The 114,511-nt window shown below is 63.8% G+C and carries 101 protein-coding genes and 1 other RNA gene (2 of these 102 only partly in view); 42 read left to right on the forward strand and 60 right to left on the reverse strand.

The genetic code is table 11. The features are described from left to right. Positions 1-509: the 3' portion of a DeoR/GlpR family DNA-binding transcription regulator gene (locus GJ698_RS04890; protein ID WP_154356731.1), read on the forward strand. It extends 247 nt beyond the left edge of the window; only the last 509 of its 756 coding nucleotides appear in the window; its start codon lies beyond the left edge, outside the window; its stop codon occupies positions 507-509. Here GJ698_RS04890 and GJ698_RS04895 read toward each other — a convergent pair. Then, on the reverse strand, positions 506-1,003 hold the full coding sequence (locus GJ698_RS04895) for a hypothetical protein (RefSeq protein ID WP_154356490.1): 498 nt from the start codon (positions 1,001-1,003) through the stop codon (positions 506-508). The genes GJ698_RS04890 and GJ698_RS04895 overlap by 4 nt on opposite strands. 3 nt (positions 1,004-1,006) lie before the next feature. Next, entirely contained in the window at positions 1,007-1,372 is a 366-nt protein-coding gene (locus tag GJ698_RS04900; protein WP_154356491.1) for a c-type cytochrome, read from the reverse strand. Positions 1,373-1,436: 64 nt separating this feature from the next. Between GJ698_RS04900 and GJ698_RS04905 the strand changes: the two genes are divergently transcribed. After that, a complete protein-coding gene (locus GJ698_RS04905; RefSeq protein ID WP_229259840.1) occupies positions 1,437-2,348 on the forward strand; it encodes a transporter substrate-binding domain-containing protein in 912 nt (303 codons plus the stop codon). Between the two features lie 37 nt (positions 2,349-2,385). Here GJ698_RS04905 and GJ698_RS04910 read toward each other — a convergent pair whose 3' ends face one another. The 10 genes from GJ698_RS04910 to puuE all read right to left on the reverse strand — a co-directional run bounded on the left by GJ698_RS04910 (position 2,386) and on the right by puuE (position 19,206). Beyond that, entirely contained in the window at positions 2,386-3,447 is a 1,062-nt protein-coding gene (locus GJ698_RS04910) for a S1/P1 nuclease (protein WP_154356492.1), read from the reverse strand. Further along, entirely contained in the window at positions 3,444-4,667 is a 1,224-nt protein-coding gene (locus GJ698_RS04915; RefSeq protein WP_154356733.1) for a phospholipase D-like domain-containing protein, read from the reverse strand. Before GJ698_RS04915 ends, GJ698_RS04910 begins: the two co-directional genes overlap by 4 nt. After that, positions 4,667-6,361, reverse strand: coding sequence for a bifunctional metallophosphatase/5'-nucleotidase (locus GJ698_RS04920; protein WP_154356493.1), 1,695 nt, complete (start codon positions 6,359-6,361; stop codon positions 4,667-4,669). Before GJ698_RS04920 ends, GJ698_RS04915 begins: the two co-directional genes overlap by 1 nt. Before the next feature lie 147 nt (positions 6,362-6,508). Next, on the reverse strand, positions 6,509-9,925 hold the full coding sequence (locus tag GJ698_RS04925; RefSeq protein ID WP_154356494.1) for a TonB-dependent receptor: 3,417 nt from the start codon (positions 9,923-9,925) through the stop codon (positions 6,509-6,511). 628 nt (positions 9,926-10,553) lie between these two features. Next, positions 10,554-11,990, reverse strand: coding sequence for an amidohydrolase family protein (locus GJ698_RS04930; RefSeq protein ID WP_154356495.1), 1,437 nt, complete (start codon positions 11,988-11,990; stop codon positions 10,554-10,556). A 12-nt stretch (positions 11,991-12,002) separates the two neighbouring features. After that, a complete protein-coding gene (gene guaD, locus GJ698_RS04935) occupies positions 12,003-13,310 on the reverse strand; it encodes a guanine deaminase (protein WP_154356496.1) in 1,308 nt (435 codons plus the stop codon). Positions 13,311-13,340: 30 nt separating this feature from the next. Then, positions 13,341-14,429, reverse strand: coding sequence for a xanthine dehydrogenase accessory protein XdhC (gene xdhC / locus GJ698_RS04940; protein WP_154356497.1), 1,089 nt, complete (start codon positions 14,427-14,429; stop codon positions 13,341-13,343). A 1-nt stretch (position 14,430) separates the two neighbouring features. Beyond that, positions 14,431-16,764, reverse strand: coding sequence for a xanthine dehydrogenase molybdopterin binding subunit (gene xdhB / locus GJ698_RS04945; RefSeq protein WP_154356498.1), 2,334 nt, complete (start codon positions 16,762-16,764; stop codon positions 14,431-14,433). 11 nt (positions 16,765-16,775) lie between these two features. After that, positions 16,776-18,245 (reverse strand): xanthine dehydrogenase small subunit, encoded by a 1,470-nt coding sequence (xdhA, locus tag GJ698_RS04950; RefSeq protein WP_154356499.1) that lies wholly within the window; start codon positions 18,243-18,245, stop codon positions 16,776-16,778. A 7-nt stretch (positions 18,246-18,252) separates the two neighbouring features. Further along, positions 18,253-19,206: an allantoinase PuuE gene (gene puuE / locus GJ698_RS04955; protein WP_154356500.1), complete on the reverse strand. Its 954-nt coding sequence runs from the start codon at positions 19,204-19,206 to the stop codon at positions 18,253-18,255. A 109-nt stretch (positions 19,207-19,315) separates the two neighbouring features. Here puuE and uraH point away from each other — a divergent pair, with 109 nt between their 5' ends. After that, positions 19,316-19,669, forward strand: coding sequence for a hydroxyisourate hydrolase (gene uraH / locus GJ698_RS04960; RefSeq protein ID WP_154356501.1), 354 nt, complete (start codon positions 19,316-19,318; stop codon positions 19,667-19,669). Here uraH and GJ698_RS04965 read toward each other — a convergent pair whose 3' ends face one another. After that, positions 19,670-21,622, reverse strand: a complete 1,953-nt coding sequence (locus tag GJ698_RS04965) for an alpha/beta hydrolase family protein (RefSeq protein WP_154356502.1) — start codon at positions 21,620-21,622, stop codon at positions 19,670-19,672. A 103-nt stretch (positions 21,623-21,725) separates the two neighbouring features. On the opposite strand from GJ698_RS04965, the gene GJ698_RS04970 reads away from it, so the two are divergent. The 6 genes from GJ698_RS04970 (at position 21,726) to GJ698_RS04995 (ending at position 29,150) form a co-directional block, all read left to right on the forward strand. Further along, the gene (locus GJ698_RS04970) at positions 21,726-23,219 is read left to right on the forward strand and encodes a tetratricopeptide repeat protein (protein ID WP_229259841.1); all 1,494 of its coding nucleotides are present in this window, start codon (positions 21,726-21,728) and stop codon (positions 23,217-23,219) included. After that, positions 23,210-23,833 carry a VOC family protein gene (locus GJ698_RS04975; RefSeq protein ID WP_154356504.1) on the forward strand — a complete coding sequence of 208 codons (624 nt, stop codon included), beginning with the start codon at positions 23,210-23,212 and terminating at the stop codon, positions 23,831-23,833. Before GJ698_RS04970 ends, GJ698_RS04975 begins: the two co-directional genes overlap by 10 nt. A gap of 8 nt (positions 23,834-23,841) precedes the next feature. Further along, positions 23,842-24,624: an APH(3') family aminoglycoside O-phosphotransferase gene (locus GJ698_RS04980; protein WP_166454806.1), complete on the forward strand. Its 783-nt coding sequence runs from the start codon at positions 23,842-23,844 to the stop codon at positions 24,622-24,624. A 134-nt stretch (positions 24,625-24,758) separates the two neighbouring features. Further along, on the forward strand, positions 24,759-26,039 hold the full coding sequence (locus tag GJ698_RS04985) for an HlyC/CorC family transporter (RefSeq protein ID WP_154356505.1): 1,281 nt from the start codon (positions 24,759-24,761) through the stop codon (positions 26,037-26,039). Between the two features lie 144 nt (positions 26,040-26,183). Then, positions 26,184-27,923, forward strand: a complete 1,740-nt coding sequence (pilB, locus tag GJ698_RS04990) for a type IV-A pilus assembly ATPase PilB (protein ID WP_154356506.1) — start codon at positions 26,184-26,186, stop codon at positions 27,921-27,923. Between the two features lie 12 nt (positions 27,924-27,935). After that, complete coding sequence (locus GJ698_RS04995) at positions 27,936-29,150, forward strand: type II secretion system F family protein (protein WP_154356507.1); 1,215 nt, start codon at positions 27,936-27,938, stop codon at positions 29,148-29,150. On the opposite strand, the gene GJ698_RS05000 is transcribed toward GJ698_RS04995, so the two are convergent. Then, positions 29,151-29,966, reverse strand: a complete 816-nt coding sequence (locus GJ698_RS05000; protein ID WP_154356508.1) for a sensor histidine kinase — start codon at positions 29,964-29,966, stop codon at positions 29,151-29,153. Positions 29,967-30,088: 122 nt separating this feature from the next. Between GJ698_RS05000 and GJ698_RS05005 the strand changes: the two genes are divergently transcribed. The 4 genes from GJ698_RS05005 (at position 30,089) to GJ698_RS05020 (ending at position 32,621) form a co-directional block, all read left to right on the forward strand. Further along, positions 30,089-30,961 carry a prepilin peptidase gene (locus GJ698_RS05005; RefSeq protein ID WP_154356509.1) on the forward strand — a complete coding sequence of 291 codons (873 nt, stop codon included), beginning with the start codon at positions 30,089-30,091 and terminating at the stop codon, positions 30,959-30,961. After that, complete coding sequence (gene coaE, locus GJ698_RS05010; protein WP_154356510.1) at positions 30,958-31,590, forward strand: dephospho-CoA kinase; 633 nt, start codon at positions 30,958-30,960, stop codon at positions 31,588-31,590. Before GJ698_RS05005 ends, coaE begins: the two co-directional genes overlap by 4 nt. A gap of 93 nt (positions 31,591-31,683) precedes the next feature. After that, the gene (gene zapD / locus GJ698_RS05015; protein WP_154356511.1) at positions 31,684-32,439 is read left to right on the forward strand and encodes a cell division protein ZapD; all 756 of its coding nucleotides are present in this window, start codon (positions 31,684-31,686) and stop codon (positions 32,437-32,439) included. Positions 32,440-32,447: 8 nt separating this feature from the next. After that, on the forward strand, positions 32,448-32,621 hold the full coding sequence (locus tag GJ698_RS05020) for a DNA gyrase inhibitor YacG (RefSeq protein ID WP_154356512.1): 174 nt from the start codon (positions 32,448-32,450) through the stop codon (positions 32,619-32,621). Between the two features lie 2 nt (positions 32,622-32,623). Here GJ698_RS05020 and GJ698_RS05025 read toward each other — a convergent pair whose 3' ends face one another. From GJ698_RS05025 to argJ, 3 genes are read right to left on the reverse strand one after another with little or no spacing between them, the layout of a single operon-like run. Next, on the reverse strand, positions 32,624-33,016 hold the full coding sequence (locus tag GJ698_RS05025; protein ID WP_154356513.1) for an NUDIX domain-containing protein: 393 nt from the start codon (positions 33,014-33,016) through the stop codon (positions 32,624-32,626). Next, complete coding sequence (locus GJ698_RS05030) at positions 33,013-33,882, reverse strand: ATP-binding protein (protein WP_154356514.1); 870 nt, start codon at positions 33,880-33,882, stop codon at positions 33,013-33,015. Before GJ698_RS05030 ends, GJ698_RS05025 begins: the two co-directional genes overlap by 4 nt. Position 33,883: 1 nt before the next feature. Continuing rightward, positions 33,884-35,122, reverse strand: a complete 1,239-nt coding sequence (gene argJ, locus GJ698_RS05035) for a bifunctional glutamate N-acetyltransferase/amino-acid acetyltransferase ArgJ (protein ID WP_154356515.1) — start codon at positions 35,120-35,122, stop codon at positions 33,884-33,886. Positions 35,123-35,450: 328 nt separating this feature from the next. Between argJ and GJ698_RS05040 the strand changes: the two genes are divergently transcribed. From GJ698_RS05040 to GJ698_RS05060, 5 genes are all read left to right on the forward strand, one after another. Then, positions 35,451-36,668 carry a porin gene (locus GJ698_RS05040; protein WP_154356516.1) on the forward strand — a complete coding sequence of 406 codons (1,218 nt, stop codon included), beginning with the start codon at positions 35,451-35,453 and terminating at the stop codon, positions 36,666-36,668. Between the two features lie 14 nt (positions 36,669-36,682). Beyond that, positions 36,683-37,090 (forward strand): type 2 periplasmic-binding domain-containing protein, encoded by a 408-nt coding sequence (locus tag GJ698_RS05045; protein WP_154356517.1) that lies wholly within the window; start codon positions 36,683-36,685, stop codon positions 37,088-37,090. Between the two features lie 112 nt (positions 37,091-37,202). Further along, positions 37,203-39,167, forward strand: a complete 1,965-nt coding sequence (locus GJ698_RS05050; RefSeq protein ID WP_229259842.1) for a sensor histidine kinase — start codon at positions 37,203-37,205, stop codon at positions 39,165-39,167. Between the two features lie 117 nt (positions 39,168-39,284). Then, positions 39,285-39,695, forward strand: coding sequence for a DUF4019 domain-containing protein (locus GJ698_RS05055; protein WP_154356519.1), 411 nt, complete (start codon positions 39,285-39,287; stop codon positions 39,693-39,695). Between the two features lie 32 nt (positions 39,696-39,727). Continuing rightward, positions 39,728-39,904: a nucleotidyltransferase family protein gene (locus GJ698_RS05060; RefSeq protein WP_154356520.1), complete on the forward strand. Its 177-nt coding sequence runs from the start codon at positions 39,728-39,730 to the stop codon at positions 39,902-39,904. Here the strand turns inward: GJ698_RS05060 and GJ698_RS05065 are convergent. Further along, positions 39,894-41,096: a GAF domain-containing sensor histidine kinase gene (locus tag GJ698_RS05065; RefSeq protein ID WP_154356521.1), complete on the reverse strand. Its 1,203-nt coding sequence runs from the start codon at positions 41,094-41,096 to the stop codon at positions 39,894-39,896. The genes GJ698_RS05060 and GJ698_RS05065 overlap by 11 nt on opposite strands. A gap of 77 nt (positions 41,097-41,173) precedes the next feature. Beyond that, positions 41,174-43,957: a preprotein translocase subunit SecA gene (gene secA / locus GJ698_RS05070; RefSeq protein WP_154356522.1), complete on the reverse strand. Its 2,784-nt coding sequence runs from the start codon at positions 43,955-43,957 to the stop codon at positions 41,174-41,176. A 221-nt stretch (positions 43,958-44,178) separates the two neighbouring features. On the opposite strand from secA, the gene GJ698_RS05075 reads away from it, so the two are divergent. Beyond that, the gene (locus GJ698_RS05075) at positions 44,179-44,664 is read left to right on the forward strand and encodes a DciA family protein (protein ID WP_229259843.1); all 486 of its coding nucleotides are present in this window, start codon (positions 44,179-44,181) and stop codon (positions 44,662-44,664) included. Here GJ698_RS05075 and lpxC read toward each other — a convergent pair whose 3' ends face one another. The 5 genes from lpxC to GJ698_RS05100 all read right to left on the reverse strand — a co-directional run bounded on the left by lpxC (position 44,665) and on the right by GJ698_RS05100 (position 48,962). Continuing rightward, positions 44,665-45,600 carry a UDP-3-O-acyl-N-acetylglucosamine deacetylase gene (gene lpxC / locus GJ698_RS05080; protein WP_154356524.1) on the reverse strand — a complete coding sequence of 312 codons (936 nt, stop codon included), beginning with the start codon at positions 45,598-45,600 and terminating at the stop codon, positions 44,665-44,667. Positions 45,601-45,623: 23 nt separating this feature from the next. Then, positions 45,624-46,466: a DMT family transporter gene (locus GJ698_RS05085; protein ID WP_154356525.1), complete on the reverse strand. Its 843-nt coding sequence runs from the start codon at positions 46,464-46,466 to the stop codon at positions 45,624-45,626. A 156-nt stretch (positions 46,467-46,622) separates the two neighbouring features. Further along, positions 46,623-47,591 carry an NAD-dependent epimerase/dehydratase family protein gene (locus tag GJ698_RS05090; RefSeq protein ID WP_154356526.1) on the reverse strand — a complete coding sequence of 323 codons (969 nt, stop codon included), beginning with the start codon at positions 47,589-47,591 and terminating at the stop codon, positions 46,623-46,625. Continuing rightward, complete coding sequence (locus GJ698_RS05095) at positions 47,588-48,136, reverse strand: TetR/AcrR family transcriptional regulator (RefSeq protein ID WP_154356527.1); 549 nt, start codon at positions 48,134-48,136, stop codon at positions 47,588-47,590. Before GJ698_RS05095 ends, GJ698_RS05090 begins: the two co-directional genes overlap by 4 nt. Positions 48,137-48,194: 58 nt before the next feature. Further along, positions 48,195-48,962 carry a helix-turn-helix transcriptional regulator gene (locus GJ698_RS05100; RefSeq protein ID WP_154356528.1) on the reverse strand — a complete coding sequence of 256 codons (768 nt, stop codon included), beginning with the start codon at positions 48,960-48,962 and terminating at the stop codon, positions 48,195-48,197. Between the two features lie 93 nt (positions 48,963-49,055). Here GJ698_RS05100 and GJ698_RS05105 point away from each other — a divergent pair, with 93 nt between their 5' ends. The 4 genes from GJ698_RS05105 (at position 49,056) to GJ698_RS05120 (ending at position 52,949) form a co-directional block, all read left to right on the forward strand. Then, positions 49,056-49,823, forward strand: coding sequence for a class I SAM-dependent methyltransferase (locus tag GJ698_RS05105; RefSeq protein ID WP_154356529.1), 768 nt, complete (start codon positions 49,056-49,058; stop codon positions 49,821-49,823). Positions 49,824-50,014: 191 nt separating this feature from the next. Next, positions 50,015-50,746 (forward strand): SDR family oxidoreductase, encoded by a 732-nt coding sequence (locus tag GJ698_RS05110; protein ID WP_154356530.1) that lies wholly within the window; start codon positions 50,015-50,017, stop codon positions 50,744-50,746. Positions 50,747-50,757: 11 nt separating this feature from the next. Then, complete coding sequence (locus GJ698_RS05115; RefSeq protein WP_154356531.1) at positions 50,758-51,834, forward strand: alkene reductase; 1,077 nt, start codon at positions 50,758-50,760, stop codon at positions 51,832-51,834. Between the two features lie 47 nt (positions 51,835-51,881). Continuing rightward, positions 51,882-52,949: a fumarylacetoacetate hydrolase family protein gene (locus GJ698_RS05120; RefSeq protein ID WP_154356532.1), complete on the forward strand. Its 1,068-nt coding sequence runs from the start codon at positions 51,882-51,884 to the stop codon at positions 52,947-52,949. A 33-nt stretch (positions 52,950-52,982) separates the two neighbouring features. On the opposite strand, the gene GJ698_RS05125 is transcribed toward GJ698_RS05120, so the two are convergent. The 18 genes from GJ698_RS05125 to GJ698_RS05210 form a co-directional block, all read right to left on the reverse strand. Further along, positions 52,983-53,291: a hypothetical protein gene (locus GJ698_RS05125; RefSeq protein WP_154356533.1), complete on the reverse strand. Its 309-nt coding sequence runs from the start codon at positions 53,289-53,291 to the stop codon at positions 52,983-52,985. Positions 53,292-53,827: 536 nt separating this feature from the next. Next, on the reverse strand, positions 53,828-54,331 hold the full coding sequence (locus GJ698_RS05130; RefSeq protein ID WP_154356534.1) for a peroxiredoxin: 504 nt from the start codon (positions 54,329-54,331) through the stop codon (positions 53,828-53,830). Positions 54,332-54,412: 81 nt separating this feature from the next. Further along, positions 54,413-55,639, reverse strand: a complete 1,227-nt coding sequence (ftsZ, locus tag GJ698_RS05135) for a cell division protein FtsZ (RefSeq protein WP_154356535.1) — start codon at positions 55,637-55,639, stop codon at positions 54,413-54,415. Positions 55,640-55,750: 111 nt separating this feature from the next. Continuing rightward, positions 55,751-56,983, reverse strand: a complete 1,233-nt coding sequence (ftsA, locus tag GJ698_RS05140) for a cell division protein FtsA (protein WP_154356536.1) — start codon at positions 56,981-56,983, stop codon at positions 55,751-55,753. Positions 56,984-57,007: 24 nt separating this feature from the next. Then, a complete protein-coding gene (locus tag GJ698_RS05145) occupies positions 57,008-57,808 on the reverse strand; it encodes a cell division protein FtsQ/DivIB (RefSeq protein WP_154356537.1) in 801 nt (266 codons plus the stop codon). Between the two features lie 7 nt (positions 57,809-57,815). Beyond that, positions 57,816-58,775 (reverse strand): D-alanine--D-alanine ligase, encoded by a 960-nt coding sequence (locus tag GJ698_RS05150; protein ID WP_371865137.1) that lies wholly within the window; start codon positions 58,773-58,775, stop codon positions 57,816-57,818. A 3-nt stretch (positions 58,776-58,778) separates the two neighbouring features. Continuing rightward, a complete protein-coding gene (murC, locus tag GJ698_RS05155) occupies positions 58,779-60,170 on the reverse strand; it encodes a UDP-N-acetylmuramate--L-alanine ligase (RefSeq protein ID WP_371865138.1) in 1,392 nt (463 codons plus the stop codon). Beyond that, positions 60,167-61,246 (reverse strand): undecaprenyldiphospho-muramoylpentapeptide beta-N-acetylglucosaminyltransferase, encoded by a 1,080-nt coding sequence (murG, locus tag GJ698_RS05160; RefSeq protein WP_154356538.1) that lies wholly within the window; start codon positions 61,244-61,246, stop codon positions 60,167-60,169. Before murG ends, murC begins: the two co-directional genes overlap by 4 nt. Further along, entirely contained in the window at positions 61,243-62,463 is a 1,221-nt protein-coding gene (gene ftsW / locus GJ698_RS05165; protein ID WP_154356539.1) for a putative lipid II flippase FtsW, read from the reverse strand. Before ftsW ends, murG begins: the two co-directional genes overlap by 4 nt. Then, positions 62,463-64,001, reverse strand: coding sequence for a UDP-N-acetylmuramoyl-L-alanine--D-glutamate ligase (murD, locus tag GJ698_RS05170; RefSeq protein WP_154356540.1), 1,539 nt, complete (start codon positions 63,999-64,001; stop codon positions 62,463-62,465). The genes ftsW and murD overlap by 1 nt, the downstream gene beginning before the upstream one ends. Next, positions 64,001-65,170: a phospho-N-acetylmuramoyl-pentapeptide-transferase gene (gene mraY, locus GJ698_RS05175; RefSeq protein WP_154356541.1), complete on the reverse strand. Its 1,170-nt coding sequence runs from the start codon at positions 65,168-65,170 to the stop codon at positions 64,001-64,003. The genes murD and mraY overlap by 1 nt, the downstream gene beginning before the upstream one ends. Positions 65,171-65,172: 2 nt before the next feature. After that, the gene (locus GJ698_RS05180; protein WP_154356542.1) at positions 65,173-66,558 is read right to left on the reverse strand and encodes a UDP-N-acetylmuramoyl-tripeptide--D-alanyl-D-alanine ligase; all 1,386 of its coding nucleotides are present in this window, start codon (positions 66,556-66,558) and stop codon (positions 65,173-65,175) included. Continuing rightward, complete coding sequence (locus GJ698_RS05185) at positions 66,558-68,117, reverse strand: UDP-N-acetylmuramoyl-L-alanyl-D-glutamate--2,6-diaminopimelate ligase (RefSeq protein ID WP_371865139.1); 1,560 nt, start codon at positions 68,115-68,117, stop codon at positions 66,558-66,560. Before GJ698_RS05185 ends, GJ698_RS05180 begins: the two co-directional genes overlap by 1 nt. Next, the gene (locus GJ698_RS05190; protein WP_154356543.1) at positions 68,114-69,889 is read right to left on the reverse strand and encodes a peptidoglycan D,D-transpeptidase FtsI family protein; all 1,776 of its coding nucleotides are present in this window, start codon (positions 69,887-69,889) and stop codon (positions 68,114-68,116) included. Before GJ698_RS05190 ends, GJ698_RS05185 begins: the two co-directional genes overlap by 4 nt. Beyond that, positions 69,886-70,161, reverse strand: coding sequence for a cell division protein FtsL (ftsL, locus tag GJ698_RS05195; RefSeq protein WP_154356544.1), 276 nt, complete (start codon positions 70,159-70,161; stop codon positions 69,886-69,888). Before ftsL ends, GJ698_RS05190 begins: the two co-directional genes overlap by 4 nt. After that, complete coding sequence (rsmH, locus tag GJ698_RS05200) at positions 70,158-71,120, reverse strand: 16S rRNA (cytosine(1402)-N(4))-methyltransferase RsmH (protein ID WP_154356545.1); 963 nt, start codon at positions 71,118-71,120, stop codon at positions 70,158-70,160. The genes ftsL and rsmH overlap by 4 nt, the downstream gene beginning before the upstream one ends. 9 nt (positions 71,121-71,129) lie before the next feature. After that, positions 71,130-71,558, reverse strand: a complete 429-nt coding sequence (mraZ, locus tag GJ698_RS05205) for a division/cell wall cluster transcriptional repressor MraZ (protein ID WP_371865140.1) — start codon at positions 71,556-71,558, stop codon at positions 71,130-71,132. A 558-nt stretch (positions 71,559-72,116) separates the two neighbouring features. Beyond that, positions 72,117-73,055: a LysR family transcriptional regulator gene (locus GJ698_RS05210; RefSeq protein ID WP_154356547.1), complete on the reverse strand. Its 939-nt coding sequence runs from the start codon at positions 73,053-73,055 to the stop codon at positions 72,117-72,119. Positions 73,056-73,164: 109 nt separating this feature from the next. Here GJ698_RS05210 and GJ698_RS05215 point away from each other — a divergent pair, with 109 nt between their 5' ends. Next, the gene (locus GJ698_RS05215; RefSeq protein WP_154356548.1) at positions 73,165-73,947 is read left to right on the forward strand and encodes an alpha/beta fold hydrolase; all 783 of its coding nucleotides are present in this window, start codon (positions 73,165-73,167) and stop codon (positions 73,945-73,947) included. Here GJ698_RS05215 and GJ698_RS05220 read toward each other — a convergent pair. From GJ698_RS05220 to rnpB, 3 genes are all read right to left on the reverse strand, one after another. Further along, positions 73,944-74,687 (reverse strand): DUF4262 domain-containing protein, encoded by a 744-nt coding sequence (locus GJ698_RS05220; protein ID WP_154356549.1) that lies wholly within the window; start codon positions 74,685-74,687, stop codon positions 73,944-73,946. The genes GJ698_RS05215 and GJ698_RS05220 overlap by 4 nt on opposite strands. Next, positions 74,684-76,168, reverse strand: a complete 1,485-nt coding sequence (glpK, locus tag GJ698_RS05225) for a glycerol kinase GlpK (RefSeq protein ID WP_154356550.1) — start codon at positions 76,166-76,168, stop codon at positions 74,684-74,686. The genes GJ698_RS05220 and glpK overlap by 4 nt, the downstream gene beginning before the upstream one ends. Before the next feature lie 27 nt (positions 76,169-76,195). Beyond that, positions 76,196-76,529: RNase P RNA component class A (rnpB, locus tag GJ698_RS05230), an RNA gene on the reverse strand. A gap of 118 nt (positions 76,530-76,647) precedes the next feature. Between rnpB and GJ698_RS05235 the strand changes: the two genes are divergently transcribed. Beyond that, positions 76,648-78,354, forward strand: a complete 1,707-nt coding sequence (locus GJ698_RS05235; protein ID WP_154356551.1) for a thiamine pyrophosphate-binding protein — start codon at positions 76,648-76,650, stop codon at positions 78,352-78,354. Here GJ698_RS05235 and GJ698_RS05240 read toward each other — a convergent pair. The 5 genes from GJ698_RS05240 to GJ698_RS05260 all read right to left on the reverse strand — a co-directional run bounded on the left by GJ698_RS05240 (position 78,349) and on the right by GJ698_RS05260 (position 83,994). Continuing rightward, a complete protein-coding gene (locus GJ698_RS05240; protein ID WP_154356552.1) occupies positions 78,349-78,885 on the reverse strand; it encodes a hypothetical protein in 537 nt (178 codons plus the stop codon). The two genes, GJ698_RS05235 and GJ698_RS05240, sit on opposite strands and share 6 nt — an antisense overlap. A gap of 69 nt (positions 78,886-78,954) precedes the next feature. Beyond that, positions 78,955-80,046, reverse strand: a complete 1,092-nt coding sequence (locus tag GJ698_RS05245) for a porin (protein WP_154356553.1) — start codon at positions 80,044-80,046, stop codon at positions 78,955-78,957. Between the two features lie 711 nt (positions 80,047-80,757). Then, the gene (locus tag GJ698_RS05250) at positions 80,758-81,972 is read right to left on the reverse strand and encodes an SAM-dependent methyltransferase (protein ID WP_154356554.1); all 1,215 of its coding nucleotides are present in this window, start codon (positions 81,970-81,972) and stop codon (positions 80,758-80,760) included. Further along, entirely contained in the window at positions 81,969-82,736 is a 768-nt protein-coding gene (locus GJ698_RS05255) for a DUF1365 domain-containing protein (RefSeq protein ID WP_371865142.1), read from the reverse strand. The genes GJ698_RS05250 and GJ698_RS05255 overlap by 4 nt, the downstream gene beginning before the upstream one ends. Then, entirely contained in the window at positions 82,726-83,994 is a 1,269-nt protein-coding gene (locus GJ698_RS05260; RefSeq protein WP_154356555.1) for an NAD(P)/FAD-dependent oxidoreductase, read from the reverse strand. The genes GJ698_RS05255 and GJ698_RS05260 overlap by 11 nt, the downstream gene beginning before the upstream one ends. 253 nt (positions 83,995-84,247) lie before the next feature. On the opposite strand from GJ698_RS05260, the gene GJ698_RS05265 reads away from it, so the two are divergent. The 7 genes from GJ698_RS05265 to ggt all read left to right on the forward strand — a co-directional run bounded on the left by GJ698_RS05265 (position 84,248) and on the right by ggt (position 91,489). After that, on the forward strand, positions 84,248-85,192 hold the full coding sequence (locus tag GJ698_RS05265) for a MerR family transcriptional regulator (RefSeq protein ID WP_154356556.1): 945 nt from the start codon (positions 84,248-84,250) through the stop codon (positions 85,190-85,192). A 128-nt stretch (positions 85,193-85,320) separates the two neighbouring features. Next, entirely contained in the window at positions 85,321-86,349 is a 1,029-nt protein-coding gene (gene ftsY, locus GJ698_RS05270) for a signal recognition particle-docking protein FtsY (protein ID WP_154356557.1), read from the forward strand. A 19-nt stretch (positions 86,350-86,368) separates the two neighbouring features. Then, positions 86,369-87,025, forward strand: a complete 657-nt coding sequence (gene ftsE, locus GJ698_RS05275) for a cell division ATP-binding protein FtsE (RefSeq protein WP_154356558.1) — start codon at positions 86,369-86,371, stop codon at positions 87,023-87,025. Continuing rightward, a complete protein-coding gene (ftsX, locus tag GJ698_RS05280) occupies positions 87,022-87,942 on the forward strand; it encodes a permease-like cell division protein FtsX (RefSeq protein WP_154356559.1) in 921 nt (306 codons plus the stop codon). Before ftsE ends, ftsX begins: the two co-directional genes overlap by 4 nt. Positions 87,943-88,185: 243 nt before the next feature. After that, a complete protein-coding gene (rpoH, locus tag GJ698_RS05285; RefSeq protein WP_371865143.1) occupies positions 88,186-89,073 on the forward strand; it encodes an RNA polymerase sigma factor RpoH in 888 nt (295 codons plus the stop codon). Positions 89,074-89,228: 155 nt separating this feature from the next. Continuing rightward, positions 89,229-89,714: a hypothetical protein gene (locus GJ698_RS05290; protein WP_154356560.1), complete on the forward strand. Its 486-nt coding sequence runs from the start codon at positions 89,229-89,231 to the stop codon at positions 89,712-89,714. An 11-nt stretch (positions 89,715-89,725) separates the two neighbouring features. Further along, complete coding sequence (gene ggt / locus GJ698_RS05295; protein WP_154356561.1) at positions 89,726-91,489, forward strand: gamma-glutamyltransferase; 1,764 nt, start codon at positions 89,726-89,728, stop codon at positions 91,487-91,489. Here ggt and GJ698_RS05300 read toward each other — a convergent pair. Next, positions 91,431-91,712, reverse strand: a complete 282-nt coding sequence (locus GJ698_RS05300) for a hypothetical protein (protein ID WP_154356562.1) — start codon at positions 91,710-91,712, stop codon at positions 91,431-91,433. The two genes, ggt and GJ698_RS05300, sit on opposite strands and share 59 nt — an antisense overlap. Before the next feature lie 90 nt (positions 91,713-91,802). Between GJ698_RS05300 and lepB the strand changes: the two genes are divergently transcribed. The 3 genes from lepB to GJ698_RS05315 are packed head-to-tail and all read left to right on the forward strand — an operon-like array spanning position 91,803 to position 95,618. Beyond that, positions 91,803-92,480, forward strand: a complete 678-nt coding sequence (gene lepB, locus GJ698_RS05305) for a signal peptidase I (protein WP_154356563.1) — start codon at positions 91,803-91,805, stop codon at positions 92,478-92,480. A 58-nt stretch (positions 92,481-92,538) separates the two neighbouring features. Then, positions 92,539-93,279, forward strand: a complete 741-nt coding sequence (locus tag GJ698_RS05310; protein WP_154356564.1) for an ABC transporter ATP-binding protein — start codon at positions 92,539-92,541, stop codon at positions 93,277-93,279. Further along, positions 93,276-95,618 carry a CPBP family intramembrane glutamic endopeptidase gene (locus tag GJ698_RS05315; protein WP_154356565.1) on the forward strand — a complete coding sequence of 781 codons (2,343 nt, stop codon included), beginning with the start codon at positions 93,276-93,278 and terminating at the stop codon, positions 95,616-95,618. Before GJ698_RS05310 ends, GJ698_RS05315 begins: the two co-directional genes overlap by 4 nt. Here the strand turns inward: GJ698_RS05315 and GJ698_RS05320 are convergent. Further along, positions 95,590-95,982, reverse strand: coding sequence for a RidA family protein (locus tag GJ698_RS05320; RefSeq protein ID WP_154356566.1), 393 nt, complete (start codon positions 95,980-95,982; stop codon positions 95,590-95,592). The genes GJ698_RS05315 and GJ698_RS05320 overlap by 29 nt on opposite strands. 110 nt (positions 95,983-96,092) lie before the next feature. Here GJ698_RS05320 and GJ698_RS05325 point away from each other — a divergent pair, with 110 nt between their 5' ends. Continuing rightward, positions 96,093-96,992, forward strand: coding sequence for a LysR family transcriptional regulator (locus GJ698_RS05325; protein WP_154356567.1), 900 nt, complete (start codon positions 96,093-96,095; stop codon positions 96,990-96,992). Here the strand turns inward: GJ698_RS05325 and GJ698_RS05330 are convergent. Together GJ698_RS05330 and garD are read right to left on the reverse strand one after the other, a co-directional pair. After that, positions 96,989-97,795 carry an NAD-dependent epimerase/dehydratase family protein gene (locus GJ698_RS05330; RefSeq protein WP_154356568.1) on the reverse strand — a complete coding sequence of 269 codons (807 nt, stop codon included), beginning with the start codon at positions 97,793-97,795 and terminating at the stop codon, positions 96,989-96,991. The genes GJ698_RS05325 and GJ698_RS05330 overlap by 4 nt on opposite strands. Positions 97,796-97,818: 23 nt before the next feature. Continuing rightward, positions 97,819-99,384 carry a galactarate dehydratase gene (garD, locus tag GJ698_RS05335; RefSeq protein WP_154356569.1) on the reverse strand — a complete coding sequence of 522 codons (1,566 nt, stop codon included), beginning with the start codon at positions 99,382-99,384 and terminating at the stop codon, positions 97,819-97,821. A gap of 282 nt (positions 99,385-99,666) precedes the next feature. On the opposite strand from garD, the gene GJ698_RS05340 reads away from it, so the two are divergent. The 6 genes from GJ698_RS05340 to GJ698_RS05365 all read left to right on the forward strand — a co-directional run bounded on the left by GJ698_RS05340 (position 99,667) and on the right by GJ698_RS05365 (position 110,138). After that, positions 99,667-100,371 (forward strand): FadR/GntR family transcriptional regulator, encoded by a 705-nt coding sequence (locus GJ698_RS05340; protein WP_154356570.1) that lies wholly within the window; start codon positions 99,667-99,669, stop codon positions 100,369-100,371. 213 nt (positions 100,372-100,584) lie between these two features. Then, positions 100,585-103,305, forward strand: a complete 2,721-nt coding sequence (locus GJ698_RS05345) for a TonB-dependent receptor plug domain-containing protein (protein ID WP_154356571.1) — start codon at positions 100,585-100,587, stop codon at positions 103,303-103,305. A 96-nt stretch (positions 103,306-103,401) separates the two neighbouring features. Further along, positions 103,402-104,199 (forward strand): rhamnogalacturonan acetylesterase, encoded by a 798-nt coding sequence (locus GJ698_RS05350; protein ID WP_154356572.1) that lies wholly within the window; start codon positions 103,402-103,404, stop codon positions 104,197-104,199. After that, positions 104,196-106,799 (forward strand): pectinesterase family protein, encoded by a 2,604-nt coding sequence (locus GJ698_RS05355; RefSeq protein WP_371865144.1) that lies wholly within the window; start codon positions 104,196-104,198, stop codon positions 106,797-106,799. The genes GJ698_RS05350 and GJ698_RS05355 overlap by 4 nt, the downstream gene beginning before the upstream one ends. Positions 106,800-106,809: 10 nt before the next feature. Then, positions 106,810-108,648 carry a glycoside hydrolase family 28 protein gene (locus GJ698_RS05360; protein WP_229259844.1) on the forward strand — a complete coding sequence of 613 codons (1,839 nt, stop codon included), beginning with the start codon at positions 106,810-106,812 and terminating at the stop codon, positions 108,646-108,648. 8 nt (positions 108,649-108,656) lie between these two features. Then, the gene (locus tag GJ698_RS05365; protein WP_208023774.1) at positions 108,657-110,138 is read left to right on the forward strand and encodes a pectinesterase family protein; all 1,482 of its coding nucleotides are present in this window, start codon (positions 108,657-108,659) and stop codon (positions 110,136-110,138) included. 184 nt (positions 110,139-110,322) lie between these two features. Here the strand turns inward: GJ698_RS05365 and GJ698_RS05370 are convergent, their stop codons facing one another. From GJ698_RS05370 to GJ698_RS05395, 6 genes are all read right to left on the reverse strand, one after another. Further along, positions 110,323-110,544 (reverse strand): hypothetical protein, encoded by a 222-nt coding sequence (locus tag GJ698_RS05370; protein ID WP_154356574.1) that lies wholly within the window; start codon positions 110,542-110,544, stop codon positions 110,323-110,325. Between the two features lie 74 nt (positions 110,545-110,618). After that, positions 110,619-110,813, reverse strand: a complete 195-nt coding sequence (locus GJ698_RS05375) for a hypothetical protein (RefSeq protein WP_154356575.1) — start codon at positions 110,811-110,813, stop codon at positions 110,619-110,621. Positions 110,814-110,899: 86 nt separating this feature from the next. After that, the gene (locus GJ698_RS05380) at positions 110,900-111,196 is read right to left on the reverse strand and encodes a hypothetical protein (RefSeq protein WP_154356576.1); all 297 of its coding nucleotides are present in this window, start codon (positions 111,194-111,196) and stop codon (positions 110,900-110,902) included. Positions 111,197-111,287: 91 nt separating this feature from the next. Further along, the gene (locus GJ698_RS05385; RefSeq protein WP_371865145.1) at positions 111,288-112,775 is read right to left on the reverse strand and encodes a glycoside hydrolase family 43 protein; all 1,488 of its coding nucleotides are present in this window, start codon (positions 112,773-112,775) and stop codon (positions 111,288-111,290) included. Between the two features lie 74 nt (positions 112,776-112,849). Then, positions 112,850-113,728: an SMP-30/gluconolactonase/LRE family protein gene (locus tag GJ698_RS05390; RefSeq protein WP_154356577.1), complete on the reverse strand. Its 879-nt coding sequence runs from the start codon at positions 113,726-113,728 to the stop codon at positions 112,850-112,852. After that, a protein-coding gene (locus tag GJ698_RS05395) for an aldehyde dehydrogenase (NADP(+)) (protein ID WP_154356578.1) crosses the window boundary here: on the reverse strand, positions 113,716-114,511 show its 3' portion. 782 nt of this gene lie beyond the right edge of the window; 796 of the gene's 1,578 nt are visible here — the last part of the coding sequence; its start codon lies beyond the right edge, outside the window — the gene reads right to left on this strand; the stop codon is at positions 113,716-113,718. Before GJ698_RS05395 ends, GJ698_RS05390 begins: the two co-directional genes overlap by 13 nt.

Consider the following 114,511-nt stretch of genomic DNA (forward strand, 5'->3'; position numbering starts at 1 on the left):
CTGCCGCCGCCATGATCGCGCCGGGCCAGGTGGTGTTCATCGATGGCGGCACCACCGCCGTGCAGCTGGCGCGCGCGCTGCCGCCGGATCTGCACTGCACGGTGGTAACGCACAGTCCGTCGGTGGCGGTGGAGCTGGCCGGGCATGCGTTGATTGAGGTGATCCTGATCGGCGGCCGGCTGTTCAAGCATTCCATCGTGGCGATGGGACCGTCGGCGCTGGAGGCGATTGCGCAGATCCGCACCGACATCTACTTCATGGGTGTGTGCAGCCTGCATCCAGACAGCGGCATCAGCACCGGCGATTTCGACGAGGCGGGCGTCAAGCGCGCCATCAGCGGCATGGCGCAGCGCACCGTGGTGCTGGCGTCGCCGGAAAAGCTGGACACCGCCTCGCCCTACCAGATTGCGCCGCTGTCGCAGGTCGGCGCCATCGTCGTTACGCGCGATGCGCCGGAAGCGCTGCTGGCGCGCTATCGCGCCATGGGCATCGACGTCGTCAAGGCTTAGAAGTAGAACGAGCGCGTGACGCCGTTGGCGTCCTCGATCTCCAGCGTGCGCGTGATGCCGATCAGCGTGATCTTCGGCGCCGGTTCCTTGTACCAGTTGATCCAGTTGCTCACGCTGGCATGTACACGCGCCCAGTCCAGCGTCGTCATATCCTGCTTCAGCAGTTCTTCGCCGGAGCGCGACATCACGATGAGCTGATACTGGTTCAGATACTTGATGTTCGACAGGCCGACGATGTACTGCGAATCCGGCGAGATCCACAAATACGTCAGCGCCGGCACAGCCTTGTCAAACAGCTCCTTGCCCGACAAGCGCTCCCGCACGTGCAACGACGACGGATGCAGCGGATTTTTCCAGTCATGATGATGCACGGCGACGAAGGCTTCGGACTCCACTTTCAAGTCCACCACGCCCCGGTAAGCGGAACGGTCGGCAAAGGCTGGCGCGGAAATCAGCAGCAGCGCGCCGGCCAGCAGGGCAATCAGATTTTTCATCGTCTAAAACGTCTTCAGATAAGAGAGCAGATCGGCGACCTGCTGTTCGTCCTTGATGCCCCAGAAGCGCATGCTGGTCCCAGGCACCACGTCGTGCGGCGCGCGCAGGTAGGCGGTCAGCGTTTTCTCGTCCCACACCAGCCCGGACTTCTTCATCGCCTCCGAATACTTGTAATCCCTGGTCGACGCCGCGCGCCGGCCCACGATGCCATTCAGCTGCGGCCCATAGCCGCCGCTCGCGAACGGCCCCACCGCATGGCAGGACGCGCAGCGCTGGAACAGCAGCGCGCCATTCTTCGGATTGCCCACCGGTGCGGCGCCGGCAACTGGCAGCGCAAATAACAATGCAATAAAAATAAATCGGCTCATGCCATTATTATGCACCGCGGCGGCAGCTCTTGCCGGTAATGCCCCGCGATGGCACACTGAGGGAATGAACCAGCTTCCACGTCACAAAAAATACAACGCATGGCGCTTGTGGCTGGCGGCCTTGTGGCTGGCGGCTGGCGCGTGCGGTGCGGCGACGGAGGTGGTGTATCCGCTGACCAGCCTTGACGACGCGGACAGCCGCTACGAATACGATTGGGCGGTGCTGCGCGTAGCGCTGCAAAAGACCGTGCCGCGTTACGGGCCGTTTGAACTGAAGCAGTCGACGCAATCGATGTCGCCGCAGCGCGTGGCGCAGGAGCTGCTGGCGCCGCGCGGCCGCATCAACGTCCTGGCGCGCGCGACGTCGCCGGAACTGGAGCGGCAATACATACCGGTGCGCCTGCCCATCGACAAGGGCTTGCTGGGCTATCGCATCTTCCTGGTGCGCTACGCCGATCTGCCGCGCTTCGCGGCCGTGCGCACGCTGGACGATCTGCGCAAGCTGCGCGTGGGACAAGGCAAGGACTGGGTGGACGTGCCGCTGTTGCGCGACGCTGGATTCAATGTGGTGGAAGGCACCAGCTATCGCGGCCTGTTCGCCATGCTGTCGGCGGGCCGCTTCGACTGGTTCTCGCGCGGCATCGACGAGGCGCAACGCGAATACGCGGAACGCCATCCAACCCATCCGAACATGGCGATCGAGCCGACCTTGCTGCTGCAGTATCCGCTGCCGCTGTACTTCTTCACGCGACGCGACGCCGAAGGCAAGCTGCTGGCGCAGCGCATCACCGACGGCATGGAGATGATGATCAAGGATGGATCGCTCAATGCCCTGTTCCAGCAATACAAGGGCGAGAGCATCAAGTCAGGCCGATTGCAGAAGCGGCGTGTCCTGCACCTCAACAATACACATTTGACGCCGGAGACGCCGCTGGGGCGCAGTGAACTCTGGTTTAACCCCAACACCGGAAAGTAGCAGGGTAATGCACGCCACGCCCCCCCCACCACTGGGGTTAGGGCCAGATGGCCTTCAGCACCGCAGCCAGGTGGTAGCCGCCCTGAATCAGCTGGCCCTTGGCCGCAGCCGACGATGGCACCGGATAGTTGTCCGGAATCGCCAGCGGCCACACGTTGTACACGTCGCCGTTCTTGGCGGTCTGCTGCGCCATCGGGCCCGGCACCACATCCGCATAGGCCAGCTTGGCCACCACCAGCGTCTGATCGGCCCACTCATACGGCCAGCTCACAGGATCGCCGCTGTTCGGCGACACCACCGGATTACCGGCAATGACCATGTCCGCAAACTGCTCGGGCGTGCGCGCGCCGATGCGGCGGAACGCGTAGTTCACCACCGTGCTGTCCCAGTACGAGTGGAATGCGCGCGTGGTCTGCGGCGGACGCGCAGGCGTCGCCGGCGCAGGCTTGTCGTCCGCCGGCGCGGCAGGAATCAGCTCCGAGCTTTTCGCCGTCAGCTTGATGTCGTCCAGCTGCAGATTGTTGCCGCCCTGCGTGGCAAAGGCTTCCTTGTCGTCCAGCTGCTTCCGGGTCGGCACCACGAAGCCGCCGTTCTTGCCGACATAGCCTTCGCCCACGTGCAGCGGCTGCGCGATGTCGCCGGTCAAATGGGTCAGCATCAGCAGCGCCTGGCGCGGCGTGAAGTTGTGCGGATTGGTGGTGGCGTTGCCCTTCCCTTGCAGCACCGCGATGCACTGCTTCAGCGTCTGCACGATATCGTGGTCGGTGGTGCCGACGCCGTGATCTTCGTAGTGCGACAACTGGAACGGCACGTCGGTGTAGTGGTACTCGCTGTGTTTCGGATTGGCGCTGGTGTAGGCCACCATCTCCTCGGTTTGCGGACCGCAGTAGGTGCCCTTCACGCAGTCCGCCCACGAGGCGATCTTGGCCAGGCTCTCGCCCGGCAGCAGCAAGGCCTGCACCTGCTTCTCGGCGTTGCTTCCCTTGATCAGGCGGTCGGCAATCGCGCCGACCGCGCGGTGGCCGTCATTGCCCCACGCGTGGGCGTTGAAGGAGACGAAGGCGCTGCTCAGCGCCACGATGCATGCAAGCTTTTTCATTCAGGGCTGCCTTTCGCTGGCTTGGGATATTGTTTGTTGAAGTCGAGGACTTGCGCGTACGACGAAGACCAGGTCTGCTCGTGCAGGGAAGCCAGGCGCTGCGCCATTTTCTCATTGCGCATCACCACTTCCAGATTGCGCGACAGGTCCATATAGCCGCCGCTCCAGTTGCTGGTGCCGACCCAGGCGACCTGGTTATCGATCACCATGGTCTTGCTGTGGATGACGCGCGCGAACGGAATGAAACCGGTCGACGCCACCGGCAGCGTCACCACGCGGATCTCCACGTTCGGCAGCACCGCCAGGCTTTTCAGGTACGCCTGCGCCGGATTTTCCAGGTTCCAGTTGGAGACCATCAGCTTGATCTTGACGCCGCGGCCGGCGGCCGCGCGCACCGCATTGTCGATCACCGCGTAGTAAGGACGCGTGCCTTTCGGACCGTAGCTCAACGGCGCGTAGTCCAGCAGCTGGATGCGCACTTCGCTCTTCGCTTCCGCCAGCAGCGCCGGCAGGCCGGTCTCGGAATCGCCGACGCCGGCCGGGTTGTACTGGTTGGGACTGGCCAGCAGGAAGGTGCCCTGGTGGATGTCCGCCATCGCCGTCTTCACGTTCAGCACCGGCGCGATCTGGCCTTGCGACGTCAGTTCCTGCGCCTTCCAGTCCTGGTTGAAGATGGCCTGCACCTGGCCGACGATCTTCGGATCGGTGATGCGCAAGCCGGTTTCGTGGATGTGTTCAAACGAGCGCCAGTCGAAATTCTGGCTGCCGATGTAGGCCGTCCTGGCATCCACCACCAGGTACTTGGCGTGGATGATGCCGTTGCCGGTCAGCTTGTTGAAATCGAGGACGCGGAACTCCAGGTTAGGAATCGCCTTCAGGCGTTCGATGGTCGGTTTCTCCGACAGGCCCACGCCTTTTTGATCCAGCAGGAAGCGGATCTTCACGCCGCGCTTGCCGGCGGCCTCCAGATGCTCCACCACTTTTTCAAACACGCTGCCCGGCTTGATCACCGCGTAGAACTGGCCGATGACGATTTCGCTTTTGGCGTTGTCAAACAGCTCGCTCCACACCTGCGCGGGGTTGCGCAGGTCGTCGCTGTGCAGCGGCGTTTCCACCGGCGCGGTCTGCACCAGTTCAAAGCCGGGAATGGAAAACTCCGCGCGCGCCGGCGCTGCAAAGACGGCGGCCGAGATCAGGGCGGAAAGTAAAATTCGACGCATCATTGTTCCTTTTGTACGTAACGCTTGAGCGGCGCGGCGGCGCCGGCCGGTTTGCCATCCTGTTCGCGCTTGGCCAGGTACTGGGTCAGCGCATCGATGTCACGGATGCTGGTCGGCGCGCGGTTGGCGCCTTTCTTGAAGGTCGGGAAACCGTCGCCGCCTTCGGCCAGAAAGTTGTTGGTCACCACGCGGTACGATGTATCCATCTCCAGGCGCACGCCGTTCAGCTTCACGCTGCCCGGCACGATCTTGCCGCCTTCCGGCTTGCTGGCGTCCCACTCGTAAGTAAAGCCGTCCGACAGCTGCAGCAGGCCGCGCTTGCTGTCGCGGTCTTCCAGCCACTGCTCTTCCAGCAGCTCGACGATCTGCGCACCGCGCAGGTTCATCGCCACCAGCGTGTTCCCGAACGGCAGAACCGCCATCGCCTGGCCCAGCGTGACGCGGTTGCCGGCGGTGGTTTCCAGATCCTGGCGGATGCCGCCCGGATTTTGCAGCGCGATCTGCGCGCCGTATGGACGGCCGGCGGCCAGCATCGAATCGGCGATCAGGTCGCCCAGTGCCGATTCGCTGGTGTGTTCTTTTTCACGCTTCACGCTCGGCACGGCGATCGCCGCCACCGGACGCGCCAGCGCCGCGGCGCTTTGCGCGCGCGCCTTGACCAGATAGGCGCTCAGCGCCGGATCGGCCGGCCACGTGCCCGGCACCATGACTTCCTGCGTGGCGCTGACGTCGCGCACGGTGTTGGTATTGGTGTCGACAGTCAGCTTGATGCGGCCCAGCACATGGCCGCCCATGTCGGACTGCGTCACCAGCCGGCCATCGACCTTGCACAGATAGCCCTGGTGCGAGTGGCCGCTGATCACCAGACGGATCGACGGATCGAGGCGCTTGACCACGTCCACGATCGGCCCTTGCAGATTGCTGCAATCCTGCTGGTCGAATTTGTCGGTGGTGCGGCCGCCCTGGTGGATCAGCACCACGAACACGCCCACGCCCTGCTTGCGCAATTCCGGCAGCTGGCGGTTGATGGCGTCCGCCTCGTCGACGAACTCCAGGCCGGCGATGCCGGAGGCCAGCGCCGATTCGGCGGTCTCGCGCAGCACGGTGCCGATGAAGGCGATCTTCACGCCATGCGCGGTCTCGATCTTGTACGCCGGCAGGATAGGCTTGCGGGTACGCATGTCGATCACGTTGGCGGCCAGGTACTGGAACTGCGCGCCCTTGTACGGGCCGTCGAACTTGCAGGCCTTGTCGGCGCGCGGCGAGGTGCAGCCGCCGTTCTGCTGGCGCAGCAGCTCGATGCGGCCCTGGTCGAATTCGTGGTTGCCGACCGAGGTCGCGCGCAGGCCGAGCAGGTTCATGGCGCCGATGGTCGGTTCGTCCGCCCACATCGACGAGATGGCGGGACTGGCGCCGATCAAATCGCCGGCGCCGACCAGCAGCAGTTCCGGATCCTGCTTGCGCCACGCCTGCAGCGCCGCGCCCAGCGTGTCGACGCCGCCGGCCTGGATGGTGCGCTCGCCGCCGCCGGAGGCGCTGTCCCACACGTACTTGCTGGCTTCGAGATTGCCATGGAAATCGTTCAGCGCCACCAGGTGAATGTCGGCGGTGCCGGGCTGCGTTTGCCACGCCGCGCAGCCTGCCAGCGAAGCAGCCAGCAGGGCGCCGGCCACGGGGCTCAGATATTTTTTCATTGCGTGCTAGTTCAGTCGGAATCAAATATTGTACAGCGCAACCCCACCATCAAAATAGTCGCGCAAACTACGTTACAAATAAAAAAACGGCCGGTGTTGCCACCAGCCGTTCTCTGTCATGCGAAGGTCAGACGGTTCTGATGAAGCTTAGAACTCGTACTTGACGGTCGCCTGGATTGCCCACTGCGATTCGCCTTTAACCTGACGGATGTCGACGGTTTCCACGTCACGCACGCGGTAGATGTAACGACCGCTCGAATCCAGACCTTGGTAGTCGACGAAGCTACGTGCCAGGCCGCCGTTGGTCTGGAAGCCCACTTCATTGATACGGCCCCACTTCTTGTTCAGCAGATTGCCGACGTTGAAGATGTCGAACGACAGGGTGCCCTTGTTACCGTTGAAGAAGCCAGGAACTTCCTGAGCGATACGCAGGTCGAAGCTGTTGGTCCATGGTGCGAAGTCGTTGTTACGGCTGATTACACCACCGGCCGATTTACGCAGCGCCGGGTTGGCGTTGACGATGCTCCAGAACTTGTCTTCGTTGGCGTGGCTGGTGGCGGTATCACCGTAGAACACCACTTGACCCGAACCTGGCGCCGAAGGGATGTACATCAGGTCATTACCGGCCAGGCCGTCACCATTCAAGTCGTTGTTGACGGTCCAGCTGTATGGCTTGCCTGCACGACCTTCGTAGAACACGCCGAAGGTGGTGTTGTAGGCGCCGAACAGACGCTTACGGAAGTTTACCAGCGCGCTGATACGGTCTTTCACCAGGTAGTTCGAGTTGGCGTTGACTTCTTCGTTAGGATTGAAGATCGAACGGCTGGCGTAGTTCGACGACGAGGTCGACGAGGTCAGCGGCGATACTTCTTTCGCATCGGTGTAGGTGTACGCCAGCGACCAGCTCCAGCCGTTGATCATCGGACGCGACAGCGACACGGTAGCGACGTTGCTGCCGCCCTTGTCGGTCTTGGTGGCGACCAGCACGTTGTTGAATGCCGAGTTGCTCAGTGCCTTGGCGGTGAAGCCCGTGCAAGAACCGTTGGTGATCGAACCACCGGTAGCCGACCAGCAAGCCGGGTTGTAACCCTGGGCGTTGTAGTACAGCGGACGGCCGTCGGTACCGGTCTTGGTGGCGACGCCCAAGTTGGCGTTCTGGTAGTAGATCGCGTCCTTGGCCTTGGTGTTCAGGTATTCCAGACCCAGCACCAGGTTGTACCATGGCAGTTCCGCATCCAGCGCCAGGTTCGATTTCCAGACCGACGGTTGACGCAGGCCAGGAGCCAGGATGTCGACGTTAGCTGCCGGCACCGAGCCGGTGAAGCTGGTGACCTGCTTGGTGATGTCGGCGCTGAACAGGCCATCGGTGGTTGGGCAGGCTGCATAGCCCGAGATGCCGCAACCGACGGTCTTGGTTTGTACACCGGTGTTCGAGAACGGATTCGACAGCCACACGCTCAGAGCCGAACCCTGGAACAGGCCGGCGCCGCCGCGGACTTGCAGCTGACGCGGGGTATCGAAGGTGTAGTTGAAGCCAACGCGCGGCTGAATCAGATCCTGGCCGTCGAAGGTGTTGGTGTTGTCCAGGCCGAAACCGCCGGTGGCGCGGGCGCCGGTGGCTGGGTTGCCTTGCACTGCGGCCAGGGCCACGGTGTTGTTCTTCAGCGGACGCTCGCTCACGGCGGTGCTGTCCATGCGCAGGCCGGCGCTGACGGTCAGGCGCGAGTTGATGGTCCAGGTATCCTGCACGAAGGCACCGTAGTTCTTCATGCTGAACTGCGATACGGCGTCATCCAGCGTCAGGCCGGCGTTTGGCACCTGCACGCTGTAGCTGGTTGGGCGGCCGCGGCGGAAGTTCTCCAGCACGGCTGCTTCCACCTGCGCGTTGGTCGCGGTGGCGCAGTTGAAGGTGCTGCTGCCCAGGAACTGGTAGTTGATGTTGTTGATACAGCCGAAGGTGTAGTTACCCCAGACGTTTTGCAGGAACGCGTTGTAGATCTTGTTCTTGCTGTAGTCGCCGCCGAATTTGACTTCGTGGTCGCCCAGCGACCAGTTGGCGCCGACGTAGGCGTCGGTGGTCTTGGTGCCCAGCACGTTACGTTGACGGCTGTTGTCGGTACCGAAGTTCAGGAAGCGGTTGGCCGACGACACGGTCGATGGCGTGCCGGCTGGCAGCGCGCCGGAGAATTGCAGGCCGACCAGCGGCAGCGTCGCGTTCAGCTTCGGCAGCGAATCGTAGTCACGGGTCGAGAACTTGATCTCGGTCGAGAAGTTAGGCGTCCAGTCCGACAGGATCTGGCCGACTTTGGTCTCGATGGTCTTGTTCTGCTGGTACCACTCGGAGTTCAGCGAAATGCCGGTTGCCGACAGGCCCGAGAATTGCGGCTCGCTCTGGTCGGTTTTCGAGTAGCGGAACATGGCGCGGTGGTTCTCGTTGATGTTCCAGTCGAACTTGACCAGTTTGTCGGTCACGTTCAGCGCGGTGCCGGCCGAAACGTCCGAGGTGCCGATGTCGACACCGTAGGTGTTCTTGGCGATGGCTTGCGCCGAGGCGATGGCCGACGGCGTCACGCCGACGTTGGTCACCGAGCTGCCCAGCGGGCCGAAGGCCGGCGCGGTACGGGTCGATTCCAGTTTTTCCCAGGCGGCGAACAGGAACAGTTTGTCCTTGATCAGCGGCATGCCGATGGTGCCGCCCTTGGTGGTTTCCTTGAACGGCGCTGGTGCGGCGTAGGTGTCGGTCGATGCGTTGTAGCGGTCGCCGGCCATGCTGTCGTTACGGAAAACGTAGTAAACGCTGCCCTTGACGGTGTTGGTGCCGGACTTGGTCACGGCGTTGATGTTGCCGCCGGTGTAGCCCTTCTGGGTCACGTCATAGTTGGCGACGTTGACCTGCACCGACTGGATCGCGTCGATCGAGATCGGCTGCTTGGCGGTTGGGGAGCCGGATGCTTCCAGGCCGAAGGTGTCGTTGACCGACACGCCGTCGATGGTCAGCGAGTTGTAGCGCGAGTTCTGACCGGCGACGGACATTTCGCCGCGCTCTTTGTCGGTCTGCGAGACGCGTGGGTCGGCACGGGCGTAGTCTTGCAGGTTACGGTTGATCGAACCTTGTACGGCCAGCTCGGTGGCGCTGATGCTGGTGCCAGCACCCATCGCGGTTTTCGAGAACTTGTCCGAACGGCCGCCGGCGCCGGCAACGGTCACGGTCTGCATCTGCGCGCCCAGGGTGGCGTCCACGTTGGCGGTTTCCGCCAGCTGGATGTACACGCCTTCGCGTTTTTCGCTGACGCCATCCTTGGTGATGGTGATGGTGTACGGACCGCCGGTACGCAGACCGCGCTGGACATAACGGCCCTCGGCATCGGTCACGACATTGGTTACCGAACCCGATTCGGTGTGCACGATGGAAACCACTGCGCCGGCAGCTGGCTTGCCGTCGCCGGTAACGATGTGGCCGCCGATCGCCGACGTGGTGTTCTGTGCCAAGGCCGGTACCGTCGCTAGCGCGAGAGACAGGCTGAACGCCATCTGCGTCAGCTTGAGCCGTTTATGATTGATCATTGTATAACCCCAAAAAAGACTAATAGTTATATGGAACCCTTACGGATAGCAGGTGTTCCTCTTTACGTTTGCTGCAACTGGTCTTGCCGTCCCAACCCCGGCGTGCCAGTGGGCAGCGGGTGAGTGTAACGGCCAAATATGTCAGGCCGATGACGCATTTATGACAAGCTTGTGACATAAATAAGCTGCGTCACCGGCCCGGTGTACTACGAATTCTGGACTGTGGAGTAAGCAATAAACTTGCTTTTTTGGATCATTTCCCTTGAACTATGCATTACTCAAAATTGCATGACAAATACGATTTAGCTTAGAAATTCAGACGATAAATATATAAATACGTCATATTTTCGTCACAAAAAGCTCATGCTCTTGCCGCCTGTAAACAAACCGCGAAATTATATGTCAGCTCTGGCAGCATGAATTCTTTTCATTGCCTAAAAAACAAAAAGCGGTGAAATACAGAGGGATTTGTGTCGCAAGCTGACCACACAGTTATCAGAAGAATATTTTCCAATGATAGCGATAGTGGTTTGTGACAACGTGAGAATCGTCGTCAGGAGGGATTGAGTTTGTAACAAATCCGGCGTTTGTGGGTTACCCGCCACAAACGCCGGTCGGGGCCGCCAGTTTAGCGGCCAGCCTTTGGTTGCGATGCAGCAATTTCCGCTTCGAATTTGGCGAACTTCCCGTCCAATGCCTTCAAAAGACGTTGTTTGTCCGCGTCATTCAGGAAGGAATAACGGATGCTGTCGTATGACAGTTTTTTGACTTCGGCGTAGTCCGGCTGGTAGCGGGCCGCGTACTGCACGTACTCGCCCGACAAATTATTACGCGAAACGCCGGCATCGTCGGTCGACAGCACGAATGGCACGCCGTATTTGCGGTACAGCGTGACGGGATGCGCCTGGCCCTTGATGCCGAGGATGAAGTCGTTGCTGCTCAGGTTGACCTCGACCGCGATCTTCTGATCATGCATCTTTTTCATGATGGCCAGCGGATTGCTCTCGTGGGCGATGTCCATGCCGTGGCCGATGCGGCTGGCGCCGGCGACGTCGATCGCATCCTTGATGTGGAAGGTCAGGCCTTCCGGCTCCACCATGCCCAGCGACAGCTCGCCGGCATGCAGCGCCAGTTTCACGCCTGGGTATTGGGATTTCAGGAATTTGAACATCTGCATGTGCAGCTCGTAGTCGCGCATGGCGACGTGCACGCTTTCCTGTCCGACAATGTTGACGCCGACGATCTTCGGATTCGAGGTCGCCAGCTTGAAGCTGGAAACGATTTGCGAAAACACCTGCGACGGCGACAGGAAGCGCAGCGCGAACGGCTGGTAGCGCAGCGTGAAGTTGGCGTCGTCGATGCCGGCGCTGACCGTGTCGACGTTTTTCAGGTAGGCGCCGATCCAGCCCTGGAAGGCCTGGTCCTTGTCCAGCTTGGCGATCAGGGCGGCGAAGTCGGCGTCGGTCAGGCTGCCGGCTTGCGCCTTCCTGTCGAAGTCCGCATCCTGGGCGATCGGCGCGATCTCGTAAATGGTTTCGATGTAGCTCAGGTTTTCCTGCACGGCGCGCTGTTTCAGGCGCTGCAGGCCGTCCACCGCGTTGGTCGACGCCACCGGATTGAAATAGGCGAAGGTGTCGAAGAACTGGCGGTCCGGCGGCGACTGGATCGCGCTGTGGTTGTAGAAGTCCTTGTCCGACCAGCGTTGCAGCAGGTTGGCCAGCACGATGTTATCGAGCATCACGTCCTGGCCCGACAGGCAGCCGGCGGAAGGCTTGGCCTTCTCGATGGTGTAGCTGGTCTTGTTGACGCAGAAGCCTTCCTTGTCCACCCACTCCAGGTACTGCTCGGCGTAGATCGCGCCCGAGTAGTGGTGGTGCAGGTCGCCGCCCTTCGGCATCATGGTGAAGAACATCGTCAGCTCGGCCAGTTTCGGCTCCTTGCCCGGCGCGATCAGCGCGGCGAAGTGGCGCTTGGTGGCCTCCTCGTTGGCGTTGGCCGCCTGCGCATGCGGCATGGCGCAGAACACGGCGGCGGCAAGCGCCAGGGCTTTGAGGTTGTTCTTCATGTGTATCCTTAATTAAGTCGTTTCACGGACATGCACCTGGCGGCCCGCCGAATAGGTCGCGGCGATCGCGCGGTCGTCGCCCAGCAGCGCCAACGCGAACAGCAGCTCTTCCAGGCTCTCCCTGCGCGCGGTGCGGCGTTGCAGCAGCGGCGTGGCTTGCGGATCGACGACAATGAAGTCCGCCTCCGCACCGGCGGCGAAATTGCCGATCGTGCCTTCCAGCTGCATGCTGCGCGCCGCGCCCAGCGTGGCCAGGTAAAACATCCGCAAGGCCGGCAGGTAACTGCCCTTCAAGCGCGCTACTTTATAGGCTTCATTCATCGTTTGCAACATGGAGAACGACGTGCCGCCGCCGACGTCGGTGGCCAGCGAGAGTAGCACGCCGGCGTCGTCGGCGCGTTCGAAGTCGAACAGGCCGCTGCCGAGGAACAGGTTGGAGGTCGGGCAGATGGCGGCGGCGGACTGCGTTTCGGCCATGCGCTGGCGGTCGCGCTCATTCAGCCAGATACAGTGGCCGTACATGGCGCGCGGGCGCATCATGCCGTAGCTGTCGTAGACGTCGATGTAGCTGCGCGAGTTGGGGAACAGCTCGCGCACCCACGCGCATTCGGCTTCGTTTTCCGACACGTGGGTCTGGATGAAGGTGTCCGGATACGCGGCCGCCAGCTCGCCGGCCAGCTGCAGCTGGCGTTCGGTGGACGTCGGCGCGAAGCGCGGCGTGATGGCGTACAGCGCGCGGCCGCGCTTGTGCCAGCGCTGGATCAGCGCTTCGGTGTCGCGCGCGCCGGATTCGGCGGTGTCGCGCAGGAAGTCGGGACAGTTCCGGTCCATCATCACCTTGCCGGCCACCATGCGCAGGCCGCGCTGCTCGCTAACGGTGAAGAAGGCGTCCACCGATTGCGGGTGTACGGTGCAGTAGACCATGGCGGTGGTGGTGCCGCAGCGCAGCAGCTCGTCGAGGAAGAAGTCGGCCACGTCGGCGGCGTGCGCGCTGTCTTCAAACTGGCGCTCGGTCGGGAAGGTGTAGGTCTCCAGCCATGGCAGCAGGCCTTCCGACGGCGAGGCGATCATGTCGCTCTGCGGATAATGGATATGGGTATCGATAAAGCCCGGCATCAGCAGCTTGCCGCTGTAGTCGTGCACCACGGTCCCCGGCGGCAGCGTGGCGTGCAAGGTGGCGTAGTCGCCCGCCGCCTGGACCTTGCCGTCGGCGACGATCAGCAGGCCGTCTTCGTGCCACGCGTGCGAATGTTCGCTGAAGGCCGGATCGGCGAGAAAGTGCAGCAAGCTGCCACGGTAGGCTTGCAGGTTGGTGTTCATGGTGATCTTTCTTGAATCTGAATGCGTAGTTTAGCTTGCGACGGCCAGCCGCGCCGGCGCGTTGAGGGCGGCGATTTGCTGCGCCTCCCACACCATCAGCAACTGCGCGCACACGGAGGCGGCGATGGTGGCCGGCAGCTTGCTGGTGATGCCCGGCAGGCCGATGGGGCAGACCATATTGTCGATGCGGTCTTGCGGCAGGCCGCGCGCGGCCATGCGGCGCTCGAACTGCACGCGCTTGGTGTTGGAACCTATCAAGCCGAACCAGCCCACGTCTTCGCGGGCCAGGATGGTTTCGCACAGGCGCTGGTCCAGTGCGTGGCTGTGGGTCATGACGAGGTAGCTTGCGCCATCCGGCGCACCGGCCACTGCGGCTTCCGGCGTATCGCTGGCTTCCACGGTGACGTTGGGCGGCACGCTGGCGGGGAACATGTCCTCGCGCTCGTCCACCCAGGTGACGGTGCACGGCAGTTCGCCCAGCATGCGGACGATGGCCGCGCCGACGTGGCCGGCGCCGAACAGCACCAGGTGCGCACGCGGCGCGAAGCATGGATCGGCAAGCCAGCGGCGGCCGGCCGTGTCGCGCAGCACATGCGTGCCGCGTTCGCGGTCCACCGTCGGGAAGGCGGGGCCGAAGGCGCCCGCCTCTCCTGCCTTGCCCCGGCCTGCACCGGCGACGACGGCGCCGTCCGCGCCAAGCAGCAGCGCGACCGGTGCACCGTCGATGGCGCTGAGTCGCCAGTTGTCTTCGCGCCGGCGCGCGCGCAAGCCGGCCAGCACGGCCGCCAGCGATGCCTCGACCGGCTCAAACGCCAGATGCACCACGCCGCCGCAGCACTGGCCCAGCGTCGGACCGAGGGCGTAACGTTCGATGCGCGCGCCCACGCCGGTCGCTGTCGCATCGCTCGTCACCTCGTGTCGGCTGGCCGCGTCCTTCAGCATCGCGCGCGCCAGTTCCACCGCGCACATCTCCAGATGTCCGCCGCCGATGGTGTCGTGCTGGCCGCGCGCCGTCACCAGCATCTTGGCGCCGGGTTCGCGCGGGCCGGAGCCCTCCACGATCGCCACGGTCACCAGCACTGCCGGCTCCGACACCTGCGCTGTCAGCCACTCGTTCATATCAGGCCGCCATTTCCACCGCGAACACGGCCCGCAGAATCTCTTCGCTGGTCGCCGGCGCGTTCAACGGCGGATTCACGCGATGCCCGCCCACAGCGGAAATCGCATCGCGAATCGCAAAGAACACCGAGAACGGCAGCAGCAGCGGGGGCTCGCCCACCGCTTTCGAACGGTGAATGCTGTCCTCCACATTGCCGTTATCGAACAGCTTCACGCGGAAATCCTCCGGGCAATCGGAGATGCCAGGAATCTTGTAGGTGGACGGCGCATGCGTCATCAGCTTGCCCGCCGCGTTCCACCACAGCTGCTCGGTGGTCAGCCAGCCCATGCCCTGAATGAAAGCCCCTTCGACCTGGCCGATATCGATGGCCGGATTCAGCGAGCGGCCCGCATCGTACAGGGCGTCCGCGCGCAGCAGCTTCCACTCGCCGGTCAGCGTATCCACCACCACCTCCGACACCGCAGCGCCGTAAGCGTAGTAGGAGAACGGATGACCGTTCATCGTCTTTGGATTCCAGTGCAGGTTCGGCGTCGCATAGAAACCGTCGGACCACAGCTGCACGCGCGCCAGGTAGGCCTTCTGCACCAGCTCCGCGAACAGCACCTTGTGGCCGTTGACGTGCACATGGTTGTCGAAGAAGCGCACCGGCTGGCCGTCCTCGTCGCCATACAGCTTGACCGCATAAGCAGCCAGACGTTCGCGGATCTGCCGCGCCGCATCCTGCGCCGCCTTGCCGTTCAGGTCCGCGCCGGTGGACGCCGCCGTGGCCGAGGTATTCGCCACCTTGCTGGTATCGGTCGCCGTGATGCGCACGTGCGACAGGTCCAGGCCCAGTTCATGCGCCACCACCTGCAACACCTTGGTGTTGATGCCCTGCCCCATCTCCGTGCCGCCGTGATTCACCAGCACCGAACCATCCACGTACACATGCACCAGCGCGCCGGCCTGGTTCAGGTGCGTGACATTGAAGGCGATGCCGAACTTCAGCGGCGTCAGCGCCAGCCCTTTCTTCAGCACCGGACTGGAAGCGTTGTAAGCCTCGATCGCCTTGCGGCGCGCGCGGTACTCGCTGGTCTGCTCCAGCTCCGCCGTCAGCGCCTCGATCACGTTGTCGACGATTTCCTGCCCATACGGCGTGACATTGCGTTCCGTCGTGCCGTAGAAATTCAGGCGGCGGATATCCAGCGCATCGCGTCCCAGGTTGCGCGCAATTTCATCGACGATGTATTCGATCGCAATCGCGCCTTGCGGGCCGCCGAAACCGCGGAACGCCGTATTCGACTGCGTGTTGGTCTTGCCGCAGCCGGCACGGATATCCACGTCCGACAAATAATAGGTGTTGTCGAAGTGGCAGACCGCCCGCGTCGCCACGGGCCCCGACAGATCGGCCGAGAAGCCGGCGCGCAAGGTCATATCCACCTTGGCCGCCAGGATCTTGCCGTTGTCGTCGTAACCGACTTCGTACTCATAGAAGAAGCAGTGACGCTTGCCGGTCACCAGCATGTCGTCATCGCGGTCCGCGCGCAGCTTGACCGGGCGGCGCAGCTTCGAAGCGGCGATGCCGGCCGACGCCGCCCACAAGGCCGACTGCGACTCCTTGCCGCCAAAGCCACCGCCCATGCGGCGGCACTCTACCTGCACCTTGTGCGAATGCACGCCGATGGCATGCGCCACCACGTGCTGCATCTCGCTCGGGTGCTGCGTCGAGCATTGCACCAGCAGGCCGTTGTCTTCCTTCGGAATCGCGTAGGCGATCTGGCCTTCGAGATAGAACTGTTCCTGGCCGCCGACGAACAGCTGCCCCTTCACCACGCGCGGCGCCATGTCGAAGGCGGTCTGGTAGTCGCCGCGCGTCAGCTGCATCGGCGGCAGCACGTACGAGTTGGCGGCCTTGGCTTCCTGCGGCGTGAAAATCGCCGGCAGTTCGTCATAGGCGATCACCGCGCGGCGGGCGGCGCCGCGGGCATTGTCATGCGTATCCGCCACCACGATGAAGATCGGCTGGCCGACATACAGCACCTCGCCGGCCGACAGGATCGGATCGTCATGGATGATCGGCCCGCAATCGTTGGTGCCGACGATATCCTCGGCGGTGTACACCGCCACCACGCCCGGTGCACTGCGCACCGGCGCCAGATCCATCGCCGTGATGCGCGCATGCGCCTTGGACGACAGGCCCAGCGCCGCATGCAGCGTGCCTTGCAGTTCGGGGATGTCGTCGGTGTAGGTGGCCTGGCCCAGCACATGCAGCTCGGCCGATTCGTGCGGACGCGAGACGCCCACGGCCTTCCATGCGGATTCCGCAATCGCGGCGGGAGCAACGGGTTGGTTCATGATGGCTCCTTTCAGGCGCGGCAAGCGAAAGCGTTGACGGCATCGGCCGCAAGCGGTGCATCGGTGCGCGTCTCCAGCCAGAAGCGGCGCAGCAGATTCTGCGCCGTCTGCATGCGATAGGTGCTCGACGCGCGCATGTCCGACAGCGGTGCGAAGTCCTGTGCCAGCTGGTCCATCGCCACGCGCAGATTGGTCTCGCTCCAGGACAGCCCGGTCAGCGCTGCTTCGGCACGTGGCGCGCGGCGCGGCGTGGCCGCCATGCCGCCGAACGCGATGCGCGCGTCAATCACCTTGTCGCCATCCAGCGTAAAGGCAAACGCCGCGCACACGGCGGAGATATCCTGGTCGAAGCGCTTGGCCAGTTTATAGGTACGGAACTGCACGCCGGCGCGCGGCAGCGGCACGCGCACGGCGGCGACGAATTCGTCGGCCTGCAAATCCTTTTTCTGATAATCGAGATAGAAGGCTTCCAGCGCCAGCACGCGGCGGCCGGACGGGCCTTGCAGCACCACCTCGCTGCCCAGCGCGATCAGCCACGGCATCGAGTCGCCGATCGGCGAGCCGTTGGCGACATTGCCGCCCAGGGTGCCGGCGTTACGGATCGGCAGCGAGGCAAAGCGCTGCCACAACTCGCCCAGCTGCGCCGGATACAGTTTGCACAGCGCCTCGTAGGCGGCGTTCAGCGACACGCCGGCGCCGATTTCCAGCATGCCGTCCTGCTGCTGCACGCTTTGCAGCGCGGTGACGTGGCCGAGGTAGATGATGTCGCCCAGCTCGCGCATTTGCTTGGTGACCCACAGGCCGATATCGGTGGAGCCGGCCAGCAGCGTCGCTTTCGGATGCGCGGCGCGCAGCGCCACCAGTTCTTCCAGCGTACGCGGCGCGTGGAACGACTGGCCGCGCGCGGTGTAGGTGGAACCGGCTTCACGCTGCAAGGCTTGCAGCTGCTGCGTCAATGCCGCGCGGTCGAACGCCACCTTCGGCAGCTCGGTCATGCGGTGCGCCGCGTCGATGATCGGGCGATAGCCGGTGCAGCGGCACAGGTTACCGGACAGGCAGTCGTCGATCTGCTTGCGCTGCGCCGGCTTGCCATACTTGTCCAGGTACATGCCCCACAGCGACATGACAAAGCCCGGCGTACAGAAACCGCATTGCGAGCCGTGACATTCCACCATCGCCTGCTGCACCGGATGCAGCGCGCCGTCCGGCTGCTGCATGTCCTCCACCGTGAACAATGCCTTGCCGTCCAGCGTCGGTGCGAACTGGATGCAGGAGTTCACCGCCTTCATCTCCAGCTGGCCGGCCGCATTCAGGCTGCCCACCACCACCGTGCAGGCGCCGCAATCGCCTTCGGCGCAACCTTCCTTGGTGCCGGTGCAATGCAGATCCTCGCGCAGGTGCTGCAGCACGGTGCGGGTCGGTGCGGCGTCATGGATTTCCTGGACAGCGCCACGGAAGTAAAAGCGTATGGGTTCGGACATCACGATCTCAATCTACAAATGGGTGAACCTTGCGCCAGTGTTCGGCGATATCGATACGGCGCGTGATCCAGACCTTGTCGTGCTTCTGCACGTAGTCGAGGAAACGCGCCAGCGCAGCCGCGCGCGCCGGACGGCCGACGATGCGGCAGTGCAGGCCGATGGACAGCATCTTCGGCTGATTCAGGCCGTTCGGATCGCCCTCGGCGTACAGCACGTCGAAGGCATCCTTCAGGTAATCGAAGAACTGCGTGCCGGAGTTGAAGCCCTGCGCGGCGGCGAAGCGCATGTCGTTGGTGTCCAGCGTGTATGGCACGATCAGCTGCGGCGCGCTGACGGCCTGGCCCTGCGCGTCGGTGTAGCCGACCTGCTGCCAGAACGGCAGGTCGTCGCCATAGTGGTCGGCGTCGTAGCGGAAGCCGCCGTGCTCCATCACCAGCTTGCGCGTCTGCGGCGAATCGCGGCCGGTGTACCAGCCTTGCGGCGCGCTGCCGGTCAGCTCGCGGATGATGTCCACGGCTTCCTTCATGTGCGCGCGCTCGGTGGCTTCGTCCATGTTCTGATAGGTGATCCAGCGCAGGCCGTGGCAGGCGATTTCGTGTCCCAGCTGCTGGAAGGCCGCCACCGCCTCCGGATTGCGCTTCAGCGCCATCGACACGCCAAACACCGTCAGCGGCAGCTTGCGTTCCTCGAACATGCGCAGCAAGCGCCACAAGCCGGCGCGCGAACCATACTCGTACAGCGACTCCATGCTCATGTGGCGGTTGCTGAACGAGGCCGCGCCGATGATCTCGGACAGGAAGGTCTCGGAACCGGCGTCGCCGTGCAGCACGCTGTTTTCGCCGCCCTCTTCGTAGTTCAGCACGAATTGCAGGGCCACGCGGGCCTGGTCGGGCCACTGGGCGTGCGGCGGTTTCGGGCCGTAGCCGATCATGTCGCGCGGATAGTTGTCGTAAGTGGTCATGGCGCAGGCAAGTCTATGGGGAATATAACTCTAATCATATATGCCTGCGCGCATGGCGGTATATGATTTGTACAATAGATACTCATAACCTACGGATATAGGACCGAACATGGGCAAACTCAGCACGCACGTTCTCGACATCACCCAGGGCAAGCCGGGCGCCGGCGTCCAGCTGGCCTTGTACGCGGTGGGATCGCAGGGGCGGGAGCTGCTGAAAACCGACGTCACCAACGCCGACGGCCGCTGCGCCGCTCCGCTGCTGGAAGGCGACGCACTGAAACAGGGCAAATATGAACTGGTGTTCAGCGCTGGTGCGTATTTCGACGCCCAGGGCGTGACGCTGCCGGAACCGAAATTCATCGACGAGGTGACGCTGGCCTTCGGTGTCGCCGACGCCAGCCAGAACTACCACGTGCCGCTGGTGGTGTCGCCGTGGGCGTACTCCACCTATCGCGGCAGCTGATCAGCGCGGCTTGCCGAGGTACTTGGCAAAGAAGGTTTCCAGGCGGCGGTACACCTCCACCTGGTTTTCGGTGTCATAGAAACCGTGGCCTTCGTAATCCACGTAATACCACTCGGGCGGATGGCCGGCCTTCTCCAGCGCGGCTTTCATCAGGAAGGCATGCTCCTTCGGCGCCCGCTTGTCCTTGCCGCCGTGGATCAGCAGTACGCCAGCCTTGATGGTGTCGGCATGCAGATTGGGCGAATATCGCGCCCATTCGGCCTTGTCTTCGCTGAAGACACGCTTATTCCAGGCGATCCGCCGGCTGTTGCCGGCAACGCCTTCCTCCGTCTGCAACAGACCGACGTCGTACACCCCGGCGTAGCCTACCGCGCACTTGAACAAGTCCGGTTCACGCGAGGCCAGCATCAGCGCCGAGTAACCGCCGAAGCTGACGCCATATACGCACATCTTCGAGCCGTCCACTTCGCCCTGGGCCACCGCCCATTTCACGCCATCCACCAGATCGTCCATGATCTTGCCGCCCCACTGACGGTAGCCCTGACGTTCAAAGCCCTCACCACGGCCGCCCGATGCGCGGAAATTCACTTGCAGCACCGCGTAGCCGCGGTTGGCCAGGAACTGTGCATCGCTGTCGAAATACCAGCTGTCGCGATAGCCGTAGGGGCCGCCATGCGGGATCAGGATCAACGGCGGCTTGTGCGCCGTCTTGAACGCCGGCAGCGTCAGATAGCCATCGATCTCCTGGCCGTCACGCGCCTTGAACAGGACCGGGCGGCGCACCGCCATATGTTCCGGGTCGATCTCGTCCATCGAGGCGAACAGCATGTCGGCCTTGTTGGTCTTGCGGTTGTACAGGTAATAGGCTCCGGGATCGCGGTCGCTGATCACCCAGAACAGCACCTGGCTCTGGTCGGCCGACTCGCTGACCAGCCGGACCACGTGGTCGGGGAACTGGCGCGCCATGTCCTTCAGCAGCGGGGTGTCCGGATTGGCAGGGTCCAGGTAAGTGACTTTCGGGCGGCCGAGGGCGGAATAAACCACCAGCGGGGTTTCCTCCGGTCCACCAAATTCCAGCGAACCCACGCTGCCCAGCGTATCTTCGGCCAACAATTTGCGGTTACCGCCTGCCACGTCTTCGCTGATCACCTTGACGCGCCCTTCCGCCTCCGCCTGCCAGGCATAGAAGGTGCGATTGTCGGGCGAGAAACCGAACGGCGTCAGCCGCGTGTCGTTCTGTTGCAGCTGGAATTTTTCCCAGGCCGAGGTGGCGTCATTCAGCCGCCACACCAGATCGTAGCCTTCCTCATCGGTCCCGGTGGCGAAGCGCGGCTTGCCGGCGTTGTCGACCACAAACGACGCTCTCGGCGACTTCACCGTCGCGACCAGCTTGCGCAGGCCGTTACGGCTGTCAAAGTCATACAAGGAGCTCTGGTCCAGATCCCATTGGTAGGTGCCGACCAGCAGATGGTCATTCATCTGCCTGTAGACATAAACCGGATAGGCATAGCCCTCGTCGGGGCTGTAGCGGTTGCGGCCATACATGCTCACGTCCCAGCCATACAGATATTGCTGATGCTTGCCATCGAAGTCCATGGCCAGCAGCTCGCCGGTGATCTGCGGCCGTTCGCGCGACCCCACCTCGATCGCTTTCTGCACCACCACCCGCGTGTTGCCAACCCAGGTATAGCTGGCCGGCACTTCGAACGCCGGCATGCGCACCGTCCCTTCCAGCTTCAGATCGGGCAGGCTGTAGAAGCTGACCATCGGCACCGTACGCGCGTCCACCGGGACGCGCACTGTGATGGCAAGGTGCTTGCCATCGGGCGACATCACCGGATTGTAGTACTGGTCCATCTTGGCGAAGCTGGTCACCGGCACCAGCGGCGGCATCGCCTGTCCCAGGGCCACCAGGGGGAAGGTGGCGGCAAGCATAAACAGAGGTAAGCGCATGGCGGATACATGAAGTTAGCATTATTCAAATGCTAACACGATAGAAAATATTGTCAAATTGAAACAATTGGAGAGAATTCACGCATCGGCTAAGATGCGGGCTATGACTGAATCCCTGCTTGCCTCCCTCCTCCAACAAGCCGTCGAACTGCACCAGCAGGGCCGGCTCGAACCAGCGCAAGCCTTGTACCGACAGGTGCTGGAGCTCGACCCGCGCCGCTTCGACGCATTGCACCTGCTGGGCGTGATCGCACGCCAGCAGGGCGATGCGGCGGGCGCCATCGATCTGATCTCGCAGGCCATCGCCGTCGATGGCGCACAGGCCAACGCACACTGCAATCTCGGCGTGGCGCTGCTGGACGCCGGCCGCGCCGACCAGGCGCTGGCCAGCCACGAGCGCGCGCTGGTGCTGCAACCGTCGTACGCCATGGCATGGAGCAACCGCGGCAACGCGCTGCGCCGGCTCGGTCGGCTGGACGAAGCGCTGGACAGCTATCAGCGCGCCTTGCAGATCCAGCCGAATTACGCGGAAGCGCACTGCAACCGCGCCATCATCCTGCAGGATCAGGGCCGTTATCTCGATGCGCTGGGCGCGGCCGAGAATGCGCTCAACATCAAGGACCGCTACGCCGATGCATGGCTGGCACGCGGCAATGCCCTGCACTGTCTGCGCATTCTGCCGGAGGCGGTGGAAAGCTTCGACCGCGCCATCCACCTGCGTCCCGATTGGGCGGAAGCCTACAGCGCGCAAGGCGCGTCCTTGCAACGGCTGGGCGAATTCGCCGCCGCGCTGGACAGCTACGACCAGGCGCTGAAAAACAGGCCGGACTACGCGCTGGCCCACTACTATCGCGGCAACACGCTGCGCGCGATGGGACGGCGCGAGGAAGCCATCGCCGCCTACCAGGCCGCACTGGCGCATGGCGACAATCCCGAAACCATCGCCTTTGCACTGGCGTCGGTGGGCGCTGGCGCAACGCCGGCCGCGCTGCCGAACGATTACGTGCGTTCGCTGTTCGACCAGTACGCCAACCACTTCGACCAGCATCTGACCGAGGTGCTGGGCTACCAGACGCCGGCCGTGCTGGATGCGCTGCTGCGCCACGTGGCGCCGGCTTCGGAGCTGGCCACCGTGGACCTGGGCTGCGGCACCGGTTTGTGCGGCCCTTACCTGCGCGCTTATTCGCGCCGGCTGGACGGCGTCGACCTGTCGCAGCAGATGCTCGACAAGGCGGCCGAACGCGGCCTGTACGACGAACTGGCATGCACCGACCTGCTGACTTATCTGGACGGCCGCCAGGCCACATGGGATCTGGCCGTCGCGGCCGACGTCTTCGTCTACATCGGCGATCTGGCGCCGGTGTTCAAGGCCGTCCATGCGGCGCTGCGTCCCGGCGGCCGCTTCTGCTTCTCGGTCGAGGCGGGCGATGATGCCGACTATGTGCTGCGTCCTTCCAACCGCTACGCGCACACGCCGGACTACCTGCGCCGCCTGGCGGCGGAAACCGGCTTCACGGTGCTGGCCACGCAGGCGCTGGAAGCGCGCCAGGAAAACGGCGCGCCGATCGCCGCTCATGCCTTCCTGTTATGCAGATAGACCACCTGTTCATCCGCGTGGCGTCGGGCGGCGCGGAAGCCGAAGCGCTGCGCGCGTTCGGCCTGAGCGAAGGCTCCGGCAACGTTCATCCGGGCCAGGGTACGGCCAACCGCCGCTTCTGCTTCGCCAACGCCTTCATCGAGTTGCTGTGGATGGCCGATGAAACGGAAATCGCCAACCAGACCACGCGGCCCACCATGCTGCGCGAACGCCTGTCCGGCGCCGACGCCTCGCCGTTCGGCGTCTGCTTCCGTCCCGCCGTGCCGTTCGCAACCTGGAACTACGCGCCGGCCTACCTGCCGCCCGGCATGCAGATCGGCATCGCCACCGACGCGCCGCTGACGGAGCCGATGTGGTTCTGCACCTCCGCCGGCAAGGCGTCCGAATTTTTCGAAGATGAGCGCCGGCAGCCGCTGCGCCACGCCGCCGGCCTCGGCGCCATCACCGGCCTGCGCTGCACGCTGCCGTCGGCGTCGACGCTCTCGCCCGCCGCCCAAGCCAGCGGCATCACCTTCGCCGAAGGCCCGCAACTGCTGGAAATCAGCTTCGACCACGAAGCACGCGGCCTGCACCACGACTTCCGCCCGGCGCTGCCGCTCATCTTCAAATACTGAGGCGACACATGGCGCGCAACCAGACAATGCCGCACACCATCCGACGCTTCATCGGTGACGCCGTCCTGCAGCGTGACCGGATCGGCGAATCGCCATGCCGGGTGCACAGCTTCGAGCGCGGCAACGAACTTTATTTTCTGAAGACTTCGCCATCGGTCTACGCCAACACCACCTACAGCGTGCAACGCGAAGCCAGCGTCATGCAATGGCTGTCCGGCAAGCTGAACGTGCCGGAAGTCGTTCTGACCGCGCAGGAGGACGGCCACGAGCACATGATCACCCGCGCCATCCCCGGCGTCCCGCTGTCGTCATTGATCGAGGCTGGGCGGCCCGTAACAACGCTGTTCCACGAAGCGCTACGCCAGTTGCAATCCATCTCCATCGCCAGCTGCCCGTTCGACGCCAGCGCCGCCATCCGTCTGCGCGAGCTGGCCTACCTGGTCGGCAACGAGCTGATCGACGAGGACTACGATTTCTGCGCATGGCCCGGCCTGGCCACGCCACAAGACCTGCTGGCCCGGCTGAAGGCCACGATGCCGGACGAAGACCTGGTCTTTTCCCACGGCGACCTCGGCGACAGCAATATCTTCGTCACCAACAACGACGAACTGTATTTCATCGACCTCGGCCGGGGCGGCAAGGCCGACCGTTGGCTCGACATCGCCTTTGTCCACCGCAACCTGCGCGAGGATGTGTCCGACAACGCAGCAGCGCAATTCCTGGCCGCGCTCGGTGTCCAGGACGCCACGACAAAACGCCTATTTTTCGAACAGCTTGACGAGTTGTTCTAACCTCCCTCCAAAGTACAACAACATCATCAAACTTGCACGCAACTCATCATTGCCTTAGAATCTAAAACTGTTGCTTTGCGCTGGCGCCTGATCGGTTGCCCACTTTCCCCATGCAAGATTCTTTACGGTGACCCTTGGATACCGTGCCACTTTGGGTGCAATTTCTTGCACTCTTCTTCCTGATATTGTGTTCGGCCTTCTTCGCGATGGCGGAAACCGCCCTGATGGCGGCCAATCGCTATCGCCTGCGCCATGAAGCCAAACGCGGCAGCCGCCGCGCCATCACCACGCTGTGGCTGCTGGACCGCACCGACAAGCTGCTGTCGCTGGTGCTGATCGCCAACACGCTGTTCAACGCCGCCGCCACCGCGCTGGTCACCTCGCTGGCGATCCAGACCTTCGGCCACGACGACAACGTCATCACCATCTCCACCGGCGTGGTGGCCTTCCTGCTGATCGTGTTTGCCGAGATTTCGCCGAAAGTCATCGGCGCCACCTTCCCGGAAAAAATCGCCCTGCCGACCAGCATGGTGCTGAAGCCGCTGATGGCGGTGTCCAAGCCGATGATCTGGTTCGTCAACCTGTTCGTGTCGCAGCTGCTGAAAGTGTTCGGCATCAAGGCCGGCTCGCACGCCCACGATCCACGCCTGTCGCCGGAAGAGCTGCGCTCGATCGTGCTGGAAGGCGGCAACTTCATCCCGCAAAAGCACAAGAGCATCCTGCTCAACCTGTTCGACCTGGAAACCATCTCGGTCGAAGACATCATGACGCCGCGCGCCCAGGTCGAGGCGCTGAACCTGGAACTGCCGGTCGAGGAAATCAAGCGCGAACTGACCACCTGCTACCACAACAAGCTGCCCGTCTACGAAGGCGAGATCAACCGCATCGTCGGCATCCTGCACGTGCGCAAGGCGGTGGCGCTGCTGAACCAGGAAGAGGAACTGACCACCGAGCATTTCCGCGAACTGCTGACGCCGCCCTACTTCATCCCGCAGGACACGCGGCTGTTCACCCAGCTGCAGTACTTCCAGGAGAACAAGGAACGCCTCGGCATCATCGTCGACGAGTACGGCGAGGTGCAGGGCCTGGTCACGCTGGACGACATCATCGAAGAGATGATCGGCGAGTTCACCACCTCCACGCCAGGCGCCGCCAAGGCCGAAACCTTCGGCTGGGACGCCAACGGCGAATGCCTGCTGGACGGCGCCACGCCGCTGCGCGACGTCAACAAGCGCCTCGGCCTGGCCTTCCCGCTCGACGGTCCGAAAACGCTGAACGGCATGCTGCTGGAACTGTTGCAAGAAATTCCAGACGCGCCCATCAGCCTGAAGGTCGACCAGTGCATCGTCGAGGTGGTGCAGGTGCACGACCAGGCCATCAAAGTCGTCAAATTGCGACGCCCGCAGGCCCGCTAGCCAGGGTAAAACCACGCAAACGCGTGGGCGGGCGCAACAGAGCGGAGTAAAATCGAAGCGCACGCTTTACAAAAATAGTGCCTAGGAGCATTATTCTGAGGTTCACTTACCTCAATCCGCCCTCTCAACCTGACAGACGCTTCTATGGCTGCAGTCCTACCGAACGCAGTGCCAGGCGCCCCGATGCCGGGGCTGGCGAGGGCATTGATGCAAGCCGGGCGCCTGTCCGCCACGCAGGCCGAGACCCTGCAAAAAAAATCCATCGCCGAGAAACTGGCCTTCATCGACGTGCTGCTGTCGAGCGGCGCGATTGAATCGAAGGCGCTGGCCGCCTTCTGCGCCGAAACCTTCGCCTATCCGCTGATGGACGTCAACGCGCTGAACCTCGACGCGCTGCCGGCCAAGATCATCGACAACAAGCTGATGCAGACGCAGCGCGTGATCGCGCTGGCCAAGCGCGGCAACAAGATGTCGGTGGCGATTTCCGATCCGACCAACATCCAGGCGCTGGACCAGATCAAGTTCCAGACCGAGTCCACGGTCGAACCGGTGATCGTGCCGCACGACGCGCTGCTGCAACTGCTGGCGCGCATCAACAAGAGCAGCGAGCAGAGCATCAACGACCTGGCCGGCGACGACGCCGACATCCAGTTCGCCGAAGAAGAGCAGCCGTCCGCCGCCAGCGCCGCCGCGGCGGCCGACGCCGCCAACGAGGTGGAGGATGCGCCGGTGGTGCGCTTCCTCAACAAGATGCTGATGGACGCCGTCAACCTCGGCGCCTCCGACCTGCACTTCGAGCCGTTCGAAAAATTCTACCGGGTGCGTTTCCGCGTCGACGGCGTGCTGCTGGAACACGCGCAGCCGCCGATTTCGATCAAGGAAAAACTGGTCTCGCGCATCAAGGTGCTGGCCAAGCTCGACATCTCGGAAAAGCGCGTGCCGCAGGACGGCCGCATGCGCCTGATCGTCTCGCCGACCAAGACCATCGACCTGCGGATCTCGACGCTGCCGACGCTGTTCGGCGAAAAGACCGTGATGCGTATCCTGGACGCGACCCAGGCGCAGATGGGCATCGACAGCCTCGGCTACGACCCGGACCAGAAGGAACTGCTGCTGGACGCCATCCAGCGGCCCTACGGCATGGTGCTGGTCACCGGCCCGACCGGTTCCGGCAAGACGGTGTCGCTGTACACCTGCCTGAACATCCTGAACAAGCCCGGCATCAACATCTCCACCGCCGAGGATCCGGCCGAGATCAACCTGCCCGGCGTCAACCAGGTCAACGTCAACGACAAGGCCGGCCTGACCTTCCCGGTGGCGCTGAAGTCCTTCCTGCGCCAGGACCCGGACATCATCATGGTCGGCGAGATCCGCGACCTGGAAACCGCCGACATCGCCATCAAGGCGGCACAGACGGGCCACATGGTGTTCTCCACGCTGCACACCAACGACGCGCCGTCGACGCTAACGCGGCTGATGAACATGGGCGTGGCGCCGTTCAACATCGCTTCGTCGGTGATCCTGATTACCGCCCAGCGCCTGGCGCGCCGCCTGTGCAGCTGCAAGCAGCCGGTCGACATCGCGCCGGAACTGCTGATCAAGGCCGGCTTCAAGCCCGAGGAACTGGACGGCAGCTGGAAGCCCTACGGCCCGGTCGGCTGCGAGCGCTGCAACGGCGGCGGCTACAAGGGCCGCGTCGGCATCTACCAGATCATGCCGATCACGCCGGCGATCGAATCGCTGATCCTGGCCAGCGGCAACGCCATGCAGATCGCCGCCCAGTCCGAAGCGGAAGGCGTCAAGTCGCTGCGCCAGTCCGGCCTGGTCAAGGTCAAGGGAGGCTTGACCAGCCTCGAAGAAGTGCTCGGCTGCACCAACGAATAACGGGAAACGATCATGGCAACATCGGGCAACCAGGTCAAGGAATCCGTCTTCGCCTGGGAAGGCAAGGACAAAACCGGCAAGACCGTGCGTGGCGAACTGCGCGCCGGCGGCGAGGCGGTGGTCAACGTCACGCTGCGCCGCCAGGGCATCATGGTCACCAAGGTCAAGAAAAAGGCCTACCGCTCCGGCAAGAAAGTCACCGACAAGGACATCACGCTGTTCACGCGCCAGCTGGCCACCATGATGAAGGCCGGCGTGCCGCTGCTGCAGTCGTTCGACATCGTCGGCAAGGGCCACGCCAATCCCTCCGTCTCCAAGCTGGTGATGGACCTGCGCGCCGACATCGAGACCGGCACCAGCCTGAACCAGGCGTTCCGCAAGTTCCCGCTGTACTTCGATCCGCTGTTCTGCAACCTGGTGGGCGCCGGCGAACAGGCCGGTATCCTGGAAGACCTGCTGACGCGGCTGGCGATCTACAAGGAAAAGACCCAGGCCATCAAGAGCAAGATCAAGTCGGCGCTGACCTACCCAGTGTCGATCCTGGCGGTGGCCTTCCTGGTCACGGCGGTGATCATGATCTGGGTGGTGCCGGCCTTCAAGGAAGTGTTCGCCAGCTTCGGCGCCAACCTGCCGGCGCCGACGCTGTTCGTGATGGCGCTGTCGGAATTCTTCGTCAGCTGGTGGTACATCATCTTCGGCGGCCTGTTCGCCACCCTCTACTTCTTCTTCCGCGCCTGGCAGCGCTCGCTGAAGATGCAGCGCTTCATGGACAAGCTGCTGCTGCGCCTGCCCGTATTCGGCGAAGTGATCCGCAAGGCCACCATCGCCCGCTGGACCCGCACACTGTCGACCATGTTTGCCGCCGGCGTGCCGCTGGTCGAGTCGCTGGACTCGGTGGGCGGCGCCGCCGGCAACGCCGTCTACCTGGACGCCACGCGCCGCATCCAGACCGAGGTGAGCACCGGCACCAGCCTGACGGTGGCGATGCAGAACGCCGACGTATTCCCCAACATGGTCACGCAGATGGTCTCCATCGGCGAGGAATCCGGCTCGCTGGACGCCATGCTGGGCAAGGTGGCCGACTTCTACGAGGACGAGGTCGACGAGGCCGTGGCCTCGCTGTCGGCGCTGATGGAGCCGGCCATCATGGTCATCCTGGGCGTGCTGATCGGCGGCCTGGTGGTGGCGATGTACCTACCGATCTTCAAGCTCGGTGCGGTGGTCTAATCAATGATGTAGCTGATGCAGCCACGCCGTCAGGCGGCGCCAGCCGAGCTGGCGCGGCGTCTGGTAGCACACCTCGCCGGGCACCTTCAGCGCCAGCTCGCTGCCCTGCTCCGGCAAGGTCAGCACATCCACCGTGCCGCCCATGCGCGCGGCGCGGTCGCGCATCGCCGCCAGGCCGCGCAGCGGTCCCGCCGTCTCCCTGCCGTTGTCGCGCACATACAGCGTGAAGAACTCGCAGCCATACACCAGCTCCAGCTCGACGCTGCTGGCCTGCGTGTGCTGGTAGGCGTGGTACAGCGCCTCGCGCACGATGGCGTAGATGTCCTCGCTGCGGTCGCCGTTCAGCGGCGACGGCCGGCCGCTGACCAGCATGCGGAACGGGATATTGAAATTGTCCTGCAGCGACTGGCCGATGGCGGCCAGCGCCTGGTTCAGCTTGTCGCCGTAGACCACCGGCATGCGCAGCGCCAGGATCTGGTGGCGGCCCTCGGCCAGCACCTCGTCGGCCTGGTCCAGGATGTGGTCGATGGTGGCGCGCTCCGGGCTGTCGTTCGCCAGCCGGTGGCCCACGCCCTGGAAGCGCAGGATCATGCCCTGCATGCTTTGCACCAGCGTGTCGTGCAGGCTGGCCGCCACCCGCTCGCGTTCGGCCAGCAGGCGCAGGCGGGCCTCGTACACGCGCTGCGTCTGGCGCCGGCCCAGCAGCCATGCGGCGCCGGTGGCCAGACACAGCAACACCAGCCCGAGCAGCAATAACAGGAATGTCTGGTAATACGACGACAAGGTGCGCTCCGGGCGGATAAACTGAGCTGCCACATTGCCATTGTCTCAATGTTTTTACTATCTCCCGGACGGGGGAGTGTATTCCGAAAAAGCGTTCGCAACGCTGCGGCAATGCTTTAATATGGGCGCGTGATCATTACCGCTCTTTGACGCCCATGCTGCAATCGACCCTGCTGTTCGCTCCTGCTGGCGACCTCGCCATCAGTCTCATCGCCGGTTTGTTCGGCCTGCTGTTCGGCAGCTTCCTGAATGTCGTCATCCACCGCCTGCCTATCATGATGCAGCGCGAGTCGGACAACTATGTGGCTGAAGAAAGCAACAAGCCGCTGCCCCACACCACCCGCTACAACCTGATGACGCCGCGCTCGGCGTGTCCGCACTGCCAGCACCAGATCACCGCCATGGAGAATATCCCGGTGATCAGCTGGCTGGCCCTGCGCGGCAAGTGCAGCAACTGCAAGGCGCCGATCTCGCCGCGCTATCCGCTGGTGGAACTGCTGACCGGCGCGCTGTCGGCGCTGGTGATCTGGCGCCTCGGCAGCGGCTGGACCGGCCTGGCGTCGCTGTTTTTCCTGTACTCGCTGATCGCCATGACCTTCATCGACTTCGACACGCAGCTGCTGCCGGACGACCTGACCTACCCGCTGCTGTGGGCCGGCCTGCTGATGAACGTCAACGGCGCCTTCGTGCCGCTGCAGGACGCGGTGATCGGCGCGGCGGCCGGCTACCTGGCGCTGTGGTCGGTGTACTGGCTGTTCAAGCTGGTCACCGGCAAGGAAGGCATGGGCTACGGCGACTTCAAGCTGCTGGCGGCGCTGGGCGCGTGGATGGGCTGGACCATGCTGCCGGCCATCATCCTGCTGTCGTCGATCGTCGGCGCGGTGGTCGGCATCTGCCTGATCGTGTTCGCCAGGCGCGGCCGCAATAACCCGATTCCGTTCGGCCCCTACCTGGCGGCGGCCGGCCTGATCGCGCTGCTGTACGGCGCGCCGCTGACCGCCTTCACGCTGGGCGTCGTCCATCCATGAGCAGCGCGCCTTTCGCTGTCGGCCTGACCGGCGGCATCGGCAGCGGCAAGAGCACGGTGGCCGACATGTTCGCGGCGCGCGGCGCCAGCATCGTCGACACCGACGTCATCGCCCATGGCATGACCGCGCCCGATGGTCCCGCCATGCCGGCCATCGCCACCGAATTCGGCAAGGAGTTCGTTGACGCCAGCGGCGCCATGGACCGCGCAAGCATGCGCGAACTGGTGTTCAGCGACGCCGGCGCCAAGGCGCGACTGGAAGCGATTTTGCATCCGCGCATCCGCGACGCCGCGCTGGCCGCCGCGGCTTCGGCGACCGGCAAGTACGTCATCTACGCGGTGCCGCTGCTGATCGAATCCGGCACGTGGCGTGCGCGGGTCAGCCGCGTGCTGGCGGTAGACTGTGACGAACAAGTGCAAATTGCCCGCGTGATGGCGCGTAACAATTTGCCGGAGGCGCAAGTCCGCGCCATCATGGCGGCGCAAGTGAGCCGGGCGCAAAGGTTGGCGGCGGCGGACGATGTGATTGTCAATAATGCAGGAATCGGGGATCTGGAAGCCCAAGTCGACCGTTTGCACGCCTTTTATCAGCAACTTCGCCGCAAATTCGCTGGTAATTTCGCAGAATAGGGCAATAATGCCTTCGCAACGTTTGTAATTTTGCTTGGCTTGCTTCAAAATCACGAGAATTCTTTGCAAGTCCATCTATAGAGGGATGTTATTTTGATCGTCTACGAATATCCTTTCAACGAGCGCATCCGCACGTTGCTGCGCCTGGAGGATTTGTACGAGAAATTCAAGTTCTTTGTGCATCAAGAACATCCGATGCAGCACCACGTTGCGCTGGCCACCATCTTCGACATGCTGGAAGTGGCCGGCCGCGCCGATCTGAAATCCGACCTGCTGCAAGAACTGGAGCGCCAGCGTCAAACGCTGCTGGGCTACCGCATGAATCCCAATGTGCAGGCTGAAACGCTGGACGCGATCCTGGCCGAAGTCGACGGCGTCAGCAGCGCGCTGGTCGCCGCGCAGGGCAAGACCGGGCAGAACGTGCGTGACAACGAGTGGCTGATGAGCATACGCGGCCGCACCATCATTCCGGGCGGCGCCTGCGAGTTTGATTTGCCGTCCTACTACGCGTGGCAGAAGCGACCGGCGGAGCAGCGTTTTAACGACATCGCCAACTGGTTTGCGCCGCTGGCGCCGCTGTTCGATGCGCTGGGCCTGGTGCTGCGCCTGCTGCGCGATTCGGGCGGCCCGGTAAAGATGATAGCCGTCGCCGGCAGCTATCAGCAGATGTTGCAGGGCAAGGTGTATCAGATGCTGCGCCTGACGCTGGACGAGGCGCAGGGCGCGATTCCGGAGATTTCGGCCAACAAGTACATGCTGTGGGTGCGCTTTACCTCGCAGGGCGGCGACCTGAAACCCAAGCCGCTGGAAGATGATGTACCATTCGAGCTCACCCTTTGTAACTTCTGACGAACCTCATGACCACTGTAGTTGAATGCCCGACCTGCTCCGCCAAGGTGGAGTGGAAACCGGAGAATAAATACCGCCCCTTCTGCTCGGAGCGCTGCAAGAAGATCGATCTCGGCGCCTGGGCCGAGGAAAAGTACGCCATCCCCGCCGCGCCACCGAAAGACCCGCTCGAAGAAGAGTAATCCTAGCTGTACCGAACCTGCTCCAGCCACTCCAGCAATGGAATCGTAGCTGGCAGCAGCGGTTCCACGCCCACCGTTCCCTGCCACGCGAATGCCTGACCTTCCAGGCTTTGCGGTTCGCCGGACCAGTCGCGGCTGATGTAGAAATGCAGCCGCACGTGCGCGTGCGGGTAGATGTACTCCACACCGCACCACTCTTCGGCGCTGTGGATCTGCAAACCCAGCTCCTCGACAAACTCGCGTTTTAACGCTTCCAGTATCGTCTCGCCCGGATCGACCTTACCGCCCGGGAATTCCCAGTAACCGTCATACGGCTTGCCGGCCGGACGCTGGCCCAGCAGCACGTCGCCATTCGGCTTCACCAGAATACCTACCGCCACATCGACCGGCTTCATGCGAGCTTCCCCGCGTAGTCCTTGGCGAACTGCCACGCCACGCGGCCCGAGCGCGAGCCGCGCTGCAAGGCCCAGCGCAAGGCGTCGGCGCGCGCGCCTTCGATCTGCGCTTCAGTACAGCCCAAGGTCGACAGCCAGTGGCCGACGATGGTCAGGTAATCATCCTGCTTGAACGGATAGAAGGTCAGCCACAGGCCAAAGCGCTCGGACAGCGAAATTTTTTCCTCCACCGTTTCGCCCGGATGCAGGTCGCCGTTTTCGTCGTGCTTGTAGCTCATATTGTCGGACATGCGCTCCGGCAGCAGGTGGCGGCGGTTCGAGGTCGCGTAGATCAGCACATTATCCGACTGCGCCGAGATGCTGCCGTCCAGCGCCACCTTCAGCGCCTTGTAGCCGCTCTCGCCTTCTTCAAACGACAGGTCATCGCAGAAGATGATGAAACGCTCCGGCCGCCCGGCGACCAGGTCGACAATGTCCGGCAGTTCGGCCAGGTCGGCCTTGTCCACCTCGATCAGGCGCAGGCCGTCCTTGCCGAACTGGTTCAGGCAGGCCTTGATCAGCGACGACTTGCCGGTGCCGCGCGCGCCGGTCAGCAGCACGTTGTTGGCCGGCTTGCCGTTGACGAACTGGCGGGTGTTCTGCTCGATCTGCTCCTTCTGCGGACCGATGTGCTGCAAGTCGTCCAGCGCGATGTCCGACACGTGCGCCACCGCCTGCAGATAGCTCGGGCTGTTGGCGCGCTTGCGCCAGCGGAAGGCGTAACCCAGCCGCCAGTCCGGCTCGCGCGGCGCCTGCGGCAGCACCGCCTCCACGCGCGCCAGCAAGGCCTCGGCGCGCACCAGGAATTGTTCGAGGGCCGTCGACATCTTACGAGCGGTAGTCGGCGTTGATCGACACGTAATCGTGCGACAGGTCGCAGGTGTAGACGGTGGCTGCGGCCGTACCGCGCGCCAGCTTCACGCGCACGGTGATCTCGGCCTGCTGCATCACGCGCTGGCCGTCTTCTTCCTTGTAATCCGGATTGCGGCCGCCGTTCTTGGCCACCCACACATCGTCCAGGTACAGGTTCAGCTTGCTGACGTCGAGGTCGTCCACGCCGGCGTAGCCGATCGCGGCCAGGATGCGGCCCAGGTTGGGGTCGGAGGCGAAGAAGGCGGTTTTCACCAGCGGCGAGTGGCCGATCGAGTAGGCGATCTTGCGGCACTCTTCGACGCTGGCGCCCTCTTCCACGACGATGCTCATGAACTTGGTCGCGCCTTCGCCGTCGCGCACGATGGCTTGCGCCAGGAACAGCGACAGTTCGGTGACGGCGTCGCGCAGGGCGGCGTATTCCGGCGCGTCCACCGAGTTCACTTCCAGCGAGCCGGCGCCGGTGGCGATCAGCATGAAGGAATCGTTGGTCGAGGTGTCGCCGTCGATGGTGATGCAGTTGAACGAATGGTTGGCCGCATGCTTGACCAGCTGTTCCAGCACCGGCTGCGCCACCTTGGCGTCCAGCGCCAGGTAGCCCAGCATGGTCGCCATGTTCGGCTTGATCATGCCGGCGCCTTTGGAAATGCCGGTCATGGTCACGCTGTGGCCGCCGATGGTGACGGTGCGCGAGCCGGCTTTCGGCTGCGTGTCGGTGGTCATGATGGCTTCGGCCGCGTTGTACCAGTTGTCGGCCTTCAGGCCGGCGATGGCTTGCGGCAGGCCGGCGATGACCTTGGCGGCCGGCAGCGGCTCCAGGATCACGCCGGTGGAGAACGGCAGGATCTGCGCCGCGTCCACGCCCAGCTGCGCGGCCAGCGCGGCGCAGGTTTCGTTGGCCAGCGACAGGCCCAGCTCGCCGGTGCCGGCGTTGGCGTTGCCGGTGTTGACCAGCAGCGCGGCGATCGGCTTGCCGCTGTCCTTGGCCGCGGCCAGGTGGGCCTTGGCGATCTGCACCGGCGCCGCGCAGAAGCGGTTCAGCGTGAACACGCCGGCCACGGTGGCGGTCGGCGCCAGCTTCATCACCAGCACGTCCTTGCGGTTCGGTTTCTTGATGCCGGCTTCGGCAAAGCCGATTTCAACACCCGCGACGGGCTTCAGTTCGGAGGCGATGGGCAGGGGGGAATTGACGGCCATATTCTTGATCTCGTGGGTGGAAAGAGGAAGCCGCTATTGTAATACCTGATCCGCCAGCCGCGTGGTCTGTAACCACGAGTGACCGATAACAGAACATCACATTTGCTGAAAAATCACTGGAGCGAGATCGTACAAGCTGCTGTTTTTACAGCGCTTTTAGCACAAAAACCACAGAAAATTAGTACGATCGTTCAGTTTATCGTTTTCCTCTTTCATGCTCCCAGGAAATTGGTCTAAGGTAATACCTGAATGCCCCATCCCCGCATTGCTCCATAAATACAAGACGGCACAACCGTCACACCGACAACAACCCCCTAGGATTGAACTCATGAAAAAGCAACTTTTAGTAGCTGCCGTTTTGGCCGCCACTGCCGCAATGCAGGCGCACGCCGGCGCCCTGGATGACGGCAACCTGAGCATCAGTGGTTTCGGCACGCTGGCTGCCGCCAAGAGCAATACCGACGACGTCAAGTACGCGCGCTACAACCAGGCCGACGGCGTCGGCGACAGCGCCCGCCTCGGCCTCGACACCAACCTGGGCCTGCAAGCCACCTACAAGATCAACGACTGGCTGTCCGGCACCGCGCAGGTGCTGACCCGCAAGGCCACCGAACACAATTTCACCACCGACCTGACCTGGGCCTTCCTCAAAGCCCGCATCAACGACGAAGTGTCGGTGCGCGTCGGCCGCGTGGTGGTGCCGACCTTCCTGATTTCCGACTACCAGAACGTCGGCTACGCCAACACCATGATGCGTCCGCCGATCGAAATGTACAGCCAGGCGCCGATTGAAAACTCGGACGGCGCCGACATCAACTACCAGCACGCCTTCGGCGACCTCAACTTCACGGCGCAGGCCTTCGCCGGCGTCAGCCGCGGCAAGCTGTTCGTGGCCTCCGGCGCCGGTTCCACCGCGACCTACCGCGCACCGGCGGCCGGCTTCAGCGTGGCCGGCGAATACGGTCCCTTCCTGCTGCGCTTTGCCCACGCCCGCGCCGACATGAAGATCAACGACCTGCAACCGGTCAACGGCCTGACCACCACGCTGAACGCCGTCGGCCTGAGCCAGCTGGCGTCGGACATCACCTTCAGCACCGGCAAGAAGATCGCCTTCACCTCGGTGGGCGGCACCATGGACTGGAACAACATCGTGGCCCAGGCCGAGTACGCACAGCGCCGCGCCAAGGAAGCGGTCTACCTGCCGGACACCAACGCCTGGTACGCCATGGTCGGCTACCGCGTCGGCAAGGTGCTGCCGTACTACGCGCACGCCTCGTCGAAAGGCGCCGGCAGCTCGGTCACCACGCCGGCCGCGCTGGCGCGCATTCCGGCGCTGAACACCGCCGTCACCGGCCTGCTGACTTCGGCCGAGCAAACCTCCGACATCATCGGCGTGCGCTGGGACTTCGCCAAGCAGCTGGCCCTGAAAGTGCAAGTGGACCGCGTCAAGCCGGGCGCCAAGTCGGGCCTGCTGATCAACGTGCCGGCCGCCGGCTATAGCAAAGACGTCACCGTGGTCGCCGCCGGCCTGGACTTCGTATTCTGATCGGGAACACCATAATGAAAAAGCTCATCAGCACTCTCATGCTGTCCGCACTTGCGGCGGCAGCCCTGCCGGCTTCGGCCGAAATCGTCGTCATCGTCAGCAAGCAGAATCCGGCCACGCGCATGTTCTCGGAACAGGCGTCGCAATTCTTCCTGGGGAAATCCAACCTGTTCACGCCGGTCGACCAGGCCGACGGCTCGGCCATCCGCAACGAGTTCTACAAGAAGGTGGCGGACAAGGACGCGGCCCAGGTCAAGGCCCTGTGGTCCAAGCTGGTGTTCACCGGCAAAGCCACGCCGCCGAAGGAATATCCGAACAGCGCCGACGTGAAAAAAGCAGTTGCTGCCGATCCGAAAGCAATCGGGTATATTGACAAGTCGGCAGTTGACGATACCGTCAAAGTGATTCTGACCCTGCCTTAATCCAGGCGTCCTGCCAGCCTGCCGCGCCATCCGCGCGGCAGGCGCGTGTGCTCCTGGCGCCTTCCAACAAGGAGTGACCGTTTTGAGTGTATCGCTACGCGCGAAGTTTCTGATGCTCAGTGCCGTGGTGCAGGCGCTGGTGGTGGGCCTGCTGATCTGGAACAGCCTGCGCCTGATGAACCACGCGGTCAGCACCAACGCCGAACGCGTCGCCCAGGAATATGCGGTCACGCTCAACCTCTCGCTCAGCCCCTACGCCATGCGCGGACAGCTGCCCGAGCTGAATACCTACCTGGCCGAAATGCTGTCCGATCCGGACGACAGCTTCCTGCGCTACCTCACCATCCTGGACGAGAACGAAAGCCCGATCATTGCCGTCGGCAAGCGCGACATGCCGCTGCCGGCCTTGCTGCGGCAAGGCGGCGGCACCAGTTTCAAGGGCGTGCGCACCTTGATCAGCGACGCCACGCTGCACGCGCGCGCGCCGTTGCTGCTGAGCGACAACCGCATCGGCAGCATCAACTTCGGCCTCAGCACCCGGGATCTGAAGCAGGCGCGCGACGAGGTGCTGGTGCAGAGCGGCGTCATCGCGCTGTTCGGCTTTGCGCTGGGCGTGCTGATGGTCTACATCTTCACCCACGGCATCGGCCGCCGCTTGCAGGCGCTGACCGGCGACTCGGAACAGATGGCGTCCGGCGACTACAGCAAGGCGCTGGCGGTGCACGGCGCCGATGAAATCGCGGTCTTCACGCGCGCCCTCAACACCATGAGCGCGGCGCTGCGCGAACGCATCGCCCAGCTGGAGCAATCGCAGCGGCGGCTGTCGGAATCGGAGGCGCGCTTCAAGACCCTGTTCGATATGGCGCCCCTGCCGCTGACCGTGTCGGACCGCGAAGGCCGCATCATCGCCGCCAACCGCGCGCTGCTGCACACCTTCGGCAAGGCCGCCATCAACCTGATCGGCAAGCGCAGCGACGAAGTGCCGTTCTGGGCCAGCAGCATCGAGCGCGAGCGGATCTGGAAGATGTACCGCGAAGACGGTGCCGTGCACGGCGCCATCGCCGGCGTGCTGCTGCCGAACGGCAGCGTCGGCAGCGTGGCGATCTGGTCGTCCTCGCTGACGCAGGACGGCAACGACATCATCATCTGGGCGCTGCTGGACCTGACCGAGGAACTCAACGCCAAGCGCGAACTGAAGGATCTGAACGTGTCGCTGGAAAGCCGCGTCAGCGAACGCTCGGCCGCGCTGGAACGCGCCAACGCCGAACTGAGCACGGCGCTGCAAACGCTGCGGCATACCCAGCACGAGCTGCTGGCGTCGGAGAAGATGGCGTCGCTGGGTTCGCTGGTGGCCGGCATCGCCCATGAACTGAACACGCCGATCGGCAACAGCCTGCTGGCCTCGACCGCGCTGCGCGACCGCGTGCAGGAATTCGAACGCCAGGTGGAAGCCGGCACGCTGCGGCGCTCGCAGCTGACCTCGCACCTGGAGGAGGTGCGCATGGCCAGCGAACTGATTTCCGGTTCGCTGCACAAGGCGGCCGAGCTGATCTCGTCGTTCAAGCAGATCGCCGTCGACCAGACCAACGACCAGCGCCGCGCCTTCGACCTGCTGGCGGCGGTGCAGGACACCATCGCCACCTACATGCCGCGCCTGCGCCGCGTGCCGTGCGAGGTCGACCTGCAGATCCCGGCGGGACTGATGCTGGACGCCTATCCAGGCGGCCTGTATCAGATCCTGAACAACCTGATCAACAACGCCCTCGCCCACGCCTTCGAACAGCGCCGCAACGGCCTCATCGTCGTGCGTGCGGCGATGGTGGACGACGACGTGCTGTCGCTGGAATTCAGCGACAACGGCTGCGGCATGACCGAGGACGTGCTCAAGCGCGTGTTCGATCCCTTCTTCACCACCCGCATGGGCCAGGGCGGCACCGGGCTGGGCATGAACATCGTCTACAACATCGTCACCGGCGTGCTGGGCGGCCGCATCAGCATCGACTCGGCGCCGGACGCCGGCACCACCGTGCGCATGCTGCTGCCGCGCGTGGCGCCGCAGCGCGAGGCGAAATCCTGATCCGACACACATGGCAGGCGGTTTAAGCCACGGATTCTGCAGTCCATCGCAAATTCCGGACTGGCGCGAAGGGATGGCTTAGCATAGGCTCAACTCACTTTTCCTGGAGATTTCCCTATGAAATTGCTGTCTTCTATTGCCCTGGCGGCGTCGCTGCTGGTGTGCTCTTCCTCGTTTGCCCAGGGCGCCAAGGATGTCGCGGACGCGCGGGCGGCGTCGGAAAGCTGGATGAAGCTGATGGATGCGGAAGACTATTCGGCCGCCTGGAACAAGGGCGCCGAAGGCGTGCGCAAGGATATGTCGAAACTGGCGTGGAACATGCTCGCCAGCGCCATCCATATTCCGCTGGGAACGTTCAAGTCGCGCAGCTACCAGTCGGCCAGCATCAAGCCGGCGTCGATCACCTTCGAATACATTTCGGACTACCAAAGAAGCCACGCCGTGCGCGAAACCGTCACCACCGTGAAAGAGACGGATGGCGTGTGGCGCGTATCCGGCTACGGCATCCACAGCGATGACAAGGAATAGGACGGAGGACCGAATACGCCACATCGGTCGGCCTGCGCCTCAATCGTGACGACTCCATAGCCGTGATCGCGCCGCACGGCCTGGACGACCTGTTCAACTGCATCGTGCGCCGCAATCCGGCGCGGGTCAGCATCGACACCTATCGGCAGCGCACCGCGCAGAAGAACTACGCGGCACGCTGGCCGCGCGTCACCGTGATCAGCGCGTAAGCACGCGGCGTTCGACAAACTCGGCGGTGCGGCTGCGGTAGGTGAAGGTGGTGGCCGTATCGCTGGACGCCACTTCCAGCACGCCGCCGTGCGAGACGGCGATTTCCGAGGCGATGAACAGCCCCAGTCCCAGTCCGCCGGAGCCGCCGCCGGAACTCGACTGCCAGAACGGCTTGAACAGCTGCGCCTGAATCTCGGCCGGAATCGGCGCCCCGCTATTGGTCACCGACATTTCAAACATGCCGTTCGACTGCCTGACCCTGACGTACACCGGCGCCGCCCCGCTGCCATGCACGATGGCGTTCTTCAGCAGGTTGGACAGCAGCTGCACCAGCCGCGCCGCGTCGCACAGCAGCGCCACGCCGCCCGGCAATTCTTCAATGATTTCCCGCTCCGGATAAACGCTGCGCAACTCGGCAATCGCCTGCTGCAGCGGCTTCTCCAGCTGGCTTTCGTGGCGCAGGTTCAGCGAGATGCCGCCGCCCATGCGGCCGCGCGTGAAGTCGGTGACGTCGTCGATCAGCGCGCCGATGCGCTGGCTGCTGCGCTGCATGATGTCCAGCAACGGCCGCAGCGACGGCGGCGCCTGCAGCCGCAGGATCTCGGTGCCGTTCATGATGGTGCTCAGCGGCGTGCGGATATCGTGCCCCAGCATGGCGATGAACTGCTCGCGCATCTTGGCGGTTTTCACCTCGTCGCTGAGCGCGGCCTGCGCCTCGCCCAGCACCACTTCGCTTTCCAGCTGACGGCTGATCAGTTCGGCAAACAGCATCAGCGTATTGCGCGTGGTCTTGTTGGTCAGCTCGGCCTTTTGCGGATCGAGACCGCACAGCGTGCCGAAGTATTCGCCGCTCGGGCGGTACAGCGGAATCGAAAAATAGCTCTGGAAACCGTAGATGCGCGGCGTGTGATGGTTGCAATAGCGCTCGCTGTCGCGCACCGAATCGATGATGATGGCGGCATTGTTGTCGCGCACCTCTTCGCACAGCGTGGTGGTGACATCCAGTTCGCCGCCGATTTGCAGGCCGAAGTTCAGCTTGTCCAGCACCGAGCAGCAATGCCAGGAATCGGCCGTCACGCGCGCGATGGCGACAAAGCCCAGCCCGGTCAATTCGGAAACAGCCTCCAGTATCGTCGGCACGGCGCCGATCCTGGCAATCGCCGCGATATCCTCGTCCAAGCTCTGTGTCATCCTGCGCCTCCGCTTCAACCATAAAAAAACCCGCAAGGCTTGCGCCTTACGGGTTCATTGTGCTGCCGCTGTGCTGCTTACGCAAGCTTGCCGTGGCAGGCCTTGTATTTCTTGCCACTGCCGCATGGGCATGGATCGTTGCGGCCGACCTTCAGGCCCAGTTCCATCAACTGCTCGCCGCTCAGGTTTTGCAGCTCAGGCGGCAGGCCGGTGAATTGCGGCGGCGCCAGCAGTTCTTCCGGCGCGGCGCTCGGGTCGAAATCGGCGTGCTGGTAGCTGACGTTTTCCACGTGCGACTGTTGCATTGCCGCCTCGGCCGCATCGATCTCTTCACGCGACTGGATGCGCACGGTCATGATCAGTTTGACGACTTCGTTCTTGATCATGTCCAGCATCTGGCCGAACAGCTCGAACGCTTCGCGCTTGTATTCCTGCTTCGGATTCTTCTGCGCATAGCCGCGCAGGTGGATACCCTGGCGCAGGTGGTCCAGCGCCGCCAGGTGCTCGCGCCAGTGCGAGTCCACCGACTGCAGCATGACGTTGCGCTCGAAGCCGCCGAACGATTCCTTGCCGACGATATCGATCTTCGACTGGTACAGCGCATCGGCCGCGCCGATCACGCGCTCGACGATCTCGTCGTCGGTCAGGTTCGGCTCGGCGGCGACCATGGCGGTCAGCGGCAGGTCGATCTGCCACTCGGCGGCCAGCGCCGCTTCCAGGCCTTTCAGGTTCCACTGTTCTTCCACCGATTCTTCCGGCACGTATTCGCGCACCAGGTCGGTGAAGGCGCCGTGGCGCAGCGACATGATCAGTTCCGAAATATCGGCCGCTTCCAGCAGCTCGTTACGTTGCTGGTAGATCACTTTACGCTGGTCGTTGGCGACGTCGTCGTATTCCAGCAGCTGCTTGCGGATATCGAAGTTGCGGGCCTCCACCTTGCGCTGGGCCGACTCGATCGAGCGGCTGACGATGCCCGCTTCAATCGGTTCGCCTTCCGGCATTTTCAGGCGGTCCATGACAGCGCGCACGCGGTCGCCGGCGAAGATGCGCAGCAGCGGATCGTCCAGCGACAGGAAGAAGCGCGACATGCCCGGATCGCCCTGGCGCGCGGCACGGCCACGCAGCTGGTTGTCGACGCGGCGCGATTCGTGGCGCTCGGTGCCGACGATGTGCAGGCCGCCCGCGGCCACCACTTGTTCGTGCAGCGCCTGCCAGCCGTCGCGCAGCGCCTTGGCCTGGGCGGCCTTGTCGGCGTCGCTCAGTTCGGCATTGGCTTCGATGAACTGGATTTGTTTTTCAACGTTACCACCCAGCACGATGTCGGTACCACGACCGGCCATGTTGGTGGCGATGGTGATGGCTTTCGGCGAACCGGCCTGGGCGATGATTTCCGCTTCGCGGGCGTGCTGTTTCGCGTTCAGCACGTTGTGCGGCAGGCCGCCCTTGGTCAGGATGCCCGACAGCAGTTCCGAGTTCTCGATCGAGGTGGTGCCCACCAGCACCGGTTGGCCGCGCTCGTAGCACTCGCGGATTTCCAGCATCATGGCGTTGTATTTTTCCTGCGACGATTTGTACACCTGGTCCTGGCGGTCTTTACGCTGCGAAGGACGGTTCGGTGGAATCACCACAGTTTCCAGGCCGTAGATTTCCTGGAATTCGTAGGCTTCGGTATCGGCCGTACCGGTCATGCCGGCCAGCTTCGAGTACATGCGGAAGTAGTTCTGGAAGGTGATCGAGGCCAGCGTCTGGTTCTCGTTCTGGATCTTCACGCCCTCTTTCGCCTCGACCGCCTGGTGCAGGCCGTCGGACCAGCGGCGGCCGGTCATCAGGCGGCCGGTGAATTCATCGACGATCACCACTTCATTGTTCTGCACCACGTAGTGCTGATCCTTGAAGTACAGCGCGTGCGCGCGCAGCGCAGCATACAGGTGGTGCACCAGCGTGATGTTGGCGGAATCGTACAGCGAGGCGCCTTCCGGCAGCAGGCCCATCTGGGTCAGGATGCCTTCGGCCTTTTCGTGGCCGGCTTCGGTCAGCAGCACCTGGTGGGCTTTTTCGTCCTTGGTGTAATCGCCAGGGACTTCGACCTTGCCTTTGCCGTCGGCGGTTTCTTCGCCGATCTGCAGGGTCAGCAGGCGCGGCAGCTCGTTGATCTTGTAGTACAGGTCGGTGTGGTTCTCGGCCTGGCCGGAGATGATCAGCGGGGTACGGGCTTCGTCGATCAGGATCGAGTCGACTTCATCGACGATGCCGAAGTTCAGCACGCGCTGCACGCGGTCCTTGGCGTCGAACACCATGTTGTCGCGCAGGTAGTCGAAGCCGAATTCGTTGTTGGTGCCGTAGGTGATGTCCGAACCGTAGGCCGCCTGCTTGGTGGCGTGCTCCATCTGCGACAGGTTGATGCCGGTGGTCAGGCCCAGCCAGCTGTACAGCTTGGCCATGGTGTCGGCGTCGCGCTGTGCCAGGTAATCATTGACGGTCACGATGTGCACGCCCTTGCCGGACAGTGCGTTCAGGTAGGCCGGCAGGGTCGCGGTCAGGGTCTTGCCCTCGCCAGTGCCCATTTCGGCGATTTTGCCGTAGTGCAGAACCATGCCGCCGATCATCTGCACGTCGAAATGGCGCATCTTCATCACGCGCTTGGACGCCTCGCGGCAGACGGCGAATGCTTCCGGCAACAGCGCGTCCAGCGTCTCGCCGTTGGCGATGCGCTCCTTGAAAGCGGGCGTCTTGGCTTGCAGCTCGGCGTCCGACAGTTTTTCCATCGCCGGTTCGAGCGCATTGATCTCGCGTACCGTTTTTTGGTATTGCTTGAGCAGGCGCTGGTTGCGGCTGCCGAAAATCTTGGTCAGAAAAGACATGCTTGAATTCTTGAAAAAACGCCGTTAAAAAAAGCTCTGCGCCTTGACGCACGGAGTTGGACTATGGCAAAAGACGGTGATTTTATCACGCGCTCGGGTCTACATTGGGTTATTGGCCTATATAACAATAGCGCAAGCGTGAACAATGTCACAAAATCAATCGATTTTAACCGCTGGTGACGATTTTGGGGCGGCGCAATATCTGTGATATGTTTCGCCGCATGCGATTCAACTCCTCCAACATCTCGCTCAAGCGCCGCACGGCGGTGGAAGCCACCGACTTCCTGCGCCGCAACGACAAGATGGCGGCCCTGCTGCCGGCCATCGAGCGCATGGCGCGCCTGCAAAAGGACTGCGCCGAATGCCTGCCGGCCATGTTCGTGCACTGCGAGATCCTGGCGTTCGAGGACGGCCAGCTGCTGCTGTCGCTGCCGACCACGGCGCTGGCGGCCAAGCTCAAGCAGCAATTGCCGAAGTTGCAAGACACCTTGGCGCGGCGCGGCTGGCAGGTGCACGGCGTCAAGCTGAAGGTGCAGATGACCAAGCAGGCCGAAATCAAGGAAAAGATGCGGGCGCTGGAACTGCCCTGCGCCGCGGTGGAAGCCTTCGACCAGCTCAGCGGCAGCCTGGAGCAGACGCCGCAGAACGCGGCGCTGATCGAGGCGGTCAAGGCGATGGTGGCGCGCCGGCGCGCCGGCGGCGGCTGATTAAGTTAGCGCCCACTCACGCGCCATCTGGCGCACATAGGACTGCGGCGCGACGTCATTGCTGTCGAACGTGACGATTTCATAGGCATCCGGATGCTTGAGCAGTTCCAGCAGCAGCTGGTTGTTCAGCGCGTGGCCGGACTTGTGCGCCTCATACGACGCCAGCAACGGATGGCCGACCAGGTACAGGTCGCCGATGGCGTCCAGGATCTTGTGGCGCACGAACTCGTCTTCATAGCGCAGGCCGTCCGAGTTCAGGATGCGGTACTCGTCCATGACGATGGCGTTTTCCAGCGAACCGCCGCGCGCCAGGCCGATGCCGCGCAACATCTCGACATCCTGCATGAAACCGAAAGTCCGCGCGCGCGCCACGTCGTGCACATAGGAGACGTCGCCGAAATCCACGTGCGCGCGCTGCTGCGTGCCGTCCACCGCCGGGTGGTTGAACTCGATGAAGAAGTCCAGCTTGAAGCCGTCGTGCGGCAGCAGGCGCGCCCATTTTTCCTTGTCGCCCGTGCCTTCGCGGATTTCCACCGGCTTCAGCACGCGGATGAACTTCTTGGCGGCCGGCTGCTCCAGCACGCCCGCCTGTTGCAATAAGAATACGAATGACGAGGCCGAACCGTCCATGATCGGGATTTCCTCGGCGCTGACCTCGATGTACAGGTTGTCGATGCCGAGGCCGGCGCAGGCCGACATCAGGTGCTCGACCGTGGAGACGCGGGCGCCGTCCTTGACCAGTACCGAGGCCATGCGGGTATCCCCCACCGCCATCGCGCTGGACGGGAATTCCACCATGGGCTCCAGGTCGACGCGGCGGAACACGATGCCGGTATCCGGCGCGGCCGGGCGCAAGGTCAGCTCGACCTTGGTGCCGGAGTGCAGGCCGACACCCGTGGTGCGGACCAGTTCTTTGATAGTGCGTTGTTTTAGCATCGGAAGATTATAACGAACTGTGGTCAAGGATGCTCGGCTTCAACATGGACCGCCTCGCGCCGCACCAGGTAGACGCCGCTGGCGATGATGATGCCGGCGCCGAGCAGCGTGTAGCCGTCCGGCAGCGCCTGCCACAGCAGCCAGTCGATCGCCACGCCCCAGGCCAGCGCCGTGTACTCGAACGGCGCCACGATCGAGGCCTTGCCGGTGCTGAAGGCCTTGGTGATGGCCAGCTGGCCGAAGAAGCCGGACAGCGCCAGCGCCAGCAGGATCCAGCCATGCTCGGCGCGCACCGGCACCCAGTGGCGGTAGGACAGCGCGACGGCGCCGATGGCCATCAAGGTCAGCAGCCAGAACATCATGGCCTCGGTGCTGTCGGTGCGCGCCAGCACGCGCGCGCTGATGGCCGACACCGCGTAGCAGGCCGCCGCCGCCAGGATCGCCACGCCGCCCAGCGACAGAAAGCCCGTGCCTTCGGGACGCAGCACCACCAGCACGCCCAGCAGCCCGACCGCGATGGCCACCCACTGGCCGGCGCCGACCTGCTCCTTCAGCACCCACACCGACAGCGCGGTGATCAGCGCCGGCGCGATGAAGAAAATCGAATACGCCTCGGCCAGCGACAGCGACTGCAAGCCGAAGGCAAAGGTGGTCAGCATGGCGATGCCGAGCACGGCGCGGAACACGTGCATCGGCCAGCGCACGCGCAAGATGCTGTTGAACGCGCCGCGATACAGCATATAGCCGCACAGCAGCGGCAGCGAACTGAGCGAGCGCAACGCCGTCACCTGCGTGGCGGGATAATGGGCGGACAGCAGCTTCATGCTGGTGTCCATGAACGAGAACATGGCAACCGCAGTCAGCATCGCGTAGATGCTGTGCAGATTTTCTTGACGGGAGGACAGAAGAAGCTCCTTGACGACCGGTCCGGGGCGGACCACTGGGAACGTCATTATGGCGACGTCCGGAGCCAGGATGACGCGCGGCGCCATCGTCGTTATTATAGCAAGCCGCTGTGCGCGTCAGGCGGCGCGCAGTTCGTCGAGGCCGGCGCTGGCGCTCATCACCGGCGCATAATGCAGCTCCGTGCGCGCCTTGCTGATATCCAGCGTCACCTCGACCGCCATGGTGGCGTATTCCTGGCGCGAGATCGGCGGCTTGATGCGGCCCCGGCTCAGCGTTGCCAGCACATCGCCGACGGCGGCGATCCGGCGCAGCAGCGCGCGCGGCACATGTTTGGTCGGCGCCGCCAGCCCTTGCGTGGCCAGCAGCTGCGAGATGAAATCGCGGAACACCACCGGCTCGCCATCGGTGATGAAATACACTTGGCCGTTGCGGCCGTGCTGCAAGGCCTTGTCCACGCCCTCGCACAGGTTGGCGATGTGGGTGGTGGACGTGCGGTAGCCGCCGCCATCGATCCACGCCAGCTTGCCGTCGCGCGCGGCGGCCGCCAGTTGCGGCAGCGCGGTGGTGTCGTCGCGTCCCCAGACGAAACGCGGACGCAGCACCACCACCGACATCGCCTCGTTGGCGAAGGACAGCGCGATGCGCTCTGCCTCGGCCTTGGTGCGCGAGTAGCCGCCAGCCGGCTTGGGCGGAAATTCATGGTTCTCGGTGGCGTTGACCAGCGGCTCGCCGTTGAGCAGCACGGACTCGGTGCTGAGATGAATCGCGCGCTGAATGCCGGCGTGGCGGGCCGAAGCGAATACGTGGCGCGTGCCGTCCAGGTTGGTCTGCTGCTGCGCCGGCGTGCACCAGCCGTGATTGGTATCGGCGGCAGCATGGATCAGGATATCGCAGCCTTGCATGGCGGTGTTCAAGTCGTGTTGCAGCAGGTCGCCGTGGTGGGGTGTGGCGCCCAGGGCGCTGACCGTGGCGGCGGCGGGCGCGCTGCGGGCCAGTGCGATGACGCTGTCGCCACGCGCGATAAAGTGGCGGATCAGGTTGCGGCCCACATAACCACTGCCGCCGGTGAGAAAGATGCGGCTCATTTGGCGTCCACCAGCCAGGCGATATCCGCCAGAACCTGGCTGCGCTGCGCGGTGGGCAAATGGTAAAGATCCATCGCTTCCAGCAGCTTCAAGCCTTCCAGCGCCAGATAGGCCAGCAGCGCGCCGCGCGGATGGGCGGCATCCGCCACAATCTTGCCGGCAATGGCCGCCTGATTGTTCTGCACCGTGGCGCGCAATTCACGGTCCTGCGCCAGCGCCGCGCACAGGTTGAGCGCGGTGGCGCGGAACGCCTCCGGCAGTGGCTGCGCGGCGGCGGCGATGCGGCCGCGAATGGCGGCGCTTGGCAGCTCGCCCAGGCTGGCGGTGACGCCGTCGTTAAATGCGTTGTCGTTGCGCACCGCGCGTTCGACCACGGCGGCAATCAGCGCCTGCTTGGATTTGAAGTCGTACAACACGCTGGCCTTGCTGATACCGGCCACTTCGGCCACGGATTCCAGCGTCAGCCGCGCCGCGCCATCCCGTGCCACGACCTTCTCGGCCGCGTCCAGGATCTGCTCCTGATCGATTACCCGCTTACGTCCCATGACATCCTCGATTATTTATATCCAACCGGTCGGATATTAATTATCGCGTGTCCGTTTGTCAAGCCGGCAACAGCATCACCAGCTTGAGGTCGTGGCGCTTGGCCGGGTGCAGAGTGATCTGGTTGAAGCTGAGTTCGCCCATGCCGGGATGGTGGAAGCGGCGCAGGCCGCCTTCGCGGCTGACCACGTCCTGCAGCGGCCACAGCGCGTGGAATTCGGGACTCTCCTGCGACAGCTCGGCGATCAGCGCCGCCAGCGCTGGCTGGCCGGCATGCTTGCCGATGTCGGCGCGGAATTCGGCGACCAGGCGGCGCGCGCGCTCTTCCCAATCGACGATCAGGCCGCGCGCGGCCGCAGCGCGGAACATGAAGCGCAGCAGGTTGGGCCGCAGCGACGACGCCCCATCCAGCCAGCCGCCGAACAGCGCCGCCGCGTGCGCGTTCCACGCCACCGCATCCCATTGCCGGTCCAGCATGTAGGCTGGCGCGTCGATGGCGGCAACGATGTCGGCCAGCGATTCGCCATCATCCACGGCGTCCGCATCGTGCTGCGGGTCCAGCCGCTCAGCCAGGCTGAACAGATAGCTGCGCTCGGCCGCGCTCAGGTGCAGCACTTCGGCCATGCGCGCCAGCAGCTTGCCGGACGCCGACACTTGCCTGCCCTGCTCCAGCCACGTCAGCCAGGTCGGGCTGACATCGCACAGTTGCGCCAACTCCTCGCGCCGCAGGCCCGGCGTGCGGCGGCGCCCGCCGGCGGGCAGGCCGACGCTGGCCGGCGTGGTGCGCTCGCGATGCGCGCGGATGAAATCGCCAAGCTTGTCCTGCATGGTAGTCCCTTATACCAGGATAAATCCTTGTCTTGTTACAGGATAAAAACCCGCCTATTCTGCCCTGAACTATCTTTTTTTGGAGAAAACATCATGCAACAGCAAGCCGTTGTCGCCCAGCAGTTCGGCAATACCGCCAGCGCCTACCTGACCAGCACGGTCCACTCGCAAGGCGCGGACCTGGCGCAGCTGCGCGAGATCGCCGCCGCCCTGCCGAAGCGTCCGCTGGTGCTGGACCTGGGCTGCGGCGCAGGCCATGCCAGCTTTGCGGTGGCGCCGGTGGCGGAATCAGTGACGGCGTTCGACCTGTCGCCGGAAATGCTGACGGTGGTGGCCAACGCGGCGCGCGATCGCGGCCTCGGCAACATCGGCACGCAGCAAGGCAACGTGGCCAGCCTGCCGTTTGCCGACGCCTCGTTCTGCCTGGTGGTCACACGTTTTTCGGCGCACCACTGGCTGGACGTGCCGGCCGCGCTGCGCGAAGTCAAGCGCGTGCTGAAGCCGCGCGGCGTGTTCGTCATCATCGACATCACCGCGCCGGAAACGCCGCTGCACGACACCACGCTGCAGGCGGTGGAACTGCTGCGCGACGGCTCGCACGTGCGCGACTACCGTCCTGCGGAGTGGACGCGGATGCTGGACGACGCCGGCTTCACGAGCGAGCGCGTCAACGACTGGAAGCTGGACATGCGGTTCGACGACTGGACCGCGCGCATGCGCACGCCGGCCGAGCGCGTCGCCGCCATCCGCAGCCTGTTCCGCACCGCGCCGGAAGAAACGCGCAACTATTTCGCCGTGCAGGCCGATGATTCCTTCAGCATCGACTCGACGCTGTTCAAGGCCGCGCAGCGGCAGCCATGACGGCGTCCGCGTAGCGTGCCGGCCGGCGCCGCCGGCGCGCCCAACACCGCCGTCCCGCCAGTCATTTCCACCCAATTTGTGCCGTCATGGCATGATTAAAACGAATCCCAGCTACATTGTCAAACCCATGGCATCAACCTAATCTTGTTCCTGTCAGCGCCAGGCGCGCTAAATTTTCAGGAGCAAACAAAATGAACAACCTCTTCAATGAACTGCAAGGCAAAACCGTCCTGATCGTGGGCGGCACTTCCGGCATCGGCCTGTCGGCCGCCATCCAGGCCAAGGCGGCCGGCGCCGCCGTGATCGTCACCGGCTTCGACGCCGGGCGCGCCGCCGCTGTCGCGGCCGAACATGGCTTCGCCGGCTACCGCGTATTCGACGTCACGCAGGTGGAAACGGTGACGCCGGCGCTGGCCGACGTGCCAGGCATCGACCACCTGGTACTGCTGGCCGGCAGCTTCGTCGCCGGCAAGGTGCTGGAAGCCGAAGTGCCTTACCTGCAACGCGCCTTCGATGAGCGGGTCTGGGCCGCCGTACACATCCTGCGCGCGCTGGGCGACCGCCTGGCCGCCGACGCCTCGGTCACCTTCATCTCCGGCGTGCTGGCCGACCGGCCGAACGCCTATGGCACCGCCATCCTGGCCGCCGCCAGCGCGGCGATGGAAGCCTTCGCCCGCGGCCTGGCGCTGGAACTGGCGCCGCGCCGCGTCAACACGCTGTCGCCGGGCCCGATCGACACCCCGCTGCTGGGCAAGGCCCTGGGCGCCGGCCGCGACGCCTACGTCGCCCACCTGGAATCGACGCTGCCGCTGCGCCGTCTCGGCAGCGCCGACGAAGCCGGCGCCGCCGTGGTGTTCCTGATGGCCAACCGCTACATGAACGGCGCCACGCTGCACATCGACGGCGGCGCCGGCCTGGTCTGAGGAGAACCATCATGAGCCTGTTACTCGAACCGCTGCAACTGGGCGCCATCCGCGCGCCCAACCGCATCCTGATGGCGCCCATGACGCGGGCGCGCGGCACCCGCCAACACCTGCCGACGCCGATGATGGCCGACTACTACGCGCAGCGCGCCTCCGCCGGCCTGATCATCAGCGAAGCGATCGGCATCAGCCAGCAAGGACTGGGCTGGGCCTACGCCACCGGCCTCTGGTCCGGCGCGCAGGTGGCCGGCTGGCGTGCCGTGACCGACAAGGTGCATGAGGCTGGCGGCCGCATCATCGCCCAGCTGTGGCACATGGGCCGCACCGTGCATCCGGACTTCCTGGGCGGCCAGCCGCCGGTGTCGTCGTCCGCCACCACCGCGCCCGGCCTGGCCCACACCTATGCCGGCACCCAGCCCTACGCGGCGGCCCGGCCGCTGCGACTGGATGAAATCCCCGGCATCCTGCACGACTTTGCCACCGCCGCGCGCAACGCCATGCTGGCCGGCTTCGACGGCGTGCAGCTGCACGCGTCGAACGGCTACCTGGTCGACCAGTTCCTGCGCGACAGCGGCAACTTCCGCGACGACCAGTACGGCGGCAGCATCGCCAACCGCATCCGCCTGCTGAAGGAAGTGACGCAGGCGCTGTCCGATGCGATCGGCGCCGACCGCGTCGGCGTGCGGCTGTCGCCGAACGGCGAAACCCAGGGCGTGCGCGACAGCGCGCCGCTGCCGCTGTTCACCGCCGCGCTGGAAACCCTGTCGTCGCTGGGCATCGCCCACCTGGAGCTGCGCGAACCGCCGCCAAACGGCAGCTTCGGCGTTGGCGAAACCATGCCGCTGGCGCCGCTGCTGCGTTCCGCGTTCAAGGGACCGGTGCTGCTCAATTCCGACTTTGACGCGGCGCGCGCCGAGCGTGACCTGCGCGCCGGCATCGGCGACGCCATCGCCTTCGGCCGGCCGTTCATCGCCAACCCCGACCTGCCGCGACGCATCGCGCAAGGCCTGCCGCTGGCGGCGGACGACCGCGACACCTGGTTCACCCAGGATGCACTGGGCTACACCGACTACCCGGCAGCGGCGTGAGTTGACATGGCATACAATGGCCCCAGCACTCACAACAGGAGACAGGCATGCAAGAAAATCGTCGTAATTTTCTCAAGCTGGGCGCCACCAGTGCAGCGGTAGGCGTGTTGGGTCAGGCAGCGGCGGCGGCGGCGGACACACCGCAGGTCGGCGCCATCGCGCCGCTGGCGGCGAAGCTGGGCCTGCGCCTGGCCAGCTTTGCGCCGGGGCCGCAGGACAAGCCGCGCGTCGGCGTGGTGTTCGATGACGGCCAGGTGCTCGACGTCGGCGCCGAAGCGAAGCGGCAAAAAGTGACGCTGGCGTTCGATCCCGGTTCCATGCTGTCCCTGATCGACAGCGGCGACCAGGGCCTGGCCCAGGTGCATGCGCTGGCCGAGCGCGCGGCGCTGCTGCGCATCATGCGGCCCACCGTCAACCAGGTACGCCTGCTGTCGCCGATTCCGCGGCCGCGCGCCAACATCTACGCGGTGGGCTGGAATTACCTCGACCATTTTGAGGAAGGCAAGGCGGCGCGCGTCGACCGCGTGGTGACCGAGTACCCGGCCAATCCGGTGTTCTTCACCAAGGGCGTCAACACCATGAACGGCCCGTTCGACACCATCCCCTTCGACGCCAGCAACTCGACGCAGGTGGACTGGGAAGCGGAACTGGCGGTGGTCATCGGCCGCGGCGGACGCAACATCACGGAAGAGCAGGCGATGCACCACGTGTTCGGCTACGCGGTCTACAACGACACCACCGCCCGCGACGTGCAGCAGAAGCGCCATGGTGGCCAGTGGTTCAAGGGCAAGAGCCTGGACGGCTACGGCCCGATGGGACCGTGGATCGTCACCGCGGCCGGCCTGAACCTGGACAATGCACGCGTCATCAGCCGCGTCAACGGCGTGGAAAAGCAGAACGCCAGCTACAAGCAGATGTACTTCAAGATCCCGCGCGTGATCGCCGAACTGTCGCGCGGCATGACGCTGGAAGCGGGCGACATCATCACCACCGGCACCCCGTCCGGTGTCGGCTTCAGCCGCAAGCCGCCGGAGTTCATGAAGCCGGGCGACGTGATGGAAACCGAAGTCACCGGCATCGGCATCATCCGCAACGTCATCAAGGCGGAAGGCTAGTTTTACAGTAGAGGCTCTTGCGGATGCCAGCGATCAAGGCGTCGACCTTGGTCGCCAGTCTGAGAACTTCTCCTTGAATGAAACTTCGCCGGTGTGAAAGAAAATCGATATCGTATAGCGCAGATCAAGGCTGGCGGGAACGCTTCTGCCTTGATCATCCAGCAGATACCGCAAAAGAAAGCCCGCAGTTTTTACGCCGGGCAGTCCGACCTCCAACATGGTGCCTTCCACCTTGCATATTGCAGCAGACCGCCGATCTATCCAGAGGTTTGCCTTGACAGGTTTGGTGCCGTTGACGAACCTGGAATAAATCTCATAAACGCCGCATACTTGGCCATCCATCACTTGATCGCCTAAAAACTGGATGGAAGACGGCTTCTTTCTGAAATACTGTCCACACAGAGGAATACTCCTGCGGAAAGGCAGCGCTCATCATTGTCATGAAGCTCATCATCACAAGACATCTAATGGTCCGTAGATTCAACATTTTTTCTCATCAAGACACGAAACGTTCCGGCGATCAGGGACGTTTCCAGCATTAGATTAACGACTCAAGAACTCGGCTATCGCGAGCATTGGTAACAGGCGTGTCAGCTTAAGCCGGTACTGATACGGAAGATTAATACAATGATCATCTTTTGAGGTGTGTCAAATACTTCAGGCGGCCAGAATGAGCACCATTTTTCGGGTGTAAATTCATCGCACTGTTGAGGAGGGTGTGAAATGTGCCCAAGCAGACATTCACGGACAACGCCGATGGCTATCGAGGTCGTCGCGGTCTCGTGAAAGGAGATGACATCATACGTTTAGGGGCGACACGTCAATGAGGACGCATGCCGCGACATGCAAAGACGGCGCCATCGGCGCCGTCTTTCTGATTACAGCTGACCCAGCAGCGTCTCGGCGTTCGAGACTTCGAACTTGCCGCCCTGCTCGATGTTGAGCTGGGTGACCACGCCGTCTTCCGCCAGCAGCGAGTAGCGCTGCGAACGGGTGCCCATGCCGAACTTGCTGAAGTCGGCGTCCAGGCCCAGTGCTTTCGAGTACGAGGCATTGCCGTCGGCCATGAAGCGCACGATGCCGGTGGCTTTCTGGTCGCGGCCCCAGGCGCCCATCACGAACGCGTCGTTGACCGAGATGCACCAGATTTCATCGACGCCCTTGGCCTTCAGTTCTTCCGCGTGCTTGACGTAGCCTGGCACGTGCTGCGCCGAGCAGGTCGGGGTGTAGGCGCCCGGCAGGCCGAAGATGGCGATCTTTTTGCCCTTGACCAGATCCTGCACGTTGAAAGTGTTCGGGCCCAGCGAGCAGCCTTCGGTTTCGGTTTCGATGAATTCGGCCAGAGTGCCTTCTGGCAATTTGTCGCCAATCTTGATGGTCATGGATGACTCCTTTTGTCGCTTTGAATGTAAAAAAGCCGCACCGAGGTGCGGCTTTTCCCGGAATAGAACCGGCAGTATGCCTTAATCGGCCTGTTTGCGCAGGAACGCTGGAATGTCGTAGGTTTCCATGCCGTTCTTCTCCATCGCGCGCACCTGCTCCGAGGCCGATTCGCGACGCCATACCGCTGGCGCCTTCATGCCGTCGAAGGCTGGCGATGCGCCGCCGCCCATGCCGCCGGCCGCGCCCATCGACAGGCCTTGCGCCGCCGCCGCGCCGCCCATGGCAGCCGATGGCATCATCGGGCTGTTGTGGGTGCCGGTGCGCAGCATCTGCTGAGGCACCAGTTGCACGTGCTTCTTGGCTTTGCCCAGGCCGGTGGCCACCACGGTCACGCGGATGTTGTCGCCCATGTCGTCGTCATAGGCGATACCCTGCGCGATCGACGCGTCCGGCGCCGCGAACGCGCGCACCGCCGCCATGACTTCCTTGATCTCCTTGCCTTTCAGGCCGCGCGATGCGGTGACGTTCACCAGCACGCCGCGCGCGCCCGACAGGTCGACGCCGTCCAGCAGCGGCGAGGCCACGGCTTGTTCGGCGGCGATGCGTGCGCGGTCGACGCCGGAGGCGGTGGCGGTGCCCATCATGGCCTTGCCCTGCTCGCCCATGATGGTTTTCACGTCGTTGAAGTCGACGTTGATGTGGCCCGGCACGTTGATGATCTCGGCGATACCGGCGACGGCGTTGTTCAGCACATCGTCGGCGTGCTGCAGCCATTCGATCAGCGATTCGTCTTCGTAGATCTCTTCCAGCTTCTCATTCAGGATCACGATCAGCGAGTCGACGTTGGCCGACAGCTGTTCCAGGCCTTCGTCGGCGATGTCCATGCACTTCTGGCCTTCGTGCGAGAACGGCTTCGACACCACGGCGACGGTCAGCGCGCCCAGCGACTTGGCCACTTCGGCCACGATCGGTGCGGCGCCGGTGCCGGTGCCGCCGCCCATGCCGGCGGCGATGAAGACCATGTGCGCGCCGCGCAGCGAGTCTTCAATGCGCTGGCGCGATTCTTCCGCCAGCTTGCGGCCGACGTCCGGCTTCATGCCCGCACCCAGGCCGGTCTCGCCGATCTGGATGACGTTGTCGGCTTTGGAAGTCGACAGTGCTTGCGCGTCGGTGTTGGCGGCGATGAACTCGACGCCCGACATGCCCTTGTTGATCATGTGCTGCACCGCGTTGCCACCCGCACCGCCGACACCGACGACCTTGATGACGGTACCCAAAGCTGCGTTATCGACCATATCGAACTCCATGATGTGACTCCCTATCAGAATGCGGTTTTCAAGCGCCAGTCCTCATAATTGTAGGAGAACTGGAGATTGAAAACTGCGGTTTAATATAAAAAAATTTGTACCTACCCTGCCTCAGAAATTCCCGAGGAACCATTCCTTCATGCGCTGCCACACTGCCTTCACCGAACCATCCTGCCGCGTGACGATGTGGCCACGCAGGTACTGCTTTTTCGCTTCCTGTAACAGGCCAAGCACGGTCGCGTAGCGCGGGCTGCGCACCACGTCGGCCAGCTGGCCACGGTAGTCCGGCGTGCCCAAACGCGCCGGCTTCAGGAAAATGTCTTCCGCCATCTCGACCATGCCCGGCATGATCGCGGTGCCGCCGGTCAGCACGATGCCCGACGACAGCACGCCTTCGTAACCCGATTCGCGCACCACCTGGTGCACCATCGCGAACAGCTCCTCCACGCGCGGCTCGATGACGGCGGCCAGCGCCTGGCGCGACAGGTTGCGCGGACCGCGGTCGCCGAGGCCCGGCACTTCCAGCGATTCGCCCGGATCGGCCAGCACCTGCTTGGCCACGCCGTAGCGGATCTTGATCTCTTCCGCTTCGGTGGTCGGCGTGCGCAGCGCCATGGCGATGTCGTTGGTGATCTGGTCGCCGGCGATCGGAATCACGGCGGTGTGGCGGATCGCGCCGTCGGAGAACACCGCCACGTCGGTGGTGCCGCCGCCGATGTCGATCAGCACCACGCCCAGTTCCTTCTCGTCGCCGGTCAGCACCGCGTCGGCCGAGGCCATTGGCTGCAGGATCAGGTCCGACACTTCCAGGCCGCAGCGGCGCACGCACTTGACGATGTTCTGCACCGCCGACACCGCGCCGGTGACGATGTGCACTTTCACTTCCAGGCGGATGCCGCTCATGCCGATCGGTTCGCGCACATCTTCCTGGCTGTCGACGATGAACTCCTGCGGCACCGTATGCAGCAATTGCTGGTCGGTCGGAATGTTAACCGCCTTTGCCGTTTCAATGACGCGCGCTACGTCGGTCGCCGTCACTTCCTTGTCCTTGATGGCCACCATGCCGCTCGAATTGAAGCTGCGGATATGGCTGCCCGCGATGCCCGCGTAGACATTGCGGATCTTGCAGTCGGCCATCAGCTCCGCTTCTTCCAGCGCGCGCTGGATCGATTCCACGGTCGCTTCGATGTTGACCACCACGCCCTTCTTCAGGCCTCGCGATTCGTGCTGGCCCAGGCCAATCACTTCGTGGCGTCCATCGCCCATCACCTCGGCCACCACGGCAACCACCTTGGAGGTGCCGATATCGAGGCCGACGATCAGGTTTTTCGCGTCTTTAGTCATTTCTTCTCTGCCTGCTAGTTATGCTTAGGTATGCTTGGGTGCCGGTTTTTTTACTATTGGTTTGGGTTTCGCGCCTTCCGCCGGAATCTTCAATCCCTGTGCGCTCAACGCCAAACCGTTCTGATACCGCATGTCGATCGTGTCTATATTGGGCAGATGCTCCACCAGCTGCGGATAAATCCCCACCAGCCGGTCCACCCTTTCCTTCAACGTGGTGCTGGTCTGTTCCCGTCCCAGCGCCACGCTCATTCCGTTATCCAGCCTCACCGTCCACGCATAGCGGCTCGACAGCGACAGCGCCTGCGGCAACAGCTTGAGCGGCGCAAACCACGCACGCAGCTCGTCGTACCGCGACAGCACTTCCTTCTCGCTGCCGTCCGGTCCTTCAAACTCCGGCAGCGCGTGGTCCTCCTCCGCTTCGGCCAGGTTGGCGGTGAACGACTCGCCCTTGGTCGACAGCAGCCTGCCATCCTCGCCCCAGGTGCCCAGCACCTCATGCTCTTCCAGCGCCACGATCAACTGGTCCGGCCATTCGCGGCGTACCGTTGCGCGGCGTACCCAGGGCACCGTCTCGAACGCCTGGCGCACCGCATCCAGGTTGGTGGTGAAGAAGTTGCCCTTGATCTTGCCCAGCGCATTGTTACGCAGCGTCAGGTGATTCACATGCCTTAAATCGTCACTGCCTATACTCTCGATACGGATGGTGCGCAGATTGAACATCGGTCGCTGCGACACCCACCACACGCCGGCCGCGATGCATGCCAACAGCGTCAGCGCAAAGATGCCGCTGGCGGTTGCATTCAAAGCCTTCGCGTCTTGCCACATCTACTGCTTATCCCTTCATCTTCAAACGCGCGGTGCGCAGGATTTCCACGCACAGGTCTTCATAGCTGATGCCTTCCGCGCGCGCCGCCATCGGCACCAGCGAATGGGTGGTCATGCCCGGCGAGGTGTTCACCTCCAGCAGGAAGGGCTTCTGGTCGCGTTCGCGCAGCAGCACGTCGACGCGTCCCCAGCCCTCGCAGCCCAGCGCGCGATAGGCTTCCACGGCGATACGGCGCATTTCCTCGCTCAGCGCTTCCGGCAGCGCGGCAGGGCAGAAATACTTGGTGTCGTCGGTGAAGTACTTGTTCTGATAGTCGTAATTGCCTTCCGGCGCCACGATCTCCACCACCGGCAGCGCACGCGCCGTGGCACCGCCGCCCAGGATGGCGACCGTGAATTCGCGGCCGGTGACAAATTCCTCCGCCAGCACCGAGTCATCCAGCGCCGCGGCAGTGTCGTAGGCGGCCTTGAAGGCGCCGGCCTCGTTCACCTTGGTGATGCCGATGGTCGAACCTTCATGCGGCGGCTTGACGATCAGCGGCAGGCCCAGATCGGCGGCGGTGGCCGCCAGGTCCGATTGGGCGTTCAGCACCGCGTAACGCGGCGTCGGCAGGCCCTTGTGCAGCCAGACGATCTTGGTGGTGATCTTGTCCATGCCGACCGAGCTGGCCATCACACCGCTGCCGGTGTAAGGAATGCCCAGCAGTTCCAGCGCGCCCTGCAGGCTGCCGTCTTCGCCGTAGCGGCCGTGCAGCGCGATGAACACGCGGTCGAATTTTTCCGCCGCCAGTTCGGCCAGCGAGCGTTGGCCCGGATCGAACGGATGGGCGTCGATGCCCTTGCTTTGCAGCGCGGCCAGCACGCCGCTGCCGGACATATTGGATACTTCACGTTCCGCAGAACGGCCGCCAAACAGCACGCCGACCTTGCCGAATGCTTTTGCGTCTTGTGGATTCAGGGTACTCACGATTCAGACCTTTGGATAATTAGTCAGTTTGGCCGGGACGCCGCTGATCGAGCCTGCGCCCATGGTCATCACGACGTCGCCGTCGCGCACCACGCCCATGATGGTTTCCGGCATATCGCCGATCGCCTCAACAAAAATCGGTTCCGTCTTGCCGCGTGCGCGCAGCGCGTGCGACAGCGCGCGGCCGTCGGCCGCCACGATCGGCGCTTCGCCGGCGGCGTACACCTCGCCCAGCACCAGCACGTCCGGCGTGCCCAGCACCTTGACGAAGTCTTCGAACAGGTCGCGCGTGCGGCTGAAACGGTGCGGCTGGAACGCCAGCACCAGGCGGCGGCCCGGATAGGCGGCGCGCGCGGCGGCCATGGTCACTTCCATTTCCAGCGGGTGGTGGCCGAAGTCGTCGACCAGCGTGAACGTTCCGCCGCCAGGAATCGCAACGTCGCCGTACTTGGTGAAGCGGCGTCCGACGCCGGCAAAACCGGCCAGGCCGGCCTGCGTGGCGCTGTCCGGGATATTGATCTCGCGCGCGATGGCGATGGCCGAGCAGGCATTCTGCACATTGTGCAGGCCTGGCTGGTTCAGCACCACGTCCAGGTCCGGATAGCCTTCCTGCTTGACGGTGAAGTGCATTTCCACGCCGACGGCGCGCGCGTTCACTGCGCGCACTTCGGCGTCTTCGGCGAAGCCGTAGGTGGTCACCGGTTTGGTCACGTGCGGCAGGATCGAGCGCACATGCGGATCGTCGATGCACAGCATGGCGCGGCCGTAGAACGGCAGGCGGTGCGTGAAGTGCACGAAAGCCTGCTTGAGCTTCTCGAAATCGTGCTCGTAGGTTTCCATGTGGTCGGCGTCGATGTTCGTGATGACTTCGATCATCGGCGTCAGGTTCAGGAACGATGCATCCGACTCGTCGGCTTCCGCCACCAGGTATTCGCCGGTGCCCAGCTTGGCGTTGGCGCCGGCACTGGTCAGGCGGCCGCCGATGACGAAGGTCGGATCGAGGCCGCCCTGCGCCAGCACCGACGCGACCAGGCTGGTGGTGGTGGTCTTGCCGTGCGTGCCGGCGATGGCGATGCCGCGCTTCAGGCGCATCAACTCGCCCAGCATCACCGCGCGCGGGACGATAGGCACCTTGCGGCCGCGCGCCGCCACCACTTCAGGATTGTCCTGCTGTACAGCGGTCGAGGTCACGACGGCATCGGCCTTGCCGATGTTTTCCGCCGCATGGCCCAGATACACGGTCGCGCCCATGTCGGCCAGGCGCTGGGTGACAGCGTTGCTGCCCAGGTCCGAGCCGGACACGTTGTAGCCCAGCGTGAGCAGCACTTCCGCGATGCCGCTCATGCCGCTGCCGCCGATGCCGACGAAGTGTATGTTCTGTACTTTATGTTTCACAGCTTATCCAATGCTAATTCTTCCAATACCTGTGCGATTGCTTCATTCGAATCGCGCTTGCCGACATCGCGCGCCGCCGTGGCCATGGCCAGGCAGGATGCGCGGGTCAGCGTTTCCAGCAGCGTCGCAACGGATTGCGCGCTCAACTCCGTTTGCGGCATGTGTATCGCCGCCTTCTGTTTCGCCATCCACTGCGCGTTGTCGCGCTGGTGGCTGGTGGTCGACGCCATGAACGGCACAAGCACGCTGGCCACGCCCGCCGCCGTCAGTTCGGACACGGTGATGGCGCCGGCGCGGCAGATCACCACGTCGGCAACGCTGTAGGCGGCCGCCATGTCGTCGATGAAATCGACCACATTGGCCGTCACGCCGGCCTGCTGATACGCCGCACGCAGCGCATCGATATTCTTCTTGCCCGACTGGTGGGTCACCAGCGGACGCTGTGCTTCCGGAATCAGCGCCAGCGCGGCCGGCAGCGCGTCGTTCAGCGCCTTGGCGCCAAGGCTGCCGCCCACCACCAGGATGCGCAGCGGACCTTCGCGGCCGGCGAAACGTTCGGCCGGCGACGCCATGTCCAGAATCTCCTTGCGCACCGGATTGCCGGTGACGACCGCCTTGCTGGCCGCCGCGCCGAAATTGGCCGGGAAGCCGAAGCACACGCGGTCCGCGAACGGCACCAGCGTCTTGTTCGACAACAGCAGCGCCGCATCGGCATTCACCAGCACCAGCGGCGTGCCGCGCATGCGCGACATCAGGCCGCCCGGCACGGTGACGTAACCACCCATGCCCATCACCACGTCCGGCTTGCGGCTGCCGATGAAACCGAAGCAGTCGGCAAACGCCTTCACCATCTTCAACGCGCCGCCCAGCGAGTGCTTGATGCCCTTGCCGCGCATGCCGGTGAAATGGATGCTGTCCATCGCGATGCCGTGCTTCGGCACCAGATCCTGCTCCATGCCGGTCGAGGTGCCGAGCCAGCTCACTTCCCAGCCGCGCGCGCGCATGGTCTGCGCGATCGCCAGGCCCGGGAAAATATGACCGCCCGTACCGGCCGCCATAATCATTAATCGTTTCATAGTCTGCCACCGCGCATCAGGACCCGGTTCTCGTAGTCGATCCGGAGCAGGATCGCGAGTCCGATGCAGTTAATTACAACGCCCGTGCCGCCATAGCTCATCAGCGGCAGGGTCAAACCCTTGGTTGGCAGCAAGCCCAGATTCACGCCCATGTTGATAAACGTCTGCACGCCGATCCAGATGCCGATGCCCTTGGCCGTCAGGCCGGCAAAGGTCTGGTCGATGGCGATGGCCTGGCGGCCGATGTCGAAGGCGCGCTTGATGATCCAGTAGAACAGCGCGATCACCACCAGCACGCCGGCCAGGCCCAGTTCCTCGCCGATGACCGCCAGCAGGAAGTCGGTATGCGCTTCCGGCAGGTAGTGCAGCTTTTCGACGCTGCCGCCCAGGCCAACGCCAAAAATCTCGCCGCGCCCGAAGGCGATCAGCGAGTGGGTCAGCTGGTAGGACTTGTTCATCGCGTTGTCTTCTTCCCACGGATTCAGGTAGGCGAAGTAGCGCTCGCGGCGGAATTTCGACAGCGCGATGATGGAGCCGAAGATCACCACCAGCACGGCGCCGATGCCGCCGAACCAGATGGCGTTGATCCCGCCCAGGAACAGGATGCCCATGGCGATGCAGACGATGACGCCGAAGGCGCCCAGGTCCGGCTCCAGCAGCAGCAACAGGCCGACGAAGCCGACCGCCGCCGCCATCGGCATGAAGCCCTTGGTCAACTTGTGCATGTACTGCTGCTTGCGCACCGTGTAGTCGGCGGCGTACAGCACCGCGACCACCTTCATCAATTCGGACGGCTGCACGTTGAATACCTTCAGCGACAGCCAGCGGCGGCCGCCGTTGACCACCACGCCCAGGCCAGGGATCAGCACCGCCACCAGCAGCACCAGCGTGCAGATGAACAGGTAGGGCGCGGCCTTCTGCAGATCCGCGATGCGGACGCGGAACACGAACAGGCCGGCGATCAGCGAGACGGCGATGAACATCGCCTGCCGTTGCAGGAAGTAGGTGTTCTGCCAGCGGACGTAGTTGGCGAACTTCGGCGAATCCGGCAGCGAGATCGACGCCGAGTACACCATCACCATCCCGAGCAGCATCAGCAACAGCGTGACCCAGACCAGCGGCTGGTCGTACTCCATCATCTTCGACTGCCGCGCGCGGCTATCCATCGGCGTGGACGCCGACGAAGAGCCAAAGCGGAATGGCAGCTGGAAGGCCATCAGATCTCCTGTCCTGCGTCGAGGGCGATTTCGCGCACGGTGTCGATGAACACCTGGGCGCGATGCGCGTAGTTCTTGAACATGTCCATGCTGGCGCAGGCCGGCGACAGCAGCACGGCGTCGCCGGCTTGCGCCAGTTCGCTCGCGCGCCTGACGGCTTGCGGCAGGTCGGTGCCGCAGTCTTCCAGCTCGACACCGGTGTTTTGCAGCGCGGCGCGGATCAGCGGCGCATCGCGGCCGATCAGCAGCACGGCGCGGGCGTAGTGCGAGGTTGGTTCGGCCAATGGCGCGAAATCCTGACCCTTGCCGTCGCCGCCCATGATCACCACCAGGCGCTGGTTGGCGCCGGTGAAGGCTTTGCCCAGGCCATTCAATGCGGCCACGGTGGCGCCGACGTTGGTGCCTTTACTGTCGTCGTAGTATTCGACGTCGTTGATGGCGCTGACCAGTTCCACGCGGTGCGGCTGGCCGCGATATTCGCGCAGGCCGTGCAGCAGTGGCGCCAGCGGCAGGTCGATGGCGCGGCACAGGGCCAGCGCCGCCAGCGCGTTGGCGGCGTTGTGCACGCCGCGGATTTGCAGCGCGTCGGCCGGCATCAGGTTCTTGACGATGCATTCCACCGGCGGTGGCGGCGGATCGTTCTTTTTGCGTTTCTTCGGTTCGTCCTCTTCCTCGACCGGGACGGCGGTGGCCAGCCACAGCACGCCGCGTTCGTTGTTCAGGCCCAGGTCGTCGCGCACGGTTGGCGCGTCGGTGCCGAAGGTGACGTTGTGGCCGGTGGCGCTGGCCATGCGCATGGTGGTGGCGTCGTCGCGGTTCAACACGCGCACGGTGTTGGCGGCGAAGATGCGGTGCTTGGCGGCGGCGTAGGATGGCATGTCGCCGTGCCAGTCCAGGTGATCTTGCGTCACGTTCAATACGGTGGCGGCGTCGGCTTCCAGCGTGAAGGTGGTCTGCAGCTGGAAGCTCGACAGCTCCAGTACCCAGACTTCCGGCAGCTGCGGCGCGGCGGCATCAGCGGCGGGCGCTGGCGAGGCGTCGAGCACCTCGCGCAGCACGTCCAGCGCGGCCGGGCTGATATTGCCGGCCACGCGCACGGTCTTGCCGGCGCGCTCGCACAGTTGGCCGACCAGCGTGGTCACCGTGGTCTTGCCATTGGTGCCAGTGATGGCGATGATCTTCGGCTGATAGCCGCGTTCCGTCTTCAGCGCTTCCAGCGCCTGCGCGAACAGCTCGATCTCGCCCCACACCTCGATGCCGGCGGCAGCGGCGGCCGGCGCAATCTCGGCCAGCTCGCGGTGCGGCGCCAGGCCAGGACTGACGGTGACGAAGTCCACGCCTTCCAGCAGCGACGCGCCAAACGGACCGGCGACGAATTCCGCATCCGGCACGGCGGCGCGCAACGCAGGCAGGCGCTCCGGCGACTCACGCGTATCGGCAACGCGCACGCGCGCGCCGCTGCGGGCGAGCCACAGCGCCATCGCCAGACCGGATTCACCCAGTCCTAATACCAGTGCGTTTTTGCCTTCGTAAATCATCAGCGCAGTTTCAACGTCGAGAGTCCAACCAGTACCAGAATCATCGTGATAATCCAGAAGCGCACGACAACCTGGGTCTCTTTCCAGCCTTTCTGTTCAAAGTGGTGGTGCAGCGGCGCCATCAAAAATACGCGACGGCCGGTGCCATAGCGCTTCTTGGTGTACTTGAACCAGCTCACCTGAATCATCACCGACACCGTCTCCGCAACGAAGATGCCGCCCATGATGAACAACACGATTTCCTGACGCACGATCACGGCGATGGTGCCCAGCGCGCCGCCCAGCGCCAGTGCGCCAACGTCGCCCATGAACACCTGTGCCGGATGGGTGTTAAACCACAGGAAAGCCAGGCCGGCGCCGGCCAGCGCACCGCAGAAGATAATCAGCTCGCCCGCGCCAGGAATGTGCGGAATGAACAGATACTTCGAATACGTCACGCTACCGGTCAGGTAAGCAAACAGGCCCAGGGCCGAACCCACCATAATCGTCGGCATGATGGCCAGGCCATCCAGGCCGTCGGTGAAGTTAACGGCGTTGGACGAGCCGACGATGACACAGTAGGTCAACGCGATGAAACCCCACACGCCCAGCGGATAGCTGATCGTCTTAAAGAACGGCACAATCAGGTCGGCCTTCGGCGGCAGATCCATCGAGAAGCCCGACTGCACCCATGCGAAGAACAGCTCGAACACCTTGCTGGTATTCGGCGCCGACACCGAGAACGCCAGGTACAGCGCGGCGGCGATGCCGACCAGCGACTGCCAGAAATACTTCTCGCGCGAACGCATGCCTTCCGGATCCTGGTACACCACCTTGCGGTAGTCATCCACCCAGCCCACCGCGCCGAAACCCAGCGTCACGATCAGCACCGGCCAGATCAAACGGTTCGACAGGTCGCACCACAGCAGCGTCGAAATCGCGATCGACAGCAGGATCAGCACACCGCCCATGGTCGGCGTGCCGTGTTTTTTCAGGTGGGTCTGCGGACCGTCGGTACGCACGGCCTGGCCGTACTTCATCGCGGTCAGCTTGCGGATCACGAACGGGCCGGCGGCCAGACCGATGAACAGCGCCGTCGCGGTGGCGAACACCGCGCGGAAGGTGATGAAGTTGAACACCCGGAGTATCCCGACGTCCTGCTGGAAAAATTGTGCGAGCCAGAGCAGCATGATTAGTGACTTTCCTTGTTAGCTTGTTGCGACCCAATCAAATGCTGCACGACCCGCTCCATTTTCATGAAACGGGAGCCCTTGATTAATACAGTTGCATCAGGCGATACCGCTGCTTCGACAGCAGACAGCAAATCGCCAAAGTTTTCAAAATGACGAATGGTCGCGCCTTGCATATGCGCGGCCAGTTCGCCGGTAACCAGCACCGTCTCGATGCCTTTGCTTTGCGCGTAAGCGCCTATCTCTTCGTGGAACTCGCGGCCCTGCGTGCCGACTTCGCCCATGTCGCCCAGCACCAGCACGCGCGGCGCGGCGGCTTTCGACAGCACGTCGATGGCGGCGCGCACCGAATCCGGATTGGCGTTGTAGCTGTCGTCGATGACGACGGCGCCGTTGAGCGCCTGCTTCTTCTGCAAACGGCCGCTGACCGGCTCGAAGGTGTCGAGCCCCAGCTTGATCTTTTCCAGCGCGATGCCGGCGGCGTAAGTGCAGGCCACGGCGGCCAGCGCATTGCGCACGTTGTGCTCACCCGCCGCTTGCAGGCGCACGAAGAACTGCTGCGTGTCCGCTTCGCTTTCGCAGATGGTGATGAACATCTCGCTTTCGAAATCGCTGGCGCGGAAGCTGCAGCTGACTTCCGCCTCCTTGCTCAAGCCGAAGCGCAGCATGCGGCGGCCGGCCGACAGTTCTTCCCATACCGGCGTGAACTCGTCGCCATGCGGGAACACGGCCACGCCGTCTTTCGGCAGCGCGGCCAGCACGGAGCCGTTCTCGCGCGCCACCGCTTCCACCGTGTGCATGAATTCCTGGTGTTCGCGCTGGGCGTTGTTGACCATGGCGATATTCGCGCCGGCGATCACGGCCAGGCGGCCGATCTCGCCCGGGTGGTTCATGCCCATCTCGATCACCGCCGACTGCTGGCCTTCCGCCATGCGGAACAGCGTCAATGGCACGCCGATTTCGTTATTCAGGTTACCGCGCGTGGCCAGGCGGCCTTCTTCGCCATGGGCCGCAGCCAGGATCGCGGAGATCATTTCCTTGACCGTGGTCTTGCCGTTGCTGCCGGTGACGCCGATGACCGGCATGGTGAACTGCTTGCGCCACCAGTTGGCGATCTGGCCCAATGCCACCAGCGTATCCGGCACAACGATGGCCGGCAATGGGAAGCCGTCCGGCAGTTTTTCAACGATGACGGCGGCGACACTCTTCTCCGCCACTTGCGGCAGGAATTTGTGGGCGTCGAACACTTCGCCGCGCAGGGCGACGAACAGCGCGCCGGCGGCAACGCTACGGCTGTCGGTGGAGACGCCGTTGAATACAAGCGCACCGTCACCCACCAAACGGGCGCCGGTCAGGGCAGGCAGAATTTGTGCGAATGCTGCGCGCATTAATTCGTCCTCATCATGGTCAGGCGGGCAGACAGCGCCAGTTGCGCGTGGTCGGCATCGGAGAATGGCAGCTTCTTGCCTTTGATTTCCTGGTACGGCTCATGGCCCTTACCGGCCAGCAGGATCACATCCGGCTTGGCTGCATGCTTGATCGCCGACAGGATGGCGCCGGCGCGGTCGTCCAGCGCCTGCACCGTCGATGCCGGATTGTTCTGGTCCATGCCGGCCAGGATCTGTTCGATGATCGCGTGCGGCTCTTCGCTGCGCGGATTGTCGCTGGTGACCAGCACATGATCGGCCGCCTGCGCGATCCTGCCCATCTGTGGACGCTTGCCCGGATCGCGGTCGCCGCCGCAGCCGAACACGCACCACAACTGGCCGCCACGGTCGGTGGCCACGGGACGCAGCGCGGCCAGGGTTTTCTCCAGCGCGTCGGGCGTGTGGGCGTAGTCGATGACGATCAGCGGTGCATCATGGCCGCCCACCTGCTGCATGCGGCCCGGCGCCGGCTCCAGTCCTTCGACCGCCTCGATGGCGGCGCGCAGGCCCAGGCCTCTGGCGATGACGGCGCCCATGACGCCCAGCGCATTGCTGATATTGAAGCCACCCACCAGATGCGTGCGCACTTGCGCCACGCCCAGCGGGCACTCCAGGTGGAATTCGGTACCGCCGCTGCGGCCGGCGCGCAGCTGGCTGGCGCGCAGGATCAACACGCCGTCAATGTCGGGACGCGCGGTGCTGTCGTGCAGCGTGTAGCCGATCAGCGGAATCTCGCCGGCCAGCGGCGCAGGCTTGGCTTTCAGATGATCGATCAGGCGCACGCCTGCCGGATCGTCCAGGTTGACGACGGCGGTTTTCAAACCTGGCCAGTCGAACAGCTTGACCTTGGCCGCCTCGTAGGCTTCCATGGTGCCGTGATAGTCCAGGTGGTCGCGGGTCAGGTTGGTGAACAGCGCGACGTCGAAATGCATGCCCGATACGCGGCCCTGTTCCAGGCCGATGGACGACACTTCGATCGCCAGCGACGCCGCGCCTTTGTCGCGCAGCTCGGCCAGCGAGCGCGCCAGCAGCACAGCGTCCGGCGTGGTATAGCCGGTGACGTCGTATTCCACTTCGCCGCGCGAGCGGAACACGCCGATGCCCAGCGTGCCGATGACGGCCGCCGGTTCGCCGGCGCGCGACAGTGCGTGGCCCAGCCACACGGCGCTGGAGGTCTTGCCGTTGGTGCCGGTGACGCCAACGGTGAACATGCCGGCATCCGGCTGTGCATAGAAGGCGTGCGCGATGGCGCCGGCGTTCTGCTTCAGTTGCTCAACCGTCAGATAAGGCACGGCCCACTTGTCGTTCCAGGTAAAGCCGGCCGGATCGAGCACGATCAATGCAGCGCCCTGCTCGATGGCGCCTTCGATAAAGCTGCGCCCATCGCCGGCGTCGCCGGGATAAGCAAAAAACACATCGCCCAGCTTGATGCGACGCGAATCCGAAGCCAGGTTCGCCGTTGGCGCCAGCTTGCGGATTGCGGCTGCAATCTCGATCGGGTCGAAAGTAGAAGTCGTCACATGTTCCCCTGTGCTGCTGATTCAGGAATGATGATATGGGTCAGGTCCGAGTCCGGCGCCACGTTCTTGGCGCGCAGCGCCTGGGCCGCCAGCGTCGAGAAGATCGGACCGGCGACGTCGCCGCCGACGTGCACCGGGCCACCCGGTTCGTCGATCATGACGGCGATGATGAAGCGTGGGTTCGACATCGGCGCCATGCCGATGAAGTTACCAATGTATTTGGATTGCGAGTAGCGGCCGTTTAGCACCTTCTGCGCGGTACCGGTCTTGCCGCCGACGCGGTAGCCCGGCACCTGCGCCTTGACGGCGGAGCCGCCCGGCTGCGTGACCATTTCCAGCATCTCGCGCATTTCGGCGGCGGTCTTCGGGCTGATCACCGGCGTGCCGTGCGGCGCCTCTGTCACTTTCTGGAACGACAGCGGAATGATGTCGCCGTCGCGGGCAAAGATCATGTAGGCGCGCGCCAGCTGGATCAGCGACACCGAGATACCCTGGCCGAAGCTCATATTGGCCTGCTCCACCGTACGCCACGATTTATACGGACGCACGCGGCCCGCCACTGCGCCGGGGAAGCCCCACTTCGGCTGCTGGCCGAAGCCGACCTTGGTGAACATCTCCCACATATCTTCGGCCGGCATGCCCAACGCAATCTTCGAGGTGCCGATGTTGGACGACTTCTGGATGATGGTCTGCACGTCGATCATGTAGTGCGGGTGCGTATCATGGATGATATGGCCGCCGATCAGCGCCGAACCGGCGCCGGTGTCGAACATGGTGTGCGGCGTGATGCGCTTTTCATCCAGCGCCAGGCCCACGGTGAACGGCTTGAGCGAGGAACCCGGCTCGAAACTGTCGGTCATCACGCGGTTGCGCAGCTGTTCGCCGGTCAGCTTGGAGCGGTCGTTCGGGTTGTAGGTAGGCCAGTTGGCCAGCGCCAGCACTTCGCCGGTGTGCACATCCAGCACCACGGCGGCGCCGGCCTTGGCGTGGAACTTCTCCACCGCGTCCTTCACCTGCGTGAAGGCGATGTACTGGATCTTGCTGTCGATCGACAGCGTCAGGTCCTTGCCGTCGTGCGGCTCGCGCACCGACTCGATGTCTTCGACGATGTGGCCCAGGCGGTCCTTGATCACGCGGCGGCTGCCCGGCACGCCCTGCAGCGTCTTCTGCTGCGCCAGTTCCATCGATTCCTGGCCCATGTCCTCCACGTTGGTGAAGCCGACCACGTGGGTCGTCACTTCGCCCTGCGGGTAGAAGCGCTTGTATTCCTTGCGGGTCTGGATGCCTTCGATACCCAGTTCGGTGACCTTGGTCGCCACGTCCTGCTCCACCTGGCGCTTCAGGTAAACGAAGCCGCGGTCGGAGTCGAGTTTCTTCTGCAGCTCGGCGTCGCTCATGTCGAGCAGCCTGGCCAGCTGTTTCAGCTTGGCCGGCGGCGCTTCCTGCACATCATCCGGGATCGCCCAGATGGCCTTGACCGGAATCGACGAGGCCAGCACCTGGCCATCGCGGTCGGTGATCTTGCCGCGCGTGGCCGGCAGGTCCAGCGTGCGCGCGTAGCGGATCTCGCCCTGCTTCTGCAGGAACTGCGTCGACACGCCCTGCAGCCACAAGGCGCGGCCGGCCAGTGCGGCGAAGGCGGCAAACAATACGAACAGCACCACGCGCGAACGCCATACCGGCAGACGCACCGCCAGCACAGGGCTCTTCGAGAAGGCCACGCCCTTGGAGGCGGCCACGCGCGAGTTGTTCACATTGCTGCCGCGGCTCATTTCGAGTTCTCCGGCGTCAGGTACTGCGTGCGCGCCGCGGTCAGCGGCGTCATGTTCAGGTCGCGGCGGGCGATTTCCTCGATCCGCGCGTGCTTGCCCAGCGTCGACTGGTCCAGCTGCAGCTGCGCCCATTCGATGTCCAGCTGGCGCGCCTGCGACTGCGTGCGTTCCAGCTCGATGAACAGATGGCGCGCCTGGTATTGCGCGTTAACCAGCGACAGGCCGCAAGCGACCAGCAGTACCGTCAACACCAGGTTGAGCTTACCGCTCATGCACCCTCCGGAATGGGAAGACGGCGGGCGACGCGCATCACCGCCGAGCGGGAACGCGGATTGTCATCGATCTCCTGGTCGGAAGGCTTCATCTTCGACAGCAGCTTGAGTTCCGGCTGCGGCAGGTCCACGGCGCGGATCGGCAGGCGGCGGTCCGGCTGCTCGACGTTGGCCTTGGACGCGAAGAAGCGCTTCACCATGCGGTCTTCCAGCGAGTGGAAGCTGATGATGGCGAGGATGCCGCCCGGCGCCAGGCAGTCGTAGGCGTGGTTCAAACCGACTTCAAGGTCTTCAAGCTCTTTATTGATGAAAATCCGGATAGCCTGAAATGTGCGGGTTGCCGGATCCTTGCCCTTTTCCCGAGTCTTGACCGCGCCTGCCACGATGCCGGCAAGCTGTCGTGTGGTTGAAATTGGCTCGACTGCCCTGCGAGCAACAATCGCCTTTGCAATCTGAAAAGCAAACCGTTCTTCCCCATATTCCTTGATCACCTTTTCCAGTGTCTGTTCGGTTTCAGTGGCGAGCCACTCCGCCGCCGACATGCCGCGCGTGGTATCCATGCGCATGTCGAGCGGGCCATCATTACGGAAACTGAAGCCGCGCGCGGCGTCGTCCACCTGCGGCGACGAGATGCCCAGGTCGAGCAAGATGCCGTCCACCTTGTCCACGCCGTTGGCCGCCAGCGATTCGCGCATGGTGGCAAAGCTGTCGTGGACGATGGTGAAGCGCGGGTCGTTGATTTGTTCGGCAGTGGCGATGGCCTGCGGATCCTTGTCGAAAGCGACCAAACGGGCCTTCGGACCCAGTTTGGAAAGGATCAAACGCGAATGGCCGCCGCGGCCGAAGGTGCCGTCGACGAAGACGCCGTCGGCGCGCGCGCCATCCAGCGCCAGCGCATCGACCGCTTCGTCTAGCAGCACCGTACGATGCTGGAATTCAGACACCGCTGTTGTCGTCATGGCGGGGCCTTAGAATGAGAAATTTGCGAGTACATCGGGGGTGCCGGCATCCATGGCCTGCTGCTCTTTTTCCGCCATCTTGGCGGCGTCCCAGATCTCGAAGTGGGAACCCATGCCCATCATCATCACCTCTTTGTCCAGGCCGACGGCGGCGCGGAGTTCGGGCGAAATGAGGATGCGGCCGGCGCTGTCCATTTCCACGTCGGTGGCGTAACCGAGGAAAATGCGTTGCCAGGCGCGCGCTTGCATGGGCCAGGCGGAGATCTGTTGACGGTGTTGTTCCCACACAGGACGGGGGAACAGCATGACGCAGCCGTCGGGATGGCGCGTCAGGGTGAGGCGGCCTTCACACTGGATCGACAGCGCGTCACGGTGCTTGGCAGGGATGGACATCCTGCCTTTGGCATCGAGATTGATTGCGGACGCGCCTTGAAACACGTGATTACCTTTTTACCTCAGTATGGTTAGCGGAGCATGAAAGCGCGACCCTTCGTTTTTCATCTTCCCTGTCCGCTAAGTCAGGCAAAATTTCCCACAAAAAGACACTTTTTCACACAGATGCCCACTTTAGAGGATGCAAGAATAGTGGTCAAGCGCTTTCAGCCAATCGAAACGGGGATTTTAGTAATGAAATTAAGGACTTAGCGCGATTCCTTGAAGCCAGCTAGAAACAAAATAGTTCAATAAATTAAGTACTTATGAAAGATTGTGAAGGTGTCACCTCATCTGTACCCATGTGTTTTGGCCAAAAATTATGCGAATAAAAATAGTGATCTAAATGCATAAAGTTGCAAACCGCCAACATTGCGGTATCAAATAAACAACTCACGGGAAATATGGGTAATCAGGAGGGAAAAGCCAGCATGGCGCAGCAGAAGCGCCCCTACGCGGATTGGGAACCTTCACAAAAACTCGGTAACTTTTACTTCAGGGCAACGAGCGCAGGCAAACTTGTATATACAACTTTTGCAGTGCAGCACGCGCCGAAAAACGCCATTATACGCCGCGCGGAGACCCCGCACGGGACTGAAAATCATCCCATCGCGGATCGCCGGCGAAGGCTGCGGCGACGTAATCAACAAAGCTGCGCACCTTGGACGGCAGGTAGCGCGCACTGGGATAAATCGCCTGCACCGTCAATTCTTCGGCCACGCAGTCGGGCAGCAGCTGCACCAGCCCGCCCTGCGCGATCGCCGGGCCGAAGGCGAACGTCGGACCGTAGGCGACGCCCAGTCCCGCCACCGCCATCGACAGCAGCAGCTGCATATTGTTGGCCTGCGCGCGCAGCGGCCCGGCGATGGTGTGCACGCGCTGGTCGGCGTCGGTGACGCTCCAGTCGCCGGCCGTCACGGCGCCACGGAAGGCCAGGCGCGGAGCGGCCCGCAGGTCGGCCGGCGTGCGCGGCGCGCCGTGCTGCCTAATATAGGAAGGCGCGGCGCAGAACACCATGCGGCACGGCGCCAGCCGCCGCGCCACCAGTTCGGAGTCCGCCAGGCGGCCGATGCGGATGGCGACGTCGATGCCGGCCGTGTGCAGGTCAGTGTAGTGGTCGTCGAGGAGGACTTCGGCCGTCACCTGCGGATGGTCGGCGAGGAAGCGCGCCACCACCTCGCCCATGTGCAGGGCGCCGAAGCTGACCGGGGCGGCGATGCGCAGCAGGCCGCGCAGGGTGGCGGCGCTTTCGCTGGCTTCCTGGTTGGCTTCCTCGAATTCTTCAAGGATGCGTTTGCAGCGTGCATAGTAGGCGCGTCCGGCGTCGGTGATGCTCAGGCTGCGCGTGCTGCGCTGGATCAGGCGCACGCCCAGTTCGGCCTCCAGGCTGCCCAGGTACTTTCCCGCCATCGATGCCGACAGGCTGAATTTCCGGCCGGCGGCCACCAGGCTGCCCTCCTCGACGGCGGCGACAAATACTGAAATACAGGCGAAACGGTCCATGGCGATCCAATTCGATCGTTTTATGATCGATTCATGATAACAATGAATGGATTATCACGCGGTTTGAGTGAATCTACAATTGGATCATTCATCAACAAGGAGTATCGCCATGCATATCACCGTGAACAACATCCGTCTCCACGTCAGCCAGCAGGAGGGCGACGGCCCGACGCTGGTCTTTCTGCATTACTGGGGCGGCTCGTCCCGCACCTGGGGCGCGGTGATCGACGCCCTGCCCGCCGGCTACCGCAGCGTGGCGCCGGACCTGCGCGGCTGGGGCGATTCCGACGCGCCGAGCAACAACGCCTACGCCCTGACCGATTTCGCCGCCGACGTGGAGCACCTGGTCGCCGCGCTGGACCTGAAGCAGTACGTGCTGGTCGGCCACTCGATGGGGGGCAAGATCGCGCAGTTGCTGGCGTCGCACCGGCCGCAAGGTTTGCAGGGACTGGTGCTGGTGGCGACCGCGCCGCCGACGCCGCTGGCGCTGCCGCCCGAAGCGCGCGCCGCGATGGAGAGCGCCTACAATTCGCCGGAATCGGTCGGCATGAGCATCGACCACATGCTGACCGCCAAGCCGCTGAGCGCGGCGCAGCGCGACCATGTCATCACCGACAGCCTGCGCGGCGCTCCGCAGGCGCGCGTCGCCTGGCCCAACTACACCAGCCGCAAGGACATCAGCGAGGAAGTGGCAAAGATCGCCGTGCCGACCATCGTCATCGCGGGAGAACTGGACAAGGTCGATCCGGTGGCGGTGCTGCAGGCGGAAGTGCTGTCCCGCATTCCGCAAGCGACGCTGCGCGTACTGCCCGGCACCGGCCACCTGTCGCCACTGGAATCCGCGCCGGAACTGGCCGAGGTGATCGCCAGCTTCGTCGACTCGCTGGCTTAGGCCAGCAGCGGCTGCCAGTTGCGGAACCACTCGCTGGCCTCTGACTCCCACGGGAAGACGCCAGCGGTATTGGGGAAGATGATCTGCCGGGCGCTGAAGTTCGGCCCTTTGTTCAGCCACAGCGCCCAGCCCATATATTCGTCGTAGTGCGCGGCCAAGACTTCGCCGATGATGCATTCAAAGCCGCCGCCCAGCAATCCGGCCACGCGCGCGCCGGCGGCGATAACTGCACCGGACTTCATCTGGCGATAGCATTCGTTGATGACCGTCTGGGCGACATCCGCTTTCAGGCCGATGACGATCAGCTCCGGCTGACCAAGCGATTGCTGAATGCCGATCGAATATGAAAACGGCGGCAAATCACCCTCTTCCGCCACATTGAGAATATGCAGGCCGTGCGCCTCGATGTTCGCCAGTGCCTGATCGTCGTCCGATTGGGCATCGCACTCTTTCTGCCAACGCTCCCACGGTGCGCCGACATGCTCGCGGAATGCGCCCCACCCGCGCGGCAGGTCGCTGATTTCCACCAGCGTCGGATCCGCTGCGTAGACGCAGCCCAGGCAATGCAGCACCGGTTCACCCAAATCTTCAACGGCGTCGAGGAATTGCCAATCGCCGTCGTCATCATGCGCAACCTGCAGCACCGGCAAGCGGCGCTGCGCGACGGCGTCGGTGCAATAGCTTGCCGCGTCTATCGGATCGGGAAACGGCCAGCTGGGAAAGGCGTGGCTGTGCGTCATGCTTCCCATGCCTTGGAACGCTCGACGGCGCGGGACCATTTGGCGAGCAGTTCGGCACGGCGGCCGTCCGCCATCGCTGGCTCGAAGCGGCGCTCGCAGGTCCACTGGGCGGCGATTTCTTCCTGCGTGTCCCAGAAGCCGACCGCCAGGCCGGCCAGGTAGGCGGCGCCGAGCGCCGTGGTCTCCGTCACCTTGGGTCGCACCACCGGCACGCCCAGCAGGTCGGCCTGGAATTGCATCAGCAGGTCGTTGCGGGCGGCGCCGCCGTCGGCGCGTACTTCGATCAGCGGCATCGCGGCGTCCTTCTGCATCGCCGTCATCAACTCGGCACTCTGGTAGGCGATGGCTTCCAGCGCGGCGCGGGCGATGTGGGCACGGGTGCTGCCCCGGCTCAGGCCAAACAGCGCGCCGCGCGCATACGAATCCCAGTGCGGCGCACCAAGGCCGACAAACGCCGGCACCATGAACACGCCATCGCTGTCCGGCACGCTGGCCGCCAGCGCCTCCACCTCCGCCGAAGACTGGATGATGCCGAGGCCATCGCGCAGCCATTGCACCGTGGCGCCGCCCATGAACACGCTGCCTTCCAGCAGATAATCCGTTTCGCCATCGACGCGCCAGCCCACCGTGGTCAGCAGGCGATTGTGCGAGGCCACCGGATGCCGGCCCAGATGCATCAGCATGAAGCAGCCGGTGCCGTAGGTATTCTTCACCATGCCCGGTTTGTGGCAGGCCTGGCCGAAAGTCGCCGCCTGCTGGTCGCCGGCGATGCCGGCCACCGGTATCGCCGCGCCAAACAGGCTGTGATGCGTAACGCCCACCTCTTCGCTGGACGAGACGATCTGCGGCAGCACCGTTTCCGGAATATCGAACAGGTGCAGCAGATCGACATCCCAGCGCATCAGGTGGATGTTGAACAGCATGGTGCGCGCCGCATTGCTGACGTCCGTCACATGCTGCCCGGTCAGCTTGTAGACCAGCCAGCTGTCGACGGTGCCGAACGCCAGCTCGCCCCGCACGGCCTTGTCGCGCGCGCCGGGCACATGATCGAGCAGCCATTTCAGCTTGGTGGCGGAAAAATAGGCGTCGAGTTCCAGCCCGGAGATGTCGGTGATTTTTTTGGCCTTGCCCTCGGCGCGCAAGGCGTCGCAGACGTCGGCCGTGCGGCGGTCCTGCCAGACGATGGCGGGCGCGATCGGCTCGCCGGTCTTGCGGTCCCACGCCACGCTGGTCTCGCGCTGGTTGGCGATGCCGATGGCCAGGATCTGATGGGCGTCGACGTGATGGTCGGCCAGGACCTTGCGGGCCACGGCCAGCTGGCTGTGCCAGATATCTTTCGGGTCGTGCTCGACCCAGCCGGGATGCGGGAAATGCTGAGGGAATTCCTGCGCCGCGCTGCCGCAGATCTGGCCTTGGTGATCGAACAGGATGGCGCGCGAACTTGTGGTGCCCTGATCCAGGGCCAGTATGTATTTTTTCATCGCGTCCGCAGCGAAAAAATGGTTGTTAGTTGAAGCAAGCCGATAGGCCGGATTTTGTTACGGCGCAGGCGAACCTGCGCTATGACAGCCATTCCTCTAGGCGCTGGATTACTCCAGCGCTCAAGCTTCCTACCCGCACGCTCCGCGAGCAGCATCATCGCGTGCCTATTTGGAATTGCACCAGGTGGAGGTTACCGCGTTTCACCGTAACTTAATACGCTCGTCTCTGTGGCCCTATTCCTCGCCTTATATCCCGAAGGACTTTCGGCGGACGGCCGTTAACCGTCACCCCGCTCTATGGAGTCCGGACCTTCCTCCCGCCAGGCATTACGCACTGGCCAGCGGCTGTCTGGCTTGCTTCAGGCGGTATTGTACCAGTCCGGCCCTGCAAATCTGAAATTTGGTGTCGCCATTCCAAAAGCCGCCCTTCCGGCGCCGCCGTAGAATGCTTGGATAATTCACCGACGAGGCTCACCACAATGACGCAACCATCCCGCACCGGCGGCCAGATCCTGGTCGACGCCCTGAAGATCCACGGCGTGGACACCGCTTTCGGCGTACCCGGCGAAAGCTACCTGGACGTGCTCGACGCCCTGCACGATTCCGACATCCGCTTCATCATCAACCGTCAGGAAGGCGGCGCCGCCTTCATGGCCGACGCCTACGGCAAGATGACCGGCAAGCCGGGCATCTGCTTCGTCACCCGCGGGCCGGGCGCCACCAATGCCTCGATCGGCGTGCACACCGCGTTCCAGGATTCGACGCCGATGATACTGTTCATCGGCCAGGTCGGCAGCGACTTCATCGACCGCGAAGCGTTCCAGGAAATCGACTACCGCCGCATGTACGGTCAGATGGCCAAGTGGGTGACGCAGATCGACCGCGCCGACCGCATGCCGGAATACATCGCGCGCGCCTTCCAGATCGCCAGCAGCGGCCGGCCCGGCCCGGTGGTGCTGGCGCTGCCGGAGGACATGCTGACCACCAAGGCCAGCGTGGCCGACACGCGCGGCTACCAGGCGGTGCAAGCCTCGCCGTCCGCCGCCCAGATCGACACCGTGCGCGCCATGCTGGCCGGCGCGAAGAAGCCGCTGGTCCTGCTGGGCGGCGGCGGCTGGAACGCGCAGGCCTGCGCCGACGTGCAGCGCTTCGCCGAAGCCAATCAGCTGCCGGTCAGCTGCGCCTTCCGCTTCCAGGATCTGCTGGACAACGAACATCCGCAATACATCGGCGACGTCGGCATCGGCATCAATCCCAAGCTGGCGGCGCGCGTGCGCGAGGCGGACGTGATCCTCGCCATCGGCCCGCGCCTAGGCGAGATGACCACCAGCGGCTACGCCCTGCTGCAATCGCCGGTGCCGGCGCAGCGCCTGATCCACGTCCACGCGGACGCCGAGGAACTGGGCAGCGTCTATCAGGCGGAAGTGATGATCAACAGCGGCATGCCGCAAGTGGCGGCGATGCTGGCGGCGATGGCACCGGTCGACGCCTCGGCGTGGGAGGCCAGCGTGGCCGAGGCGCGCGCCGACTACGCGGCATGGAAACAGCAGCCAGCCATCTTCAAGGACGGCAAGGCGCCGCTGGATCTGTGGCAGGTGGTGCAGCAGATCGACCAGCTGGCGCCGCACGACACCATCATTACCAACGGCGCCGGCAACTACGCGACCTGGGCGCACCGCTTCCACAGCTACGGCGGCATGCGCACGCAGCTGGCGCCCACCAGCGGCGCGATGGGCTACAGTGTGCCGGCCGGCGTCGCGGCCAAGATCATCGATCCGTCACGCACGGTGATCACTTTTGCCGGCGACGGCGAGTACATGATGAACGGTCAGGAGCTGGCGACGGCGGTGCAGTACCAGGCTGGCGTGATCATCATCGTGTTCAACAACGCGATGTTCGGCACCATCCGCATGCACCAGGAACGGGAGTATCCGGGCCGCGTGTCCGGCACCACGCTGCACAATCCGGATTTCGCCGCGCTGTCGGTGGCCTATGGCGGCAGCGGTGAAGTGGTCACCAGGACCGAGGAATTCGCGCCGGCGCTGGAGCGCGCCCTGGCGCACACGCGCGCCAACAACCTGCCGGCGCTGATCGAGCTGCGCTACGACGGCAACCTGATCACGCCAGGCGCCACGCTGGACACCATCCGCCTGACCGCGCAGGCGGCACAGGCCGCCAAATCATAAGCCGGCGGTGGTGGTGGAGCCGCTGTCGAGCAGCGGCTTCTCTTCTTCTGTTTCTTTTTTATGTTTCGGCACAGGGCAGGCGCGGCAGGCGCCGGCCTTGCGGCTGAAGTCCGTCACCAGCGGCAGCCGCATCGGCACCGCCTCGTCGCCGCAGTAGCCGCCATCGAGCACCAGCGTCCTGCCGCCGTCGGCCAGCTTGCCGCTGATGGTGCGCTCGTCCTCGTCGGGCGGCTGCACCGTGAAATACAGCTGCTGGCCGCGCGGATCGATATTCACGTCGCTGGCCACCACCGGCCAGCTCAAGCCGCCGGCCGTGTATTCATATAAAACCGTGTCCACTTCGGCAAAGCGCTGCAGCGTGATGCGCTGGCCGCCGAATTCGCCGCTGTCGGCGTGGATGCATAAGTCGGAAAACACCTGCATGCCGTAGCGCGGCAGGCCACCGTTTTTTTTGCTGCTCTTCGGCGCGGCCAGCACGGCGCAGGAAGCCAGCAGTATGGCGCCGGCAAACAGGGCACGTCGTGTCATCATGATCGCTTTCGGAAATGAACAACGGCTGCACCAGGCAGCCGTTGTTGAATCTAAACCTGAATAATCAGATTAGAACGAGTGTTTCAGACCCAGGTTGAAGGCCTTGTCACCGGTACCGGCTTCGGTGTTGTTACCAACGGTGTAGCCTGCGCCGTTTTTGTTTTTGATTTTAGCGTAAGCAACGTAGGTGCTGGTGCGCTTCGACAGAGCGTAGCTGTAGCCGATTGCCCATTGGTCAGCATCACGGTTAGCGACTTCTTTGTCGTTTTTGCGGATGTACGAAGCCATCACGGTGCCGGCGGTGTCGCCAACTGGTGCGGTCAGACCCAGCAGTGCGTCAGCGCTGTCAGCGGTTTGAGCGAAGGTGTAACCGAAGTTGTTGGTGGTTGCGGTTGCGCTCGCTGCGCCGTTGATCGGTGCGCTGCCGGTGCCTTTGTCTTTCGAGTAGGCGCCGAACACTTTCACTACTTTGAAGTCGTAGTTGGCAGCGATCAGACCGTTGTGGCCCATGCCAGCGGTTTTCACGGTTGCGGTGTCGTTGTTTTTGCTGTTGTAAGCAACTGCAACGTTCAGAGGACCGTTGTTGTAGCCCAGCGATGCGCCGATTTGACGCTGTGCGGTTGCGTCGCCAGCGGTTTCGCCCAGGCTGTACGAGATCGCGCCGGTGAAGCCGTTCAGGTTCGGGGTTTTGTAGACAACAGCGTTCGAGTTACGGGTCATGTACGACGCAACTGGGAACAGGTTTTTCGCGGTACCAGCGTAGCCCATTGCGAATGGATCGCCAACGTCGCGCAGGGTTTCGTAGTACGGGGTGTACTGACGGCCCAGGGTCAGGCTACCAGCGGTTTTCGACGACAGGCCAACATAGGCTTCACGATTGAAGATGGTGTTGGTCGCGTCCAGGGTGCCGTCGTCGATTTTCGCGCCGGTTTCCAGTTTGAAGATTGCGCTCAGACCGCCACCCAGATCTTCGGTGCCTTTGAAGCCGATACGCGATGCCGATGCGGCGCCGCTGGTGACTTTGCTGACGTTGCCAGCTGCGCCACCGCGTTCGGAGACGATGCCAGCATCCAGGATGCCGTAGATGGTCACGTTCGATTGAGCGAATGCTGCGGAGCTGGTTGCTGCCAGTACGGCGATAGCGATAAGGGATTTTTTCATTACGTGTTTCCTTCAGTTGTGTTGCTGTAAAAATAAGCCAGTAGTGCGGCGTGTTCGGTGCTGCTCGGCTTGTGCCGTTTTGTGCGTGAGGGCAAACTCCCCAGCTGCCACTGTGCATCCCGGAACGTGGGATGCGTTCACTAAATGCGGCCGAATGAATCTACGCCGGCTTTAATCGCGGCACCCGCTTGGGCGCCGGAGGCGGCACTATACTGATACCAAGAAACTTCAACAAGTGTAAAACCATTCATACTGAACGGCGAATATTCTTGTCTCTCTTTCAAAGCAGCGGCATTTTACCGCATCGCAATATTTCCTGCCGATCAAGCGAAACAGGCCGGGTTTCCCGCACGATGAACACGGTGATTTACCACCTCTTCGTCGGACCAAGTAAAAATAGCCACATTGCTATTTCTGACGCTATTTTATACTGAACACCGCCCACACTCGCCTCTACCAAATGGTAATAAGCTAACAACCCCGGACTTTCTTCGGTGATTTTCTCAAGCAAAATAAGCCACAAACCAACTTTGCTCCTAGTATTACAGCTTTATTTGTGTAGTAAATTTTGTGAAAAGCGAACCGCGTTGCATTACGTTACCGAATTGTAAGAAATTGCTACCTGTTGTATTCAGGAGACAAATCGGTGCATTTTTTTGCACCACCGCACTCATTTGGTGCATGAAATTGATTCAATAACGCACTGAATGCCTACGCCTTAAGCAGCGTGAACTGCATAACATCGGTATTTCCGGCCCGGAAAGCGGCTTCGCAATACGCCAGGTAGAACTCCCACGTCAACATGAAGCGGTGATCGAAACCTTGCGCCGCCACCGCGCCGCTTTGCAGCAGGAAGCGCTGGCGCCATTGCAGCAAGGTGTCCGCGTAGTCGAGCCCGAAGCGGAATTCGTCCACCACGCGCAGGCCGTGCTGCGCCGCCATGCGGCGAAATGCCGACGGCGCCGGCAGCATCCCGCCGGGAAAGATGTACTGCTGGATAAAGTCCGTGCCCTGGCGGTAGCGCGCGAACAGCGCCTCGTCGATCGTGATGGTCTGGATGCAGGCGCGGCCGCCCGGCTTCAGGTTACGCGCCAGGCAGGCGAAATAGTCCGGCCAATAGCGCTCGCCCACCGCCTCGAACATTTCGATGGAAACGATGGCGTCGAACTGGCCGGCGCAATCGCGGTAGTCGCACAGGCGCAGGTCTGCGCGCTGCGCCAGGCCGGCGTCAGCCAGGCGCTGGCGCGCATAGCCGAGCTGCTCGGTCGACAAGGTCAGCCCCGTCACGTGCGCCTGCGCTTCGCGCGCCGCCGTCTCCGCAAAGCCGCCCCAGCCGCAGCCGATTTCCAGCACGCGCGCGCCCGGCTGCAATGCCAGCTGGCCGACAATGCGACGGTACTTGGCCATCTGCCCCGCCGCCAGGTCGGCGCCGTCGCTGAAGATGGCGCTGGAATAGGTCATCGTCGGATCGAGCCACAGCTGGTAGAAGGCGTTGCCGATGTCGTAGTGCGCATGGATATTCTTGCGGCTGCCCGCGCGCGAGTTGCGGTGCAGCAGATGCTTGAGCCGATACAGCAGGCTGCCCCACCAACTGCCATACACCATCTCTTCCATCTCGCCGCGATTGCGTATCAACAGCGCCAGCAGGCCGGCCAGGTTGTCGGTCTTCCACTCGCCGGCGATGAAGGATTCGGCAAAGCCGATATCGCCGCTGCGCAGGGCCGCGCTGCACGGCTTCCAGCTGACCAGCTCCAGCACGACCGGGAGCGAACCGTCGCCGAACAATTGATGCGAGCCGTCCGGCCGGCGCAGCAGCAAGGCGCCGTGCTTCAGCCTGCGCAAGGCCTTGATCATCACGCGCGCGACCGCCGGCAGTTTTTCATCGATGGGCAGCGACGTCGGCGCGCGCAGGGACTTGGTATTCATCGGGACACCTTCTGTTGGGGCGGTTCAGGTTTGCGGAAGAACGGCACGCGGCGCAGCCAGAGCCGGAGCGCCTGCCAGTGAATGCGGAACATCACGCCGAACGTCATCAGCGGATAAGCGCAGAAAGCGCGCGCCGTGCTGCGGTTGTCGAGCGCAACGGCGCGGCCGGACAGGCTGGTTTCCAGCAGCGGTCCCAGTTCGTCGTCGTAATCGATGCGCGCCATGCTGCGCTGGCTGCCGCAGTAAAAACGGAAGCGATAGCCGCCCTGCACGTCGCAGAACGGCGACACGTGAAAGATCTTGCGCGCCGCGAGTTCATCGGCCGCGCTGATCGCGCCGCCCGTCTCCAGCAGATAGCAATGGCGTTCGCCAAAGGTGTTGTGCACATCGGCGACGATGGCGCGCAGTGCGCCGTCCGCGCGGTGGCAGAACCAGAACGACACCGGATTGAAGGCATAGCCCAGCACGCGCGGCATGGTCTGCAGCCACACTTCGCCGTCGGCGTCGCGCACGCCCTCGGCCGCCAGCAGGCCGTCTATCCATTGCAGCAAAGGCTGGCGGCCGTCGCCGTAGTCGCTGTCGTAGAAGGACAGCAGGTTGCGGCGGTTGCGCGCAAACAGGCGGCAGCCGAAATCGCGCCCGCCCAGCGTCCGCAACGGCAGCCGCACAAAATAGGTCCGATAGCGAAAGCCATGGCGCACCGGACGCAGGCGCAGGTGCCGCACCTGGCCGAAGCACAGCTGCGGCGTGGCCTCAGGCTGCACGGGCCACCTGCGCCGCGCGCGAAATGATGGCCGCCGCCACCGCCAGGCCGGATTTCAGGCCGTCTTCATGGAAGCCGTAGCCGGTCCACGCGCCGGCAAACCAGATGCCGCCGCGTCCCTGCAGTGTATGCAGGCGGCGCTGCGCCGCCACCGCCGCCTCGTCGAACACCGGATGCGCATACGAGAACTCCTGCAGCACGCACTCCGCGCGCGGCGCGTCGATGGGATTGAGCGACACGATCAGCGGCTGCTCGAACGGCAGCGGTTGCAGCTTGTTGATCAGGTAGTGCACGCACACGCGCGGATCGGCGCCGCCGCTGCCCTGGTAATTCCACGCCGACCACGCCTTGCGCTGCGCCGGCAGGCAACTGGTGTCGGTATGCAGCAGCGCGCGATTCGGCTGATAACGCACCGCCGACAGCACGCTACGTTCGTCGTCGGTGGCGTCGCGCAGCAGCGCCAGCGACTGGTCGCTGTGGCAGGCCAGCACCACCTGGTCGTAGCGCGCGCCGCCCTGCGCGCTGACCAGCGTCAAGCCCAGCGCATCGCGCGCCACCGACTGCACCGGCGTGTTCAAATACTGCCGGGGCATGGCCGCCAGCAGGCGCCGCACGTATTCGCGCGAACCGCCGCGCACCGTGTGCCACTGCGGGCGCTGGTTCACTTGCAGCAAGCCGTGGTTATGACAGAACTGTACAAAGCTAGCCAGTGGAAATGCCAGCATCTGCTGCGCCGGACAGGACCAGATGCACGCCGCCATCGGTAATAAATACCACTGGCGAAACTGTGTGCTGTATCCTTGCGCATCAAGGTAAGATCCCAAGCTGATCTGTGGTGCGCCGTGATGGACCAGGGCGGTGGCGGCCCGGTTGAAACGCAAAATATCGCGCAGCATGCGCAGGAAAGCGGGCCGCAGCAGATTGCCGCGCTGGCAGAACACCTGGTCCAGATCGCCGCCGGCCCATTCCAGCATGCGCCCGCCCGCCGGCACTTTGACGGAGAAGCCCATTTCGCTGGGCGCCGTGCTGACGCCAAGCTCGTCAAACAGCGCCGTCAGCAGCGGATAGGTGCGGTGGTTGAACACCAGGAAACCGGTGTCGACGCCATGGGTGACGCCATCCATCGTCACATCCACCGTATGACTATGGCCGCCGAAATGGCTGCCCGCCTCATATAAATGGACGTCATTGCCCGCACGAATCAAGCGATAAGCACAGGAAAGACCGGAAATTCCGCTGCCTACAACAGCTATCTTCATTATTTTTCACCTAAACAAAATATTTTTGTCCTGGACAAATGCAGAGCAAAAACGATATTCAGTTAAATAGTTCTAGATGTCAACTGTGTGTCGTGGACAAGCAGTTTCGCCATAACTTATACGCATCAAACGCTGTTTTGGATGCGTTACTTTCGCGTCAAAATCGGCTGTAAAATGACGGGCGCTACCTGTGCACCCGAACCCTGTGCCCAACCCTCGTGACTGCCCCAAACCCGCAGCCGCCTATTGCCTGATGACTAATACAGTTTCCTCACAACCAGTTCCTAGCACCATCAGCGACGTCGAACGCGACACCGGCGTGGCCAAGGAAACCCTGCGCGTGTGGGAGCGCCGTTACGACTTTCCGCAGCCGCTGCGCGATCCCAATGGCGAACGGGTCTACCCGATCGAGCAGGTCCACAAGCTGCGCCTGGTGAAACGCCTGATCGACCTCGGTTTCCGTCCCGGCAAGGTGATCCAGTTCAGCACCGCCGAATTGCAGGCCCTGACCGGCAAGGCCAGCGGCCGCACCGGGCCGGCAGCGCCGGCGCCCGAGCTGCAAACCTATCTCGACTTGTGCAAAAGCCACCAGATGGAAGCCATGCGCCGCAAGCTGTCGCAGGCGCTGCTGATGATGGGCTTGAAGAGCTTCGTGATCGAGCTGGTGGCACCGCTGACCGCGCTGATCGGCGAAGCCTGGGCCAGCGGCCAGCTGGCCACGTTCGAGGAACACTTGTATACCGAGTCGCTGACGGTGGTGATGCGCAGCGCCATCTTCGCCATGCCGCAGGCCAACGCCAACAATGTCGGCGCGCCGCGCATCCTGCTGACCACGCTGCCGCAGGAACGCCACGGCCTGGGCCTGCTGATGGCCGAGGCCATGTGCGTGGCCGAAGGCGCGCACTGCATTTCGCTGGGCGTGCAGACGCCGCTGCTGGATATCGTGGAAGCGGCGCGCGTGCAGCGGGTCGACATCATTGCGCTGTCGTTCTCGGTGGCGATGAATCCGCGCCAGGTGCTGGATGGCCTGGCCGAGCTGCATACCCGCCTGGCCGGTTGTGCCGATCTGTGGGCGGGCGGTAATAATGCGGCGCTGAAGCGGCGCAAGCCGGCGTATGTGCGGGTGTTCGAGCTGGCTGATCTGGCCAAGGCGATCGGCGAGTGGCGGGCGCGTCACGCGGGTCTGCCGGCCGCGTAAGCACCCCGCACGACGGTCCGCTGCGGGGTCTGACCCCGTACGGGGTCAGACCCCTCTATGGTAGTGCGGGTTGACGCTCTGGTAGAATGGGCAAACTTTGTGCTGGCCAGCACCCCTACTCAATATCCATGTTCAGCTTCTTCAAGAAAAAACCTGTCGCTCCCGAAGCGCCTGCGGCGCCTGTCGTCGCCCCTGCTCCCGTAGCCGCCCCCGCGCCCGACCTCCCCGACCTGCTGCCGATCGAAGAACCGGCGGAGAAAAAACAATCGTGGATGGCGCGCCTGAAGGCCGGCCTGTCGAAAACCTCCAACAACCTGTCGGTGCTGTTCGTCGGCGCCAAGATCGACGACGACCTGTACGACGAACTGGAAGCCGCGCTGCTGATGGCCGACGCCGGCGTCGACGCCACCACCTATCTGCTGGACGCCCTCAAGCGCAAGGTCAAGGAAGACAAGCTGCTCGACGCCGCCGCCGTCAAGGCCGCGCTGAAACAGCTGCTGATCGAACTGCTGACGCCGCTGCAGCGTCCCTTCGAACTGGGCCGCCACACGCCAACCGTGATGATGATCTCCGGCGTCAACGGCGCCGGCAAGACCACCACCATCGGCAAGCTGGCCAAGCACATGCAGACCCACGGCCAGTCGGTGCTGCTGGCCGCCGGCGACACCTTCCGCGCCGCCGCCCGCGAGCAACTGATGGTCTGGGGCCAGCGCAACAACATCACCGTGATCTCGCAAGCCTCGGGCGACCCGGCCGCCGTGTCGTTCGACGCCGTGCAGTCCGGCAAGGCCAAGGGCATGGACGTGGTCATGATCGACACCGCCGGCCGCCTGCCGACCCAGCTGCACCTGATGGAAGAGCTGAAAAAAGTCCAGCGCGTGCTCGGCAAGGGCATGGACGGCGCACCGCACGAAACTCTGCTGGTGATCGACGGCAATACCGGGCAAAATGCGCTGGCGCAAGTGAAAGCCTTCGACGACGCCCTCAAGCTGACCGGCCTGGTGATCACCAAGCTGGACGGCACCGCCAAGGGCGGCGTGCTGGCGGCCATCGCGCGCGTGCGGCCGGTGCCGGTGTACTTCATCGGCGTGGGCGAGAAGATTGAAGACCTGCAGCCCTTCGTGGCTGCCGAATTTGTAGAAGCACTGCTTGGCTAACCAACATCACCAGACCTCTATGATCGAATTCCGGAACGTCTCGAAACAATACTCTTCCGAAGTGATGGCGCTGCGCGACATCTCGCTGACGGTCGAAAAAGGCGAACTGGTCTTTCTGGCGGGTCCATCCGGCGCCGGCAAATCCACCCTGATGAAAATGATTGCCGCCATGGAACGCCCGAGTTCCGGGCAGGTGATCGTCAACGGCCAGGACATCGCCCGCATCAAGCCGTCCGCCGTGCCCTTCCTGCGCCGCAACCTGGGCCTGATCTTCCAGCAACAGCGGCTGCTGACCGACCGCACCGTGCTGGCCAACGTCATGCTGCCGCTGCTGGTCACCGGCGCCTCGAAGACGCAGGCCGAGCAGCGCGCCCGCGCCGCCCTCGACAAGGTCGGCCTGGGCGACCGCGCCAATGCCCAGCCGCTGGCCTTGTCCGGCGGCGAGCAGCAGCGCGTGTCGATCGCGCGCGCCATCGTCAACCGTCCGCAGGTGATCCTGGCCGACGAACCGACCGCCAACCTGGACCGCGCCAGCGCCAACAAGGTGCTGGACGCGCTGAAGGCCTTCAACTCGGTCGGCGTCACCTGCCTGATCTCCAGCCATGACGAGGTGATGCTGGACGCCGCCGCGCGCGTCATCCATCTCAACCAGGGCCAGGTGGAGGTGCCGGCATGACGTACTGGTTCCGCCAACACCGCTACGCCCTGTCCGCCGCGCTGGTGCACCTGCGCCGCTCGCCGGGCGGTTTCCTGTTCAATATATTAGTGGTCGCCATCGCGCTGGCCCTGCCCTTCATGGGCGTGACGCTGCTCGACAATGTGCGGCCGATGTCGGAATCGCTGTCGGTCGATCCGGAAATCAGCATCTTCCTGAAGCAGGACACGCCGCGCGACCAGGCCGAGGCGCTGGCCGTGCAGCTGCGCCAGACCGTGCGCGACAAGCAGGCCAAGATCGTCTTCACGCCGCGTGAAAAAGCGCTGGAAAACCTGAAGGACAAGAACGGCCTGGCCGACGTGCTGGCCACCCTGGGCGACAACCCGCTGCCGGACAGCTATGTGCTGAAGCTGGACGCCTTCCGCAACGCCCAGGCCGGCGGCGACGTCGACCAGCTGGCCGAGCAGATCCGCGCCTTGCCGGGCGTCGACACGGTGCAGGTCGATTCGGCCTGGGTCAAGCGCCTGGCCGCGCTGATCAATATCCTGCGGCTGGCGCTGCTGCTGCTGGCGGCCACGCTGGGCACGGTGGTGGTGGCGGTGATTTTCAACACCATCCGCCTGCAGGTGATGACCCAGCGCGAGGAAATCCTGGTGTCCAAGCTGATCGGCGCGACCGACAGCTTCATCCACCGCCCCTTTTATTACACCGGCGCCCTGCTGGGCCTGTGCGCCGGCGCGCTGGCGCTGGGCGCGGTGACCCTGGCGCTGCGTCCGCTGAACACAGCGATTGCCGAATTTGCAAGGCTGTACGCCTCGGAATTCCAGCTGGCGCCGCTGCCGCCGGTGGCCATCGCCGCGCTGCTGGCGCTGTCCGCCGGCCTCGGCCTGATCGCCGCGCGCCTGTCCGTCACCCGCCATACCGCCCGCCTCAACTGAGTCCGCCAGACCGTTCCGTGCGTCCGCGCACGGAACCGGCCCTCCCTTCGGCCTAGCATGCTTTCATTGTTAAGCCCTCCCTAAGATCCATCGCGCATTCTTAATACAACGGAAGTCCCGATAGTATTTTTACTATCGGACCCATTTATTTTGGATGATTGGCACTCAACGACAGAGAGTGCTAATATATGTCCGACAGAGTACATAAGTGCTCATAAGCAATCACAAGCGAAGGAAACGAAAATGACTATGATGTCCGTGGTACCTGCGAAAAACAGTGCTCTGGGACTCGGGTTTAGTGGCAACCTGGGTAACCTGGATGCCTACATTTCGGCCGTCAATCGCCTGCCGATGCTGACGCACGACGAAGAAATTTCCCTGGGCAAACGCCTGAAGGACCAGAACGACCTGGGCGCCGCCGAACGGCTGGTGATGTCCCACCTGCGTCTGGTGGTCTCGATCGCCCGTGGCTATCTGGGCTATGGCCTGCCGCACGGCGACCTGATCCAGGAAGGCAATATCGGCCTGATGAAGGCAGTCAAGCGCTTCGACCCTGACCAGGGCGTGCGTCTGGTGTCCTACGCCATGCACTGGATCAAGGCCGAGATGCATGAATACATCCTGAAGAACTGGCGTCTGGTCAAAGTGGCAACGACCAAGGCCCAGCGCAAGCTGTTCTTCAACCTGCGCAGCCACAAGACCGGCCTGGACGCGATGACGCCTGCCCAGATCGATCAACTGGCCAAGACGCTGGACGTCAAGCGCGAGGAAGTGATCGAGATGGAAACGCGCCTGAGCGGCCGCGACATCGCGCTGGAATCGCCTACCGATGATGAAGATGACAAGTTCGCGCCGATCGCTTACCTGTCGTCCGAAGCCTCGGAGCCGACCCGCGTGCTGGAAGCCGAACAGGTGACCCGCCTGCAATCGGAAGGCCTGGAAGAAGCGTTGAGCAAGCTCGACGCCCGTTCGCGCCGCATCATCGAAGCGCGCTGGCTGGCCAACGACGACGGTTCCGGCGCGACGCTGCACACGCTGGCGGAAGAGTTCGGCGTATCGGCCGAGCGCATCCGCCAGATCGAGGCTGCTGCTTTGAAGAAAATGAAAGGCGCGCTGGCCGCTTACGTCTAAGCCCCGCGCTGCTGTTCCCCGATTGCCGCTGGCGTTCGCGCCGGCGGCAATTTTTTTTGGGCCATCGTTGAGCTAACGCTGAGGTCGTGCCGTTCGTGCGCCACGCCCATGGTCTTTTTGTTAAGCTTGCCTTCAATTGAGGCAAGAGGTCTGAGATGAAAACAACAATATTACGGCAGCTGATCGTGCTGCCCTTGCTGGTGGCCTTGATGGCCACCCTGTACGCCTGCGGTTCCGCCAACGGCCGCGCCGCCGCGCCGGCGCATTTCACCACCACCTACACGCTGCGCCAGGGCGCCAGCGTCGACATCACGCCGGCGGCGGTGGCCGGCAGCAACGCCAGCATCGGCGCCGCCGCGCCCGTGCTGCGGCTGGACCGCGTCAACGACAGCCGCTGCCGCGCCGGCGCGGTGTGCGTGTGGGCCGGCTATATCAGCTTCAGCTTCGCGCTGTCGCATCCGGACGGCACGTCCAGCAACTTTGTGCTGTCGGAAAGCATGCCCAACGGCACCGCCACGGTGACACAGCATGGCCTGACCTTCACGCTGGCCGGCTTCGAACCGCAACAGGTGCCGGCGAAAAATGAGGCGCCGCCGGATTATCGGGTAAGCTTAAAGGTGAGCAACATAAACTCTCCTTGAACACGGCCCACATGACCCCGATCTCCCGTCCCGCCCGCACCGTTCTCGTTTCCTCCATTTTCCTTTCCCTGGCCCTGCCCGGCCTCAGCTTCGCCAAGACGCCGGTTGCCACCGGCACCGGCGGCGCTGTCGCCACCATCAGCGAACCCGCCTCGCAAGCCGCCATCGCCATCCTGAACAAGGGCGGCAACGCGGTGGATGCGGCTGTGGCGGCGGCCGCCACGCTGGGCGTGACCGATCCGTTCAGCTGCGGCATCGGCGGCGGCGGCCTGATGGTCATCTACCTGGCCAAGGACAAGCGCGTGATCACCATCGACCACCGCGAAACGGCGCCGGCCAGCTTCACGCCGACCGTGTTCCAGAAGGATGGCAAGGAGCTGGACTTTGAAACGGTGGTGGCCAGCGGCATGTCGGTCGGCGTGCCGGGCACGGTGCGCGGCTGGCACGAGGCGCTGGACCGCTACGGTTCGATGTCGTTCAAGCAGGTGCTGGCGCCGGCCATCGACGTCGCCACCAAGGGCTTCAAGGTCAGCGACAACTTCTCGCACCTGGTGCAGGGCAATGAAGCCAAGTTCGCCATGTTCCCCGCCACCGCCGCGCTGTACCTGAAGAACGGCAAGGCCATCCCGGCCGGCAGCACGCTGCGCAATCCGGACCTGGCCAGGGCTTACCGCGAACTGGGCGCCGGCGGCGTGAAAGCTTTCTACAGCGGCAAGATGGCGCGCGCCGTCGTCGACGCGGTCAACGCGCCGGCCACCGCGCCGGGCGTGCAGGTCAACCCCGGCAAGATGACGCTGGCCGATCTGGCCAACTACGAAGCGCGCCTGCGCCAGCCGGTGCACAGCACGTATCGCGGCTACGATTTATACGGCATGCCGCTGCCGAGCAGCGGCGGCATCGCCGTGGCCGAAGCGCTGAATATCCTGGAAGGCTACGACCTCAAGTCCATGCCGCGCGCCAAGGCCGAACACCTGTACCTGGAGGCGAGCCGCCTGGCCTTCGCCGACCGCAACGCCTACCTGGCCGATCCTGAATTCATCGACGCGCCGGTGGCCGGCCTGCTGAACAAGGACTATGCCGCGCGCCGCCGCGAACTGATCAATCCGGAACAGGCCAGCGCCCAGGCGCCGGCCGGCGATCCCTATCCGTTCCAGAACGACGTCAGCGTGCCGCTGCGTCCCAACGCCAACAAGCTGATCGCCGAAGGCGCGCACACCACCCACCTGACCGTGTCGGACAAGGACGGCAACATCGTCTCCTACACCTACACCATCGAGTCGTGGGGCGGCAGCGGCATCGTGGTGCCGGGCTACGGCTTCCTGCTGAATAACGAGATGACTGACTTCGACTTCTCCGGCCCGGCGCCCAACGTGCCGGAAGCCGGCAAGCGCCCGCGCAGCAGCATGTCGCCGACGCTGGCGTTCAGGAACGGCAAGCCGGCGTTCTCGATCGGCAGCCCTGGCGGCGCCACCATCATCACCACCGTGCTGCAGACCATCTTCAACTACGTCGACCTCGGCATGTCGATGCCGGACGCGGTGAACGCGCCGCGCCTGTCCGAGCGCAACGGCCTGGCCACCGATGTGGAGCCGGGCTTCGCCGCCAGCGCGCAGGCGCAGGCGCTGGAGAAAACCGGCCAGCACTGGAACAAGGATGCGGAAGAAATCGGCGCCGCCAACGCGCTGGTGTTCAACCCGGACGGCACAGTGACGGCGGTCAGCGAAGGCCACCGCCACGGGATAGGCAGTGCGCTGGTGCAGAAGAGCGCTCACTAAGCAGTTCACGCATGACCCCCGCCGCCATCGCGCACGCCTGTGCGTGATGCGGCCCCGCGTCGGCGCCGAAGCCGAGGCAGCGGCTGACCGTGCGCACCAGCACCTCCATGTCCTCCGGACCGCTGCGCGCGTCTTCCGGTTCGCTCATCAGCGCCAGCACCGTATTGCCGATCAGGGTGGACGCCAACGATACATTGGCCAATGGCAGATCGTGGGGTTTCATGAAGCCTCCGCGGCTAAGCCGTGATTAAGAATCTGCTCACAATATTAATACCGGCCACACGCCAACAACATCACTCACTTGGGGGAAGACATGAACAAATGGTTGCGCGCCAATAAAGGCTTTTTACTGTTCCTGGCGCTGTTCGGGATCTTCCGCACCGCCGTCGCCGACTGGAATCCGATTCCCTCGGGCTCCATGCATCCCAACCTGCTGGAGGGCGACGTGGTGTTCGTCAATCGCCTGGCTTACAACGTCAAGGTGCCGCTGACCGACATCGTCATCAGTCCGACCGGCGAGCCGCGGCGCGGCGACATCGTCACCTTCTCGTCGCCGCTCAACGGCACGCGCCTGATCAAGCGCGTGGTCGCCCTGCCCGGCGACCGCGTCGAAATGCGCAACGAAGAGTTGATCATCAACGGCCAGACCGCCGGCTACACCGCGCAGGGCCACGGCATCGAAACCATCCACGGCATCGGCGACCTGGCCGCCGTGCGCGTCGACGAAGCGGTCGGCGAGAGCCGCCACACCATCCAGTTCCTGCCGCAGATCCAGGCGCGCCGCAATTTCGCCGCGCTGGTGGTGCCGCCCGGCCAGTACATGATGCTGGGCGATAACCGCGACAACAGCGAAGATTCGCGCTACATCGGCCTGGTGCCGCGTGCGCTGCTGATCGGCCGCGCCGAACGCGTGCTGGCCTCGGCCGACATCACCGGCAACTGGATGCCGCGCACCGAGCGCTTCGGCATGAGCCTCTATCCAAAGCAATAAAATCGGCGCCGGCGGTGTTATGATGATGTAGTAAATTCATAACATTTTCGGTGCAAACATGATCGAGTTCCAGGGCCTGTCCAAAATCTACGGCAGCTTCAATGCCGTCAAACCGCTGACGCTGACCGTGCGGCGCGGCGAAGTGTTCGGCTTCCTCGGTCCCAACGGCGCCGGCAAGACCACCACCATCCGCATGATGATGGGCATCCTGGTGCCCAGCGGCGGCCAGGTGCTGATCGACGGCCTCGATTGCCATGCCGAGCCGGCCGAAGTGAAGCGCCGCGTCGGCTACCTGCCCGACACGCCGATCTTCTACGACTACCTGCGCGGCCGCGAGATCCTGCAATTCGTCGCCGAGATGCACGGCTTTGCACGCGCCGACGCGGCCGCGCGCAGCACCCGGCTGCTGGCGGAATTCGGCCTGACCGAAGCCGGCGAAGACTACGCCGTCAACTACTCGCTGGGCATGAAGAAGCGCCTCGGCCTGGCGTGCGCGCTGATCCACGACCCGGCGGTGCTGATCCTCGACGAACCGATCAACGGCCTCGATCCGCGCGCCTCGCGCGAGGTGCAGGAGCGCCTGCTGGCGGCTGCCGCGCGCGGCGTCACCATCTTCGTCTCCACCCACCTGCTGGACATGGCCGAGAAGCTGTGCGACCGCGTCGGCATCATCCACCACGGCCAGTTGGTGGCCACCGGCACGCTGGATGAAATCCGCGCCGAATCCTCCGCCAGCGGCTCGCTGGAAGACGTGTTCCTGAAGATCACCGACGAAGCCGCCGAAGAGACGGCGCAATGACCGCGCTGCACACCATCTGGCTGATGACGCGCATGCGCCTGGCGCGCCAGCGCAATATGCTGTTCAACAACCTGTTCCGCTTCAAAAAGAAAAAGCCATGCGACACCAGCGGCGGCAAGCGCAGCAGCCTGTGGGTCCTGACGCTGGCGATGGTGACGATAATGTCGTTCTCCTTCGTCGTCATGTCGCACAACGTGGTGCTCAACATGCAATGCCAGCTGGACCAGGCCAGCGAATGCCGCTATGTCGACAAACAGGGCGAGCGCCACACCGAGCTGCACATCGCGGAAGAAGAACTGGCCACCGCGCCGTTTTCTCCGGCGCTGATGCGCGGCCTGACGATGGAAGTGACGATACTGCTGCTGGTCGCCGTGCTGCTCCCGCTGGGGAACAAGGAACTGGCGCAGCCGGACTGGGATCTGGAATGGCTGGTGACGATGCCGGTGTCGCGCGGCACGCTGCTATGGGGCCGCGTGCTGGAACGCAGCGCCAGCAACATCGCCGGCTGGTTCGCGCTGCTGCCGGCCTACGGCGTGATCGCCTGGTATTCCGGCTACGCGTGGAGCACGATTCCGATCGCGCTGCTGGCGGCCGCCGCGCTACTGCCGCTGGCGGCCATGCTGCACACGCTGGCCGATACGGGCCTGCGCATGTGGCTGCCCGCCGCGCAGCTGCGCAACCTGCAGGCGGTGACCGGCTTGCTGAATCTGCCGTTGATCTACTTCGTCATGGCGCTCGGCATGCCACAGGCGAACGGCTTCGCGATGAACTGGGCGCGCGCCGCGCCCGCCTGGGCCGGCTGGCTGCCGCCCGGCCTGGTGCTGCAGGCGATTCAGGCCCAGGACATCGGCCAGGTGGCGTCGCACGTGGCGCTGCTGCTGGCGGAAATCGCCGTGACGATGTGGGCCGGCATGGCGCTGCTGCGCCATCAGCTGCGCCACGGCGTGGTCAATTCCGGCGCGCGCGAAAGCGTGCGCCGCGTGGCGCCGGCCGGTGTGGCGCAGCCGCGCTGGCTGGACGCGCTGCTGTCGCCGCTCAAGCGCCGCGAGCTGCGCCTGCTGAGCCGCGACCGCAACTTCCTGTTCCAGACCTTGCTGCTGCCGGTGATCATCGTCGGCAGCCAGGTGGTCTTCAACGGCAAGCTCGATAGCATGGCAGAGCTGGGCGACCACCATCTGGTGGCTGCCTCCATCGCCTTCGGCATCGGCGTCTATGTGCTGATGCTGTCGGCCTTTCAGACGCTGAACAACGAAGGCCATGTCCTGTGGCTGCTGTACACCGTGCCGCGCTCCATCGAAAGCATGTTGAAGGAAAAGGCGCAGCTGTGGGGCACGCTGGCGCTGGCCTATCCGGCCATCGTGATCGGCATGAGCGCGTGGTACACCGCGTCGTTCGAATGGGAGCAGCTGGTGCTGGTGCTGATCGTCTTCGCCGGCATTCCGATCTACTCGATGATCGCCGTGTCGCTCGGCGTGTTTGCCTGCGATCCGCTGGCGGTGGAAGCGCGCGCCCGCGTGCGGCCCACCTACGTCTATCTCTACATGCTGCTGGCCAGCTTCTACACCTGGTCGATCTACAGCAATGTGTGGTCGCAAAAGCTGGTGGTGATGGTGCTGGTCGGCTCGATGGCGCTGGCGCTGTGGCAGAAAGCGCGCGACGCCCTGCCCTACCTGCTCGACCCGGCCGCCGCGCCGCCGTCGCGCGTCTCCACCGCCGACGGCCTGATCGCCGCCACCGCGTTCTTCATCCTGCAGGGCGTGCTCCTGCTCATCATCGGCAAGTCCGACCTGAAGGCCATGACCATCGCCTTCAGCATCTCCGGACTGACCATCTATGTGCTGATGCGCTACGTCTACTGGCGCAGCAAGGCGGCCGGCGTACCGGTGATCCTGCGCGGCATCGACATCGGGGTATCGCTGCGCAGCGCCGCCATCGCCGCCGCTGTCGCCGGCGCGGTGGGACTCGGCTACCTGGCCGCGATCCAGCATACGGCGCTGTGGAACGAGATGCTGAAGTCGGCGCCCGCATCGGTGCTGGCCGGCAGCCGCGCCTGGATACTGGCGCTGGCCGTGGTGGCGGCGCCGCTGTGCGAGGAATTCATCTTCCGTGGTCTGATCTACGGCGGCCTGCGACGCTCGATGAAAGCGCCGCAGGCGATGGTGATGAGCGCGGCGGTGTTCGCGGTAGTCCATCCTCCGCTGTCGATGCTGCCGGTCTTCGTGCTGGGTCTATGCACGGCCTGGACCTACGAGCGCAGCAAAACCCTGCTGGCGCCGATGCTGGTCCACGCCACCTACAACGCGGCCATTCTCAGCTCGCAGTTTTGGCAATCACCTTGATCTCGAAATCGAAACCATACAGCCAGGTGACGCCGACAGCGGTCACGTTCGGATAAGGCGCCTCACCCCAGAACTCGGGAACGACGGACCAGATGCGTTCGAACCGCGATGCGGGATCGACGATGAAGACGGTGACGTCGACCACATCGTCAAAGCTGCTGCCGGCCGCCGCCAGGATCGCGTTCAGGTTCTGGAACGCCAGGCGTACCTGCGCCTCCAGTTCAGGCTCCGGCGAGCCGTCGGGCAGGCTGCCGACCTGCCCTGACACAAACAGAAAACCGTTGGAACGGACGGCCGGCGAATAACGGTTGCGCTCATACAGCTCCTGGCGGCCCGGGGGAAATACAACGTCGCGTGCGGACATGAACAACTCCTTGGTGAGGTGATGGAATGCCGCCACTGTAGAAGCCTGACGCCCGGCGATAAACAGGCAAGACGTACAATGACTGTTTGGCGATCCCAAACAATCAATCCATGGACAGATTCGACACCCTGCTGGCCTTTGTGCGCGTGGTGGAGGCGGGCAGCTTCACCAAGGCGGCGCAGACGCTCCACATGAGCAAGACGACGGTATCGCAGCTGGTGCAGCAGCTGGAAACGCGCCTGCGCGTCAAGCTGCTGAACCGCACCACGCGGCAGGTCAAGGTGACGCCGGAAGGCGCCGCCTACTACGAGCGCGTGGTGCGCGTGCTCGGCGACCTGGAAGATGCGGACGATGTCCTCGCCGGCGATCTGGCGACGCCGCGCGGACGGCTGCGCGTGGATGTTCCCAGCCCTTTCGCGAGGATGGTGCTGATGCCGGCGCTACCCGATTTCCATCGGCGCTATCCGGAGATTCAGATCATCATGGGCGTCAGCGACCGTAATGTCGACGTCATCGGCGACAACGTCGACTGCGTGCTGCGCGGCGGAGAGATCACCGTACCATCGCTGGTCGCACGGCGCGTCACCGACCTGCAGCTGGGCGCCTACGCGGCGCCGGACTATCTGCTTGACGCGGGAACGCCCGCGCATCCGGCCGCGCTGGATGAAGCGCCGCATCGCATCGTCGGCTACCTGCGCTCCAGTAGCGGCACGATCGCGGCGATGCAACTGCGGCGCGGAGAAGAATCAGTGGAATTGAAAGGCCGCTACGTCGTCGCGGCGGACGACGGCAATGCCTATCTTGCGGCCGGACTGGCCGGCATGGGCGTGCTCTGGCTGCCGCATTACATGGCCAAGCCGCACGTGACCAGCGGCGAGCTGGCGCCGCTGTTCCAGGACTGGCGCATCGACCCGATGCCCTTATACCTCGCCTATCCGCAGAATCGCCACCTCAGCGCCAAGCTGCGGGTGTTCATCGCGTGGATAGACGAGTTGATGGCGACGTTTTAGTCCTTGTAGCGGATCTCGGCCAGCGCGAAAGCGCCGCCGTGGTAAGTCACCGACGCATTGGTATCGGGATACTGCCCGCTGTCCGGGAAGCTGGCGTCGAACTGCGACGAGCTGTCCTTCGGCTTGTAGCCCAGGTGCGAGGCCTTGCTGTTGTCCCACCACGCCACATCGTTGTTCGACATGCCGAACAACACGGTGAAGCCGACGCGCGTGGCGAACAGCGAGCGATGCAGCGCCTCCACCAGATCGTCGTAGCTCAGCCACGTCACCATCATGCGGCGGTCCTTCGGCTCCGGGAACGAGGAGCCGATGCGCAGGCTGACAGTCTCCAGGCCGACACGGTCCCAGTAATAGCTGGCCAGCTGCTCGCCGAAGCACTTGCTGACGCCATAGAACGAATCCGGACGGGTCGGCGCGGTGGCGTCGATGTAGTCGGTGTTGCGGTAGAAGCCCACCGTGTGGTTCGAGCTGGCGAAGATGATGCGCTTGACGCCATGCTTGTGCGCCGCCTCGTAGATATTGGCAGTGCCCAGGATATTGGCCTGCATGATGTTCTCGAAGGTGTTCTCGGTCGAGATGCCGCCGAAGTGCAGCACCGCCTCCACGCCCTCCATCATCCGCATGACGGCTGCCTTGTCGGCCAGGTCGCACTGGACGATTTCCTCGCCCTCGCGCGCCTCGCCCATGTCGGCGATATCGGACAGCACCACCACATCGGCCCAAGGCTTGATGCGGTCGCGCAGAATCTGGCCGAGGCCGCCGGCGGCGCCGGTCAGCAGCAGTCGTTTGAATGGTTTTGCCATGCTTGTCTCCGTTGTTTTATTTTTTACGTCACTGGGGCCGGGTTGAACAGCACCAGTGCGTTATGCAGCTTCCATTTTTCGGCCCACGTCTCTTTGCCGCTGGCGACGTCCAGCAGCATCTGGAACATCTCCCAGCCGACATCGGCGATGGTGGCTTCGCCGCTGGCGATGCGGCCGGCGTTGATGTCCATCAGATCGTGCCAGCGGTTGGCCAGATCGTTGCGGGTGGCGACTTTAATCACCGGCACTTCGGCCAGGCCGTACGGCGTACCGCGGCCGGTGGTGAAGATGTGGACGTTCATGCCGGCCGCCAGCTGCAGCGTGCCGCAAATGAAATCGCTGGCCGGCGTGGCGGCGTAGATCAGGCCTTTTTGCGTCAGCTTTTCGCCCGGCGACAGCACGCCCGAAATCGGCGCACTGCCCGACTTGACGATCGAACCCATGGCCTTCTCGACGATGTTCGACAGGCCGCCCTTCTTGTTGCCCGGCGTGGTGTTGGCGCTGCGGTCAACGCCGCCGCGCGTCAGGTATTCGTCGTACCAGGCCATCTCGCGGATCATGGCGTCGGCCACTTCCGGCGACGAGGCGCGCGAGGTCAGCTGGTCGATGCCGTCGCGCACTTCGGTCACTTCCGAGAACATCACGGTGGCGCCGGCGCGCACCAGCAGGTCGGTGGCGAAGCCCACCGCCGGATTGGCGGTGACGCCGGAGAAGGCGTCGCTGCCGCCACATTGCACGCCCACCACCAGCTCCGAGGCCGGCACGGTTTCGCGCTGGCGCTTGTTCAGCTCCGCCAGGTTTTTCTCGGCCTGCTTCATGATCGAATCGATCATCGACATGAAGCCGACGTGCTGCGCATCCTGCAGGCAGACCAGGCCGGGATCGGCGCCGCCGGCGTTCTGGATCGGGATCGAGCCTTTCGGGAACAAGCGCGTCGGCTGCAGCTTTTCGCACCCGAGGCTGACGACCATGGCCTGGCCGCCGAAGTTAGGGTTCAGCGCGATGTTGCGGATGGTGCGGATCGGGATCGGCGCGCCCGGCGCTTCGATCGCCACGCCGCAGCCGTAGGTGTGTTCCAGGCCCACCACGTCGTCGACGTTCGGGTACTTCGGCAGCAGTTCTCTCTTGATACGCTCGACCGCGAATTCCACCACGCCCGACACGCACTGCACGGTGGTGGTAATGGCCAGGATGTTACGCGTGCCGACGCTGCCGTCCGGATTGCGGAAGCCCTGGAAAGTGTAGCCCTCCAGCGGTTCCAGCGGACCTGGCAGGCGGGTCGAGACCGGCAGGCCGGTCAGCTCGCGCGCCGGCGGCATCTCGACATTGTGCTCGGCCAGCCAGCTGCCGGCCGGCAGGTCTTTCGACGCGTAGCCGATGGTGACGTTGTAGCGGATCACGTGGTCGCCCTGTTTCAGGTCGCGTAGCGCCACCTTGTGGCCTTGCGGGACCGCTTCCAGCAGCGTCAAGCCGCTGGGGAACACGGCGCCGGCGGGCAAGCCGCCGTCGTTGACGACAATCGCGACGTTATCGTTGTCGTGCATGAGGATATAGCGCGGCGTGTTATTGGCGCTCGTCGGTGTCGTCATCTGGCATTCCTACGTTGTTTTTTGGTCTCGTAAAGTGGTCTGACCACTTCTGTTATTGGCCGGCCAGCTCTGGGATTGTGGCCTGAGCGCCACAGTCTGGAGACCGCATGTTTCCTGGGGAATTTACCATGTAAACATGGGGCGCAGATGGCCGCTCGATGAATTCAGTATGCCAGTTTAAAATTAATTTGGCTAGTCCACATTGCGTATTTGGTCTGACCACCTTAGAATGGCCTGACCAGATGGCAAATAAATAAGCCACAGATAACGACGAGACAAGCAATGCTGAAAAAGACCGTTCTTCCTGCCGAGAACTCGGCCCACGAGCCGCGGCTCTACCGCGTGGTGGCCGACCGCATCCAGGAACTCATCCGCAACGAACACATCGCCGCCGGCGAACGCCTGCCGTCGGAACGCGACCTCGCGACCAAACTCAGCGTCAGCCGCGCCTCGCTGCGCGAAGCGCTGATCGCCCTGGAACTGGGCGGCGTGATCGAAGTGCGCGGCGGCTCCGGCGTCTATGTCAGCGAAATTCCCGAACCCGCCGATACCGACCTGCCGGAAGCCGGTCCGGGACCGTTTGAAGTGCTGTCCGCGCGCCGCCTGATCGAATCCGAGATCGCCGCCATCGCCGCCCGCGTCGCCACCGACAGCGCCGTCGACGCCATTCTGCAGGCGGTGGTCGAGATGGAAAAAAACCACGACAACTATTCAAGCAATGAGCAGGCCGACCGCAACTTCCACCTGGCCATCGCGCGCGCCACCGGCAACAGCGCGCTGGTCGGATCGCTGACCTACCTGTGGGACCAGCGCGGCCGCCTGTGGCACAAGCTGAAGGAACACTTCCAGACCGAGGAACTGCGCCAGGAAACGCTGAAGGACCACCGCCGCATCCTGGAGGCGATCGCCGCCCACGATCCGGCGGCGGCGCGCAAAGCCATGCGCGCCCACCTGGAACGCGTGACCCGCACCTTCTCGCGCGGATAGCAGAACCACACCCGTAGTAACGCAGGACCGGCCTTGAAGCCGGCCGCGAATATAAAGCAATCAAGTTATCGACCGGCTTGACCTCGGCCCACCCTGCGCCCCCTGCACAGCGGCCCTCGTCACAGCGGCACGGAGTACGCGAGGTGCTCCACTCACGCAGGCGCTGTTCAGCGCTGCGTATAACTTTATTCAAGAGACGAAGGAGACAACACCATGAAGTCCGAGAACCCGGTCCAGAACCGTTCCGCCCAACCGCGCCTGCTGCTCACCGCAATCAGTCTGGCCGTCCTCACCCTGACCAACACCGCCTACGCCCAGGACAGCGGCGAAGGCGCCATGACCCGCGTCGAAGTGACCGGTTCGAGCATCAAGCGCGTGGCCAATGAAGCCTCGCTGCCGGTCAGCACCATCAAGGCCGAAGACCTGGTCAAGCAAGGCATGACCACGCTGGCCGACGTCATGATGGCGCTGCCGCAATCGGCATCGCTGGCGCCGTCGAACGCCGGCTCCGGCACCAACATCAACCTGCGCGGCCTGGGCGTGAACCGCACCCTGGTGCTGCTGAACGGCCGCCGCCTGGCCAACGAAGCGATCTCCGACGGCTACGCCAATCTGGACGTGATCCCGATGAGCGCCCTGGCCCGCGTCGAGATCCTGCGCGACGGCGCCTCGTCGATCTACGGCTCCGACGCCATCGGCGGCGTGGTCAACTTCATCACCAAGACCCAGTTCGAAGGCCTGCAGCTGACCGGCCAGGCCGTGCAGCCGGAGCACAAGGGCGGCGGCGACGAGCAGCGCGCCACCATCACCTGGGGCAAGGGCAATCTGCAAACCGACGGCTGGAGCTTCTACGCCACGCTGGACGCGCACCAGCGTACCCGCCTCGGTTCCGAAGACCGCGCTTACCTGAGCACGGCCGACATGCTGACCGCGCTGGGCCGCGCACCATCGCTGGGCACCGGCGGCAACGCCACCCCGGCCAACTTCACCACGCCAACCAACAAGACCGCGCAGAACCCGTACGCGGCCAGCGGTTGCCTGGCGCCGTACTCGATCGTCGGCCAGAAAGGCACCTGCGTACTGAATAACAACGAGTACGGCACCGCGCTGTACGCCAACCAGCAGGTCACCTTCTACGCCCGCGCCGCCAAGAAGCTGAGCGAAGACCATATCGTCACCGTCGACTACTCGCGCGGCGAAGAATTCATCCTCGGCACCAAGAACCCGACCAATGCGCTGGCAGTCAACGGCGTCTCGGCCATCCTGCCGTCGACCAGCAAATGGTATCCGGGCGGTAGCGGCGGCGTGCCTGCCGTGGCGGGCCTGAACAACGCGCCGCTGACCGTGACCTGGGCGGTTGCCGACGGCGGCCTGGCCACCACCAAGGACGTACAGCTGAATCAACGCCTGGCCGTGATGGACGAAGGCACGCTGGCGGGCTGGGACTACAAGGCCGGCCTGGTGATCGGTATCTCCGAGCGCAGCAACTACTACTACTCCGGCTACTACAAAGGCCAGGGCCTGCTGGATGGCCTGAAAAACGGCAAGCTGAATCCATTCGGCCTGCAGGACGCCGACGGCAAGGCTTACCTCGACACGATCAGCGTCGACGGCGCCAAAAACCGCTACTCGAAATCGACCTTCACCGGCGTTGACGCCACCGCCAGCCGCGCGCTGATGGAACTGCCGGGCGGCTCGCTGGCACTGGCTGTCGGTGTCGACCTGCACCGCGACACCACCGAAGACACCAAGCTGCCGATCGGCGCCGAAGTCACCTACGCCAACGCCACGCCATCGCACGGCGAAGGCCAGCGCAACGTCGCCGCGCTGTTCGCCGAGATCAACATGCCGGTCACCAAAACGCTGGAACTGAACGCCGCCGTGCGTGACGACCATTTCAGCGACTTCGGTAACACCATCAATCCGAAAATCAGCTTCCGCTGGGAGCCTTCGAAGCAGCTGATGTTCCGCGGCTCGGCCAACACCGGCTTCCGCGCACCGACCCTGTTCGACGCCTACGGCTACCGCCTGCCTGGCGCCACCGGCCTGACCGCCGCCAAGTGGGACGATCCGGTCCTGTGCCCAGGCGGCACCCCAGGCGTGGCCGGCACCGGCACCGCGCTGCCAGGCCTGGTCGCATCGACCGTCTGCAACACCACGCTGCCTAAACAGACCGGCTCCAACGCCGGCCTGAAACCAGAAAAGTCCAAGGGCTTCACGCTGGGCGTGGTGATGGAACCGGTGAAGAACGCGATGGTTTCGTTCGACTACTGGAACATCAAGATGACCGACATGCTGGCCAACTTGCCAGAGCAGGTCTACTTCCTGGACCCGGTCAAATACGCATCGTACTTCGTGCGTAACGCCGACGGCACCATCAACTACATCGTCAACACCACGATGAACCTGGGTGGCCAGAAGGCGGCGGGCGTGGACGTTTCGGGTTCGTACAACTTCCCGAAAACCGCCTACGGCGATTTCAAGGTGGCGATCGACGGCACCTACCTGACCCAGTTCGACAACCAGCTGTATAACGGCAGCCCTTACGTGTCGAACATCGGCCAGTTCGGCCTGGCCAGCAACGGCACCACGTCGAGCTTCCCGATCATCACCTACCGCTGGAAGCACACGTTGAAACTGAACTGGGCCGCCGGTAACTGGAACAGCCAGCTGACCCAGAACTACAACTCGAAATACACCGACCAGAATCTGGTGGCCAAGCAGTACTGGCGCAACATCAATTCCTACAAGCTGTGGAACGCAACCACCACGTACAGCGGCTTCAAGAATATCCAGGTTACCGCCGGCATCACCAATCTGTTCAATGTGCCGCCGCCAGCAACCAACAGCAGCCTGTACACCTTTGGTTACCTGAGCAGCGCAGGCAGCGCCATCGGCCGTGCGTACAACGTGCGCATGACCTACACCTTCTGATGAAAGCGTGGCTGCATAAGTTGAATCACTCCGCCTGAGCATGTGAATGGGCGCCGGACCGGATCACGGCCGGCGCCCTTTTTTTCGGATCGCACCATGAAATTCCTGACCTCTTCCGCCGCCATGTTGCTGCTGGCCGGCGCAGCATACGCCGCCGACGCTCCCGCACCAGCGCCGGCCAAACCAATCCGCATCATCCTGGTTGGCGACTCGACCATGGCCAACACCAGCGGCTACGGCGACGCCTTCTGCGCGCGCATCAACCGCGCCAATACCTGCCTCAATCTCGCCAAGGGCGGCCGCAGCTCTGGCAGCTTCCGCGCCGAAGGCCGCTGGGACGAAGTCGAAGGCCTGCTGCGCGGCGCTGCCGCCTATCGCGCTACCTATGTGCTGATCCAGTTCGGCCACAACGACCAGCCGGGCAAGCCTGGCCGCTCCACCGACATCAAAACCGAATTCCCCGCCAACATGGCGCGCTACGCGCAGGAAGTCAAAGCGCTGGGCGGCGTGCCGGTACTGGTCACGCCGCTGACCCGCCGCACCTTCAAGGACGGCGTCCTGGAAAACAACTTCGGCCCATGGAACGATGTGATCCGCGCCACCGCCGCCGCGCAGAAGGCGCCGCTGCTGGACCTGAACGCCGACAGCTACGCCGCCGTGCAGGCCATGGGCCAGGACGAAGCCGACACGCTGGCCATGGTGCCGCGTCCCGCCGACTACGGCGTGGCGCCGGCCGCCGGCAAGGTGGAAGTGGCGGGCGCCGCCAAGTCGGCCTTCGACCGCACCCACGTCGGCGCCAAGGGCGCCGCCTACTTCTCGCGCATGGTGATGGAGGAAGTCAAACGCACGCTGCCTGAAATCGCAGGCCAGTTCAAGCCGGAGAGCGAGCAGTGACGAAACATCGCCTTTCCGCCGCGCTGGCTGTGCTGCTTGCCGCCGGCACGGCACACGCGCAAGACACCCGCAAGGTCACCGAGCCGGCGCCGCCGCCATCGTGCACCGTGCTGACCGCTGCCTTAGTCGACGCAACGACCAACGATACCGCCCGCATCCAGGCCGCCATCGACCACTGTCCCGCCGGCCGCGCCGTACGCCTGTCCGGCAACAACGAGAAGCAGCGCTTCGTCTCCGGTCCTTTGAATCTGCGCAGCGGCGTCAGCCTGCTGGTGGATGCCGGCGCCACGCTGCAGGCCAGCGGCAATCCCAAGCTGTATGACCGCGGCGCCGGCACCTGCGGCACCGTCGACAAGCTGGGACGCGGCTGCAAGCCCTTCATCACCATCGACGGCGCCAAGGGCAGCGGCATCTACGGCGAAGGCGCCATCGACGGCCAAGGCGGCCGCGTGGTCGACGGCGGCGCCGAATCTTGGTGGCAGCTGGCGCGCCGCGCGCAAAAGGAAGACGCGCGCCAGAACGTGCCGCGCCTGATCGAGATCACCAACGCCAGCGACATCACGCTGCACAAGATCACGCTGCGCAATTCGCCCAACTTCCACGTGACCCTGAACAGGGTGGACGGCTTCACCGCCTGGGGCGTGCGCATCGACACGCCGGCCACGGCGCGCAATACCGACGGCATCGATCCCATCTCGTCGCGCAACATCACCATCGCCTACAGCCATATCCGCACCGGCGACGACAATGTGGCCGTCAAGGCCGGCAACAACGGCCCGACGGAAAATGTCTCCATCGTGCATAACCGCTTCTACAGCGGCCATGGCATGTCCATCGGCAGCGAGACCAATGGCGGCGTGCGCCGCGTGCTGGTCGATGACCTGAGCATGGACGGCACCACCTCCGGCCTGCGCATCAAGAGCGACGTGTCGCGCGGCGGCGTGGTGGACCAGGTCAGCTATCGCAATGTCTGCCTGCGCGACGTCAAGACGCCGATCGACATCAGCACCCGCTACACCAAGGATGCGGAAGGCACGCAGGTGCCGGTGTTCACCAACATTGCCTTCGACGACGTGCACAGCGTGTCGCCAGGCCGCGTGGTGGTGCAAGGCTACGACGAGCAGCGCCCGGTGCAGGCGACGCTGCACGACGTCAGCATCAGCGGCAAGGCGGAACGCAAGATCGAATTTGCCCGGCTGTCCGGCGAAGCGATCGGCGCCAGCGACAGCAGCAACTGCGCCACGCGCTTCGCGCCGTTCCCGGAATCGGCGGCAGCCAGCACGCGCCCGCAGCTGACGCTGGACCAGGCCAGGCAGTTCTCATATGGCGAAGTGCTGAAGTACGTCGGCGTGGCCGGCAAGGAGACGATTGATCCATGGGATCCGCTCAACGATCCGCTGGCCAAGGGCGCCGCCTTCACGCCGGACTACATTGTCGACAAGGCCGCCAAGGCTGATGGCGCGCGCACCTTCAACACGGTGCAGGAAGCCGTCAGCCGCGCGGTGGCCGACAGCAAGACCCGACGCGTCTACATCCTGCTGAAGCCTGGCGTGTACCCCGAACTGGTCTACATCCCCGCCTCCGCCGCGCCGATCACCATGTACGGCGAAGGCAAGGATGCGGCAGCAACGCGCATCACCGCCAAACTGGAAGCGTCGATGACCGGCGCAGCCTACGACGCCCTGTACGGCCCGCAGTTCGCCAAGGCCGCGCCGGCGGTGCAAGCCATGTACGCCACCATCAAGGACCGCGCACAGATCGGCACCTTCGGCACGCAAACAGTCTGGACGCAGAACAACGGCTTCCAGGCGCGCAACCTGACCTTTGAAAACGGCTACAACAAGGACACCGGCAACGCCCGCGCCGAGGAACTCCCCAACATCAACAACGTCCACCACCAGGCGCTGGCGCTGAGCGTGGACAGCGCCGACAAGGCGCAGTTCGAGAACATCCGCCTGATCGGCTTTCAGGACACGCTGTATCTGAAGTCGCCGCAGATCGGCAGCACCGTGCGCAGCTTCTTCAACAAGTCGTATATCGAAGGCGACGTCGATTTCATCTTCGGCGACAGCACTGCCTACTTCTACCAGAGCGAGATCCGCACGCTGGGCGATCGCGGCGTGTCCTACACCGCCGCACCGAACACCTACCTGAAAACCAAGTACGGCTTCGTCTTCGACAACTGCCGCTTCACGCACGAAGGCAAGAAGAACGGCGACTTCTACCTGCTGCGCCAATGGTTCGCCAGCTCGCGCTGCACACCGTATGCGCCGCTGGCACTGGACGGCTACAGCTGCACCTACGGTCCCACCAACGGCTACAAGGCGCCGACCGGCACCGTGGCGCGCGTCTCGCTGGAAGCGGTTGGCAAAATGGTGGTGCTGAATTCGCGCATCGGCGCGCACATCAACCGCCAGCATCCGTGGGCCGACTGGAACAAGCCGGGCGCGATCTCCTTCCGTCCGGCGCAGTACAACTCGGACGATCACTGGAACAACCTGATTAAAGCCGGCATCGATCCCGTCAAGGATCTCGGCTATACCAAACAACCATCGCCGGCAGATGTCTTCCTCGGTGAGTTCAACAATTCAGATGAATAAGGAATACAGCATGACCATCAACAACCAGCGCCGCAGCCTGATGAAAGCCCTGCCAGCGGCAGGCATGTCGCTCGGTCTCCCGGCCGTTGCCGCCACCGCGCCCGATCCTTGGCTGCAGGCGCAGGCCATCGTCGATCACGTCTCCCGTCCGCGCAACTTCCGCAAGCAGGACTTCAACATCACCGCCTACGGCGCCAAGCCGTGCAAGCTGGCCAAGGTGAAGGCATGGGTGTCGCATGAGGACCAGGAAGAACTCGGCACGCCGGCTGCCGGCGCGACCGACTGCTACGCCGCCATCAAGGCCGCCATCAAGGCCTGCAACGCGGCCGGCGGCGGACGCGTACTGATTCCGGCCGGCGACTGGTACTGCGCCGGCCCGATGGTGCTGCTGTCGAACGTGAACGTGCACCTGGCCAAAGGCGCGCATCTCTACTTCAGCCACAATCCGGAACATTACGCCAAATACGGCGACATCGATTGCGGCAAGAACGGCAAGCTGACCATCTCGCGCTGGCAGAGCAACGACTGCCTGAACTACTCGCCGATGATCTACGCCCACGGCCAGGACAACATCGCCCTCACCGGCGAGGACTGGAGTTCGATTCTCGACGGCCAGGGCGGCGTGCCGTTCAACGATGCCGGCGATTCGTGGTGGACCTGGAAGGGCAAGCAGAAAACCATCAACTCCATCGGCCAGGGTACGACGCCCAACTTCAAGGCCGGCAAGATGTCGGAGAATACCGAGAATCCGCTGAACGCCGAATCGCTGTCCATGGTCGCGCCGGCGCTGACCGAGGAGGAACGCCGGCTGATTCAAGGCGAAGGCGGCAAGTGGCGCGCGGATGCGCAGTATCTGCCGGCGCTGTCGGAGGCCGGCGTGCCGCTGTCCAAGCGCATCTTCGGCGTCGGCCACTACCTGCGCGCGCCGATGATCCAGATTATCGGCTGCACCAACGTGCTGCTGCAGGGGTACAAGGTGCAGAACACGCCGTTCTGGCAGCACCATCCGGTCCACTGCCGCAACCTGGTGATCCGCAACGTCTACATGCATAGCCACGGTCCGAACAGCGACGGCTTCGATCCGGAAGCCTGTGACCACGTGCTGGTGGAAGGCTGCACCTTCGATACCGGCGACGACTGCATCGCCATCAAGGCCGGCAAGGATCAGGATACGCAGTATGGTCCGTCGCAGAACATCGTGGTCCAGAACTGCATCATGCACAGCGGCCATGGCGGCATTACGCTGGGCAGCGAGATGGCCGGCGGCATCCAGAACGTGTTCGCGCAAAAGCTGGTGTTCGAGAACGCCAACTGGAAAACCAATCCGCTCAACACGGCGATCCGCATGAAGACCAATATGAATCGCGGCGGCTACCTGCGCAATTTCTACGTGCGCGATTGCACGGTGCCGAATGGCGTGCAGATTTCGCCGTCCTTCTATGCCTCCCTGCCAGGTTCGCCGATCCAGTCGAAGACGGTCGCCACGGCGGCTGGCGCCATCGTCACCTTCGATTGCGACTACACGCCGATCAGCGACAACGTGCGTATTCGTCCGCCGATTGTGGATAACATCCAGATTTCCAACATCAAGGCCAGCAACATCAGCAAGGATGGCAAGACCGCGTCGTGCTTCCAGGCCATCGTGATTCTCGGCCCGGTGGCGTCGGACTACAACGGTCCGCAGCCGATGCCGCCGGTGTTCCCGGTGACGAACGTGTCGATCAGCGATTGCGATTTCGGCACGCCGGTGAATGCGGCGTCGCCCTGGTTCCTCTACAACGTCAAGAATATGACGCTGAAGAATGTGACCATCGGCGACAAGGTGCACAACACCACGCTGTCGGCCTGAGAGGTGCGATGATGATTCCGCGCCTGCTCTGCACCCTGGTTTTGATCGCCGCTGCTGCACCGGCTGTCGCGGCCACCGTTCTGCTGCCTGCCAACGACGCGCGGCAGGTCAATCCGGATACGCATCTGGTGCTGCGCTTCGACCAGCCGCCGGTGCTGGGCAATTCTGGCCTGATCCGCATCTACGACGCCGCCAGCGGGCGGCTGGTGGATACGCTGGACCTCAGCATTCCGGCAGGCCCGACCGAGCGCACCAAGCTGCCGGCGCCGCCGTATCTGTCCACGCCCTACGCTTACGCCGATGGCCAGCGCGCGACCAACGCCAACACCAGGGCCGGCACTCCATCCGCCGGTGCGGAGCCCGGCGGCGACAAGTACCAGCTCACCATCATCGGCGGCTTTACGGACGGCTTCCATTTCCATCCGGTGATCGTGCATGACAAGACGGCGACGATCTACCCGCACAACAACCTGCTCGAATACGGCAAGCGCTATCGCGTGCAGATTGACGATGCGGTGTTCGGCCGCACCGTCAAGCCATGGCAGTTCAGCACCAGGCCGCGCGGTCCTGCGGCGTCGGCCGAACGGGTAATCGTCAGTGCGGATGGCAAGGCGGATTTCAGCACCGTGCAAGGCGCGCTGGATTATGTGCCGGATCATCCCGCCAAGCGCGTGACCATCTTCGTGCGCAATGGCGATTACGAGGAGATCGTTTACTTCCGCAACAAGTCCAACATCACGGTGCAGGGCGAGACGCGCGACAAGGTGCGCATTCACTACGCGAACAATGAGGTGTTCAATCCGCACCCGGCGAACATCAGCACCAACGAGCAGCCGGGCACCTTCCCGTCGCGCCGCGCGGCGTTCGCGGCGGATAACGTCAAAGCCGTCCACCTGCGCAGCCTGACGCTGGAGACCACGCTGCAAGGCCAGGCCGAAGGCTTGCTGATCAGCGGTTCCGAAAACATCGTCGCCAACACGACGATCATCGGCTCGGGCGACGCGTTGCAGGTCAACGGCAGCACCTATCTGCCTGACGTGAAAGTGGTCGGCCATGGCGACACCATCCTCGGCCGCGGGCCGGCGTTCTTCGAGCGTTGCGACATCCAGTCGCGCAACGCGTTCATGTGGATACGCAATCCGTCCACCAATCACGGCAACGTCTTCGTCGACTGCCGCTTCACCGCCATCGCAGGACAAACCGAGCTGGCGCGCCTGCCGGCCAACAAGGGCAAGAATTATCCCTATGCCGAAGCGGTGCTGATCAACGCCACCCTGAGCGGCATCAGTCCCGCCGGCTGGGGACAGATCGACGGCGACGCAAGCAATGTGCACTTCTGGGAATTCAACAGCCGCAACGCGGACGGCACGCCGGCGGACACCAGCCAACGCAACCCAGCCGCGCGCCAGCTGACCATGGAGAAGGACGCCGAGGCTATCCGCAACTACAGCAATCCGGCGTGGGTGTTGGGCGACTGGATGAAGCAGTAATCATTTTTTCATGCCGCTGGTGAAGTAAAAGGAAATCACCAGCGTCGCCATGAGCAAGGCGCCGATCTTAATGATTTCAATGAGAGCAACCAACGCTTTATTATCCGGATAACAGGCATTGCAACGCCGGTATGGCGCTGGAATATGTCTTCGAGAAAGTCGACTGGTTTTTGCGGAGTAGCCATCATGCACCGGTTACCAGCCCCACCGCTTCAAGGGAGTCGTCTGGCAGGCGTCGAACCAAGCCTATCGACGAGCCATCCCCTTTTCGCTTCTCATCATAAGCAATCTTTAAAAGCGCAAAAGCACCCTTCATTGCTTCGGCCTTGCTAATGCCGCGTTCGTAAGCAAACGTAGTGAGAAAATCGTCAATTTCGCTGGACAAACTTAAGGTCATGGTTCGCATGGTGCACCTCCGCATGTGAGGAAAAAATTATACTGCGATGGTGCGAGGCCGCCGTTTGATCCAAGGCAAACGGATCAGGGAGAAGATACGGAAGTGGTCAATGCCGACTTCTGCATCGGCGCCGGCAGCAAAATAGTGGTCATGATTTTATTAGGCGGTGTGCTGCCGGCGTTGTAGCCGCCGCCGGTGAATACTGCCACCAGATCGGAGTCCGGCACGATGAAGATTTTCTGGCCGCCGTTGCCATGTGCCGCGCTCACCTGCACCACGCGCTTGCCTTGCGGTGTGTCGACGGTGAAGCGTTGCAGCCACCAGAAATAACCTTAGTCGGTGCCATCGATCTGGCTTTGCCGCGTCAGCGATTCATGCACCCATGCCGATGACACGATCTGCTTGACGCGTCGCGGGCGAAATCCGGCAATGCCATCTTGACCGCACTCTCCGTCGCGCGCCCGACAACGACGACGCCGCCGGAACAATAGTGGGCAACACCGCCCGGATTGACGCGCCACGTTTCGTCCAGAATACAGCGTACGATTTTTTCACCAACCGCCACGCCGATATCCGAATCAGCCAGCGTGCCGACAGCAATGCCGTTGTTCAGATCCGGCGGCGCACGATAGTGATAGTCAGACGAGACGCGCGGCCGCATCAGCGCGCGCGTTTGCTCCGTGATGTCGTCACGGCCAACACACGCAACGGCAGGAGCAGCACCAGCGTCGTCAGGATGCGCGAGGCAGCCATCAGGGCGTGACGTGGAAATAGTCGATGTCGGCGTGGCCGGTGGGGCCGGCGCTGAAGAGGCCCATTTGGGCGCCGACCCAGCGGCCCATTTTGGCGGTGAATTGGGCGCCGATCGGCGTGTACGTCTTGCCGTCGACACTGTAGGAGAAGTTGGTGACGCCGCCGGCGATGACGCGCATGCGCAGCCACACTTGCGACGACGGCAGCGCCACACCGGCTTCCTGCTGCTCGTGACAGGCCGCGTCGGCCTTGTAGCAGCTCACCAGCGCCAGCTGCGTTCTGCCGTCGAGCCGGCGCGTGCCGAGCCAGGCGTAATCGGAACCGTACATGACCAGGCCGGCGACGCCGCCTTCCGCCAGGCCTGCGGCATCCAGCCTGGTCTCGACGGTGAAGGTTTCAGCCGGCAGCTTTTGCAGCAGCAGCGACGGCACGTCCCACAGATTGCCGGTGCGCGGCTGGGCGAACAATCGCAGGCGCCCGTCGCCCAGCGCGTACCACGACGGCTGCCAGTTCGCGTTCCACTGCCATTGCAGGCCGAGCGTCGATCCGTTGAATTCATCGCTGCTTGGCGGCGCGGCCGCCGCTTGCCCCGTCACCGGCAGGCGATAGCGCGCCACCGGCTGGCCGGCCGCGGCGCCGATATCCTCGCCGATCAGCGGCCAGCCGTCGCGCCACGTCATCGGCTGCAGATGCACCACGCGGCCATAGGCGCGCTTGTCCTGGAAGTGGATGAACCAGTCCTCGCCCTGCGGCGTCTGCACCCACGCGCCCTGGTGCGGGCCGTTCACCGGCGAGCCGCCCTGCGCCATGACGATGCGGTCCTCGTACGGCCCGTCGATACTACGCGAGCGGAACACCGACTGCCAGCCGGTTTCCACGCCGCCCGCAGGGGCGAACACATAGTAGTAGCCATCACGCTTGTAGAACTTGGGGCCTTCCAGCGTGGTGTACCTGGACAGCTTGTCGCCGTTGATGATGATCTTGCCCGCGTCGTCGAGCAGGCGGCTGCCGTCCGGCGCCATGCGGCGCAGGGTCAGCACATTGGCGAAACCGGCGCGGCTCCTGGCCCACGCATGCAGCAGGTAGGCCTGACCATCGTCGTCCCACAGCGGCGTCGGGTCGATCAGGCCTTTGCCAGCGGCCAGCAGATGCGGCGCGCTCCACGGCCCGGCGAACGAGGTCGCCGTCATCACGTAAATGCCGAAATCGGGATCGGGATAGAAGATCCAGAACTTGCCGTCGTGGTAGCGCAGGCATGGCGCCCACACGCCCTTGCCATGCTGCGGCTTGGCGAAGACCTCCAACGGCACCAGCTGCGGCAAGGCGTGACCCACCAGCGTCCAGTTGACCATGTCCGGCGACTGCAGCAGCGGCAGCCCAGGCGCGTTATTGAAACTGGAGGAGACCAGGTAATACATGTCGCCGACGCGGATCGCATCCGGATCGGAATAGTCGGCGTGAATAATCGGGTTCTGATATTGCGCCACGGGCGCGGTCGTGCACGCGGCCAGCAGGGCCGCAAATAAAAAGGGCAGACACCGTATCAGCATCCGCCCCATCATCACGCTCCAAACGGCGTTTCAGCCACGCCCTTGACGCCTGGCCGCAGCAGCGCAACCGCCCCGCCCCACTCCGCATCTTCCGGCTTGCCGGAGACGATGGAGGTGACCATCAGCGTATCCAGATCCCGTCCGCCGAAGGCGCACATGGATGGCTTCAGCATCGGCACGTCGATGCGGCGATCCAGCTTGCCGTCCGGCGTGAAGCGCAGCACGCAGCCGCCGTCGTTACCGCAGATCCAGTAGCAGCCGTCGGCATCCACCGCCGCGCCGTCGGGACGGCCGGCATAGGTCGTCATGTCGGCGAACACGCGGCGGTTGCTTGGCACGCCGTCGTCGATGTCGTAGTCGAACGACCACACCATGCGTCGCTGCGGATGCGAATCCGACAGGTACATGGTGCGGCCATCGGGCGAAAACGCCGTGCCGTTCTGCGTCAGCAGCTCGGACACGAACGGCGCCGAAATGCCGCGCGCCGCATCGTAGCGATACAGCTGGCCGACCGCCTTGGCGGCGCCCATGTCCATGAACATGGTGCCGGCCCAGAAGCGACCCTGGCGGTCGCATCGGCCGTCGTTGAAGCGCATGCCTTCACCGAGGCCGGACACCGGCGTCGCCAGCTTCAGCGCCGCCGCGTTCTGGCCCGCGCCCAGCTCCAGGCTGAAGATGCCGGTTTCCATGCCCGCGATCAGGCCGCCGCCAGCCTTGGCCGCCACGCAGGCGACCATCTCGGCATTGTCCCAATAGCGGGTGGCGCCGCTGGCGGCGTCCATGCGCCACACACGCTTGGCCGGGATATCCACCCAGTACCAGGCGTTTTCCGCCGCGCTCCACGTTGGGCTTTCGCCCACCGTGCAACTCACGCCATTTACGCGTTCCATACCAGATCGCCGTTCACAACACGCGGGATCTTCTGCGGATTGGCGTCAGCCAGCGATTCCGGCAGCAGGTACGCTGGCACGTCCTGGTACGACACCGGACGCAGGAAGCGGTCGATCGCCGACGCGCCTACCGAGGTCGAACGGCTGTCCGAGGTCGATGGGAACGGGCCGCCGTGAACCATGGCGTGCGCCACTTCCACGCCGGTGCCGAAGCCGTTGAACAGGATGCGGCCCACTTTGCGCTCCAGGATAGGCAGCAGCTTGGTGGCCAGCGCCTTGTCGTCGGCGGTGGCGTGCACGGCGCCGGTCAGCTGGCCTTCCAGGTGTTCGGCGACAGCCAGCAGTTCTTCTTCGTTCTCGGCCACCACCAGCAGCGAGGTTGGGCCAAAGATTTCGCCTTCCAGCGCGGCATCGGTCAGGAAGCGCTTGGCGTCGACCTGGTACAGGAATGCCTGGGCTGCGCATGGCGCATCGGTGGTCTGGCCGACAGCGACCTGCTTGACGCCGTCCACGCCAGCCAGGCCTTTGACGCCGCTGACGTAGGCTTTGTGGATGCCCGGGGTCAGCATGGTGGCCGCGCCCTTGGCGCCGATGGTGCCGGCGGCAGCGTCGACGAACGCTTGCAGCTTGTCGGATTTCAGCGCGATCAGCAGGCCTGGGTTGGTGCAGAACTGGCCGGCGCCCAGGGTCAGCGAATCGGCGAAGGCTTGCGGCAGCTTAGGATTGTCCAGCGCGCCTGGCAGCAGGAACACCGGATTGATCGAGCTCATTTCCGCATACACC

It is taken from the genome of Duganella aquatilis, from assembly GCF_009674565.1.
Classification (GTDB): Bacteria; Pseudomonadota; Gammaproteobacteria; order Burkholderiales; family Burkholderiaceae_D; genus Rugamonas; species Rugamonas aquatilis.

What these genes read in the sequence shown, in the direction of transcription:
- GJ698_RS04895 (WP_154356490.1), bottom strand. Translation starts at nt 1,003, where the DNA reads ATGAAAAATCTGATTGCCCTGCTGGCCGGCGCGCTGCTGCTGATTTCC.
- GJ698_RS04900 (WP_154356491.1), bottom strand. Translation starts at nt 1,372, where the DNA reads ATGAGCCGATTTATTTTTATTGCATTGTTATTTGCGCTGCCAGTTGCC.
- GJ698_RS04905 (WP_229259840.1), top strand. Translation starts at nt 1,437, where the DNA reads ATGAACCAGCTTCCACGTCACAAAAAATACAACGCATGGCGCTTGTGG.
- GJ698_RS04910 (WP_154356492.1), bottom strand. Translation starts at nt 3,447, where the DNA reads ATGAAAAAGCTTGCATGCATCGTGGCGCTGAGCAGCGCCTTCGTCTCC.
- GJ698_RS04915 (WP_154356733.1), bottom strand. Translation starts at nt 4,667, where the DNA reads ATGCGTCGAATTTTACTTTCCGCCCTGATCTCGGCCGCCGTCTTTGCA.
- GJ698_RS04920 (WP_154356493.1), bottom strand. Translation starts at nt 6,361, where the DNA reads ATGAAAAAATATCTGAGCCCCGTGGCCGGCGCCCTGCTGGCTGCTTCG.
- GJ698_RS04925 (WP_154356494.1), bottom strand. Translation starts at nt 9,925, where the DNA reads ATGATCAATCATAAACGGCTCAAGCTGACGCAGATGGCGTTCAGCCTG.
- GJ698_RS04930 (WP_154356495.1), bottom strand. Translation starts at nt 11,990, where the DNA reads ATGAAGAACAACCTCAAAGCCCTGGCGCTTGCCGCCGCCGTGTTCTGC.
- guaD (WP_154356496.1), bottom strand. Translation starts at nt 13,310, where the DNA reads ATGAACACCAACCTGCAAGCCTACCGTGGCAGCTTGCTGCACTTTCTC.
- xdhC (WP_154356497.1), bottom strand. Translation starts at nt 14,429, where the DNA reads ATGAACGAGTGGCTGACAGCGCAGGTGTCGGAGCCGGCAGTGCTGGTG.
- xdhB (WP_154356498.1), bottom strand. Translation starts at nt 16,764, where the DNA reads ATGAACCAACCCGTTGCTCCCGCCGCGATTGCGGAATCCGCATGGAAG.
- xdhA (WP_154356499.1), bottom strand. Translation starts at nt 18,245, where the DNA reads ATGTCCGAACCCATACGCTTTTACTTCCGTGGCGCTGTCCAGGAAATC.
- puuE (WP_154356500.1), bottom strand. Translation starts at nt 19,206, where the DNA reads ATGACCACTTACGACAACTATCCGCGCGACATGATCGGCTACGGCCCG.
- uraH (WP_154356501.1), top strand. Translation starts at nt 19,316, where the DNA reads ATGGGCAAACTCAGCACGCACGTTCTCGACATCACCCAGGGCAAGCCG.
- GJ698_RS04965 (WP_154356502.1), bottom strand. Translation starts at nt 21,622, where the DNA reads ATGCGCTTACCTCTGTTTATGCTTGCCGCCACCTTCCCCCTGGTGGCC.
- GJ698_RS04970 (WP_229259841.1), top strand. Translation starts at nt 21,726, where the DNA reads ATGACTGAATCCCTGCTTGCCTCCCTCCTCCAACAAGCCGTCGAACTG.
- GJ698_RS04975 (WP_154356504.1), top strand. Translation starts at nt 23,210, where the DNA reads ATGCAGATAGACCACCTGTTCATCCGCGTGGCGTCGGGCGGCGCGGAA.
- GJ698_RS04980 (WP_166454806.1), top strand. Translation starts at nt 23,842, where the DNA reads ATGGCGCGCAACCAGACAATGCCGCACACCATCCGACGCTTCATCGGT.
- pilB (WP_154356506.1), top strand. Translation starts at nt 26,184, where the DNA reads ATGGCTGCAGTCCTACCGAACGCAGTGCCAGGCGCCCCGATGCCGGGG.
- GJ698_RS04995 (WP_154356507.1), top strand. Translation starts at nt 27,936, where the DNA reads ATGGCAACATCGGGCAACCAGGTCAAGGAATCCGTCTTCGCCTGGGAA.
- GJ698_RS05005 (WP_154356509.1), top strand. Translation starts at nt 30,089, where the DNA reads ATGCTGCAATCGACCCTGCTGTTCGCTCCTGCTGGCGACCTCGCCATC.
- coaE (WP_154356510.1), top strand. Translation starts at nt 30,958, where the DNA reads ATGAGCAGCGCGCCTTTCGCTGTCGGCCTGACCGGCGGCATCGGCAGC.
- GJ698_RS05020 (WP_154356512.1), top strand. Translation starts at nt 32,448, where the DNA reads ATGACCACTGTAGTTGAATGCCCGACCTGCTCCGCCAAGGTGGAGTGG.
- GJ698_RS05025 (WP_154356513.1), bottom strand. Translation starts at nt 33,016, where the DNA reads ATGAAGCCGGTCGATGTGGCGGTAGGTATTCTGGTGAAGCCGAATGGC.
- GJ698_RS05030 (WP_154356514.1), bottom strand. Translation starts at nt 33,882, where the DNA reads ATGTCGACGGCCCTCGAACAATTCCTGGTGCGCGCCGAGGCCTTGCTG.
- argJ (WP_154356515.1), bottom strand. Translation starts at nt 35,122, where the DNA reads ATGGCCGTCAATTCCCCCCTGCCCATCGCCTCCGAACTGAAGCCCGTC.
- GJ698_RS05040 (WP_154356516.1), top strand. Translation starts at nt 35,451, where the DNA reads ATGAAAAAGCAACTTTTAGTAGCTGCCGTTTTGGCCGCCACTGCCGCA.
- GJ698_RS05045 (WP_154356517.1), top strand. Translation starts at nt 36,683, where the DNA reads ATGAAAAAGCTCATCAGCACTCTCATGCTGTCCGCACTTGCGGCGGCA.
- GJ698_RS05050 (WP_229259842.1), top strand. Translation starts at nt 37,203, where the DNA reads ATGCTCAGTGCCGTGGTGCAGGCGCTGGTGGTGGGCCTGCTGATCTGG.
- GJ698_RS05055 (WP_154356519.1), top strand. Translation starts at nt 39,285, where the DNA reads ATGAAATTGCTGTCTTCTATTGCCCTGGCGGCGTCGCTGCTGGTGTGC.
- GJ698_RS05065 (WP_154356521.1), bottom strand. Translation starts at nt 41,096, where the DNA reads ATGACACAGAGCTTGGACGAGGATATCGCGGCGATTGCCAGGATCGGC.
- secA (WP_154356522.1), bottom strand. Translation starts at nt 43,957, where the DNA reads ATGTCTTTTCTGACCAAGATTTTCGGCAGCCGCAACCAGCGCCTGCTC.
- GJ698_RS05075 (WP_229259843.1), top strand. Translation starts at nt 44,179, where the DNA reads ATGCGATTCAACTCCTCCAACATCTCGCTCAAGCGCCGCACGGCGGTG.
- lpxC (WP_154356524.1), bottom strand. Translation starts at nt 45,600, where the DNA reads ATGCTAAAACAACGCACTATCAAAGAACTGGTCCGCACCACGGGTGTC.
- GJ698_RS05085 (WP_154356525.1), bottom strand. Translation starts at nt 46,466, where the DNA reads ATGCTGACTGCGGTTGCCATGTTCTCGTTCATGGACACCAGCATGAAG.
- GJ698_RS05090 (WP_154356526.1), bottom strand. Translation starts at nt 47,591, where the DNA reads ATGAGCCGCATCTTTCTCACCGGCGGCAGTGGTTATGTGGGCCGCAAC.
- GJ698_RS05095 (WP_154356527.1), bottom strand. Translation starts at nt 48,136, where the DNA reads ATGGGACGTAAGCGGGTAATCGATCAGGAGCAGATCCTGGACGCGGCC.
- GJ698_RS05100 (WP_154356528.1), bottom strand. Translation starts at nt 48,962, where the DNA reads ATGCAGGACAAGCTTGGCGATTTCATCCGCGCGCATCGCGAGCGCACC.
- GJ698_RS05105 (WP_154356529.1), top strand. Translation starts at nt 49,056, where the DNA reads ATGCAACAGCAAGCCGTTGTCGCCCAGCAGTTCGGCAATACCGCCAGC.
- GJ698_RS05110 (WP_154356530.1), top strand. Translation starts at nt 50,015, where the DNA reads ATGAACAACCTCTTCAATGAACTGCAAGGCAAAACCGTCCTGATCGTG.
- GJ698_RS05115 (WP_154356531.1), top strand. Translation starts at nt 50,758, where the DNA reads ATGAGCCTGTTACTCGAACCGCTGCAACTGGGCGCCATCCGCGCGCCC.
- GJ698_RS05120 (WP_154356532.1), top strand. Translation starts at nt 51,882, where the DNA reads ATGCAAGAAAATCGTCGTAATTTTCTCAAGCTGGGCGCCACCAGTGCA.
- GJ698_RS05125 (WP_154356533.1), bottom strand. Translation starts at nt 53,291, where the DNA reads ATGGATGGCCAAGTATGCGGCGTTTATGAGATTTATTCCAGGTTCGTC.
- GJ698_RS05130 (WP_154356534.1), bottom strand. Translation starts at nt 54,331, where the DNA reads ATGACCATCAAGATTGGCGACAAATTGCCAGAAGGCACTCTGGCCGAA.
- ftsZ (WP_154356535.1), bottom strand. Translation starts at nt 55,639, where the DNA reads ATGGAGTTCGATATGGTCGATAACGCAGCTTTGGGTACCGTCATCAAG.
- ftsA (WP_154356536.1), bottom strand. Translation starts at nt 56,983, where the DNA reads ATGACTAAAGACGCGAAAAACCTGATCGTCGGCCTCGATATCGGCACC.
- GJ698_RS05145 (WP_154356537.1), bottom strand. Translation starts at nt 57,808, where the DNA reads ATGTGGCAAGACGCGAAGGCTTTGAATGCAACCGCCAGCGGCATCTTT.
- murG (WP_154356538.1), bottom strand. Translation starts at nt 61,246, where the DNA reads ATGAAACGATTAATGATTATGGCGGCCGGTACGGGCGGTCATATTTTC.
- ftsW (WP_154356539.1), bottom strand. Translation starts at nt 62,463, where the DNA reads ATGGCCTTCCAGCTGCCATTCCGCTTTGGCTCTTCGTCGGCGTCCACG.
- murD (WP_154356540.1), bottom strand. Translation starts at nt 64,001, where the DNA reads ATGATTTACGAAGGCAAAAACGCACTGGTATTAGGACTGGGTGAATCC.
- mraY (WP_154356541.1), bottom strand. Translation starts at nt 65,170, where the DNA reads ATGCTGCTCTGGCTCGCACAATTTTTCCAGCAGGACGTCGGGATACTC.
- GJ698_RS05180 (WP_154356542.1), bottom strand. Translation starts at nt 66,558, where the DNA reads ATGCGCGCAGCATTCGCACAAATTCTGCCTGCCCTGACCGGCGCCCGT.
- GJ698_RS05190 (WP_154356543.1), bottom strand. Translation starts at nt 69,889, where the DNA reads ATGAGCCGCGGCAGCAATGTGAACAACTCGCGCGTGGCCGCCTCCAAG.
- ftsL (WP_154356544.1), bottom strand. Translation starts at nt 70,161, where the DNA reads ATGAGCGGTAAGCTCAACCTGGTGTTGACGGTACTGCTGGTCGCTTGC.
- rsmH (WP_154356545.1), bottom strand. Translation starts at nt 71,120, where the DNA reads ATGACGACAACAGCGGTGTCTGAATTCCAGCATCGTACGGTGCTGCTA.
- GJ698_RS05210 (WP_154356547.1), bottom strand. Translation starts at nt 73,055, where the DNA reads ATGGACCGTTTCGCCTGTATTTCAGTATTTGTCGCCGCCGTCGAGGAG.
- GJ698_RS05215 (WP_154356548.1), top strand. Translation starts at nt 73,165, where the DNA reads ATGCATATCACCGTGAACAACATCCGTCTCCACGTCAGCCAGCAGGAG.
- GJ698_RS05220 (WP_154356549.1), bottom strand. Translation starts at nt 74,687, where the DNA reads ATGACGCACAGCCACGCCTTTCCCAGCTGGCCGTTTCCCGATCCGATA.
- glpK (WP_154356550.1), bottom strand. Translation starts at nt 76,168, where the DNA reads ATGAAAAAATACATACTGGCCCTGGATCAGGGCACCACAAGTTCGCGC.
- GJ698_RS05235 (WP_154356551.1), top strand. Translation starts at nt 76,648, where the DNA reads ATGACGCAACCATCCCGCACCGGCGGCCAGATCCTGGTCGACGCCCTG.
- GJ698_RS05240 (WP_154356552.1), bottom strand. Translation starts at nt 78,885, where the DNA reads ATGATGACACGACGTGCCCTGTTTGCCGGCGCCATACTGCTGGCTTCC.
- GJ698_RS05245 (WP_154356553.1), bottom strand. Translation starts at nt 80,046, where the DNA reads ATGAAAAAATCCCTTATCGCTATCGCCGTACTGGCAGCAACCAGCTCC.
- GJ698_RS05250 (WP_154356554.1), bottom strand. Translation starts at nt 81,972, where the DNA reads ATGAATACCAAGTCCCTGCGCGCGCCGACGTCGCTGCCCATCGATGAA.
- GJ698_RS05260 (WP_154356555.1), bottom strand. Translation starts at nt 83,994, where the DNA reads ATGAAGATAGCTGTTGTAGGCAGCGGAATTTCCGGTCTTTCCTGTGCT.
- GJ698_RS05265 (WP_154356556.1), top strand. Translation starts at nt 84,248, where the DNA reads ATGACTAATACAGTTTCCTCACAACCAGTTCCTAGCACCATCAGCGAC.
- ftsY (WP_154356557.1), top strand. Translation starts at nt 85,321, where the DNA reads ATGTTCAGCTTCTTCAAGAAAAAACCTGTCGCTCCCGAAGCGCCTGCG.
- ftsE (WP_154356558.1), top strand. Translation starts at nt 86,369, where the DNA reads ATGATCGAATTCCGGAACGTCTCGAAACAATACTCTTCCGAAGTGATG.
- ftsX (WP_154356559.1), top strand. Translation starts at nt 87,022, where the DNA reads ATGACGTACTGGTTCCGCCAACACCGCTACGCCCTGTCCGCCGCGCTG.
- rpoH (WP_371865143.1), top strand. Translation starts at nt 88,186, where the DNA reads ATGACTATGATGTCCGTGGTACCTGCGAAAAACAGTGCTCTGGGACTC.
- GJ698_RS05290 (WP_154356560.1), top strand. Translation starts at nt 89,229, where the DNA reads ATGAAAACAACAATATTACGGCAGCTGATCGTGCTGCCCTTGCTGGTG.
- ggt (WP_154356561.1), top strand. Translation starts at nt 89,726, where the DNA reads ATGACCCCGATCTCCCGTCCCGCCCGCACCGTTCTCGTTTCCTCCATT.
- GJ698_RS05300 (WP_154356562.1), bottom strand. Translation starts at nt 91,712, where the DNA reads ATGAAACCCCACGATCTGCCATTGGCCAATGTATCGTTGGCGTCCACC.
- lepB (WP_154356563.1), top strand. Translation starts at nt 91,803, where the DNA reads ATGAACAAATGGTTGCGCGCCAATAAAGGCTTTTTACTGTTCCTGGCG.
- GJ698_RS05310 (WP_154356564.1), top strand. Translation starts at nt 92,539, where the DNA reads ATGATCGAGTTCCAGGGCCTGTCCAAAATCTACGGCAGCTTCAATGCC.
- GJ698_RS05315 (WP_154356565.1), top strand. Translation starts at nt 93,276, where the DNA reads ATGACCGCGCTGCACACCATCTGGCTGATGACGCGCATGCGCCTGGCG.
- GJ698_RS05320 (WP_154356566.1), bottom strand. Translation starts at nt 95,982, where the DNA reads ATGTCCGCACGCGACGTTGTATTTCCCCCGGGCCGCCAGGAGCTGTAT.
- GJ698_RS05325 (WP_154356567.1), top strand. Translation starts at nt 96,093, where the DNA reads ATGGACAGATTCGACACCCTGCTGGCCTTTGTGCGCGTGGTGGAGGCG.
- GJ698_RS05330 (WP_154356568.1), bottom strand. Translation starts at nt 97,795, where the DNA reads ATGGCAAAACCATTCAAACGACTGCTGCTGACCGGCGCCGCCGGCGGC.
- garD (WP_154356569.1), bottom strand. Translation starts at nt 99,384, where the DNA reads ATGACGACACCGACGAGCGCCAATAACACGCCGCGCTATATCCTCATG.
- GJ698_RS05340 (WP_154356570.1), top strand. Translation starts at nt 99,667, where the DNA reads ATGCTGAAAAAGACCGTTCTTCCTGCCGAGAACTCGGCCCACGAGCCG.
- GJ698_RS05345 (WP_154356571.1), top strand. Translation starts at nt 100,585, where the DNA reads ATGAAGTCCGAGAACCCGGTCCAGAACCGTTCCGCCCAACCGCGCCTG.
- GJ698_RS05350 (WP_154356572.1), top strand. Translation starts at nt 103,402, where the DNA reads ATGAAATTCCTGACCTCTTCCGCCGCCATGTTGCTGCTGGCCGGCGCA.
- GJ698_RS05360 (WP_229259844.1), top strand. Translation starts at nt 106,810, where the DNA reads ATGACCATCAACAACCAGCGCCGCAGCCTGATGAAAGCCCTGCCAGCG.
- GJ698_RS05365 (WP_208023774.1), top strand. Translation starts at nt 108,657, where the DNA reads ATGATGATTCCGCGCCTGCTCTGCACCCTGGTTTTGATCGCCGCTGCT.
- GJ698_RS05370 (WP_154356574.1), bottom strand. Translation starts at nt 110,544, where the DNA reads ATGCGAACCATGACCTTAAGTTTGTCCAGCGAAATTGACGATTTTCTC.
- GJ698_RS05380 (WP_154356576.1), bottom strand. Translation starts at nt 111,196, where the DNA reads ATGCGGCCGCGCGTCTCGTCTGACTATCACTATCGTGCGCCGCCGGAT.
- GJ698_RS05390 (WP_154356577.1), bottom strand. Translation starts at nt 113,728, where the DNA reads ATGGAACGCGTAAATGGCGTGAGTTGCACGGTGGGCGAAAGCCCAACG.